General features: G+C 66.1%; 107 protein-coding genes, 5 tRNA genes and 1 other RNA gene (1 of these 113 running past the window's edge). 18 read left to right on the top strand and 95 right to left on the bottom strand.

The genetic code is table 11. The features are described from left to right. The 3 genes from JW876_04085 to JW876_04075 form a co-directional block, all read left to right on the top strand. On the top strand, positions 1–87 hold the final stretch of the coding sequence (locus JW876_04085) for a hypothetical protein (GenBank protein ID MBN1884688.1). 321 nt of this gene lie to the left of the window's left edge; only the last 87 of its 408 coding nucleotides appear in the window; the start codon falls outside the window, past its left edge; its stop codon occupies positions 85–87. A gap of 101 nt (positions 88–188) precedes the next feature. Further along, positions 189–782: a hypothetical protein gene (locus JW876_04080; GenBank protein ID MBN1884687.1), complete on the top strand. Its 594-nt coding sequence runs from the start codon at positions 189–191 to the stop codon at positions 780–782. A 115-nt stretch (positions 783–897) separates the two neighbouring features. Next, complete coding sequence (locus tag JW876_04075) at positions 898–1,674, top strand: hypothetical protein (protein ID MBN1884686.1); 777 nt, start codon at positions 898–900, stop codon at positions 1,672–1,674. A gap of 180 nt (positions 1,675–1,854) precedes the next feature. Here JW876_04075 and JW876_04070 read toward each other — a convergent pair whose 3' ends face one another. From JW876_04070 to JW876_03785, 58 genes are all read right to left on the bottom strand, one after another. Continuing rightward, complete coding sequence (locus JW876_04070) at positions 1,855–4,365, bottom strand: leucine--tRNA ligase (protein MBN1884685.1); 2,511 nt, start codon at positions 4,363–4,365, stop codon at positions 1,855–1,857. A gap of 91 nt (positions 4,366–4,456) precedes the next feature. Then, entirely contained in the window at positions 4,457–4,795 is a 339-nt protein-coding gene (gene trxA / locus JW876_04065) for a thioredoxin (GenBank protein MBN1884684.1), read from the bottom strand. A 28-nt stretch (positions 4,796–4,823) separates the two neighbouring features. Beyond that, positions 4,824–5,855 (bottom strand): DNA polymerase III subunit delta, encoded by a 1,032-nt coding sequence (holA, locus tag JW876_04060; protein ID MBN1884683.1) that lies wholly within the window; start codon positions 5,853–5,855, stop codon positions 4,824–4,826. A gap of 2 nt (positions 5,856–5,857) precedes the next feature. Next, a complete protein-coding gene (locus JW876_04055; GenBank protein ID MBN1884682.1) occupies positions 5,858–6,364 on the bottom strand; it encodes a hypothetical protein in 507 nt (168 codons plus the stop codon). Continuing rightward, the gene (locus JW876_04050) at positions 6,361–7,779 is read right to left on the bottom strand and encodes a sigma-54-dependent Fis family transcriptional regulator (protein MBN1884681.1); all 1,419 of its coding nucleotides are present in this window, start codon (positions 7,777–7,779) and stop codon (positions 6,361–6,363) included. The genes JW876_04055 and JW876_04050 overlap by 4 nt, the downstream gene beginning before the upstream one ends. After that, a complete protein-coding gene (locus JW876_04045; GenBank protein ID MBN1884680.1) occupies positions 7,754–9,823 on the bottom strand; it encodes a PAS domain S-box protein in 2,070 nt (689 codons plus the stop codon). The genes JW876_04050 and JW876_04045 overlap by 26 nt, the downstream gene beginning before the upstream one ends. A 96-nt stretch (positions 9,824–9,919) precedes the next feature. Next, the gene (locus JW876_04040) at positions 9,920–10,747 is read right to left on the bottom strand and encodes a sugar transferase (GenBank protein ID MBN1884679.1); all 828 of its coding nucleotides are present in this window, start codon (positions 10,745–10,747) and stop codon (positions 9,920–9,922) included. Positions 10,748–11,149: 402 nt separating this feature from the next. Continuing rightward, complete coding sequence (locus JW876_04035; protein MBN1884678.1) at positions 11,150–12,238, bottom strand: hypothetical protein; 1,089 nt, start codon at positions 12,236–12,238, stop codon at positions 11,150–11,152. Continuing rightward, positions 12,235–12,954 carry a CpsD/CapB family tyrosine-protein kinase gene (locus JW876_04030; GenBank protein ID MBN1884677.1) on the bottom strand — a complete coding sequence of 240 codons (720 nt, stop codon included), beginning with the start codon at positions 12,952–12,954 and terminating at the stop codon, positions 12,235–12,237. The genes JW876_04035 and JW876_04030 overlap by 4 nt, the downstream gene beginning before the upstream one ends. Then, a complete protein-coding gene (locus JW876_04025; GenBank protein ID MBN1884676.1) occupies positions 12,951–14,630 on the bottom strand; it encodes a hypothetical protein in 1,680 nt (559 codons plus the stop codon). The genes JW876_04030 and JW876_04025 overlap by 4 nt, the downstream gene beginning before the upstream one ends. A 12-nt stretch (positions 14,631–14,642) precedes the next feature. Beyond that, on the bottom strand, positions 14,643–15,584 hold the full coding sequence (locus tag JW876_04020; protein MBN1884675.1) for an SLBB domain-containing protein: 942 nt from the start codon (positions 15,582–15,584) through the stop codon (positions 14,643–14,645). A gap of 66 nt (positions 15,585–15,650) precedes the next feature. Beyond that, positions 15,651–16,592 carry an SDR family oxidoreductase gene (locus JW876_04015; protein MBN1884674.1) on the bottom strand — a complete coding sequence of 314 codons (942 nt, stop codon included), beginning with the start codon at positions 16,590–16,592 and terminating at the stop codon, positions 15,651–15,653. Positions 16,593–16,622: 30 nt separating this feature from the next. Further along, on the bottom strand, positions 16,623–17,921 hold the full coding sequence (locus JW876_04010; protein ID MBN1884673.1) for a nucleotide sugar dehydrogenase: 1,299 nt from the start codon (positions 17,919–17,921) through the stop codon (positions 16,623–16,625). Positions 17,922–17,983: 62 nt separating this feature from the next. After that, complete coding sequence (locus tag JW876_04005; GenBank protein ID MBN1884672.1) at positions 17,984–19,036, bottom strand: sensor domain-containing diguanylate cyclase; 1,053 nt, start codon at positions 19,034–19,036, stop codon at positions 17,984–17,986. A 125-nt stretch (positions 19,037–19,161) separates the two neighbouring features. Continuing rightward, on the bottom strand, positions 19,162–19,467 hold the full coding sequence (locus tag JW876_04000) for a hypothetical protein (protein ID MBN1884671.1): 306 nt from the start codon (positions 19,465–19,467) through the stop codon (positions 19,162–19,164). Positions 19,468–19,469: 2 nt separating this feature from the next. After that, positions 19,470–19,700 (bottom strand): hypothetical protein, encoded by a 231-nt coding sequence (locus JW876_03995; GenBank protein ID MBN1884670.1) that lies wholly within the window; start codon positions 19,698–19,700, stop codon positions 19,470–19,472. Positions 19,701–19,734: 34 nt separating this feature from the next. Continuing rightward, a complete protein-coding gene (locus tag JW876_03990; GenBank protein MBN1884669.1) occupies positions 19,735–21,399 on the bottom strand; it encodes a M20/M25/M40 family metallo-hydrolase in 1,665 nt (554 codons plus the stop codon). A 63-nt stretch (positions 21,400–21,462) separates the two neighbouring features. Continuing rightward, positions 21,463–21,539: transfer RNA gene (locus JW876_03985), tRNA-Arg, on the bottom strand. Then, on the bottom strand, positions 21,517–23,220 hold the full coding sequence (gene recN, locus JW876_03980; protein ID MBN1884668.1) for a DNA repair protein RecN: 1,704 nt from the start codon (positions 23,218–23,220) through the stop codon (positions 21,517–21,519). Before recN ends, JW876_03985 begins: the two co-directional genes overlap by 23 nt. A 15-nt stretch (positions 23,221–23,235) precedes the next feature. After that, entirely contained in the window at positions 23,236–24,096 is an 861-nt protein-coding gene (locus JW876_03975; protein MBN1884667.1) for an NAD(+)/NADH kinase, read from the bottom strand. After that, positions 24,093–26,000 (bottom strand): 1-deoxy-D-xylulose-5-phosphate synthase, encoded by a 1,908-nt coding sequence (locus JW876_03970; protein MBN1884666.1) that lies wholly within the window; start codon positions 25,998–26,000, stop codon positions 24,093–24,095. The genes JW876_03975 and JW876_03970 overlap by 4 nt, the downstream gene beginning before the upstream one ends. 13 nt (positions 26,001–26,013) lie before the next feature. After that, positions 26,014–26,454 (bottom strand): divergent PAP2 family protein, encoded by a 441-nt coding sequence (locus tag JW876_03965; GenBank protein ID MBN1884665.1) that lies wholly within the window; start codon positions 26,452–26,454, stop codon positions 26,014–26,016. 1 nt (position 26,455) lies between these two features. Beyond that, positions 26,456–27,352 carry a polyprenyl synthetase family protein gene (locus tag JW876_03960; protein MBN1884664.1) on the bottom strand — a complete coding sequence of 299 codons (897 nt, stop codon included), beginning with the start codon at positions 27,350–27,352 and terminating at the stop codon, positions 26,456–26,458. Next, a complete protein-coding gene (gene xseB / locus JW876_03955) occupies positions 27,352–27,552 on the bottom strand; it encodes an exodeoxyribonuclease VII small subunit (protein MBN1884663.1) in 201 nt (66 codons plus the stop codon). The genes JW876_03960 and xseB overlap by 1 nt, the downstream gene beginning before the upstream one ends. Beyond that, the gene (gene xseA / locus JW876_03950) at positions 27,510–28,982 is read right to left on the bottom strand and encodes an exodeoxyribonuclease VII large subunit (GenBank protein MBN1884662.1); all 1,473 of its coding nucleotides are present in this window, start codon (positions 28,980–28,982) and stop codon (positions 27,510–27,512) included. Before xseA ends, xseB begins: the two co-directional genes overlap by 43 nt. Before the next feature lie 3 nt (positions 28,983–28,985). Further along, complete coding sequence (locus tag JW876_03945; GenBank protein MBN1884661.1) at positions 28,986–29,882, bottom strand: bifunctional 5,10-methylenetetrahydrofolate dehydrogenase/5,10-methenyltetrahydrofolate cyclohydrolase; 897 nt, start codon at positions 29,880–29,882, stop codon at positions 28,986–28,988. Then, positions 29,879–30,676, bottom strand: a complete 798-nt coding sequence (locus tag JW876_03940; protein ID MBN1884660.1) for a TIGR00282 family metallophosphoesterase — start codon at positions 30,674–30,676, stop codon at positions 29,879–29,881. The genes JW876_03945 and JW876_03940 overlap by 4 nt, the downstream gene beginning before the upstream one ends. Positions 30,677–30,704: 28 nt before the next feature. Beyond that, the gene (rny, locus tag JW876_03935; protein MBN1884659.1) at positions 30,705–32,270 is read right to left on the bottom strand and encodes a ribonuclease Y; all 1,566 of its coding nucleotides are present in this window, start codon (positions 32,268–32,270) and stop codon (positions 30,705–30,707) included. A gap of 136 nt (positions 32,271–32,406) precedes the next feature. Next, positions 32,407–32,591: non-coding RNA, 6S RNA (ssrS, locus tag JW876_03930), on the bottom strand. 72 nt (positions 32,592–32,663) lie between these two features. Continuing rightward, entirely contained in the window at positions 32,664–32,960 is a 297-nt protein-coding gene (locus tag JW876_03925; protein MBN1884658.1) for a cell division protein ZapA, read from the bottom strand. A gap of 77 nt (positions 32,961–33,037) precedes the next feature. Then, positions 33,038–33,322, bottom strand: coding sequence for a hypothetical protein (locus tag JW876_03920; protein ID MBN1884657.1), 285 nt, complete (start codon positions 33,320–33,322; stop codon positions 33,038–33,040). Between the two features lie 14 nt (positions 33,323–33,336). After that, positions 33,337–35,727, bottom strand: coding sequence for a phenylalanine--tRNA ligase subunit beta (locus tag JW876_03915; protein ID MBN1884656.1), 2,391 nt, complete (start codon positions 35,725–35,727; stop codon positions 33,337–33,339). After that, positions 35,724–36,785, bottom strand: a complete 1,062-nt coding sequence (gene pheS, locus JW876_03910; GenBank protein MBN1884655.1) for a phenylalanine--tRNA ligase subunit alpha — start codon at positions 36,783–36,785, stop codon at positions 35,724–35,726. The genes JW876_03915 and pheS overlap by 4 nt, the downstream gene beginning before the upstream one ends. Then, positions 36,782–37,138 carry a 50S ribosomal protein L20 gene (gene rplT / locus JW876_03905; GenBank protein MBN1884654.1) on the bottom strand — a complete coding sequence of 119 codons (357 nt, stop codon included), beginning with the start codon at positions 37,136–37,138 and terminating at the stop codon, positions 36,782–36,784. The genes pheS and rplT overlap by 4 nt, the downstream gene beginning before the upstream one ends. Positions 37,139–37,196: 58 nt before the next feature. Beyond that, positions 37,197–37,391 (bottom strand): 50S ribosomal protein L35, encoded by a 195-nt coding sequence (rpmI, locus tag JW876_03900; protein MBN1884653.1) that lies wholly within the window; start codon positions 37,389–37,391, stop codon positions 37,197–37,199. Between the two features lie 3 nt (positions 37,392–37,394). Next, positions 37,395–37,982 carry a translation initiation factor IF-3 gene (gene infC / locus JW876_03895; protein ID MBN1884652.1) on the bottom strand — a complete coding sequence of 196 codons (588 nt, stop codon included), beginning with the start codon at positions 37,980–37,982 and terminating at the stop codon, positions 37,395–37,397. Between the two features lie 106 nt (positions 37,983–38,088). Beyond that, complete coding sequence (gene thrS / locus JW876_03890) at positions 38,089–40,011, bottom strand: threonine--tRNA ligase (GenBank protein ID MBN1884651.1); 1,923 nt, start codon at positions 40,009–40,011, stop codon at positions 38,089–38,091. Positions 40,012–40,096: 85 nt separating this feature from the next. Then, positions 40,097–40,173, bottom strand: a tRNA-Val gene (locus JW876_03885). A gap of 78 nt (positions 40,174–40,251) precedes the next feature. Beyond that, positions 40,252–42,171 carry a molecular chaperone DnaK gene (gene dnaK / locus JW876_03880; GenBank protein MBN1884650.1) on the bottom strand — a complete coding sequence of 640 codons (1,920 nt, stop codon included), beginning with the start codon at positions 42,169–42,171 and terminating at the stop codon, positions 40,252–40,254. Positions 42,172–42,396: 225 nt separating this feature from the next. Then, entirely contained in the window at positions 42,397–42,717 is a 321-nt protein-coding gene (locus tag JW876_03875; protein MBN1884649.1) for a hypothetical protein, read from the bottom strand. 266 nt (positions 42,718–42,983) lie between these two features. After that, a complete protein-coding gene (locus JW876_03870; GenBank protein ID MBN1884648.1) occupies positions 42,984–44,369 on the bottom strand; it encodes an HD domain-containing protein in 1,386 nt (461 codons plus the stop codon). Between the two features lie 42 nt (positions 44,370–44,411). Then, a complete protein-coding gene (locus tag JW876_03865) occupies positions 44,412–45,716 on the bottom strand; it encodes a Coenzyme F420 hydrogenase/dehydrogenase, beta subunit C-terminal domain (GenBank protein ID MBN1884647.1) in 1,305 nt (434 codons plus the stop codon). Continuing rightward, positions 45,694–46,419, bottom strand: coding sequence for a methyltransferase domain-containing protein (locus JW876_03860; GenBank protein ID MBN1884646.1), 726 nt, complete (start codon positions 46,417–46,419; stop codon positions 45,694–45,696). Before JW876_03860 ends, JW876_03865 begins: the two co-directional genes overlap by 23 nt. 73 nt (positions 46,420–46,492) lie before the next feature. Beyond that, complete coding sequence (locus tag JW876_03855) at positions 46,493–47,350, bottom strand: glycosyltransferase family 2 protein (protein MBN1884645.1); 858 nt, start codon at positions 47,348–47,350, stop codon at positions 46,493–46,495. Positions 47,351–47,395: 45 nt separating this feature from the next. After that, positions 47,396–47,483: transfer RNA gene (locus JW876_03850), tRNA-Leu, on the bottom strand. A gap of 103 nt (positions 47,484–47,586) precedes the next feature. After that, positions 47,587–48,615: a PD40 domain-containing protein gene (locus JW876_03845; GenBank protein ID MBN1884644.1), complete on the bottom strand. Its 1,029-nt coding sequence runs from the start codon at positions 48,613–48,615 to the stop codon at positions 47,587–47,589. 217 nt (positions 48,616–48,832) lie between these two features. After that, positions 48,833–48,907, bottom strand: a tRNA-Cys gene (locus tag JW876_03840). A gap of 56 nt (positions 48,908–48,963) precedes the next feature. Beyond that, positions 48,964–49,039, bottom strand: a tRNA-Gly gene (locus JW876_03835). A gap of 40 nt (positions 49,040–49,079) precedes the next feature. Further along, a complete protein-coding gene (locus JW876_03830; protein MBN1884643.1) occupies positions 49,080–50,585 on the bottom strand; it encodes a glycogen synthase in 1,506 nt (501 codons plus the stop codon). Next, positions 50,575–51,621, bottom strand: coding sequence for a galactose-1-phosphate uridylyltransferase (gene galT / locus JW876_03825; GenBank protein MBN1884642.1), 1,047 nt, complete (start codon positions 51,619–51,621; stop codon positions 50,575–50,577). Before galT ends, JW876_03830 begins: the two co-directional genes overlap by 11 nt. Positions 51,622–51,651: 30 nt before the next feature. Then, positions 51,652–52,215 (bottom strand): SPOR domain-containing protein, encoded by a 564-nt coding sequence (locus JW876_03820; GenBank protein ID MBN1884641.1) that lies wholly within the window; start codon positions 52,213–52,215, stop codon positions 51,652–51,654. A gap of 101 nt (positions 52,216–52,316) precedes the next feature. After that, positions 52,317–53,435 (bottom strand): glycosyltransferase family 4 protein, encoded by a 1,119-nt coding sequence (locus JW876_03815; protein MBN1884640.1) that lies wholly within the window; start codon positions 53,433–53,435, stop codon positions 52,317–52,319. Between the two features lie 7 nt (positions 53,436–53,442). Next, positions 53,443–54,444, bottom strand: coding sequence for a radical SAM protein (locus JW876_03810; GenBank protein ID MBN1884639.1), 1,002 nt, complete (start codon positions 54,442–54,444; stop codon positions 53,443–53,445). After that, on the bottom strand, positions 54,441–55,595 hold the full coding sequence (locus JW876_03805; GenBank protein MBN1884638.1) for a glycosyltransferase: 1,155 nt from the start codon (positions 55,593–55,595) through the stop codon (positions 54,441–54,443). Before JW876_03805 ends, JW876_03810 begins: the two co-directional genes overlap by 4 nt. A gap of 8 nt (positions 55,596–55,603) precedes the next feature. Continuing rightward, positions 55,604–56,242 (bottom strand): N-acetyltransferase, encoded by a 639-nt coding sequence (locus JW876_03800; GenBank protein MBN1884637.1) that lies wholly within the window; start codon positions 56,240–56,242, stop codon positions 55,604–55,606. 3 nt (positions 56,243–56,245) lie between these two features. Continuing rightward, positions 56,246–57,274 carry a Gfo/Idh/MocA family oxidoreductase gene (locus tag JW876_03795; GenBank protein ID MBN1884636.1) on the bottom strand — a complete coding sequence of 343 codons (1,029 nt, stop codon included), beginning with the start codon at positions 57,272–57,274 and terminating at the stop codon, positions 56,246–56,248. A gap of 15 nt (positions 57,275–57,289) precedes the next feature. After that, positions 57,290–58,027 carry a sugar transferase gene (locus JW876_03790; protein ID MBN1884635.1) on the bottom strand — a complete coding sequence of 246 codons (738 nt, stop codon included), beginning with the start codon at positions 58,025–58,027 and terminating at the stop codon, positions 57,290–57,292. A 92-nt stretch (positions 58,028–58,119) separates the two neighbouring features. After that, positions 58,120–59,217, bottom strand: a complete 1,098-nt coding sequence (locus JW876_03785; GenBank protein MBN1884634.1) for a DegT/DnrJ/EryC1/StrS family aminotransferase — start codon at positions 59,215–59,217, stop codon at positions 58,120–58,122. 195 nt (positions 59,218–59,412) lie between these two features. On the opposite strand from JW876_03785, the gene JW876_03780 reads away from it, so the two are divergent. The 3 genes from JW876_03780 to rfbD all read left to right on the top strand — a co-directional run bounded on the left by JW876_03780 (position 59,413) and on the right by rfbD (position 61,892). Beyond that, the gene (locus JW876_03780; GenBank protein MBN1884633.1) at positions 59,413–60,462 is read left to right on the top strand and encodes a glycosyltransferase; all 1,050 of its coding nucleotides are present in this window, start codon (positions 59,413–59,415) and stop codon (positions 60,460–60,462) included. Between the two features lie 100 nt (positions 60,463–60,562). Next, positions 60,563–61,018: a dTDP-4-dehydrorhamnose 3,5-epimerase family protein gene (locus JW876_03775; GenBank protein MBN1884632.1), complete on the top strand. Its 456-nt coding sequence runs from the start codon at positions 60,563–60,565 to the stop codon at positions 61,016–61,018. A gap of 16 nt (positions 61,019–61,034) precedes the next feature. Further along, complete coding sequence (gene rfbD, locus JW876_03770; protein MBN1884631.1) at positions 61,035–61,892, top strand: dTDP-4-dehydrorhamnose reductase; 858 nt, start codon at positions 61,035–61,037, stop codon at positions 61,890–61,892. A gap of 13 nt (positions 61,893–61,905) precedes the next feature. Here the strand turns inward: rfbD and JW876_03765 are convergent, their stop codons facing one another. Beyond that, positions 61,906–62,637: an NTP transferase domain-containing protein gene (locus JW876_03765; protein MBN1884630.1), complete on the bottom strand. Its 732-nt coding sequence runs from the start codon at positions 62,635–62,637 to the stop codon at positions 61,906–61,908. Positions 62,638–62,806: 169 nt separating this feature from the next. Between JW876_03765 and JW876_03760 the strand changes: the two genes are divergently transcribed. From JW876_03760 to JW876_03745, 4 genes are read left to right on the top strand one after another with little or no spacing between them, the layout of a single operon-like run. After that, on the top strand, positions 62,807–63,484 hold the full coding sequence (locus JW876_03760) for a hypothetical protein (protein ID MBN1884629.1): 678 nt from the start codon (positions 62,807–62,809) through the stop codon (positions 63,482–63,484). Then, positions 63,481–64,722 (top strand): glycosyltransferase, encoded by a 1,242-nt coding sequence (locus JW876_03755; GenBank protein MBN1884628.1) that lies wholly within the window; start codon positions 63,481–63,483, stop codon positions 64,720–64,722. Before JW876_03760 ends, JW876_03755 begins: the two co-directional genes overlap by 4 nt. Positions 64,723–64,750: 28 nt before the next feature. Beyond that, positions 64,751–65,536 carry a trehalose-phosphatase gene (gene otsB / locus JW876_03750; GenBank protein MBN1884627.1) on the top strand — a complete coding sequence of 262 codons (786 nt, stop codon included), beginning with the start codon at positions 64,751–64,753 and terminating at the stop codon, positions 65,534–65,536. Positions 65,537–65,540: 4 nt separating this feature from the next. Next, a complete protein-coding gene (locus JW876_03745; protein ID MBN1884626.1) occupies positions 65,541–67,031 on the top strand; it encodes a trehalose-6-phosphate synthase in 1,491 nt (496 codons plus the stop codon). A 46-nt stretch (positions 67,032–67,077) separates the two neighbouring features. Here the strand turns inward: JW876_03745 and JW876_03740 are convergent, their stop codons facing one another. The 29 genes from JW876_03740 to JW876_03600 all read right to left on the bottom strand — a co-directional run bounded on the left by JW876_03740 (position 67,078) and on the right by JW876_03600 (position 99,450). Next, positions 67,078–68,298 (bottom strand): glycosyltransferase, encoded by a 1,221-nt coding sequence (locus JW876_03740; GenBank protein ID MBN1884625.1) that lies wholly within the window; start codon positions 68,296–68,298, stop codon positions 67,078–67,080. Beyond that, positions 68,295–69,437 carry a glycosyltransferase gene (locus JW876_03735; protein ID MBN1884624.1) on the bottom strand — a complete coding sequence of 381 codons (1,143 nt, stop codon included), beginning with the start codon at positions 69,435–69,437 and terminating at the stop codon, positions 68,295–68,297. Before JW876_03735 ends, JW876_03740 begins: the two co-directional genes overlap by 4 nt. Beyond that, on the bottom strand, positions 69,427–72,039 hold the full coding sequence (locus JW876_03730; protein MBN1884623.1) for a hypothetical protein: 2,613 nt from the start codon (positions 72,037–72,039) through the stop codon (positions 69,427–69,429). Before JW876_03730 ends, JW876_03735 begins: the two co-directional genes overlap by 11 nt. 26 nt (positions 72,040–72,065) lie before the next feature. Next, complete coding sequence (locus tag JW876_03725) at positions 72,066–72,428, bottom strand: EamA family transporter (GenBank protein MBN1884622.1); 363 nt, start codon at positions 72,426–72,428, stop codon at positions 72,066–72,068. 22 nt (positions 72,429–72,450) lie between these two features. Then, a complete protein-coding gene (locus tag JW876_03720) occupies positions 72,451–73,128 on the bottom strand; it encodes a glycosyltransferase family 2 protein (GenBank protein MBN1884621.1) in 678 nt (225 codons plus the stop codon). 13 nt (positions 73,129–73,141) lie between these two features. Next, the gene (locus JW876_03715) at positions 73,142–74,644 is read right to left on the bottom strand and encodes a polysaccharide biosynthesis C-terminal domain-containing protein (protein MBN1884620.1); all 1,503 of its coding nucleotides are present in this window, start codon (positions 74,642–74,644) and stop codon (positions 73,142–73,144) included. Next, positions 74,641–75,756: an alkaline phosphatase family protein gene (locus JW876_03710; protein MBN1884619.1), complete on the bottom strand. Its 1,116-nt coding sequence runs from the start codon at positions 75,754–75,756 to the stop codon at positions 74,641–74,643. The genes JW876_03715 and JW876_03710 overlap by 4 nt, the downstream gene beginning before the upstream one ends. 4 nt (positions 75,757–75,760) lie before the next feature. Further along, positions 75,761–76,972 (bottom strand): hypothetical protein, encoded by a 1,212-nt coding sequence (locus tag JW876_03705; protein ID MBN1884618.1) that lies wholly within the window; start codon positions 76,970–76,972, stop codon positions 75,761–75,763. Continuing rightward, on the bottom strand, positions 76,973–77,740 hold the full coding sequence (locus tag JW876_03700) for a CpsD/CapB family tyrosine-protein kinase (protein MBN1884617.1): 768 nt from the start codon (positions 77,738–77,740) through the stop codon (positions 76,973–76,975). It abuts the gene before it with no gap. 22 nt (positions 77,741–77,762) lie between these two features. Beyond that, positions 77,763–78,620 (bottom strand): AAA family ATPase, encoded by an 858-nt coding sequence (locus JW876_03695; GenBank protein MBN1884616.1) that lies wholly within the window; start codon positions 78,618–78,620, stop codon positions 77,763–77,765. Between the two features lie 7 nt (positions 78,621–78,627). Further along, positions 78,628–79,989, bottom strand: coding sequence for a hypothetical protein (locus tag JW876_03690; GenBank protein ID MBN1884615.1), 1,362 nt, complete (start codon positions 79,987–79,989; stop codon positions 78,628–78,630). Between the two features lie 13 nt (positions 79,990–80,002). Next, entirely contained in the window at positions 80,003–80,794 is a 792-nt protein-coding gene (locus JW876_03685) for a polysaccharide biosynthesis/export family protein (GenBank protein MBN1884614.1), read from the bottom strand. Positions 80,795–80,915: 121 nt separating this feature from the next. Beyond that, positions 80,916–81,605 (bottom strand): sugar transferase, encoded by a 690-nt coding sequence (locus JW876_03680; GenBank protein ID MBN1884613.1) that lies wholly within the window; start codon positions 81,603–81,605, stop codon positions 80,916–80,918. Positions 81,606–81,799: 194 nt separating this feature from the next. After that, on the bottom strand, positions 81,800–82,747 hold the full coding sequence (locus tag JW876_03675) for a hypothetical protein (GenBank protein MBN1884612.1): 948 nt from the start codon (positions 82,745–82,747) through the stop codon (positions 81,800–81,802). Beyond that, positions 82,737–83,606: a DUF3108 domain-containing protein gene (locus JW876_03670; protein MBN1884611.1), complete on the bottom strand. Its 870-nt coding sequence runs from the start codon at positions 83,604–83,606 to the stop codon at positions 82,737–82,739. Before JW876_03670 ends, JW876_03675 begins: the two co-directional genes overlap by 11 nt. Positions 83,607–83,694: 88 nt before the next feature. Then, positions 83,695–84,780: a glycosyltransferase gene (locus tag JW876_03665; GenBank protein ID MBN1884610.1), complete on the bottom strand. Its 1,086-nt coding sequence runs from the start codon at positions 84,778–84,780 to the stop codon at positions 83,695–83,697. Next, positions 84,777–85,859 carry a glycosyltransferase gene (locus tag JW876_03660; GenBank protein MBN1884609.1) on the bottom strand — a complete coding sequence of 361 codons (1,083 nt, stop codon included), beginning with the start codon at positions 85,857–85,859 and terminating at the stop codon, positions 84,777–84,779. Before JW876_03660 ends, JW876_03665 begins: the two co-directional genes overlap by 4 nt. Next, positions 85,856–86,626: a glycosyltransferase family 2 protein gene (locus tag JW876_03655; GenBank protein ID MBN1884608.1), complete on the bottom strand. Its 771-nt coding sequence runs from the start codon at positions 86,624–86,626 to the stop codon at positions 85,856–85,858. The genes JW876_03660 and JW876_03655 overlap by 4 nt, the downstream gene beginning before the upstream one ends. Further along, on the bottom strand, positions 86,626–87,726 hold the full coding sequence (locus tag JW876_03650; GenBank protein MBN1884607.1) for a glycosyltransferase family 9 protein: 1,101 nt from the start codon (positions 87,724–87,726) through the stop codon (positions 86,626–86,628). Before JW876_03650 ends, JW876_03655 begins: the two co-directional genes overlap by 1 nt. Before the next feature lie 5 nt (positions 87,727–87,731). After that, positions 87,732–88,748, bottom strand: coding sequence for a glycosyltransferase family 9 protein (locus tag JW876_03645; protein MBN1884606.1), 1,017 nt, complete (start codon positions 88,746–88,748; stop codon positions 87,732–87,734). After that, the gene (locus tag JW876_03640; protein ID MBN1884605.1) at positions 88,735–89,226 is read right to left on the bottom strand and encodes an adenylyltransferase/cytidyltransferase family protein; all 492 of its coding nucleotides are present in this window, start codon (positions 89,224–89,226) and stop codon (positions 88,735–88,737) included. The genes JW876_03645 and JW876_03640 overlap by 14 nt, the downstream gene beginning before the upstream one ends. Before the next feature lie 91 nt (positions 89,227–89,317). After that, entirely contained in the window at positions 89,318–90,340 is a 1,023-nt protein-coding gene (locus tag JW876_03635; protein MBN1884604.1) for a sugar kinase, read from the bottom strand. After that, positions 90,333–91,316: a lipopolysaccharide heptosyltransferase II gene (gene waaF / locus JW876_03630; GenBank protein MBN1884603.1), complete on the bottom strand. Its 984-nt coding sequence runs from the start codon at positions 91,314–91,316 to the stop codon at positions 90,333–90,335. The genes JW876_03635 and waaF overlap by 8 nt, the downstream gene beginning before the upstream one ends. Before the next feature lie 13 nt (positions 91,317–91,329). After that, positions 91,330–93,195 (bottom strand): ABC transporter ATP-binding protein, encoded by a 1,866-nt coding sequence (locus JW876_03625; GenBank protein ID MBN1884602.1) that lies wholly within the window; start codon positions 93,193–93,195, stop codon positions 91,330–91,332. 24 nt (positions 93,196–93,219) lie between these two features. Continuing rightward, on the bottom strand, positions 93,220–94,257 hold the full coding sequence (locus JW876_03620) for a glycosyltransferase family 9 protein (GenBank protein ID MBN1884601.1): 1,038 nt from the start codon (positions 94,255–94,257) through the stop codon (positions 93,220–93,222). 37 nt (positions 94,258–94,294) lie between these two features. Further along, positions 94,295–96,592: an endopeptidase La gene (gene lon, locus JW876_03615; GenBank protein ID MBN1884600.1), complete on the bottom strand. Its 2,298-nt coding sequence runs from the start codon at positions 96,590–96,592 to the stop codon at positions 94,295–94,297. A 113-nt stretch (positions 96,593–96,705) separates the two neighbouring features. Further along, on the bottom strand, positions 96,706–97,113 hold the full coding sequence (locus JW876_03610; protein ID MBN1884599.1) for an Hsp20/alpha crystallin family protein: 408 nt from the start codon (positions 97,111–97,113) through the stop codon (positions 96,706–96,708). Positions 97,114–97,305: 192 nt separating this feature from the next. Beyond that, positions 97,306–97,755, bottom strand: a complete 450-nt coding sequence (locus tag JW876_03605; GenBank protein MBN1884598.1) for a hypothetical protein — start codon at positions 97,753–97,755, stop codon at positions 97,306–97,308. A gap of 183 nt (positions 97,756–97,938) precedes the next feature. Further along, positions 97,939–99,450: a glycosyltransferase family 39 protein gene (locus tag JW876_03600; protein MBN1884597.1), complete on the bottom strand. Its 1,512-nt coding sequence runs from the start codon at positions 99,448–99,450 to the stop codon at positions 97,939–97,941. A gap of 59 nt (positions 99,451–99,509) precedes the next feature. Between JW876_03600 and JW876_03595 the strand changes: the two genes are divergently transcribed. Beyond that, entirely contained in the window at positions 99,510–100,409 is a 900-nt protein-coding gene (locus JW876_03595; protein MBN1884596.1) for a DUF72 domain-containing protein, read from the top strand. 2 nt (positions 100,410–100,411) lie between these two features. On the opposite strand, the gene JW876_03590 is transcribed toward JW876_03595, so the two are convergent. From JW876_03590 to JW876_03580, 3 genes are read right to left on the bottom strand one after another with little or no spacing between them, the layout of a single operon-like run. After that, positions 100,412–100,960: a hypothetical protein gene (locus JW876_03590; GenBank protein MBN1884595.1), complete on the bottom strand. Its 549-nt coding sequence runs from the start codon at positions 100,958–100,960 to the stop codon at positions 100,412–100,414. 58 nt (positions 100,961–101,018) lie between these two features. Then, positions 101,019–101,402, bottom strand: a complete 384-nt coding sequence (locus JW876_03585) for a hypothetical protein (protein MBN1884594.1) — start codon at positions 101,400–101,402, stop codon at positions 101,019–101,021. 13 nt (positions 101,403–101,415) lie between these two features. Then, complete coding sequence (locus JW876_03580) at positions 101,416–101,886, bottom strand: hypothetical protein (GenBank protein MBN1884593.1); 471 nt, start codon at positions 101,884–101,886, stop codon at positions 101,416–101,418. A 255-nt stretch (positions 101,887–102,141) separates the two neighbouring features. Here JW876_03580 and JW876_03575 point away from each other — a divergent pair, with 255 nt between their 5' ends. Genes JW876_03575 through amrB form a run of 6 tightly spaced genes read left to right on the top strand, consistent with a single transcriptional unit; the run spans position 102,142 to position 109,491 of the window. Next, on the top strand, positions 102,142–103,077 hold the full coding sequence (locus tag JW876_03575; protein MBN1884592.1) for an ATP-binding cassette domain-containing protein: 936 nt from the start codon (positions 102,142–102,144) through the stop codon (positions 103,075–103,077). A 1-nt stretch (position 103,078) separates the two neighbouring features. Then, entirely contained in the window at positions 103,079–103,849 is a 771-nt protein-coding gene (locus JW876_03570) for an ABC transporter permease subunit (GenBank protein MBN1884591.1), read from the top strand. A gap of 4 nt (positions 103,850–103,853) precedes the next feature. Beyond that, the gene (locus tag JW876_03565; GenBank protein ID MBN1884590.1) at positions 103,854–105,398 is read left to right on the top strand and encodes a GldG family protein; all 1,545 of its coding nucleotides are present in this window, start codon (positions 103,854–103,856) and stop codon (positions 105,396–105,398) included. A gap of 13 nt (positions 105,399–105,411) precedes the next feature. Continuing rightward, positions 105,412–106,749: a DUF4340 domain-containing protein gene (locus JW876_03560; protein ID MBN1884589.1), complete on the top strand. Its 1,338-nt coding sequence runs from the start codon at positions 105,412–105,414 to the stop codon at positions 106,747–106,749. A 58-nt stretch (positions 106,750–106,807) separates the two neighbouring features. After that, the gene (gene amrS, locus JW876_03555; GenBank protein MBN1884588.1) at positions 106,808–107,935 is read left to right on the top strand and encodes an AmmeMemoRadiSam system radical SAM enzyme; all 1,128 of its coding nucleotides are present in this window, start codon (positions 106,808–106,810) and stop codon (positions 107,933–107,935) included. Continuing rightward, positions 107,932–109,491, top strand: a complete 1,560-nt coding sequence (gene amrB, locus JW876_03550; protein MBN1884587.1) for an AmmeMemoRadiSam system protein B — start codon at positions 107,932–107,934, stop codon at positions 109,489–109,491. Before amrS ends, amrB begins: the two co-directional genes overlap by 4 nt. Positions 109,492–109,497: 6 nt before the next feature. Here the strand turns inward: amrB and JW876_03545 are convergent, their stop codons facing one another. The 3 genes from JW876_03545 to nadB form a co-directional block, all read right to left on the bottom strand. Beyond that, positions 109,498–111,591, bottom strand: a complete 2,094-nt coding sequence (locus JW876_03545; protein ID MBN1884586.1) for a hypothetical protein — start codon at positions 111,589–111,591, stop codon at positions 109,498–109,500. Positions 111,592–111,691: 100 nt separating this feature from the next. Beyond that, positions 111,692–112,036, bottom strand: coding sequence for a hypothetical protein (locus JW876_03540; protein MBN1884585.1), 345 nt, complete (start codon positions 112,034–112,036; stop codon positions 111,692–111,694). 2 nt (positions 112,037–112,038) lie between these two features. Further along, entirely contained in the window at positions 112,039–113,607 is a 1,569-nt protein-coding gene (gene nadB / locus JW876_03535; GenBank protein ID MBN1884584.1) for an L-aspartate oxidase, read from the bottom strand. A 230-nt stretch (positions 113,608–113,837) separates the two neighbouring features. On the opposite strand from nadB, the gene JW876_03530 reads away from it, so the two are divergent. Continuing rightward, positions 113,838–114,455 (top strand): hypothetical protein, encoded by a 618-nt coding sequence (locus tag JW876_03530; protein ID MBN1884583.1) that lies wholly within the window; start codon positions 113,838–113,840, stop codon positions 114,453–114,455. Positions 114,456–114,556: 101 nt separating this feature from the next. Here JW876_03530 and lpxK read toward each other — a convergent pair. After that, positions 114,557–115,343, bottom strand: a 787-nt coding sequence (gene lpxK / locus JW876_03525; protein ID MBN1884582.1) for a tetraacyldisaccharide 4'-kinase, incomplete at its 5' end; no start/stop codon positions are given.

Raw genomic sequence — 115,343 nt, 5'->3', positions numbered from 1 at the left:
AAGGCGCTGTTCGGGGAATACTGGCATCTCCCGCTGCTCGGCGAGCATGCGCACCGGGTGCCGGGACTCGGGGCGGAGGATCGATAAATCTTCTTGACACGCGTTCGAGGCTGCGGCTACATTCGGGCGGAATCGGGCACGACGCATACGAAACCGGCACGGGGAAACGTGAACGAAGGAGGAGAACGATGAAGAAACTGTCATTGAGCGCATTCCTGGTGCTTCTGCTGGCGTTCGGCGCATCGGCGCACGAGGGCTCGATCGGCCTCTACGGCACCCTGAGCCACGCGGCCTGCGACGAGGACATCACCCAGTTCGTCGCTGCCGACATCACGATCTTCTACTACCGGAGCGACGCCGGCCCCGACGGCATCAACGGTGCGCAGTTCATGATCGACATGGGCGGCGCGGTGGGCGCCGTCGATTACATCGAGCAGGCGACGACGTGGCCGGCCAACACCCTCCAGCTCGGCACGAGCATCTACACGGGCATCTCGACGGTGTGGCAGCAGGAATGCTACGGCGCCAGCTCCGACTGGATCTGGATCGGCACGATCAACGTCATCTGGATGACGACGTCGACGAAGACCATCACGGTCGTCGCCGACCCCGGGGCGATCGATCCGAGCGCGCCGCACGTCTCGATCTGCGATGTGGCGAAGACGCAGGTCAACGTCCTCGGCGGCTTCTACCTCGCCTGCGACCCCACCGACCCGTCCTGCTCGTGCAACACGGCGACGGAGGGCTCGACCTGGGGCGCGATCAAGGGGATGTACCGGTAACGGAGAGATCCCGCATGTTTGAACGAATCGGGGGCGCGGGCCGCACGGCTCGCGCCCCTTTTCCATGCTCCCCGGCCCGGGCGGGCGGGGGAGAGGGCCTCATCGGGACGGGGAAATGACGTCGACAACGATCGGACACGGGCACGCACGGTTCCTGGCCCTGACCGCGCTCCTGGTTGCCGGGGCCGGATGCGACGGCGGTGCGGTGAACCCGCGCGACGACGCCCGGGAGCGGCTCGTTCGGGACGCCTGCCTGACGGTCGAATCCGCGGCCTCGGCGTTCCGTGCCGACGCCGGCAGATGGCCGGCCGGCCTCGCCGACACGACGGCGGCGGGGAAGAGTCTCGTCGACCTCCTCCCCGGCGGCCTGCCCATCGAGAACGCCTGGACCGGCGAACCGACCGAACCGCGACCCCCGGAGCCCGATCCGCCGCCAGGGGCCGTCGTCTACGCGCCGATCGGTTTCGGGGGCGCAGGCTACCGGGTCACCGGTTACGGCGCGGACGCGGTCCTTCTCGTCCTCGACAACGTCGCCGATCTGGAAGAAACCACGATCGCGAACTGTTTCGCCGTCCAGACGACCGCCGAGACATGGGCAGCACTTTCCGGAGGATTCTACCCGTCCGATGTCGGTGTCGACGTCACGCCCGGCGGCGACACGATGATTGACCTCCTCGACGGCGGGCGCCTCCTCGTCAATCCCTTCACGTGCGCAGCCACCGAGCCGGTCGACGGCGCAGCCGCGACGCCCGGAGCGACCGGATACCTGGCGATCCGTGTCCTGGCAGAGCCCCGCGGTTACACGATCACGGGCGCCGGCGAGACGGGGCGCATCATCGTGACGATCATGAAGTCCGGAACGGGCGACTCGACGGTCGTCATCGATCGATGAGGGAGGCCGCGGCAAACGACGAGCGCCCTCCCGATATGGCGCATAATATATATTATGTTAACCAACGTCCGTCTTTCATCCGTTTCCTGCTCGAAACCCCTTCCGTGATACGAGAATGCGAAACGGGCGCTCCCGCGGCGCCCGTCCCCGTATTCATCCGTTTCTTCTTCACGTGCCGCTTCAGGCGACGACGATATTGACGAGTCGGTCGCGGATGACGACGATCTTCCTGATCGTCCCGGCGGCGACGATCTCCGCGATCCGTTCGTCGGCGAGCGCGATCCGCTCGAGCTCGTCCCGGGCGGCGCCTTTCCCGGCTGCGATCCGCGCCCGCACCTTGCCGTTCACCTGGACGACGAGCTCGAAGGTTTCCGACGCAAGATACGCCTCGTCTGCTTCGGGCAACCGCTCGGTGAAGATCGATCTCTCGTGGCCGAGTCTCGACCAGATCTCCTCGCACACGTGCGGCGCCATCGGCGCCAGAAGCTTCACCAGGTCGTCGACGACCGCCCGCAGCAGATCGATCGACGCCGGCTCGCCCGCGGCGAATCGCTCGTTTCCCTCGACGAACGGGTAGGTTTCGTTGACCAGCTCCATCAGGGCGCTTATCGCCGTGTTGAAATGGAAACTGCCGCCGAGGATGTCGCGGCGGACCCGGTCGATCGTCCACTGCAGCTTGCGGTAGAGATCGAGATGCTCTTTGTCGTAAGTATTCGGATATAGCTGAACTTCCGTCTTCGCTGATCCGTCGAGATATTCGCGATGACGGCTGTAGAGGCGCCACACCCGGTTCACGAACCGGTGCGCGCCTTCGACGGCGCGGTCGTTCCACTCGGCGTCCTTTTCCGGCGGTCCGATGAAGAGCGTGTACAGGCGGACCGTGTCCGCGCCGTACCGGTCGATCAGCGGATTGGGGCTCACCACGTTCCCGTGGCTTTTCGACATCTTCGCCCCGTCCTTCGTGATCATTCCCTGCGTGAAGAGCCTCGCGAAGGGTTCGTCGAAATCGACGAGTCCCTCGTCACGCAGGAACTTCACGATGAACCGCGAATAGAGCAGGTGCAGGATCGCGTGCTCGATGCCGCCGATGTACTGGTCGACGGGGAGCCACCGGTTGACGAGCGCCGTGTCGAAGGGAGCCGATTCCTCGTGCGGCGAGACGAACCGCAGGAAATACCAGCTCGAGTCGACGAACGTGTCCATCGTGTCGGTGTCACGCTCCGCCGCGGCCCCGCATAACGGACAGGTCGTTTTGACGAACTCGTCTGCGGTCGCCAGCGGGCTCTTTCCGTCGCCCGTCGGCTTGAAGTCGACGATTTCGGGCAAGAGTACTGGCAGGTGTTCCTCCGGTACGGGAACGGCGCCGCAGGAGGGGCAATGCACCATCGGGATCGGAGCGCCCCAGTAGCGCTGCCTCGAGATAAGCCAGTCCTTGAGCCGGTAGTGCACGGTCCGCCTGGCCAGGTTTCGTTCTGCCAGGAAATCGGTGATTTCCTCCATCGCCTCGCGGTTCGGCATGCCGTCGAAGGGGCCGGAGGAGATCATGAGGCCGTCTTGCGTCCAGGCCTCGGTCATGCGGTCCTCGGCCGCGCCACCGGGGGCGATCACCTGTATCACGGGAATCTCGACGGGCGACTGGGAGACGAACTCGAAGTCCCGCTGGTCGTGCGCCGGAACCCCCATCACGACGCCGGTGCCGTATTCCATCAGGACGTAGCTCGCGAGAAAGACGGGAATCCGTTTCCCCGTGGCCGGGTTGATCGCGTAGCACCCGGTGAAGAAACCCTCCTTGGTGAACTCGGTTTTCTCGCGTTCCTCCATCTGGATGCGGCGGATCCGTTCGGCGAACTCGCGTCCCTCCGCCTCCCTCCCGCCCCGTTCGAGCAACTCGCCGGCGAGGGGGTGGTCGATCGCGATGACGATGAAGGTGGCCCCGAAGATCGTGTCGATGCGCGTGGTGAAGCACCGCAGGATCTCTTCGTCTCCCTCGACGGGGAATCCCACCTCGACCCCCTCGCTGCGGCCGATCCAGTTCCTCTGCATGACGACCACGCGCTCGGGCCAGTCGTCGAGGGTGTCGAGATCGTCGAGGAGCCGGTCGGCGTACTCGCGGATACGGAAGAACCACTGCTTGAGCTTGCGCGTCTCCACGGAGGCGCCGCACCGTTCACAGCCGCCCCCGACCACCTGCTCGTTCGCAAGGACGGTCTTGCACGAGGGGCACCAGTTCACCGACGCCTCCTCCCGGTAGGCGAGTCCGGCCTTGAAGAGGCGGATGAAGAGCCACTGCGTCCACCGGTAGTAGTCGGGCCGGCACGAAGCGACTTCGCGCGACCAGTCGTAGACGACGCCCCATCGCTCGAACTGCCGCTTCATGTTCTCGATGTTCCGCTCCGTCCACTCCGCGGGGTGGATATCGTGCTTTATCGCCGCGTTCTCGGCCGGAAGGCCGAAGGAATCCCATCCCATCGGGGAAAGGACGTTCCGGCCCTCCATCATCTTGATGCGCGCGAGCGCGTCGCCGATGATGTAGTTCCGGCCGTGCCCCACGTGCAGATTGCCCGAAGGGTACGGAAACATCATCAGGCAGTAGAACGTGTCGTCAGTGCGGCCGGTGTCGCAGGTGAAGAGCCCGTTCCAGCGACCGCGCCACTTCTCGTCGATCGTATCGAAGGGATAGAATTCCTCCATCTGTCCTTCCCGTCTCCTGTGCCGGTTTCGCCTCGCCGCCCACCGGCCACGCACGTCGCCCGTCGTCTCTCTCTTGGATAAACGGCCCCGATCAGGCCGGCTCGAGCAGACGCTCGAGTTTCCGTTCGATCTCTTCGCGGGACATGGCGCCGACGACCTGGTCGACCACCTCGCCGCCGTTGAAGAAGAGCAGCATCGGTATCGACCGCACCGCGAAGCGGGACGCCGTCGCGGCATTCTCGTTGACGTCGACCTTGTAGAAGGAGACCCGTCCGTCGTACCGTCCGGCGACGTCCCCGATGATCTCGTCGAGACGCCGGCAGGGCTGGCACCAGGTCGCCCAGAAATCGACGACCGCCGGCCGGCCAGGATCGATGACCTTCTCGTTGAACTCCCCGTCCGACACCTTCGTGATGGTCTTCTCGTTCATCCCCGTCTCCCGCGTCGGTGTCCGTCCGTCACGCGACGGCACAGGTCGTCTCGCGTTCCATCCTCTCGCCCCGCATCGAGTGCAGGATCGTCGCGACGAGCAGGGCGTCCTCCGGCATGGAAGAGCTTTTCATCGTCAACTCGGCTATGCGGAGGTTCTCGAGCCAGACGAGGATCTGACCCGTCTTGAACCTTCCCGCCTGCCGTTTCACGCGTTCGAACGCCCACCCTCCCCCGCCGATGCCCGCCTTCGCCTTGAGCAGGGAGAGGAAGTGGCGGATCAGGTGATACAGTACTACGGACGGCTTCTCCGCGCCAGTGCTGATTATCCGGCCGAGGAGATCGAGCGCGTCGGCTTCCCGCCCCGGAACGATGCGATCGATGAGATCCCACACGGCGTCGACCCGGTAGGAGCCGAGGATCGCAGTGATCTCCGCCCCGCTCGCGCGCCCTCCCTCGAAGAGCAGGGCGAGCTTGTCGATCTCGTTCTGGACGTCGTAGAGGTTCCCTCCCACGCTCCGCACGAGCACCGCCGCGGCGTCCCCGTCGAGCTCGACGCCCTGCCTGTCCGCCTTCCGGACCGCCCAGTCGATCGTGTCCCGCTCGTCGAGGCGCTCGAAACGGACGATCCTGCCGTGCGACTCGACGGCTTTCTCGATGGCGCGCATCTCCCGGGGCGGACGGATCCGCCGACCGCTCTCGTCGTGCGTGTTGAAGAGGAAGACGACGACGCTCGACGGCGAGGGATTCTCGCAGTATCCGACGAGTCGTTTCCAGCCGCCGCGCATCCGCTCGAGTTCCCTGATGACGAGAACGCGTTTCTCGGCGAGGAAGGGGAAGGAACTCGCCGTCGCCACGAATTCCTCGATGTCGGTATCGCTTCCGTACATGACGGTCAGGTTGAAACCGGCCAGGTCGCCGGGGACGTGCGTGGCGACGATCTTCGAGGCGAGCTCCTCCATGATGAACCGCTCCGACCCGGAGAGGAGGAAGAGCGTGTCCGCGCCCTCTCCGTCGATGTCTCGGAATATCCTGCGGTAATGCGACAGCGTTTGTTTCATCCTCACCAGTCCTCGATCATCGTCGAGAGGATGCCCTCGACGATCTCCCGGTAGACTTCCTTGAGCGCGTTCTCGTAGTTCTGCTGCGCGCCCTCGTCGAGGTAGTAGTCGCCGTGCGCCTTGACGCTCCGGTCCTGCCAGATGTACGAATTATCCTCGGGATTGAAGAGGGAGATCCGCAGGCCGATGACGAGACGGTACTGGTCCGCCTGGATCGACGCGTCGGAGCCGCGGTTGAAGGTGAACGGCACGTTCCGGTATTCGACGATCCGTCCCTCGAGAACGGCGTGGGCCTCGTCTCGCGCCACGACCTTCAGCGTATTGTCGTTGACGATCCCCTCGATCACCTTGTCGGTTATCTCGTTCTCGATGTCCGGCTCGGGCGTTTCGTTCCGGAGGTAGGGGATGGCGATCTGCTTGATGTCCTTCGCCGTCCGCGAGCTCGTCGAATAGTACCCGCACGAGCCGGCGGCGACCAGGAGGGCGACCAGAAGGGCGATTTGTCTCACCGTTCCTCCTCGCCCCCGTCGAGACCGTACTGTTTGAGTCGATACCGGAGCTTGTCCCGGTTCAGCCCGAGAAGACGCGAGGCGCCGCTCTGGTTCCCGTTCGATTCGCGCATCGCCTTCTCGATCAGTTCCCGCTCGATGTTTTTCACGAGTTCCTCGAACGCGATGCCGTCTTCCGGAAAGGCCCGTGCGAGGGCGATCTCGAGCGCCCCCGTCACGCGCGTCCCGGCTTCGGGCGCGCCTTCGCGGATACCCCCCGGCAGGTGCTCGGGGCGGAGGATCTCGTCGTCCTCGAGGAGAACGATCCGTTCGATCATGTTCTTGAGCTCCCGGATGTTCCCGGGCCAGGGATATGCCATGATGACGGCGAACGCCTCGTCGCTCACCTCGCGGAATTTCTTGTTGAACTGCCGGTTGAACCTGGTCAGGAAATGCCTGACCAGCGGGTCGATATCGTCCTTCCGGTCCCGGAGCGGCGGGACGTGTATCGGTATCACCTTCAGGCGGTAGAAGAGATCCTCGCGGAAGGCCTTCTCGCGCACCGCCTGGTTCAGGTCGCGGTTGGTGGCCGAGATGATGCGCACGCTCACCTTGATGTCCCGCGTGCCGCCGACGCGGCGAAAGCTCATCTTCTCGAGGACGCGGAGCAGCTTTACCTGGATCGTGAGGCTCATCTCCCCGATCTCGTCGAGGAAGAGCGTGCCCTTGTTGGCCAGTTCGAGGAGGCCGATCTTCTGTGTCCTGGCGTCGGTGAACGCCCCCTTCTCGTGGCCGAAGAGCTCGCTTTCGAGGAGCTCCTCGGGAAGAGACGCGCAGTTGATCTCGAGGAAGGGCTTGTCGTGCCGCGGGCTGTACCGGTGGATCATGTTCGCGATCATTTCCTTGCCCGTGCCGCTTTCCCCCTGTATGAGCACCGTCGTCGTGTCGCTCCTGGCGACGGTCTTCACCACGTCGTAGATCTCCCGCATCTGTGCCGATTCGCCGGGAATGTAGCTGTCGTCGGCGTCGATCTTCAGCCGGCGACGGAGTTGCATCACCTCGCGCGTGAGCTTCTGGGCGGCGAGCCCCTTCTCGAGCGTCAAGAGGAGTTGCTCGAGGTTCACCGGCTTCGAGACGAAATCGAAGGCTCCCTTCTTGATCGCGGAAACGGCCGTCTCGATGTCGCCGAAGGCCGTCAGCATGATCACGCCGATCTCGGGGACCGACTCCTTGATGCGCCCGAGCACGTCGATCCCGCTCATGTCCGGCAGCTTGAGATCGAGTAGAACGAGATCGGGAAGCTCCTTCCACGCGAGCTCGAGCGCCTCCTCGCCCGTGGCGGCGGTCAGCGCCTCGTAGCCTTCCTCGCGCAGGGTCTTCTCGAGGAAGAGGCGTATCGTATCCTCGTCGTCAACCAGCAGGATGACCGGCTTCAACTGTCTCTCCCTTCGGTGGCTGGCTGATGGGAAGGTAGAGACGCATCGTCGTTCCCTCGCCCTCCTCGCTCTCCACCGTGATTCGTCCCTGGTGGTGCTGCACGATGCTGTGCGTGACGAAGAGCCCGAGCCCCGTCCCGCCCCTCCTTCGCGAGAAGAAGGGCTCGAAGATCTTCTCCCGGTCGTCCGCCTTGATCCCCCGCCCGTCGTCGGCGATCGTGACGCGGATCATCTCCCGCTCCTTCTCGACGACGACATCGGTGTCGCCGCCCCGGTAGACCTCCGCCGAGACACGGACGATTCCGGCGCCGTCGACGGCCTCGGCGGCGTTCTTGAAGAGATTGATCAGCACCTGCACGATCCGGTCGGAATCGACCTCGATCTCCGGCAGAGTATCATCGATATCGATGCGGAAATCAATCTCCTTGTCCCCCGCGACCTCGATGGCGGATTTGCGGGCACGCGAGACGAGATCGCCCAGTTTCACCCACTGGTAGAGGAGCTGGTGCGGCTTGGCGACCTTGAAGAGGTCGGTGATGATCCGGTTGAGACGATCGACCTCGTTCATGATGAAGGAGAGGTTCTCCTTCTGTCCGGCGTCGAGACGCTCGTCCCTGTCGAGATACTGGATGCCGGCGGCGATCCCCGTCAGGGGATTCCTGATCTCGTGGGCGACCGCCGACGTGAAGCGCCCGAGCACGGCGAGACGGTCGAGGTGGCGTATCTCCTCCTCGAGCCGTTTGATCTGGCTGATGTCCTCGAAGAGGATGATCGCGCCCTGCATCCCGCCGTCCTCCCCGGAGAGCGGGGAGATGTTCATGCGGATCGGGAGGTGGATGCCGTCCCTTCCCTTGAGGTACGCCTCCTGCATGATGATCGGCGTCCCTCCGGCAAGCATCCGGTAGAGGTTCTCGCGATCGATCTCCTTCTCGATCGAATCGGTGACGAGAAGGTCCTCGATGCGCACGCGATCGGGGCCGTCATCCGGCATCCGGCTCATCTCGCGCGCCTTCCGGTTCGCCAGCGTTATCCTTCCCTCGAGATCGACCACGAATATCCCGTGGATCATCTCCTCGAGGATCTTGTCACGGAAGAGCTCCTCCTTGCGGAGCTCCTGGTAGAGCTGCCAGTTCTCGATCGTCGAGGAGACGAGCGAACCGACCGTTTCCATCGTCACCTGGTCGATGTTCGTGAGCGGCGTTGCCCGGTAGCCGTCGGTGACGACGAGAGCGCCGAGAAGGGGCATCCCCGGGCAGGAAAGACATTCCCGGGCGCGCAGGTGCCGCGCCTCCTTTACCTCCGGTCCGCCCTCACCCCTGCTGAGCAGGCAGTCCTCTGTCTCCCAGCATCGTTTCCCCTCCGCCGATTTCATCAGGGGCACGATGATGTACGATGACATCGTGCTCCCCGGGAAGATCGCCTCGCCGTCCGCCTCCATGAGCGGGTGCATCCGTATATCTTTTATGAGAAAGGGCTTGCCGGAGATGAAGGCGTTGTAGACGGCGCCGCCGAGATCCTCGAAACCGAAGCCGAGTACGCGCCTGATGATGCGCGTCGATCGTTCGATGCTGACGATCGCCTGGAACCTCGCCTTCTTCTTCCGCAGGATGACGAACGCGATCTCCTTGTACCCGACGCCGTGCACGAGGTAGTCGAAGACGGAATCGATCAGCTTCTTCTCGTCGAGGGACGAGATGATGCTCCGGCCGATCTCCTTGAGGCTCAGCAGCTGGATGTTCTTCTCGACGAGCTTGAACAGTGACCGCTCGAGATCGGTCAGAAGCGTCAGGATCATCCGGTAGAAGACGTCCTCTTCCGTGCCCTGCACCTGCCCCTCGAGGTAGAGTCCCTCCGACCGCAGGTTGCTCAGCTGTCGCTGGATGTGTACGAGACGCCGTTGCCGATTCCGGAGGCGCTGGGCCACGTAGAATGCCGTGACGATCCCCCCCGCCGGTATCGTGACCCACATCGGAACGGCGGGCGAGACGGCAAGGAGCAGCGTGTATACGAGCGCGATGAGGATCGATCCGTGCACGCGTTTCATGGTATCACCGGAGGTCGATTGTACGGGCGCGCGAACGCGCGCGTCAAGACAATCATCCCCTGCCGGAACGCTGGTTGTCGGGAAGGGAAGACGAACTCAGCAGGCGCCCTTGCCGGTCACGACCACGAGGACGGTCCTGAGGAGGATGCTCAGTTCCTGGAAGAGCGACATTCCCGTTATGTACTTGAGATCGAAGAAGAGCTTTCCCCTCATCTCGTCGAGCGACTGGGTGTAGCCGTTCTCCACCTGGGCGAGACCGGTGATCCCCGGCTTGACCGAGAGCCGCAGCGGGAATTCCGGGAGATCCTGCTTGATACGGTTGATGTAGAAGGAACGTTCCGGACGCGGCCCGACGATGCTCATCTCCCCCCGGATCACGTTGAGGAACTGGGGGATCTCGTCGATCCTCGTCTTCCGCAGGAACCTGCCGGCCCGGGTGATGCGCGGATCGTTCTCCTGCGCGAGGGCGGGACCGTCCTTCTCGGCGTCGCTTCGCATCGTCCGCAGCTTGAGGATGCTGAACGGGCGCCCCGCATGTATGGACGTGCGCCGGTCGTTCCGCCGCCGTTCCATGCCGGCGAGCACGGCCGATCTCCGGCGGTCGCCGCGTCGACGATTCAGGCCGATCCGCTCCTGCGTGAAGAAGACGGGGCCGGGCGATTCGGCCTTGACGATCGCGGCGGCGACGAGGAGAACCGGGGAGAGCAGGACAAGGGCCGATGCGGCGAACAGGATGTCGAATACACGCTTGACCCGGGCGATCCGCACGGCCCGTTCGAAGCCCCGGCGCCGCACCTCTTCCCCGAGCCACGATATCTCGTCGTGAACGGGATCGAGGCCGCGCTGGTAGGGAAGCCGTTGCGCCGCGCTCGACGAAACGCCCATCTCGTGACGGTAATACGAACCTTTGAACTCTCCTGCCATCTCTCTATTCACCCCTCCGAGGGTTCACCGGACACGAATAGACCTCTATGGCATATGATCATGGCAAGTTCCGTACCCCGTCATGGCTCCACCAGTGACACCCCGAGAATCCCGTTGAGACGGAAGGCGTAACATCTTATAATGATAAGCGTTATTAAATGCAAACAATACGCGGGGCATCTCCGGCGATAGGGGATTACCCCTATATATCCGGCGAATTATGGGCAAAAACCCCCACTAATTCGACTGCCCAATGAATTTTTCCCCAGATTGTGAGCCGCTTCGAATCGAGGCGTCCATCGAGGGCGAGTCCCTGTCGCCGACTATACGCGCCTGTGCTTTACTTTATACGAGTTTTCCCCGGTTGTCAAGAGTGTCGGAAACAGGTGATGTGCGGTCGAATCAGAAGCGGAGAACGACGGCGAAGCCCGTTTGCCGCGCTTCCACCGCCCAGCGTGCCTCCCCGTTTTCTTTGCCGGGGAGCAGGGTATCGAAAAGGCTGAGTCCCCAGAAACCGGCGAGAACGCCAAGGGAGATGTTACGGAAGAATTCCGCCTCATCCGCGTCGTCCAGGAATCGGGACGCCTCGGCATCGATGAGCCTGCGGTCCGATTCGTCGGCTGCAGCCGCGAGTCTGCGCCGCGCCTCCTCGTATCTCGCCGTATCGAAATCGAGATTCACCTGGTAATCGAGCGCGAGGAACGCGGCCGCCGCGGTCACCGTTTCGAAGAGGAAGCCGCGCATCTTTTTGCCCTGGTAGAACTGGCCGCGTCCCGGCCTGAGAAGCGAGAAGAAGAGGGCTTTCGGCACGCTCCGGCGACTCGAGCCTATCGCCGCGGCCTTCTTCCCTGGCACGGGCCTGACGCGGGGAGGCGGTGAGAGAAGGAAGGGATCGATCAACTGGTGGGCGTAGAGCGCGACCGTTACCGCGAGGAGCCGGTCGCGGTGGCGCTTCTGCGCGTCGAGATCGGTCGCGGCGATCCAGCGGACGCCCTCGAGGATCCGTTCGCGTTCCGGATCCGCCCCGATCGCGCCGTCGATGACGTCGAGCCGGTTCTCGAGGTGCCTCGCCTCCCGGTCTTCCCGGTAAAGGGCGCATCCGGACGCCGCCAGCGAGAGGAAATCGGAGAACGCGGCCGTCCCGTGATCGGTATGAGCCGTTCCCCACCCGGGAAACACCGCGTTCCGCGTCATCGCCGCGAATCGCCTGCCGCCGGCCCGGATCCTCCCCCCGTCTATCCCGAGAACGCCGATACGCGTCTCCAGCCCCGGACCGTCGACGGTCATACGGTAGACCGTTCCCTCCTCGAGCCCGCGGATCGTCAACGGCGTCGTCCCGGAGAAGACCGTGCCTCGCTCGAGCGCGACGTGAACGTCGGCATCGATCGCCGTGAACCGGACGCCGAGACTGTCCGCGCCGGCAGCGGGACGCGCCGGAAGGATCGCCGCGGCGATCGCCGCGGCGGCGATTCCTGCCGGCAACAATCTCACGTCGCGCCTCCGCCCGGTTCCTCCCCGCTCTCGTGGTAACCGTAGTACTTGTAATCGTAGTGGTACGGAAGCACCTCCGAGAGATTATTGACGACCACCCCGAGCAGGTTCGCCTCGGCGTCGAGCAGGATGTTCTTCGCGCGGAGGGCGACGTTGCGCGGCGTGCGCCCGGCAAGGAGGACGAGGATCACGCCGTCGACCTCGCTCGCGATCAGCATCGGGTCGCTGACGGGGATGACCGGCGCGCTGTCGACGATGACGACGTCGTGGTAGAACTTCACCTTCTCGAGAATCTCCGAGAGCACGTCCCCCTCGAAGAGGTGCGCCGGCGACTTGATCCTGCGCCCCGCCGGGATGACCTTGAGATTCTCGATCGGGGTATCCTTGATCGTGTCGAGGGGATCCGCCTCCCCCGCCAGGCATTCGAGGAGCCCCGGCTCCCGCGGGACCTGGAAGACCTGGTGCAGCCGGGGGCGCCGCAGATCCGCGTCGATGATCAGCGATTTCTTTCCCCGGAAACGCGCGACGGTGAGGGCGAGGTGGGATGCGACCGTGCTTTTACCCTCGCCGCGGTGCGCACTCGTCACGAGAAAGCTCCGCATGTTTCCACGCCCGTGCGCGTGGCGGATATTCGAGTAGAGCCGTCTCATCTCCGTCGCGATGGGACTCTCCTGGTCGAAGATCTCGTAGATCGCCCGCCGCTGTCCGTCGCTCACCGTTCCTCCTCCTGCGCGTCGAGCCGCAGCTCGATGCCGAGACTCGAACGCTGCAGGCGCTTTCCGTACACGTAGAGCGCCCCGCTCATGACGACGGAGAAGAGGATCACGCCGATCGCCCAGAAGATGACGAGACGACCGCGGCGCTTCTTCTCCCACGAAAACTGCTCCACCGTCCGCGGGATGGTGCCGAGCACGGGAAGCTTGAGAATGAGCTGGACCTCCTCGACCGACCGGAAGGAATCGTCGACGTACTCGGTCACGAGTATCGCGCCGATACCGCAGACCGAGCCGAACAGGATCGCGAGGAGGATGATCTTGATCGGATTGGGCTTGACCGGCTTGAAGGGACGCTCCGCCCGTTCGACGACGCTGATCCGCAGGCCGAGATCGGTGTTCTGGGCCGCCTCGGTGATCTGCGCTGATGTCTTCGATTCGAGGAAGGCGTCGTGGATCGCTCGATTGGTCTCGACCTCGTTCGTCAGCCGCGTCGCCTCCCGTTCGAGGATCGGCCTGCGGCGGACGTTCTCCCGGTACTGGTCGATGTAGCCCCTGAGCTTGCGCTCCATCGCCGTATAGAAATCACGGTAGGAGAGTTGCATGTAGTACTCGGTGATCAGCGGGCGGAGATCCTCCGAGAAATCGGCGTATTCGGCGGCGACGATCATCCCGATCCGCTGTCTGAGCTGTTCCCAGAGCCGTTCGCTTTCCTCGTCGGAGGCTGCGGCCGCCGCTTCTCCCTCGCCCCCGCCCATGACGATGAGGAGACGCTCCTCGGCCCTCGCGATGATCTGGTCCTGGATGTTCGCGACCGCGTCGTCGTCTCCGATGCTCTTCGTCGTTGGCACCTGGCTGAACACCGCCACCAGGCGCTCGCGCACCCGTCGGATCGCTATTTCCGTTCTTCCCGCTTCGGCGTGGAAGGAGTTCGTGCGCACCTCCGCGATATGAAGATTGCCCGCGTTGACGGGATTCGTCTCGACGTCGGTCGCCGCAAGTTCCCGCTGGACGCGAGACAGCTCACGGTCCGCGGCCTCGAGCTTCTCCTGGTAGATCGCCAGCTGCTCGTCGCTGAACGCGCCCGCCTGCCGGAGACCCTGCACCTGCTCCCGCTGGGTGACCTCGATGTAGAAGCGGGCGACGTGTGTCGCGAGTGCGTGGGCCGTCTTCGGATCGGAGTCGGTCACTCCGATCGTGAAGAGTCCCTCGGACGTGTTCTGCACGCCGATCTTGTCGCGGAGCATCGAGATGATGTAGCGCATCACCCGCTCATCCTCGGAGACGCCTGGCGCCCCGGGCCGACTCCGTATGATTTCGCGAATCCGGCCCGAGCGCTGCAGGTTGAGTCTCGTCGCGAGGGAATCGAGGAAGGAACGGCTGTGAAGGCGGGTCTCGATCATCGTCCGGTACTGCCGGTCCCGCGTCCTGTTCCGGTTGTCTGCCGGCGTGATATACCGGCCCATCGTGCGTCCGAAGAGATTCTGATCCTCGATCGACAGCAGCGTATATGATTCGTAGATGGGCGTGAGCCGCCTCACGCCCGCGACGGAGATCGCGACGGAAAGCACGAGGGGAACGATGAAATAGTATTTCTTCCGCCAGAAGATCTTCCAGTACGCATAGAGGTCGATCTTCTGCTCCTGCTCATCGGGCACGTACTTGCGAACGTTCTCCACGTCCTGGCCTCGCTACCTCGCGAGGACGGCGATGATGGTCGCCGCCGACGCGAGCAAGGTGATGAGAAACCGCGGATCGGTGAAGATGACGCGGAGGTAGTTGTTCTGCAACGGGACGCTCACGACGTCCGCTTCACGGATCTCCGGATTGTGGCGCTGGTCGCCCTCCTCGAGATATTTCCTGAAATCCACCGCGATCGTCATCGTGGTTCCGCCCGGCGCGCGGCGGATGACCTTCACCCGCGAGAGGTCGGCGTTTTCCGTCGGCCCGCCGGCTGCGAGTATCGCGTCGACGAGCCGCTTCTCGCCGGCCAGGTTGTAGGGCGCCGGCGTCACGACCGCCCCGATGACGCGGACCGAACCCGAGCCCGCGTACGGAACGGCGATTTCCGGGACGATCACCGTGTCGCCCGGACGCAGTTCCGGCAGGCTCTCGAGCGTCCCCATCTCGATGGCGCGGCCGATGTCCACGACTTCGGTGGGCGTTCCCTCCTCGTCGGCCCTCACGATTCGCACGGCATCGAGCGCCGCGTTCGTCTGGGTTCCTCCCGCCTCGCGGATCGCCTCCCAGACGTTCGGCGCGTCCGCGAAATCGTATTTTCCAGGGCTCAGAACCGCCCCGTGGACGTAGACGATCCGCCGCGCCTCCTCGCCGACGAGCGTGAGTCCGACATCCGCGACGCTCGGGTAGATCTCCTGCAGCCGCCGGAGTATGGTCGAACGGGCCTGTTCGACCGTCAATCCCTGCAGGATGACGTCGCCGACGATCGGGATCGTCACGGCGCCGTTCTCGGCGATCACCAGGCTTCTCGCGAGTTCGCGGCGCTGCGGCACGACGAGTTCGAGTCTGTCGCCGACACGCAGGCGGACCTGCGCGACCACGGGTCCCGCGAGGCCGAGCAGGAAAACGGTCGCCGCGAGAATCAGTGCCATTCGCGTCTGTTGCAGCTTCATCTCTCTCCCCTCGGTTCCGACAACGTTACGAACCGTCCCGATGCGTTGTAAAGAGAAAAAGAGACGTCACGCCCCGGACGAGCGGCAGTACCAGTCGACCGTTCGCTCGAGACCCTCCTCGAAGGAGACGACCGTATCGTATCCGAGCAGGTCGCGAGCCATGCCGATGTCCGCGAGTGAATGCTTCACGTCGCCGGGCCTCGCCTCGGCGTAGATCGGTTCGACCCTCGTTCCGATCAGTCCGGCGAGTCTCCCGAACAGATCGTTGAGGGTGTAACTGCCGCCGCAGGCGACGTTGACCGTCTGGCCCGCCGCCCCGGCGCAATTCGACGCGAGCAGGTTCGCCGAGACGATATTGTCGACGTAGGTGAAATCGCGGCTCTGCTCCCCGTCGCCGAAGATCGTGGGGCGCTCTCCCCGCAGCAGGCTCGTCACGAAGATGGGGATGACGGCGGCGTACTGCGATCGGGGATCCTGCCTCGGCCCGAAGACGTTGAAATACCGGATGGAGACGGTGGGAAGGCCATAGACCCCCGCATAGACCGCGCAGTACCGCTCGGCGGCGAGTTTGCTCACCGCATAGGGAGACAGCGGTTTCGGCGCCATTTCTTCCTTCTTTGGCGAGACTTCCGAATCGCCGTAGGCCGAGGAGGAGGCGGCGTAGACGAACCGCTTCACTCCCGCGCGCCGTGCCTCCTCGAGAACGACGATCGTTCCGCCGACGTTCACGTCGTTGACGAGCGCCGGTTCCTCGATCGAGCGCGGCACCGATGCGAGCGCCGCCTGGTGAAGCACGTAATCGACCCCGTCGACCGCCCTGCGGACGGTGGCCGCATCGCGGATATCACCGCGAATGAACGTAATCGACGAACGGAAGCTCTCCATGTTCGCCTCGTTTCCCGTGGAGAGATCGTCGAGGACGATCGTCTCCTCCCCGCGGCGAACGAGCTCCTCCGCGATGTTCGATCCGATGAATCCGGCTCCGCCGGTGACGAGATACGTCGGCATGGTTCCTCCCCTGATTCCCCGTGACGGCTCCTAGAGCCGTACGATATTCTTTCCCGCTCTCCCCTTGAGCGCGTTCCGCGTATCGAAGACGAGCGGCGCGTTCTTTACGAGGAGATCGTAATCGACGTCGGTGTGCCCGGTGACGACGATCACGCAGTCGGTCGCGGCGATCCGTTCCGGCGTGAAATCGATCCGCTCGATCATTCCCTCCATCTCGTCGAGACGCGAAACGTGTTCGTCGTGGAAGGAGAGGACGGCCCCCATCCGGTCCAGGAGCCTGATGATGTCGTATGCCGGCGATTCCCTGGTGTCGTCGATGTCGTTCTTGTACGAGAGCCCCATGATGCAGATCTTCGACCCCTTGAGACACTTTCCCCTCTCGTTGAGCGATTCCGAGACGCGCTGCACGACGTATCGCGGCATGTCGCCGTTGACGACCCCCGCGAGCTCTATGAACCGCGCCTCGATCCCGCTCTGCCTCGCCTTCCACGAGAGATAGAAGGGATCGATCGGGATGCAGTGCCCGCCCAGTCCCGGACCGGGATAGAAGGGCATGAAGCCGAACGGTTTCGTCGAGGCCGCGTCGATGACCTCCCAGACGTCGATCCCCATCCGGTGGCACATGACGGCGATCTCGTTCACCATGCCGATGTTGACGCTGCGGAAGGTGTTCTCGAGCAGCTTCACCGTTTCCGCCACCCGCGACGAGGACACGGGCACGGGATTCATCCTCGCCGAACGGTAGAGCTCGACGGCGATCTCGGTGCAGTTCGACGTCACGCCGCCGACGACCTTGGGGATGTTCCTCGTCATGTACGTCTCGTTGCCCGGATCGACGCGCTCGGGCGAGAATGCGAGATAGAAATCCCTGCCCACCACGAGCCCGGATTCCTCGAGGATCGGCAGCATGACCTCCTCGGTGGTCCCTGGATAGGTCGTGCTCTCCAGGATGACGAGCTGCCCCGTGTGGAGGTATTTCCTGATCTCCTTCAATGCCGAGAGGATGTAGGAGATGTCCGGATCCTTCGTCTTCCTGAGCGGCGTCGGCACGGCGATATTTATCGTATCGATGTCCGAAAGGACGGAGAAATCGTCGGTCGCCCTGAGCCTGCCCGCGTCGACGACCGCCTTGAGGTCGGCGTCCGACACGTCGCCGATGTAACTCGATCCCGCGTTGACGAGATCGACCTTCTCCCTGACGACGTCGATCCCGACGACGGTCAGTCCGGCCCTCGCGAATTCGACGGCCAGCGGCAGCCCGACATATCCGAGGCCGATGACGCCCTGGGTGCCCTGCCGCTCACGGAGCTTCTGCTTGAGGTCCAATATCGCCCCCCTGTAAAGCCGTTCATTCACAAACAATCGTAGACTATACCATCGACCGCTCGAGGTCAAAGGTTTCGAGGCGCTTCCGCCTTTTCGCCGTAGGTGCGTATCGCGTTCTTGCCCTCGGACTTGGCACGGTAGAGCGCCGTATCCGCCCGTTCGATCAGTTCCTCGGCCGAATGCGCGTCCCGCGGGTAGCAGGCGATTCCCATGCTGCAGGTCAAGAGCTCCGCCCGCTGCCGGTCGAATTTGAAGCGGCGTATCCGCTCGAGGATCCGCTCGCCGAGGCGCAGGGCGCCCTCCTCGTCCGTCTGGGGCAGAACCAGGGCGAACTCGTCGCCGCCGTACTTCGCGACGAGATCGATCTCCCGGCAGGAACCGGCGATGATCCCCGCGATATCCCGGAGGGCGCGGCTTCCCGACAGGTGGCCGTTGCGGTCGTTGTATTCCTTGAGGTTGTCGACGTCGAGCATGACGAACGTGAAACGCTGGCGGAACCGTCTCGCCCGTTTCATCTCGAGACGGAGCGAGCGCACGAGGAACCGGTAGTTGTACACACCGGTCAGCCCGTCGGTGATCGATTCGATCTCGAGCTTCCGGTAGAGAATGTAGTTCTCGAAGGCGATGGCCGCCTGGTTCGCCATGATGCCGAGGAGGTGGATGTCGTCCTCGCCGAACGGGGATCGCGACGCGTCGTTGATCGCGACGAGGATCCCGAAGAGGGACGATTTCGCCATGAGTGGCGCCGAGATGACCATCCCGCAATCCTCCTCGTCCTTCATGCATTCGTTCGCGAGCAGGGAGAGATCGAGCGAGAACACACGCTCCGTCCGCCGGGTGGACTGTCCCTCGCGTTGGAGCCAGTCGATGATCCCTGACGATTCGGGCATCTCCTCAACGGTCATGCGGCGCCCCCCGTCCCGCGATTCGGCCGCGTATTTCACGATGCGGTGGTTCTCGACGAGGATGAGGTATCCCTTCGCCGCGGGGAGAAGGTCGATGACGTTGTCGAGTATCTTCTGGAATATGACGCGGTTGTCCTTCCCCGCGCTGATCAGGCTCGTGATCTCGGCGAAGGTGGCGAACAGGATGTCCTTCTCGTCGATTGGTCGTGGCATATCTCTTTGTTCCCGAACGGGTTCGATACACGTTGCCGCCCGATATACCGCAAGAAGCATGCCACGCCGTGAACGCGTCGGACGTCCCGGGGCCTGCAATACGGATCCACCTCGTCCGGGGCTGTTCACTCCGTATCGCGCGGACGCGACAGGTAGCGTAAATCCTTGATATTCTTGTAGATGAATCTCACCAGCACGACCATGAACGCGCCGACGAGCACGGGAACGGCGTACCTGAGCGGCGCCGGCGCCCCGGTGAACCGCGTCGTGAAGAGGATGATGGACTGGTAGAAGAGTATCCCGAGGAAGACGAAGAGCACGATCTTTACCACGAGGACGGACATCGTCGCATAGTAGATCTCCCGCGTCCTGCGCCGGCTGTCGCGGATCGGAGAAGTGAAGTGCCGCCGGTCGGGGCGTCGCGATTTCATGATCATTCTCGTTCCTCCGGGTCGATCTCCTCGAATTCGGCGTCCTCTATCCGCTGATCGGTGAGTTCTCGATAGCGATCGGCGGCAACGGGGCCGTCTCCGGGTCGCTTTGTTCCGTCCCGCCGATCCGGTCGATTCATGCCACCGGGGAATGTTCCGAAGATCCATCGCCCGACGATGCGTGCGAGGTACCAGAGGCCGAACACGATGACGAGAAATCGCAGGAATGTCATCTCACCACTCCCGATACGCCGGCCGCTGCGGCGGTCACCTGACGACGGCGAAACGACCGGTTCTCCGCTCCATCGGTCCAGACGAGGGGTACAAGGCGATCCGGTAGACGTAGACGCCCCCGGCGAGATCGCCGATGCCGGGGAAGAGATCGCCGCAGACGATGCAGTTCAGGCCGGGGCTCACCGGCCGGCCGTATCCGGCTCCGATGCGGGCCTTTCCCACCGGTTCTCCCGAGAGCGTCAGGATCTCGACGACCATGTTCGCCTCGTCCGCGAGGTTCACGCAGAAAGCCGCCTCGTCGAAGGGAACCGAGACGGGATTCGGCTGGAAGGAATGCATGAGGAGGGCCGTCTCCGGCGAGCCGCCGACCGTGAAGGCGGCGGCGGATCCCGCGTACCCGGTCGCGATGCCGACGCTCTCCGAGGCGATCGTCGCGTCGATGACGTTCTCCCCGCCCTCGCGCGCCGAGACTGTCATCGGGATGTCGATCGTGGCCGCGCGAAGCGGCGCGGGCGTCTCGACGCTCCCCGCGTACAGGATGCGCGAGCCCGACGCGTTCTCGAGTTCGACCGACACGCGGCAGAGGCCTTCTCCCGCCGGCTGCCCGCCGATATTCCTCGGATTGACCCGTACTACGATCTCCTCTCCCGCCTCGAATGCCGTCGCTCCCCATTGGCCGTTTCCTGCGCGGATGATCACGTCCGAGGGAAGAATCGCCATCATCGGCGGGCCCGACGCGAAGCCGACGACGAACCCGACGAGCGCGTCGGCGATCTGCCCCGCCTGCTCGAAATCGACGTTGCCGATCGTGTCCCCGGCCGTGTGGTAGTACGGATAGAGTATGTGGCCGGTTTCACCGAGAGGTTCGGCGAAGGTCACCGCGGGGAGGTGCTGCCACTCGCCGTTCCATTCGTGCGTCCAGAAGGGGGCGTGGTCCCAGTTCGACGGACCGGGCTTCACGACGCCGATCCAGAGCCCCGGCGCCCGATCAGCGATGGCGTCGACGGCGAGCTCCGCGAGCCAGCCGGAGAGGTAGTCCGTGAGTATGCTGACCCCGCGTGGGCTTCCGTCGTCGTGCCAGCCGATCATGTCGAGGTTGAGGACGGCGAGGACCTTCCCGCCGCACTCGAGATCGCACGCGTCGACGTACTCGATCGACCCGAGCTTGCCCAGTTCCTCCCCCGAGAAGAGGACGAATTCGACGTCGAAGGGCGGCGGCGTTCCGCGGAGGAGCCGCGCGATCTCCAGCGCGGCGGCCACCCCGGTCGCGTTGTCGTCCGCTCCCGGGGCGGGTGCGGACATCCAGGTGTCGTACCAGCCGTCGTCCCGGACGCCGATGGCGTCGAAGTGCGCGGTCACGAGCAGGACGTCCTCCCCGCCGGCCGTGCCTTCGATCCGGACGACGATGTTCTCCGTCTCGACCGGATCGGTGCCGTAGCGCGTGTCGAGGACGGTGAACGCGCGCCGCTGCGCCGTCATTCCCGCGGCCCGCCCGAGCCGGGCGGCGAGGGAGTCCCCGATCTCCGGCATCTCCGCCTCCCGGAAGACGAAGCGACTGCGCGCCTCGCCGTTCGCCGGATCGACCGAGAGGAACCGGACGACGGATTCGAGCGAATCCCGTCTCACCTGCGGCCGGGCCGGCGCCGCCTGCAGAAAGACCAGCAACCCGACGAGCGCTGCGATTATCCGTTTCGACACGTCTGCTCCTCCCCGATACGGCAACGCCCGGCCTGTGCGCGGCCGGGCGTCGTCGTTCGTATCTGGTACGCCCGAGAGGATTCGAACCTCCGACACCCGGCTCCGGAGGCCGGTGCTCTATCCAGCTGAGCTACGGGCGCGTATCGTTTCTTCGAGCATCTCGGCGGCGAGCCGTTCCCGGAGCTCGCCCGGTCCGCCGAGCATGCGGGCGATCTCCCCGATCCGTTCCTCCCGTTCCAACGCGGAGGCGATCGCGATCGTCCGTCCCTCCCGCACGCGCTTCTCGATCCTGACGTGCCTCGACGCGAGCGCTGCCACCTGCGGGAGATGCGTGATCACGACGATCTGGTACCGCCCGGCCAACTCCCGCATCCGCCCGGCGACCACGCCTCCCAGATCGGCTCCGAGTCCGGCGTCGATCTCGTCGAAGACCAGGGTCGGTATGGCCCTGGTCTCGGCCTGCAGGGATTTCAGCACGAGGGTAACCCGGGACAATTCCCCGCCGGACGCGACTTCGGCAAGCGGGTGGACATCCTCGCCGACGTTCGTGCGGATCAGGAATTCCACCCGGTCCCGTCCGTCCGGCGATAAATGTATATCATACGGCGGACCGTGGAAAGCAGAATTTTCGAGTTGGGATATCTCCGTTTTGAAGAGCGCGCCCTTCATCCCGAGGGAGACCAGTCCGCGCGTGACCTCGCGGTCGAGCTCTTTCGCAGCCCGTTTCCGCGCCGCCGAGAGCTCGTCGAGACGCGGCTCGAGGCGCCGAGCGGCCTCTCCGACGCGGCGCTCTGCCGCTTCCAGGGCCATGGAACCGTCATCGAGCGCCGAGAGTATCCGGCGCAGCTCGTCCCGTTTCGCCACCAGACCCGCGCAATCGAGCCCGTGTTTCCGTTCGACACGCTGTATCGAGGCGAGCCGGCCCTGCAGGGCCTCGAGATCCTCCGGCTCCTCCTCGGCGTCTCCCCCGGCCCTCTCGACGGCGCGCCCGATCTCCCGCATCGCGATCCTCGCTGCCGCGACCTCCTCCTTTCCTTCCGTCCACCTCGCGTCGAGCGCGGCAAGCTCCCCGAGCAGATCCTCCAACGCGTCCAGCCCGCCGATGATCGACCCCTCCTCGCCCTCGAGAAGCGTCGCGGCGCGACCGAGGATCTCGATGTACCGGTGCCGGTTGGCGAGTATCGCGATCCTGCCCTCGAGGGATCGTGCGGTGTCCTCCTCGATGCCGAGTCCGTCCAGCTCGGTGAGCTGGAAGCGGAGGAAATCCTCCTGGCTCCGATGCGCCTCCGCCTCCCGTTCGAGATCCCGCAAGGCCGACCGCGCCTCGTGGAACTCCGCGGAGAGCCCGCGTACCTGCGAGAGAAGATCGCCGTAATCGCTTCTCGCATCGAGGTATGCGATGTGCGTGGACGGATCGAGAAGTTCCTGCTGGCGCCGCTGCCCGTGGAGTTCGAGGAGCGAGCCGACGATTCCCGCGGCATGCGCGTTCGTCGAAAGGATGCCGTTGACCCAGATCCGGCTTCGACCGGCCGTCGTCACCTCCCGCCTGAGGGAGATCGTCTCGTCGTCGTCCTCCATCCCGAGGCGATCGCGCAGCGGCACACCGCGCGGGACGGCGAACACGCCCTCGACGACGATGGCGTCGGCGCCGGCCCGGATGAGGGAGCGCCGGGCCCTGCCGCCCGAGAGGAGATCGACCGCGGCGAGAATGATCGATTTTCCCGCCCCCGTCGATCCGGTAAGCGCATTGAGCCCGCCGTCGAACCGGATGACGGCGTCCTCGACGACGGCGAGATTGCGGATCGATATCTCGCGGAGCATCGTCCGGCGACCCTTTCAGTGATTGCGGAGCACCCCGCCCCACTTCAGCTTCCTGCGGACGAGATCGTAGAACCGGTAGCCTTCCGTCACGACGAGGCGTGTGACGAGCGGGGAGCGACCGATCCTGACGACGTCGCCGGCCTCGATCGCGCCCGTCTCCTGGCCGTCCATCGTGAGCATCGCGCCGTTTCCCGTCTCGACGATCTCGATCTCGCATCGTTCGTTCGCGCTGATCACGACGGGACGCACGGAGAGGGAATGGGGACACAGGGGCGTGACGAGAAAGGCGTCCACCGTCCCCGGGTTGAGGATCGGCCCCCCGGCGGCGAGCGAATACGCCGTCGACCCGGTCGGCGTCGAGACGATGACGCCGTCGGACAGGTACTCGCCGAGAAGAACGCCGTCTATCTTCGTCCTGATATGGAGCACCCTGGAGAGTCCGACGCCGTGCACGACCGCGTCGTTGAGAGCGCCGTGGCTGCCGACAACTTCTCCCCGCCGTTCGATCTCCGCATCCAGACGGATGCGCTCGAACACGATGCATCTGCCCTCGAACAGTTCCCTCATCGCGCGTTCCGGCTCGTCCTCGGTGAGAAAACCGAGGCTGCGTATCTTGATCCCGAGAAGGGGCGTCTGTTCACTCTCGACGATCCGCGCCGCGCGGAGCAGCGTTCCATCCCCGCCGAGCGCGACGACCGCGTCGCATGAAGACATGCTTCCCGCCTCGATGCGTCCCGATGCGTCGAGCGCCGCCGTCTCGGCGGGCCCGACGATCCCGACGCCCGCCGGCACCGCGCCGACGATCCGCGTCACGACCGACTCGATCTTTTTCTTGTGCACGTTGGCGACGACGCCGAGCCGCGATATTTTCTTCATACCAGCCCTCCGTGCTCCCCCTTGCGAACCGACGAGACGGCCGCGGCGATCCTCCGCGCGATCGCCTCGGCGGTCAGCCCTATCTCGAGGAGGAGTTCCTCCCGACGTCCGTGCGGAACGAACGCGTCGGGGATGCCGATCCTGACGAGCCGGTTCGTCATTTCGGCGCCGTCGAGAAACTGGCCGACGGCGTCGCCGAACCCCCCGACGATCGTGCTCTCCTCCACCGTCACGACGAGGCGCCCGTCCCCGGCCCGGCTTCGTATGAGATCCCCGTCAACCGGTTTGACGAACCTGGCATCGGCGACACAGACGCCGATCCCCTCCTCGTCGAGCAGGCGCGCCGCGTCCATCGCCCGCTCGACCATCGTCCCGACCGCGAGCACCAGCGCGTCACCGCCTTCCCGGAGCACCTCTCCCCTTCCGATCGGAACGGGGGATCGATCAACCGCCGCGTCCTCCGCCGGTATCGCGCCGCGCGGGAACCTGATCGCCGACGGCCCCCCGTCGTGGGCCAGCGCAGTCTTCATCATCCGCCGGAGCTCCTGCCCGTTTCGCGGCACCATCAGCACGAGCCTGGGGACCATCCGCAGGTAGCTCAGGTCGAACGCGCCGTGGTGCGTCGGACCGTCTTCCCCCACGATGCCCGCCCGGTCGAGGGCGAAGCGGACCGGGAGCCTCTGGAGGGCCGAATCGTGGATGATCTGATCGATCGACCGCTGCAGGAACGTCGAGTAGATCGCGACGAAGGGCTTCAGCCCGGAACGGGCGAGACCGGCCGCGAAGGTTACCGCGTGCTGTTCGCTGATGCCGACGTCGAAGAATCGATCCGGAAAAATCCCGGCGAATCCGGCGAGCCCCGTGCCTTCCTTCATCGCGGCCGTGACGGCGACGACGGCGGGATCCTCCTCGGCCATCGCGGAGAGTTCGCTGCCGAAGACGTCGCTGTACTTCTCGCGTCCCGCGGCCGCCCGCGAATTGCCCGTCGTCTTGTAGAATGAACCGATCCCGTGGAATCGCTCGGCGTCGTTCTCCGCGAAACGGTACCCCTTCCCCTTCCTGGTGACGACGTGCACGAGCACCGGCCCGGGCAGTTTCCTCACGTTCCGGAACGTGTCGACGAGGAGTTCCGTGTCGTGGCCGTCGAGGGGGCCGATGTAGCGGTAGCCGAACTCCTCGAAGAGGATATTCGGCACGACGAGGTTCTTGATGCTCTCCTTGATCCTCCCGGCGAGCTTTCGAGCCTTGACACCGTACGCGGGGATCCTGCCGAGCAGTTCCCACACGTCCTTTTCCATCTGCAGGTAGAGTTTGCCCGTCGTGATCCTCGTGAGGTACCGGGCGAGCGCGCCGACGTTCCGCGAGATCGACATCTCGTTGTCGTTGAGGACGATGATGAACCGGGAGCACTTCAGGTGGCCCGCGTGGTTGATCCCCTCGAACGACATCCCGCCGGTGAGCGCGCCGTCCCCGATGACGCTCACGACGAAGTGGTCTTCCCCGCGTATGTCACGCGCGGCGGCGAGTCCGGTGGCGGCCGAGATCGACGTGCTGGCGTGCCCGACGCCGAAGACGTCGTGCTCGCTTTCGGCGATGTTCGGAAAACCGCTGATCCCCTCGCGCGTCCTGAGCTCCCGGAAGGCATCCCGTCTCCCCGTCAGGATCTTGTGCGCGTACGTCTGATGCCCGACGTCCCAGACGAACTTGTCCACCGGGGAATCGAAGACGTAATGCAGCGCGATCGCGATCTCGACCGCCCCGAGGCTCGACGCGAGATGCCCGCCGCGCTGCGAGACGACCTCGATGATGTATCGCCGTATCTCCGCCGCCAGTTCGTCGAGCTTCTCGGCGGGCAGACGCTTCAGATCAACCGGGGAATCGATCGACTCGAGGATCGGAGTCACGGCACCTCTCCGTTCACACCTTGAGGATGAGACAGGTGAACAGGACGCCGAGGATCGTGCCGCTCGCGACGTCGAACGGCTTGAAACGCAGCACGCGCATCGCCGTTCCCGCGCCGACCCCGTCATGTTCCTCGATGCTGAACAGTATCCTGTTGATGAGATCGCCCTGTTTCTGCTTCTCGCCCTTCAGCCTCATCGTGTCGTGGATGATTATAACACCGTAGACGGCGACGAGCGAAAAGAGAATCGACGAGAATCCGTACTTCACGCCGATCGCCGTGCCGAGGGAAGCGACGACCGCCGAATGCAGGTTCGGCATGCCGTCCGCCTGCGTGATCCTGCCGATGCGGAGCCGGTGTTCCACGATCGAATAGAGAGCGACCTTCAGGCACTGGATCATCGTCCCGCACAGCACCGGCGCGAGGAAGATATCCCGGAAGAGCCAGGTCCTCATCTCACGATCTCCGTTCCACGACGCGTCTGAAGAGCTCGCGCAGGAGTCCGTCGTCGCCGGCTTCCGCCACACGGTCCGACGCTGCGGAGACGAGCGTCCGGGCACGCTCCCGGGAAGCCTCGACGCCGTGCACCGCCGGCCAGGTGATTTTCCCCCGCGCCTTGTCCTTGCGAAGGCCCTTTCCGACGACTTGCTCCTCCCCCTCGACGTCGAGCAGGTCGTCGGCGATCTGGAACGCGAGGCCGATCGAACGCCCGATACCGGCCATGACGTCGATCGTTTCCCTATCGCTTCCCGCGATGATCGCCCCGATCTCCATCGCCGCGGAGATCAGTGCCGCGGTCTTCCGCTCATGTATGAACGAAACGAGCTCCGGCGTCGGCACGGTTTCCTCGCCGTCGAGGTCCGCCTGCTGCCCGCCGACGAGAAGACGCGATCCGGCCGCCTCCGCGAGCGATCCGACCGCGTCGATCCGCCGGTCCGCCGCGGCGCCGCAGCGAGCGAGTATCCCGAAGGCGAGCGCCTGGAGCGCGTCCCCGGCGAGGATCGCCGTCGCCTCCCCGAAGGCCGCGTGGCAGGAAGGCCGGCCTCGACGGATCGCGTCGTCGTCGAGGGATGGAAGATCGTCATGGACGAGCGTGTAGGCGTGCAGCGCCTCGAGGGCGCACGCCGCGTCGATCGATGCGCCGGCCTCTCCCCGCGCCAGCAGGCGGTGCGTCTCGACGCAGAGGATCCCGCGGAACCGCTTGCCGCCGCCGAGCACGGCATGGCGCATGGCCGCATGGAGCGTGCCGGGCGGTTCGTCGTCGCGTGGCAGGTGACGATCGAGCCCGCGCTCTATCTTTAGGCGCGTCCGCTCGATCCGCTCGTCGAAATCCGGCAGCCGCCCGGTGGCCATCATTCCTCCTCGAGCTCCGCGGTCAGTGTGCGGATGCGCTGCTCCGCCTCGTCGAGCAGACTCCGGCACGTCTTGCCGATCCTCATGCCTTCCTCGTAGAGGCTGATGCTCTCCTCGAGAGGCGTCTTTCCCCCCTCGAGCCGCTCGACGATCGCCTCTAGGCGTTCGAGCGCTTCCTCGAAGGTCTGCTTTTTCGCCATGGCCTCCCCTTTCTCTTTCCCTCGACGCGGCAGTCCGCCCCGCCGTCGCGGAAGTGCACGATCAGTCCGTCTCCCCGCTTCAACGCGCCCGCTTCCGTGACGAGACGCTCCCCCGAGGAATCCGTGCAGAGGGCGTACCCCCTGCCGATGACCGATTCCGGCCCCAGCCCGGCGAGCGCCCGCGCCGCGCCGTCCGCCGCGGCGCGGCGGAGGCCGAGTTTCGCCCCGGCGATCAACCGCACGCTCTCGACCAAGCGGGCCGTTTTCTCCCGCGAGGCGTCGATCGGGGGCGGCAGACCGCGGAGACGCTCGAGGCTCGCGGAGAGACGGTTTTTGCAGCGCCCCCGGACCCGTTCCATCCCCCCGTCCAGCAGCAGGGCGCTCTCCCGTATCGTCCTCTCCGTCCGGGTCCGGTTGGTGTCCCACCAGCCGGAGAGACGTTCGCCGGAACGATCCAGCGCCTGTGCCGCGTCGTCGAGGCGGCGCCGGATGACCGGGAAGGCGCTGCTGCGCATGAGCAGCTCGAGATCCCGGAGCCGTCTCGTCGACGAATCCGCGACGAGACGGCCCATCCGTTCCGTCTTCACGTCCACGAGCCGCAGCGCGTCGTCGAGAGGAACGGCGGCGACGAGCTCGGCCGCCGACGTCGGGGTGGCTGCCCGGAGATCCGACACGTAATCGGCGATCGTCGTGTCGATCTCGTGCCCGATCCCCGTGACGACGGGATGCCTCGACGACGCGACGGCCCGCGCCACCGTCTCCGTGTTGAAGGTCCAGAGATCCTCGACGCTCCCTCCACCGCGGGCGAGAATCACCGCGTCGAGATCGTCGATCCCGTTCGCGATTTCGAAGGCGCGCTCGATGCGCGCGGGAGCGGCGTCTCCCTGCACGTCCGTCGTGATGTGCAGGATGCCGGCGACCGGCCACCGTCGCCGGAGTGTCTCGACGATGTCGCGTATCGCGGCCCCCGTCGGCGAGGTGATCACCGCGATCTCCTCGGGGAACCGCGGTATCGGGCGCTTTCGTCCGGGGTCGGTGAGTCCCTCATCCATGAGCTGTCGCAGGAGGCGGCGGAATTCGAGCTCCATGTCGCCCCGACCCGCCCTCTCCATACCGAGCGCGAGGAGTTGCGTGACCCCACCGCCGCCGTAGTGGGACAGCCGGCCCGATGCGACGACCCGCATGCCGTCTGCCGGCTCGAAGTCCAGGTTCGCCGTATAGCGCCTGAACATGACGACCCGGAGGGCGTTCCGCTCGTCGCGGAGGCTGAGATAGAGATGTCCGGACGAGTGTCTCTTGAAGTTCGCGATCTCCCCGACGACGGCGATACGTGGAAACTCCGTCTCGAGACACTGCCTGATCGCGTCGGCGATCTCTGTGACGGTGTAGATGTCGTCGTCCGATTCGATCGTCGGGACGGATTCCCGCATCGTCTAACCTCTCGCCAGGACGGCGGCGAGGAGGGTGTTCCGCATCAGCATCGCTCGTGTCATCGGACCAACCCCGCCTGGCACCGGCGTGATGAGGGACGCCTTCGAAAGGACGGCCTCTAAATCGACGTCGCCCAGGAGCCGGTATCCCCTCTTCCTCGTGTCGTCCTCGACGCGGTTGACGCCGACATCGATGACGACGGCCCCTTCCTTCACCCAGTCCGCGCCGATCATCTTTGGACGGCCGACGGCCGCGATGAGGATGTCCGCCGTCCTGGCGATGCCGGGCAACCCGATCGACCTCGAATGGCAGATCGTCACCGTCGCGTCGCCTCCCGGAGCCTTCCGAGCCAGGAGCATGGCCATCGGTTTTCCCACGATGACCGATCGGCCGATGATGACGGCGTGCTTCCCGGCGACCTCGACGCCGTACCGGTCGAGGATCTCCCCGATGCCGAGGGGCGTGCAGGGGACGAATGCGGGCCGGTTCGACACGAGCCGCCCGAGATTGTACGGATGGAAACCGTCGACGTCCTTGCCGGGGGATATCCTCTCGATGATGCCCTGCTCGTCGATCCCCGCCGGCAGGGGCAGCTGCACGAGGATACCGTCGATTTCGTCATCCGCGTTCAGCCGGTCCACGAGGCCGAGGAGCTCGCGCTCGGTCGTCTCCGCCGGCAGCTCGACGAGATTCGAATCGATGCCGCATGCCGCCGCGGACGTGACCTTTCCCTTCACGTAGGAGCGTGACGCGGGATTATCCCCGACGATGACAACCGTCAGGCGCGGTGGACGGTATCCCCTGCTGAACCGTGCGACCTCGGACGCGGTCTCCTCGAGGACGGCCGCAGCCGTGGCCTTGCCGTCGATGATCCGCGCGTCGTCCAGGGGAATCTTCATGACATCGCCCCCTCTCCGTCGACGAATTCCATGATGCGCTCGACCGAGACGGCCTTGCCCGTAGCCGTGTCCACCTCGACGACCATGCCCTGCAGGCAGGGCGATTCGTCCGCGACCTGGAAACGGACCGGAAGCGCGAACAGGAACCTGTTGAGCACCTGTTCCTTGCGAACGCCGATGATCGAATCGAAGGCCCCCGTCATGCCGAGGTCCGTGATGTACCCGGTGCCGCCGGAGAGGATCCGCTCGTCCGCCGTCTGCACGTGCGTATGAGTCCCCGCGACGGCGCTCACCCGTCCGTCGAGATAGTACCCCATGGCGAGCTTCTCGCTCGTCGCCTCCGCGTGGAAATCGACGACGACGACGCGGACGTCCCCGGGAAGCCCGGCGAGGATACCGTCGGCCGCCCGGAACGGACAGTCTATCGCCGGCATGAACGTGCGTCCCTGGAGGTTGACGACGGCGACGGGCGCGCCGCCCCGCTCCGTCACCACCCATCCGTGTCCGGGAACGTTGGGCGGGTAGTTCGCCGGGCGGAGCAGGTCGTCCCGCTCCTCGAGGAGATCGATCCCCTCCCGCTTGTCCCAGATGTGATTGCCGCCCGTCATGATGTCGACGCCGCTTTCCCGCAGCTCCTCCACCACCGAGCGCGTCACCCCGAAGATGCCGGCGGAGTTCTCCGCGTTGGCGATGCAGAGATCGATACCCAGCCTGTTCCGCAGGCCGGCCAGGTGCCCCGAGAGGATGCGCCGGCCCGTCCGGGCGATGACGTCGCCGATGAACAGTATCTTCATATCGAGTCGCTCCGGTCCGGCGGACGGATCATTTCGCGTAGTCGACGGCTCGCGTCTCCCGGATGACCACGACCTTGATCTGGCCGGGATATTCCATTTCCCCCTCGATCCGGTGCGCGATGTCGCTCGCCAGTTGGGTCGCCCGCTCGTCGTCGATGCGCTTGTGGCTCACGAGGATCCTGATCTCGCGCCCCGCCTGGATCGCGTAGGATTTCTCGACGCCGTCGAACGCGTCCGCGATCTTCTCGAGCTTCTCCAGCCGGCGGATGTAGTTCTCGAGCGTCTCCCGGCGCGCGCCCGGACGAGCGCCGGAGATCGCGTCGGCTGCGGAGACGACATGCGTGATCAGCGAAGTCGCCTCGACATCCTCGTGGTGTCCGGCCACCGCGTTGATGATCGTCTCGTTCTCGCCGTACCGCCTGACGAGCTCGGCGCCGATCTCCGCGTGGGGTCCCTCCATCTCGTGGTCGGCCGCCTTGCCGATGTCGTGCAGCAGACCGGCCCGCTTGGCGATGACCGGATCGAGGCCGAGCTGGCTCGCCAGCAAACTCGACAGCCAGGCGACTTCCTTTGCGTGCTGCAGGACGTTCTGGCCGTAGGAGGTCCGGTACTTCAGCCGCCCGAGGAGCTTTGCGAGCTCCGGATGGAGCGCGTGGATGTTCAGGTCGAGGCAGACCTGCTCGCCGACCTCCCTGATCTCGTCGAGAAGCTCCTTCTGGGTCTTTTCGACGATCTCCTCGATCCTGCCGGGATGGATCCGCCCGTCCTTCACGAGCTTCTGGAGGGAGAGCCTCGCCACCTCCCGCCTGATCGGATCGAATCCGGAAAGGATGACCGCCTCGGGCGTGTCGTCGATGATGACGTCGATGCCCGTCGCGTTCTCAAACGCCCGGATGTTACGCCCCTCGCGTCCGATGATGCGGCCCTTCATCTCGTCGTTGGGCAGATCGACCACCGAAACGGTCGACTCGACGACGTGGTCGGCGGCGCACCGTTCGATCGCGAGGGTGAGGATCTCCCTGCTCTTCTTCGTCGCGCTCCGTTCCGCCTCGTCCTTGATCTCCTTGATCCGCTTGGCCGCGAGGTGCCTCGCCTCGTTCTCGAGGTTGGTGATGAGGAGCTTTTTCGCCTCCTCGGTGCTCATCCCCGCGATCTTCTCCAGTTTCTCGTTCTGCCGGGCGAGCACGACGGACAGCTCGTCGTTCTTCTCCGAGATCGCCTGGAGCTTGCTCTCGAGGGTCTTCTGGCGGTCGTTCATCTCCTGTTCCCGCTTTTCGAGATAATCGACCTTGCGGTTGATGTTCTGTTCCTTCTCCTCGAGTCGCCGCTCCTCCTTGCGCAATTCCTGCCGTTTGTCGGCGGTATCGCGCTCGAACCGGAGCTTCGCCTGGTACCACTCGTCCTTCGCCTCGAGGATCGACGCCTTCTTCTGGTTCTCGGCTTCCCGTTGCGCCTCCGAGATGATGTTCTCGGCGAGCTTCTGCGTGTGCTTCAGATGGCTCTCCGAGATCTTCTTGTTGACGAACCAACCGAGGACAAAACCCAGAAAAAGAACGAGGATCCCCGCGGAGATATAGAAAAAGATGTTTTCCATCTCACCCGACCGGTCCGTGACCGGCGCGGCTCACCTCCATCATTTCGTTTCGACACATGGCAGAATACGCTTCCTGTATATGCGGATGAACGGAATCTCTTCTGCGGAGAGGAGGTTCGCCGGGCGGGAAAATGGAAAATTCCCCACGCTGTGCCGTGTGAGAAGTATCCTTTTAAGCCCTACAAACAAAGTGGATGTCCTCAGCGCCGCCTCGGTCTTCCCGCGAGTCGCGGGCATGGCGTCGACGGCCGCATATCGGACTTCCGGGCTCCAGGTGTTGGCAAAAAATAATCTTCTGCCTCACGAACACGGTAGGGAATTTCAATCCGTCGTGACTGTCTTCAGACTCGTCCCAGCGCATGTCTCCAACACCGGATCATGCGGACCGGGTCGTCACTTTTCCGCACCAACCTTGTCATCCAGCAGCTCGCTGAGTTTCAGTGCCTGCCGATCGAGCGCCCGGACGGTGTCGTCCTTCGACTCCCGCTCCTGGAACAGCTCGTCGGCGATATTGAGCGCAGTCAGTATGGCGATTCGGGACTGGGACATTATGCCGCTGGAATGGGCGATCTCCCTCATCTTCATGTCGACGTATCCCGCGATCTTGTGGATATATCGCGGATCGCCAACTCCCTTTATCTTATACTCTTGACCAAAAATCTCCACTTTTTCAGTGCTTGTTTCGGTCAATTCGATACACCTCTCAAGATCAATGCAGACGTCACACCCCGTTCCACACCCCGAAAGAGTCAGAGCACCCCGAAAGGCTAGATCTCCAGCCCCTCGAGCTTGCCCAGCATCTCCTCTATCTTGCCTTTGATCTCCTCTCTCGTTTTTTCGAAATCGCTTGCGTTTTCTCTTTCCTTCGTAAGCTCTTCAAGTCGCTGTGTCAACTCCTCGTTATGAATATACAGGTTTTCGATTTTCGCTTTCAACTCTTTATTGGCCGTTTCGAACTCATTTTTCTCGGCTCGCAGCCGCTCGATCAGCGTCGCTGCCCTGGTGATCTTCTCCTCGAGCATCTCGAGACCCGCAAGTCCCGTTTCCGACATGATTTCCCTCCGCTCTAATCGCTTCGAAGCGCCACGCCGAGCTCCCGCTCGAGCGCGGCGAGCACCTTTTCAATCTCCCGGTCGATCACCGCATCGTCGAGCGTTCCGGCCGGCGATCGGAAGGTCATCCTGAACGCGTAACTCCGGCGTCCCTCGCCGAGGCGATCGCCGCGATAGTAATCGAAAAGATTAATCGATTCAAGATGTTTCAATCGTTTCTTCAGAATGTTCCTTATGTCCCCGAACATGACCCGCTCTCCGGCGACGAGGCAGAGATCCCGCTTGACCGCCGGGTAGGGCACGACCCTGCAGAACCGTTCCTGCGAGGCTGCGCCGATCGGAATCGCGTCGAGGTTGACATCGAAGAAGAACACGGGCGACCCGATGTCCCAGCGACTTCCCGCGGATCGAGGAAGCAGCCCGTACTCGGCGATCCTCGCCCCCTTCAGCGCGCAGGCGAAGCGGAAACCGGCACCGGGAAGAGGATCGGTCGAGACATCGATCCCGAGACGCTCGATGAGGGCCTCAAGCGCGCCTTTCATGTCGAAGAAATCGACGTCCCGCTGCTCCTCCAGCCACGAGACGGGATTCGCCTTTCTCGCGAGGAGCGCGGTCAGGCGCGTCTCTTCGCGCGGCAGGCCGTTCCCGTTCCCCTCGGGAAGAAAGACCTTGCCGATCTCGAAGATCCGTATCCCGTCCTGCTCGGCGGGAGCGTTGCGCCTGACGACCTGGAGCATCCCGGGCAACAGCGAGGTGCGCATGGCGGACTGGGCCGCCGTGAGCGGGTTCGACAGAGAAACGAAACGCCGTCGCGGATCGTTCTCGTCCCACCCGCACCCCTCGGGATCCTCGGGATCCATGAAGGAGGAGGTCATTACCTGGGCGAAGCCCCTCGAGGCGATCCAGCGGCAGATCTCCTCCCTGCGGAGATCGGCCGCGTCCGGGTTCGCGAACACGTTCGCCCTTGGCGTCTCGTCCCGCCCGATGTTGTCGTATCCGTATGCCCGGGCGGCCTCTTCCACGAGATCGATCTCCTGCTGGACATCGCGCCGGAAGGTCGGCACTTCGACGTGGAGCACCGCTTTCTCCACGGTCGAGGCGAACTCGAGGCGCCCGATCATGCCGGCCAGGTCGTCGGCGGAGAGCTTCGTCCCCATGACCCGGTTCGCGTGCTTCACCCGCAGGTCGACGAGCCTCCGCCGTGTACGCGACTCGTCGGCGAGACGGTCGACGCACGCGGGCCTCGGGCGGCCGGCGCCGATCTCCTCGATCAGCCTGCAGGCGCGCTCGAGCGCGGCCAGGGTTCCACCCGCGTCCCCCTCGCGCTCGAACCGGTACGAGGCCTCGGTGTCGAGCTTCAGTCCGCGGCTCGCCGCCCTGACGCGCCGGGGATCGAACATCGCGCTCTCGAGGACGATCCGCGCGGTGTCCCCGCGCACCTCGGTGCTCTCGCCGCCCATGACTCCCGCGACGCCGACAGGCCGGTCGTCGCTGGTGATGACGAGCATCTTCCCGCCGAGCACGCGCCGGACGCCGTCGAGCGTGACGAGATCCTCTCCCTCGCGGGCGAGCCGCACACCGAGTCCGTCCGCCGGCAAGCGGTCGCGGTCATAGGCGTGGAGCGGCTGTCCGAGTTCGGCGAGAACGTAATTCGTCACATCAACGATGTTGTTGATCGGCTTGATCCCCGCCGCGACCAGGTCATCCCGGAGCCACTCCGGTGACGGCCCGATCCGCACGTCGTCGACGAAGGCCGCTGAAAAGCGCGGGCAATCGTCGGGATCGGCGATTTCGACGGGGAACCCGTCTCCCGGCTCGAGATGGAATCCCCCGGGCATGCGGAGGGCGCGCCGGTACATCGCGGCGACTTCCCGGGCTATCCCCACGTGGCTCAACTGATCCGGGCGGTTCGGCGTGATCTCGATGTCGATGATGACGTCGCCGCCGCCGCCGAGTTTGCCGGCGAGATCGGTCCCGGGCGCCTCCTCGAAATCGAGCTCCATGATGCCGGCCGCGTCCCCGCCGATGCCGAGTTCCCGCTCCGAACAGATCATGCCCTCGGAGACCTCGCCGCGGAGTTTCGTCTTCTTGATCTTGAGCCCGCCCGGCAATACCGCTCCCCGGACCGCCACCGGAACGGCGAGTCCGGCCCGGACGTTCGGCGCGCCGCAGACGATCGAGAGGTTCCGTTCCCCGCCGACATCGACGGTGCAGACGCTCAGCTTGTCGGCCATCGGGTGCCGGGCGCATTCGACGACACGTCCGAAGACGACGCCCTCGAATTCCGGACCCGCCTTCTCGATCCCCTCGACGTTCAAACCGAACATCGTCAGGTCGTGAGCGAGCATCTCGGGCGTCTCCTCGATATCGACATACCGGGACAGCCAGCGAAGGCTCACCTTCATTCGATCACCCCCGACCACGTCCGGTTCCAGAAACGCCCGAGGAACCGCAGGTCGTTCTGCAGGAAGAGCCGGATGTCGTCGATGCCGTATTTCAGCATCGCGACCCGGTCGATTCCCATGCCGAAGGCGAAACCGGTATAGGCGTCCGGATCGTACCCCGCGTTGCGGAAGACATTCGGATGCACCATCCCGGCGCCCATGATCTCGATCCATCCCGTCTTCTGGCAGATCGAACATCCCGCGCCCCCGCAGGCGAAACAGGTCATGTCGGCCTCGGCGCTCGGTTCGGTGAAGGGGAAGAAATGCGGGCGGAACCGCACGCGCGCGTCGCTCCCGAAATACTGCTGGACGAACCACGTGACGTCGTTCCGGAGATCGGCCAGGGAAATGTCACGGTCCACGCAGAGCCCCTCGACCTGGTGGAACTCGGCGGCGTGCGACGGGTCCGGCGTCTCGCTGCGGTACACGCGCCCCGGGGCGATGATCCTGAGCGGCGGATCGTGTTTTTCCATGAAACGGACCTGGACGGGAGACGTCTGCGTGCGAAGCAGGATGTCGTCGTTGACGTAGAAGGTGTCCTGCAGATCCCGCGACGGGTGGTCGGGCGGGAAATTGAGCGCTTCGAAGTTGTAGTAGTCCAGTTCGACGTCCGGGCCCTCGGCGAGCGAATAGCCCATGCCGGCGAAGATCCGCTTGACCTCGTCGAGGGTCCGGTGGAGTATGTGCAGTCCGCCTTCCCAGCGACGCCGCCCCGGAAGGGTCGGGTCGCCGGGATAGGGCTCGCTCTCCTCGGCCGCGCAGGCGAATTCGCCGTTGCGCGCATCGAGCGCCTCCTGGAGACGCGTTTTCGCCGCGTTGATGAGTTCCCCGATGACGGGCCGTTCCTCGGCGGAGAGCGTTCCGATCGACCTGAGCAGGGACGTGATCAATCCCTTCCGTCCGAGATACCGGACTCGCGCCTCGTCGAGAGACTGTTCATCGACCGACTCCCGGAATGCCCGGAGCGCGGATGCCTCGAGTTCGGCGATCCGCTCCCGGTCGACGCGGTCACCCTTCATGAAAGAGATTCCTTCGCGATCTCCGCGAGCCGCGTGAAGCTCTCCGGCTCGTTCAGGGCCATGTCAGCGAGCACCTTGCGGTTGATCTCGATGTCCGACTTCTTCAGGCCGTCGATGAACCGGCTGTAGCTCATGCCGTTCAGCCGCGCGGCCGCGTTGATGCGCGCGATCCAGAGCTTCCGGAAATCGCGCTTCTTCGCCCGGCGATCGCGGTATGCGTAGGCAAGGGCGCGGTTGACGGCCTCACGGGCGGTGCGGTAGAGCTTGCCCCGCCCGCCGGTGAATCCCTTCGCCTGCTTGAGTACCTTTTTCTTTCTCCGGTTCGATGCGACGCTGTGTTTCGTTCTCGGCATACGTCGTGCCTCCAGATACGCTCACGATGCGATGTTCATGGGATTGGTGCGCGGGCGGCTATTTGCCAAGCATCCGCTTGACCCGCCGGGCGTCTGCCCCGTTGACGGTCGTGCCCTGGCGGAGACCACGCTTCCGCTTGCTCGATTTCTTGGTCAGGATGTGACTCGCGTATGCTTTGCTACGCTTGATCTTGCCCGTGCCCGTCAACTTGAAGCGCTTCGCGGCGCCTCGATTCGTCTTGATTTTCGGCATTCCTCACGATCCCCCTTTCTTCTCGGAGCGGGGTCCGAGGATCATGGATATGATCCTGCCGGTCCGAACGGGTTCCTTTTCGAGAACGGCGATATCCTTGAACCGCTCCTGTACCTGCTGAAGCATCTTGAATCCGCGGTCGAGATGTTCCATCTCCCGGCCCCGGAACATGACGGTGAATTTCACCTTGTCGTGCTCCTCGAGAAACTCCTCGGCATGGCGCATCTTGAAGGCCATGTCGTGCTCCTCGATTTTCGGTCGGAGCTTGATCTCCTTCAGGTGCGTCACGTGCTGTTTCTTCTTGGATTCACGCGCTTTCTTGCTCTGCTCGTACTTGTACTTCCCGTAGTCCATGATCTTGCACACGGGGGGACGGACGTTCGGAGCGATCTCAACGAGATCGAGTCCCTTCTCCTGGGCGATCTGCTTCGCCTCGAGGGTCGGGAGCACGCCGAGCTGCTCACCGTTCTCGTCGATCACTCGGATCTCCGCGATCCGGATCATCTCGTTGACTCTGGTGCGCTGTACTCGTTCGCGCGGACGCTTGAATTTGATACGTTGACCTCCTGCAAAAAAACGGGCGGGTAGCATTCCACCCGCCCGTCAGATTCCGGGATCCAGTGAAACCCTACCGGTGCAACCAAGACCGTAAGGTGAGGAGCATCGCTCCTGCTTGCCTTCTTGTCGAACCGTAATATTACGCTTTGCGGGCCACCTCGTCAACCAGTTCGGCGACGAATTCCTCTATTTTTTTCGCCCCGAGGCGTCCCTTCTTCTTGGAGCGCACGTCGAGCGTGCCCGTTCCGGCCTCCTTCTCGCCGACGACCGCCATGTACGGTATCTTCTGCAACTCGGCCTCCCGTATCCGGTAGCCGAGTTTCTCCTCCCGCAGGTCGGCGTCGGCGCGGAGCCCCGCCTCACGGATCCGCCCGACGAGTTCGCGGGCGTAGTCGTGGTAGTCGGGACCGACGGGGATCACGCGGACCTGCTCCGGGGCGAGCCAGAGCGGGAATTCTCCCGCGTAATGCTCGGTAAGCGTGCCGATGAAGCGCTCGATCGAACCGAGCAGCGCCCGGTGTATCATGTAGACGTAATCCTTGGTGCCGTCCGGCTTGACATACTGGACGTCGAACCGCCGGGGCAGGTTGAAATCGAACTGGATCGTCGTCGCCTGCCATCCGCGTCCGATCGCGTCGATCAGCTTGATGTCGATCTTGGGCCCGTAGAAGACAGCCTCCCCGGGCATCGTCTCGTAGGGGACGTTCCGCTTCTCGATCGCCTTGAGCAGGGCCGCCTCGGCCATGGCCCATTCCGTCTCCGACCCGGCGTACTTGTCCATGTTTCCTGGATCGTGAGCGCTCAGTTCCACCTTGTACTCGCTGAAACCGAAGGCGGTCAGCATGTCGTGGGCGAAGCTGAAACAGCCGTCGACCTCTTCGTCGAGCTGCTCGGGCGTGCAGAAGATGTGCGCGTCGTCCTGCGTGAATCCGCGGACGCGGAGCAGGCCGTGGAGCGTGCCCGAGCGCTCGTTCCGGTAGACGGTTCCCAGCTCCGCGTACCGTATCGGCAGGTCGCGGTAGGAATGCAGCTTGCTCTTGTAGACGAGGATGTGGGCCGGGCAGTTCATCGGCTTGAGGACGAACTGCTGTTCGTCGTCGTTGATGATGAACATGTTCTCGCTGTAGAAATCGAGATGTCCCGAGGTCCGCCAGAGCTCGCTCCGGGCGATGTGCGGCGTGAGGATCACGTCGTAGCCGCGGCGCCGATGCTCGTCTTTCCAGTAGTTCTCGATCGTCTCGCGAAGCAGGTAGCCTTTCGGGAACCAGAAGACGAGCCCTCCGCCGGCGTCCTCCTTGATGTCGAAGAGGCCGAGTTGCGGACCGAGAACGCGATGGTCGCGACGCTTCGCCTCCTCCCGCCGGGAGAGGTCGGTCTCGAGGTCGGCGGCGGTGAAGAACGCGGTGCCGTATATCCGCTGGAGCATCTCGCGATGCTCGTCGCCGCGCCAGTAGGCGCCGGCCGCCGAGAGGAGCTTGAAGCCCTTGGCCATGCGTATGTCGGGAACGTGCGGACCCGCGCAGAGATCGGTGAACGCGCCGAGACGGTAGATCGAGACCGTCTCGACGTCGAGGTCCCGGATCAGTTCCACCTTGAAGGGCTGGCCCGCCTTCTCGAAGAGGGCGATCGCCTCGTCGCGAGGCATTTCCTCCCGCAGGAACTCGAGCCCACCTCCGTCGCGGAGCTCGACCATCCGGGCCTCGATCCTCTCGAGATCCTCGGGCGAGAAGGTGCCGTCGACGAGGAAGTCGTAGTAGAAGCCGTCGGCGATCGACGGCCCGATCGCGAAACGGACGCCAGGGAAGAGTTCCTGCACGGCGAGGGCCATGAGATGCGACACGCTGTGCCGGAGAACGTGAAGCGACTCGTCGTCCCCGGTCGTCAGAACCCGGAACTCCCCCCCCGTCTCGACTGTCCTGCCGAGATCGAGCGTCGCGTCGCCTATCTTCACGGCGACCGCCTTCTTGCGAACGCCCTGCGGCAGGCCCGCGAGGAGATCGGCGATCGGCGTCCCCGAAGCGATCTCTTTCCTCGATCCGTCCGGATAGATGATTTCAGGCATGATGCACAATCCCGTCCGAAAGGTCCGACGGCCCGCCGTCCGGCCTTCGCTCGCCCGGATCGACCGTCTTCTCGTCAAAAAAAAATGGTGGGCGATACTGGATTCGAACCAGTGACCTCTTGCATGTCAAGCAAGCACTCTAACCAACTGAGCTAATCGCCCACTCATCGGTCCCATCAGTCTAAGCAAATCTCCCCGGCCGGGCAACAGAAAAGATGCCCGGCCGGATGTTTCGCCGCTCTATTTCCGTTCGTCGTCGTCGATGACCTCGTACTCGGCGTCGACGACATTCCCGTCCTTCTCTTTTCCGTCCTTCGGCGGCTCCTCGGCGGCCGCTCCGTCCGTCCCGTCCCCCTGCGGGCCGGCCGTCTGCTGGTACATGACCTGCGCGACCGCCTGCCACGCCTTGTTGTACTCGTCGATCGCCTTCCTGATCCGCGCTTCGTCGTCGCCTTTCGCGGACTCCTTGAGCTCCTCGAGCTTCCGCCTGATCACCTCGGCGTCCTTCTCGGGGATCTTCTCCCGGTACTCCTCGAGCTGCTTCTCCGTCTGGAAGACGAGCGCGTCGGCCTGGTTCCGCAGGTCGACGAGCTGCCGTTTCCGCTTGTCATCCGCCTCGTGCGTCTTCGCCTCGTCGACCATCCGTTCGATCTCGTCGGCGGAAAGCCCGCTCGACGGCTGGATGATGATCTTCTGTTCCTTCTCCGTCGCCCGATCCTTGGCCGAGACGTTCATGATCCCGTTGGCGTCGATGTCGAAGGTCACCTCGATCTGCGGCACGCCCCGCGGGGCGGGCGGTATGCCGGCGAGCTGGAAACGGCCGATCGATTTGTTGTCGACGGCCATCTCGCGCTCTCCCTGGAGCACGTGTATCTCCACGGTGGTCTGGCTGTCCGCCGCCGTCGAGAAGGTCTCGCTCTTGCGCGTGGGTATCGTCGTGTTGCGCGAGATCAGCCGCGTCATGACGCCGCCGAGCGTCTCGATACCGAGCGAGAGCGGCGTGACGTCGAGGAGCAGGACGTCGTGGACGTCCCCCGCAAGCACGCCTCCCTGGATCGCGGCGCCGAGCGCGACGACCTCGTCGGGATTCACGCCACGGTGCGGCTCGCGTCCGAAGAGCTCCCTGACCTTCTCCTGGACGGCGGGGATCCTGGTGGAGCCGCCGACGAGGATGACCTCGTCGATGGCGGAGGGTTCGAGCCCGGCGTCGCGGAGCGCGGAGGTGCACGGCTGGACGGTCCGCTCGATGAGATCGGCGGTAAGGGCCTCGAACTTGGCCCGCGTGATCTTCACGTTGAGATGCTTCGGACCGCTCGCGTCCGCCGTGATGAACGGCAGGTTGATATCGGCCTGCGGCGTCGACGAGAGTTCGCATTTCGCCTTCTCGGCGGCGTCCTTGAGCCGCTGAAGCGCCATCGCGTCCTTCGAGATGTCGATCCCCTGTTCCTTGCGGAACTCGGCCACGAGCCAATCGATCACGCGCTGATCGAAGTCGTCGCCGCCGAGATGCGTGTCGCCGTTCGTCGACTTGACCTCGAAGACGCTGTCGCCCAGCTCGAGGATCGATATGTCGAACGTCCCGCCGCCGAGGTCGAAAACGGCGATCGTCTTCTCGCCCTTCTTGTCGAGGCCGTACGCGAGCGCGGCCGCGGTGGGCTCGTTGATGATCCGGGCGACCTCGAGACCCGCGATCCTGCCTGCGTCCTTCGTCGCCTGCCGCTGGGAATCGTTGAAGTACGCGGGAACGGTGATGACGGCCTTCGTGACCGGCTCGCCGAGGTACTTCTCCGCGGCTTCCTTGAGATACTGCAGGACCATCGCCGAGATCTCCGGCGGGGAGAATTCCTTGTCTCCAGCGCGGACCCGCGCGTCGCCGTTCGGCCCCTCGACGACGGTGTACGGCACCTCGGAGATCTCCGTTCCGACCTCGCCGAACTTGCGGCCCATGAAGCGCTTGATCGAATAGACGGTGTTGCCCGGGTTGGTCACCGCCTGACGCTTGGCGAGCGTGCCGACGAGCTTCTCTCCGTCCTTGAACCCGACGACCGACGGGGTCGTCCGGTCTCCCTCGGGATTGGGAATGAGTACGGGTTCGGACCCCTCGATGACCGCCACGCAGGAATTCGTCGTTCCGAGATCGATACCTATGATCTTCGACATGTCGTTACTTCCTTTCTTCATCCGATCGTCAATCGTATTCGCCGTGTCTGCGCACTGCGACCTCGATATGAACAAACAAGAGGCGTGCCACCACCCGGCACGATTCGCAACCTTGTATCTATCAATATTGCAATGGATTAACTATCTGGCGGCGGGACGTCCCGGCTCTATCCTCCCGGACTCTGCCGCCGGCCCATGACAGGAAGGTCATAATGGCAGATTATGTCAGTCTGTCTGGCATGCGTCGTCATCGTTTTCCGCGTCGAATCGGCATCGGATGCTCCCCGATTCCATGCGCAGGATGATCTCCTTGCAGATGTCGAAGTTCCGTCTCGCCATGTCGCTGTACGAGTAGTACGCGCACTGCCCCCGGCGGTCGCACCGGTTTTTCGAACGGCAGTTGATCAGCTGCGCGACGATCCAGGAGGAAAGATACTCGTGCTCGTCCACCGACCAGCGATCAGCTCCCCGCTCCGCGTCGTGCTTGTGATGGTAGGGCATCAGCTGCCGCCGCATCTCGTCTATCAGCCGCCGGAGTCTCGACATCGCATCTTCCTTTCGTGGCGATTTTCTGTCTCGTTCGAGCGACTACGACCATCCCCCGGGGACGGTCATGACATGCCGTTTCGTTCCATTTCCGCTCCGCCTGCTTTTTTCCGTTGACGGACATAGGTGTTTCACCCTATATTCTGTTCACGGAAAGGTCCCGCGATCTAATTTCGTCCGGAACAACCCACCGGGCGTTCGGCAGCAGCGGATCTCGTCTACCGACGCAAGCTTGTTGCCCCTGACACCAGATCGTGGGATCTTTCCTAATGTTCCTTTCGCTCTCCCGTCTCCGCCATCCCCGCCAGTTCGTCGAGCAGAATCGGCCGCGTGTTCTTCCGCGGATCCTCGAGAACGATTTCGAGCAGCCTGTCGAGGACGCGGCCGACCACCGGCCCCCCCTTCACGCCGAGAACGCGCATCACGTCCCGTCCGTCGACGGCGAGAGCGGATCTCGTGAAAGCCGCCCGCCCCTCGATAAGGCGGTCGATGCGGCACCGGGTCTCTTTGAGCCGACGAAGGCCTTCCCCGTCGTCGCGCGAGGCGAGATCCGCCGCCGCGAGCGAGAAGAGATCGTCGATGTACACCTCGCCGACGCGTGCGATGAACCGCCTGACCGCCGCATCCGACCACTCGTCCGTTATGTCGAACATGTGGCACGCCACGAGGTGGACGACCCGCGAGAGGATGCCTCCCGGATACCGGAGCCTCTCCAGCACGTCGCCCGCAAGCCGGGCGCTCTCCGCCTCGTGGCCCCAGAAGACGACTCGCCCCTCCACTTCCCGTCTCATCGGAGGCTTGCCGAGGTCGTGCAGGAGAGCCGCCCAGCGAAGGACGAGATCGTGCCCGACGCCGTCGCAGGTCTTCAGGCTGTGCGTGAATACGTCGTCGATGTGGTATTCGTTCTGGGTGACGCCCACCGTCGCCGCGAGTTCCGGCAGCACCCCGGAGAGCAATCCCGCCTCTTGCATGAAGAAGAACCCGGCCGACGGCGACGCGGCGCGGATCATCATCTTGTCGAGTTCCATGCGTATTCGTTCCGGCGCCACGGCAGAGAGCAGTGCGGCGTCCCTTCGCATCTGTTTGATCGTCTCGGTCGTCGCCTCGAGATCGAACCGCGCGAGCATCTGGACGCCTCGCAATATCCGCAGCGGATCCTCGACGAAGGATTTCTGACGGTTGACCCGGAGCCGGCGAGCCGCGATGTCCGTCCGACCCCCGAGGGGGTCGACGAACCGGTGCTCCCCGAGATGAACGGCCATCGAATTGATCGTGAAGTCCCGTCGGAGCAGATCCTCCTCTATCGGGATCGACGGATCGAAATCGACATCGAAGTCCCGGTGGCCGGTACCCGTCGAGACCTCACGCCGCGGCAACGAGACGTCGACGGTGCTCCCCGCCGCCGGCGTGAATTTCACGACGCCGAACGTCCGGCCTACGAGATCGACCGAACCGTACCGGGACAGGATATCGAGAAGTCGGTCGAGCGGCAGAGCCGTCACGACGTAGTCGTCGTCGATCGAGCGCCCCGCCTCGCCGATGAGATGATCGCGCACGGCGCCGCCGACGAGAAAGAGCCCGCCTTCACCGAGGACCGCCCTCTCCCACGCGTGCAGCTCGCGCCCCAGGAATCTTCCCGGTTCTCCGTTCATGCAGGGAAGGGTAACGGAGGTGCGGCGGCGGGTCAATAGCCGTCAGCGCCCGGCTGTCCGCCTCATCCAGAGTCGTCTGGCGAGGCGGAAGGCGCCGCCCAGCGCCCCCGCCGGCAACAGCCGGAAGAGGGCCCGCGCCGGCTTCGTGGCGAGAATGAGGAACTGGAGGGAAACGGCGACCTCGCCGGCGCGGCGCCGGATCGACGCGTGCGGCGCCGCCCGGTCGTACCGTGGGGTCTTCACGCCCCATCCCCGCCAGAGTCGCAGGCGGAGAAAGGCGCCCCGTTTCTTCAGATCAAACCCGTGGGAATGCATCCGTTCGGCGTCGCCGACCGTGATCTCTTCGCAGACGATCGCTCCTGACGCGGTCGCGGCCTCGACGATCCGTTCTCCGGCGACCGTTCGTGCGAGCAGGATCGACCAGCCCTCCTCTCCCCTTCCCTCCCGTGCCCATCCGTCCCCGACGGAAAGGTCGGCGAGTTCGTTCGTCAGATCGATGCAGAAAAGGCATCGCCGGTTCACCCAGAACGGGATCGCCTGGTTGAAATCGAGCTTCGACATGCTCGCCGTGCGGCCGTCCCTCGTTCGTACGTGGAAAAACCCCGGCCACGGACCCTCCCGGTATCGCAGCCGTTCGATATCCTCGACGCGCTTGATACCGAGTTTCCCCAGCATGGCCCGGGTCGCTTCGTAATAGAGGTTGTTGCCGCAATACACGCCGATCACCGGCGCGATCTCGAAACCGGCCGACCAGCCGGCCGACTCGAGTTTCCGCAGCCCGTGCACGTGGCAGGGGAGCCCGACATACGCATACCGGCCCGCACGCCCCCGAAGCCCGGAGAGGACCGTGTTCAGGGGGCTGAGGTGGTATCTGCTCTGCGAGGCGGCGAGAATGTCCTCGCGCGTCCGCGCGATCGCGCCTTCTCCCCGCCACGGCTCCCCGGCGGCGTCGCCGAAGACGACGGCCCCGGCGGTCTCTTTCGACTCGACGAGGCGAAGCAGCAGGGCCGTTATGACTCCTCCGCTCGCGCCGCCGCGCCTCACCGACGGATCGACGGCATGCGCGAGCCACGCGGTGCGCACGACGCCGAGCAGCTCGTTCCGGGCCCGCTCCCCGAAGAGGGACTCCTCGAGCGGGCCGAAATCGACTTCCCCCCCGGGGCATCCGGCGAGACAGGAACCGCACGACGTGCAATCGTCCCCCGCGACGGGGAGGCAACGCCCCGTCGGGTCCGCGATCGAGAGGTTCCCCGTCGGGCACGCGCCGACGCACGTCCCGCATCGGGTGCACAGCCCCCTCTCGACGATCGTCTCGAGCAGGATGTCACAGGGTCGCCGAGCAGACATAGAACTGCCGGATGCCGAGGCTCGCCAGGGGGCCCGATCCGAACAACCTGCCCAGCTGGACATCGAGACGCTCCATACGCATCCCGCCGAACGGGATGAACAGCGTCCCCTCATGGTCGAGCAGATCGAAACCCGCTTCCCGCAGCATCCGTTTCACCTCCCCCGGCGCGAGAAACCGGTGCGGCCCCTCGCCGTGATGGAACCGCAGCATCGAATTCAGCACGCTCGTCCATTCGGCGAAGGCCGGCGGCAAACTCATGACGAGCTGACCGCCCTCCACGAGCACCCTGCGCAGCTCCCGAAGGAAGATGAGCGGGTCGGGAACGTGTTCGAGCGTCTCGAGGGACATCGCGATATCGAAGGAATCGTCGGGAAAGGGCAGTTCGTGCAGCGATGTCTGCACGTGGGTTTCTTCCGGATGCAGTCGCCGGCTGCCCCGGAGCATCTCGAAGGAGAGATCGGCGTTCACCAGCCGGATACCGGGACATGCGCGGCGCAGCCACGGCACGCCGTCGCCGATCCTCGACCAGACGTTGAGGATCCGCGCGCCGTCCCGCAGGTCGAGTCGCGAGATCGCCCCCCTGAACCGCTGCGTGTGGACACGGTCCATCAGGTCGTTCGCACGCTCGTATTCGTGGACGGCGACCCCGTCCCAGAACAGACGCACCTCGTCCATGGTGAAACGGTTCTCGTATGCGCTCATGTATCTTCCCCCGCCGTCCCGGACGCAGGATACCCGACGGCCCTTCCCCGGGGCTCTTCGAAAGCGGGGCCGGTCATCCCGGGTGCCGTTCGCGCCTGATCGCGGAAATCTGGTCCGCGAAGATCCCCATGAAGAAGACGAGCACGCTCGTCAGGATCGCCAGCATGCCCATGTTCGGCGCTCGTCGATAGGCGACGATACCGTAGATGGTGAAGAGCGCGCCGGCCAGGAAGAGAACGATGGAGACCGGCATGAACACCTTGAGCGGGTTGAAGAGCACGATCACGCGCACGATCAGAAGGAAGGTCTTGTAGCCGTCGCCGAAGAACCTGACGTTGCTCGCCCGGCCGATCCGCTCCTCGGTCCTGATCGGCACGTATTTGACGCTGTATCCCGCGCGGAGATAGGCCAGCGTGATCGTCGTCGTGAAGGAGAAGCCGTTGGGACAGATGTGCAGGAATTCCCCGACCGTCTTCTTCGTGAAGACGCGGAATCCCGAGTTGAGATCCGGGATCCGCACGCCGCTCAGGTAGTCGGCGACCATCGAGAGCAGCTTCTTCCCCGGCGCCCGGATTCCGCCCGCTTTCCGGCGCTGCCCGACGACCATGTCGTGCGTCCCGGCGTGCTCGAGGAGGCGATCGAGATCTTCGGGACGATGCTGGCCGTCAGAGTCCATCATCACGATCGTCTCGTGGGAGGCGTTCCGTATCCCCGCCTTGAGCGCTGCTCCGTATCCCTTGTTGTACGGCTGGCTGACCAGGCGCGCTCCGGCCTTGCGGACGATCGAGGCCGTTCCGTCGGTCGATCCGTCGTCGATGACGAGGACCTCCCAGCCCCGCTCGCGGGCGATCGGAACGAGATTTCCGAGAAAGGAGTCCAATCCCGATTCCTCGTTGAATGCCGGGATGATGATCGATACGGCACGTTCCATGTGGGTTGTCCTGTCCGTTCGTCGGGGAAACGATGCGCGTCGTCCTGGTGCCGGGGGCGGGAATTGAACCCGCACGGTGCGTTGCACCAGCGGATTTTAAGTCCGCTGCGTCTACCAGTTCCGCCACCCCGGCACGCGCCATACTCTACGCCGGAGAAACTGTCGCATCAAGGGAAAAGCCGACGCAAGGCGCATGTCCGCACCCGGAGGCGAGACACGATAGCACACACGGTTGTTTACCGATCGTCCGGCGTCGGCCGGAGATCCTCGATCACCGCGGCGTCGATCCACCAGATGTCCGCGTTCCCGTTGCCCGGTCGACCCTGCGCCTGTTCGAGGAACGCGGCGTTTAGCCGTCCCCCGTCGGGCTTTTCCGTCGTACGGGACGACATGAAGAAAAGATAGCGCCCGTCCCGCGACACGAACGGGGACCATTCCCGCCCCGTGGCGGCATTCACCCGTGCGCCGAGATTGAACGGGCCCCTCCAGGAGTCGTTTGCCCCGCGGAACGAGACGTAGTAGTCGGCGCCGCCGAGATTGTCCTCCCGGCCGACGACGCACACGATGATGTAGCTTTCGTCCGGCGCGATGAAGGCGTTGAACCGGTCGTCGCCCGCGTTCACCTCGGCGGGGAGGATCTCCGGCTCGGCGTATTCGCCGTCGACGAAACGCGATCGCATGATGTATTCAACGCGCGCCCCCTGCTCCCGCCGGTTGAAATAGAGGGTGCCGTCGTTCGTGACGGAGGGAAAGAACTCCGCGCCCGACGTGTTCACCGGCAGGCCGAGGTTGCGCGGTTCGCTCCAGCCGTCCGCGACGCGGTCCATCACCCAGATGTCCTGATCGCCGGCTTCGGTCTCCCCCGCCGACGTATCCGGCCGCGTCGAGAGGAAGAAGAAACGCGATCCGTCCGGGGAGATGCACGGTTCGAGATCGAGATGCCCCGGGTCCCGCGAAAAGGGCGCCACCTCGGGCTTTGACCAGACGCCGTCGACCAGTCTCGTCTGCATGATGGCGCTGTAGGCGTAGGGGCCGACGATGCGTCCGAAGTAGATCTCGGAGCCGTCGGGCATCATCGCGATATCGCGCTCGGATGCCCCGGTCGAGACGATACCCGGCGCGAAGATCGCGGCCGTCGTACCGGGCGGAGCACAACCAAGCCATGGAACGTTTGTCGCCTTCGATCCGCCGCCTCCGGCGCATCCGTTCGAAGCGAGGGCGAGCATCGCGGCGATTGCCGCCGTGACCACCGTCCGTGAAGGCATGCGTTCTCCTTTCGATCGGTCTCGCCGTGATCCGCCGCGCGGGACGGCCCGAACCCGCCCGCGATCGATGCCGGTCTTCCGGGGACGCGCGTATCTCACGCGGCGCCGGAACGCCCGCCGGCCAAACGGCTCCCGCGGGGCGACGCAAGCCACGCCGCACCTGGCGATGATCGTGCTGGAATCTGGGATTCGGAGTGGCATCGCCGCATGATAACCGTGGAGGCGGCGACCGGATTCGAACCGGTGATAACGGTTTTGCAGACCGTCGCCTTAGCCTCTTGGCTACGCCGCCTCTGACGCGGGAGTGGATCCCTCCCGATCATCGGCAGCGATCCACTCCACGCAATCTGGAGCGGGAAACGGGACTCGAACCCGCGACATCAACCTTGGCAAGGTTGCGCTCTACCAGCTGAGCTATTCCCGCCTTATGTGCAACAAAGCGTATGCATTATAGGAATCGGCGGTCAGGTTGTCAACCCCATTCCTGCGCGGCTGCCCGCCATCCCGTAGAGCTTCACGTATTCCTTCGCCGAGCGTCTCCAGGAGTGGTCCTCGCGCATGACCCGGGCCCGGGCCCGGGCGACCGCTTTCTCGTCGCGATAGAACCGGACGGCCCGCTTCACCGCATCGGCGAGCGTCTCGGGGTCGTACTCGACGAAGGTGAATCCGTTCCCCTTCGCCCCCTTCGGCGAGAGCCCGTCGATCGTGTCCTTGAGACCGCCCGTCTCGCGCACGATCGGGAAGGTGCCGTACCGCAGGCTGTACATCTGGTTGAGCCCGCACGGCTCGTACCGGGACGGCATGAGGAAGAAGTCGCTGCCCGCCTCGACGAGATGCGCCAGGGCGTTGTTGAACTCGAGTCGGACCCCCATGCGTCCGGGATAGGCGCCGGCGAGCTCCGTGTAGAGCTCGTGGTACTTCTGCTGGCCCGTGCCGAGGATCGCGAAGGCGACCGGCTCTTCCATGATCGACGCCAGGGCCTCGGCGAGGATGTCGAAGCCCTTCTGGTCGACGAGCCGGGAGACCATGCCGATCACGGGGACGTCGGGCGTCGCGTCCAGGTCGAACGCCTCGGCGAGCGCCGCCTTGTTCCGCGCCTTGCCGGAAAGGTCGTCGGCGGTGAAGGCGGCCGGGATCAGGTCGTCGGCGGCGGGATCCCACGCGCCCGGATCGATGCCGTTCAGGATCCCGACGACCGAATCGCGGCGCGCCGCGATGACGCCCTCGAGCCCGTAGCCGTACTCCTCGGATGACATGATCTCCTCGGCGTACGTGCGGCTGACCGTGCTGATGACGCTCGCGTAGGACAGCCCGACTTTCATCACGTTCACGCGCCCCCAGTACTCGAAGGGGCTCATCGGCGAGAACAGGGCCGGGTCGAGCCCGGCCTTCACGATGAAATCCCGCTCGAAGATGCCCTGGTAGGCGAGGTTGTGCACGCTGAAGACCGTCGCGGTCGTCTCGAAGAGCGGGTCCGATCCCCGTTCGATCTCGATGAGCGCCGGCACGAGCCCCGTGTGGAAATCGTTGCAGTGGACGATGTCCGGCGAGATGCCCAGTTTGGCGATCGTCTCGACGACGGCGCGGTTGAAGAAGATCGTCCGCTCGTCCTCGTCCGGGAAGGCCTCGCCGGCGGCCGTCGTGTAGATGCCGTCGCGCCCGTAGTATTCCTCGTTCTCGACGAAGTAGACGCGAATGCCCGTACCCGGCTTGACGGCGCTCCGGAGCCCGAAGGGCACGCGACGCCCCGCCACGTCGACGGCGAGGAGCGGCAGACCGCCGACCGCCGCGATCCCGAAGGCCTGCCGGTCGATCGACGCGTAGAGCGGCGTGATGACGGTGAGGCGGCATCCGATCTGTTCGAGCTCGTCCGGGAGCGCGCCCATGACGTCCGCGAGTCCCCCGACCTTGGAGTAGGGAACGATCTCGGTGGTCGCGACGACCACGTTCATCCGTGTGCTACTTTTCATCTTCGTTCTTTCCTTCCAGGACGCCGACCGCCGGCGCGTCGACGTCGATCGCCCGAAGCGCCTCGGCCGCGACCTCGGGTGGCGTGGGATTGATATAGAACCCGCTTCCCCACTCGAAACCGGCGACCTTCGTGAGCTTGGGCATGATCTCGATGTGCCAGTGGTAATAGTCGAGGTCGGGGGTCTTCGCGGGAGCCGTGTGGATGATGAAATTGAAGGGCGGCACGTCGAGGGCGATGTCGAGCTTCCGGATGACGGTCTTCATGATCCCCGCGAGCGACGAGAACCACTCGGTCGGGGTCTTCTCGAACGCCGACACGTGGCGGAGGGGCATCACCCAGGTCTCGAAGGGGAAGCGCGACGCGTAGGGGGCGATCGCAATGAAATGCTCGTTGCGGTGGATGATCCGCTTCTCCTCCTGAATCTCCTGCTTGAGCAGGTCGCAGAAAATGCACCGCTCCTTCAGGCTCCAGTGGAACTTCGCGCCGTCGAGCTCCTCGATCGCGCGCTTCGGTATGATCGGCGTGGCGATGATCTGGAAATGCGAATGCTCCAGCGACGCCCCCGCCTCCTCTCCCCAGTTCTTGAAGACGAGGATGTACCGGAAGCGGGAATCCTTCTTGAGATCGATGCAACGGTCTCGCAGTGCCCAGAATATGCTCTCGACGTGATCGTCGGGCAGGTAGGCGAGGTTGAGCTTGTGGTCGGGCGATTCGATCAGCACCTCGTGGGCCCCGACCCCGCGCATCATGTCGTAGATCCCGTCCCCGCGCTTGTCGAGCTCGCCCTCTATCTGGAGTGCGGGAAACTTGTTCGGAACGACGCGCACCGTCCATCCGGCGGTGTCCGGCGCCGTATGCGGATCTCGGTAGGCGAGCACTTCCGGCGGCGTCTTGTCCTCGTTCCCCGGGCAGAAGGGACAGAATCCCCCCCTGGCCGGGCGCTTCTCCATCTTGAAGTCGATCGGACGCTTGCCGCGTTCGGTCGAGATGATCACCCATCGACCGATGATCGGATCCTTGCGAAGCTCTGGCATCTGGTGCTGTACTCCTTCCGGCAGCAGGCGTCACCTGCGAACGGTCGTCTGCACGATCCAGCAGTCCGGGTACCGGTCCCCGAGCGCCACGCGCGCGGCCGCGGCCGCGTCCCTGCTCTCGAAATCCCCGACCCGGACCTTGTACAATCCGTCTTCATACTCTATATATGTCGCGAGGTCGCCCTCGGCCACGATTCTTTCCTTCACGGCCTTCGCCGCAGCCAGTTCGCGGGAGGCGAACACCTGTACCCGGTACCCGAGGGCGAAGGCCTCGGGGACCGCCGTCCCGGTTGCCGCCTCCTCCACGCGGACGCTCGTCGTATCGACGCGCTCGAACTCGATGTCCTCTTCCGGCGCGACGGCGAGCGTATCCTCGACCGGCATCTCCGCCTCGAGATCGTAGGGCTTCGCCGCCGGGGCCGGCGCGTCCGCGGCCTCGTCGACGCCGTCGAGCGGGATCGTCGACGCCCGGGTGTCCGGTTCCGGTCTCGTCTCCACGCGGCCTGCCCGTTCGGAACGCGTGCATCCCGCCATGAGAAGGAACATGACGGCGACCGTCGCGATCCCCGCTCTTCCCCGACCCGATAGTCTCATCGTATCGCCTCCCGCCTGCAAAACGCGTACCGACACGGTCTACCTATCAGATGGAGCGGCCAAGTGTCAACGAAAATTGCCCCGGGCGGCGGCCGGTCGCCTCAGGAGGAGGGCTGTGCGACGCGATAATAGATCTCCTCGATCTGATCGGCGATACGGTCCCAGTCGTAGCGCTCGGCGACGCGCGATCGCCCTGACGCGCCCGTCGCCAGCCGCTCGTCCACGGGCATCGCGAGGAGTTCCCCGAGGGCCCGCGCGAGGTCGGTCGCGTCCCCCCGGCGGAAAAAGGCGGCGATCCCGCCGGCGACCTCGACGTTCTCCGGAATGTCGCTCGCGAGAAGGGGACGGGAATAGCCCATCGCCTCGATCAGGGATATCGGCAATCCCTCGACGAGGGACGGGAGCACGTAGAGGGCGCAATGGCCGTAGAGCTCGTCGAGGAGCGGGCCCGAGATGAAACCGGGAAAGAGTACGCGGTCGTCTGCGCATGCCCGCAGGCGCGCGGCGTAGCGCCTCTCGAAGCGCTCGTCGCCGACGATGACGAGGCGGCAGTCTGTCTCGACGGCCGAGAATGCCTCGATGAGCGTATGGAAGCCCCGCTCGACGATGAAGCGCCCCACGCTCAGGATGTAGCGCCCGGGCTCGATCCTCATCGCGGCCGCCTCGCGAAACGGCGGGGTTTCCCTGAGGGTGGTCCCGTTTGGAACGTAATCCGCGGTCCGTTTGTACCGGTCCCGGACGAGTTGCGCAATGATCCGCGAGACGGCGATCACCGCGTCCGCCCGCGTCGCGGCGACCGCTTCGCCCCGCCGTAGCAGGAATTTCGCAGCCCTGCCCCACTTCGACTGGCGGTAATCGAGGGCATGGATCGTCGCCACGGTCCGCCGGCCCGCGATCCGGGGTATCGGGCAGAAGAGTGACGGGCCGATCCCGTGGTAGTGCACGATGTCATAGGGACCGACGGCCGCGGCCAGGCTCGCCGCGAACGCGTTCGTTGCCGTCTCCAGATTCTTCGTGGGGATCGACGGAAGAACGCGGAGCTCCATGCCGCGATGCCCGTCGACCGCGCCGAACGGACGCCTGCCGAACACGACGACGCGGTGCCCCCGGTCGGCGAGCCGCAGGCCGATCTCCTCCACGTGGCGTTCGATCCCGCCGAAGAGGGCCGGGAGCCCCTTCGCCCCGATCATCGCTATCGACAGACGTGCGCGGTTGTTCATGGCTTCTTCAGGCCGATTCGCGGGGGAAACGCCCCGTGGCGATCCTCCCCCACGAGGCGAGTATCCAGCCGATCGGGCGCAGGGGTGTCCGCCGCATCGAGGTGCGCGCCGTACAGATCATCCAGCACGGCAGGCGGCAGGAATCGACCGCCGCCCTCGCCTCGCGAGCGCTGTCGCTCTCCCAGATCTCCTCGAAGTCCCGTTCGGCGAGATTTCCCATCTCCCGGTTCAGGGTCAGGCACGGATAGACCTTTCCCTCGGGATCGACGAAGACCGATTCCCTCCCGGCGAGGCAACCGAGCAGCCGCTCCCTCTTCACGTTGAACCGCTCGACCCCCGCGTAGAAATACGCCCGCAACCAGCGTTTCGGGCTGAGGGAGAGCAATTCCTTCCGCATGACGTACCTGAGTTCCGATTCGAGCGATCCCGGCTCGACGCGCTGGTTCTCGTCGGTCGAGAAGTAGAATTCGGAATTCTGCGCGACCGACGCGGTGAACTGGTAGCCGAACTGCCGCGACAGGTCGTACACGGCGCCGAGATGCTCGACGTTTCCCCGCTGCGCCGTGAACGCGACGCGCACGTTTCGGTAGCCGATCGTCCTGAGTCCCGTCAGCGTCTCGACGACCTTCTCGAACCCCCCCTCGACGCCTCGTATCTCGTCGTGCGTTTCACCGATCCCGTCGAGCGAGACGGCGATGCCGACGTTGCGGCCGATACTCATCAGGGCGGGCGCGGCGTGCAGGATGCGCCGTTTCTGGAAGCCGTTCGTCGAGATCACGATCCGAGGGCCGCGGCACCGCTCGTCGACGACGCGGACGATATCGACGATGTCATCGCGGAGAAACGGCTCCCCGCCCGTGATGTTGACATCCCGGAGCGTGCGGGGCAATCGCCCGAACATCGCCGGTTCGAGTTCCGGCCCCGGCGGCAGCTGCCAGATATTGCACATGTTGCAATGGGAGTCGCAGCGGTAGGTGACCGCAACGACGGCATCGACCGGGAGGGTCATCGTCGGCTCCTTTCCCCGGCGACCAGGCGGCCGAACAGCCGGGCGTACTCATCGATCATGCGTTCTTCCGAGAAACGGGAAACGGCCCGTTCGCGCGCCCGGATGCCGATCACCGTTCGCAGGTCCCCGTCCGCGAGGCGGGCGATCGCGCCGCGAAGCCCCGCCTCGTCGCCCGGATCGACGAGGAATCCCTCCTCGCCGTCCTCGACCATCTCCGCGATCGATCCGACCCGCGTCGCGACCACCGGAAGGCCCGAGGCCATCGATTCGAGGACCGAGAGCGGAAAGGTCTCGACGACCGGGTGCGACGGCAGCACGGAGACGTCCGACGCCCGGAGGATGCGCGGCACGTCCTCCCTGAGCCCGAGGAAACGCACCGCCGCCCCGAGTCCTGCGGCATCGGCCCGCGCGCGGAGCCGCGCCTCCTCCTTGCCCGACCCGGCGACGAGAAGGATGAGCCCGGGGATCAGGCCACGCAACCCGGCGACGACGTCGAGCAGCATGGCGTGGTTCTTCTCGGGCCTGAGCTTCGCGACGACGACGATGACGAATGCGTCCGCGTCGATCCCGAGCTCGCGGCGCGTCCTGTTTCGCTCCCCCGGCTCCGCCGGATGGAAGCGTCCGGTGTCGACGCCGTTGTTGACGACGGCGATCCGCCGGGGATCGACGCCCTCCCGTTCTGCGATCCATGCCGCATGGGTCCCGGCCAGCGCCACCACCCGCTCGTAGAAGGGAAGCGCCAGGCGGTCGCTCAGGTTCAGCGAGCCCTTCCTGCCCCACAACCCGGTCGAGTGCAGGGGCATGACGCGATGCCGGAGCCCCGCGAGGAGCCCGGCCGCCGCGCCGCAGAGCAGTGCGTCGTGATGGTCGAGCGCGTAGAGTATCCCGTGCCGGTCCTTTCGCAGGCGTTTCGCGACGCGGACCGGCGACAGTGGATCGTACCGGCAGCTTGCGAGGCGGTCGCGGGTCTCGATCCCCGCCCGGGCGATCGATTCCCCGACGGGCCCCCGCTCGCGGAGGCAGAGCGAGACCGTCCGGAATCCCCGCGCCGGCAGTTTCGTCGCCAGGGCCGCCACGATCCGCTCGGCTCCCCCGGTGACGAGGGTGGATGACAGGAAGAATACCGTTCTGCCACCGTCGGACGGATGCATCTTCGTCCTCAGATATAGGGTCCTTCCCGCCTTCCCTGCTTGCAGCGGAGATCCTCGAGTTTCGCGTGGACGCGCGCGGGATTCCCGTAGGCGAGGACGCCGGGCGGCAGATCCTTCGTCACGACGGACCCGCTGCCCACCAGCGTCCCCTCTCCGATCGTCACGTAGGGGACGATCGTCACGTTCACGCCGATGCGGCAGCCGCGCTTCAGCACCGGCCCCCTCATGCACTCGCCCGATCCGGGGCAGCCGGGATGGATGTCGTTCGCGATCGTCACGCCGGGCGCCATGAATACGCCGTCCTCGATGACGGTGAACTGCGCGACGTAGATATTGCAGTGTATCTTGACGTTCGAGCCGATGCGGCACCCGTAGTCGACGACCGAGTTGTTCCAGATGTTGAAGGCGTCACCGATCTCGTTCTGTTCCCTGATGACGACGTTGTGGCCCGTTTCCAGCCCGGCGCCGATCGTGGAGCCCGCGTAGACGACCGTTCCGCTCCGGATGCGCGCGTTCGCGCCGATGACGAGTTCCTCGCTCACGCCCCGCCGCGGGGAGAGATAACCGACGATCGCCGCCGGGTCGATGCTGGCGTCCGACCCGAGACGCACCAGTCCCAGGCGCCGGGATTCATGCGCGTTCTCCATGGATCATCCTTCCAGCTTCGGGTAGGCGATCTCGAACTCCGCCCCGCGCGCGGCCATCGACCGGTCGGCGGCGTTGAGCGCGAGAAGGACTTCCAGCCCGTTGACGCCGCTGCTGATCGGTTCCGCCCGGCCCTCGACGCAATCGACGAAGTGCTGGCACTCCATCTTGAGCGGCTCGGCCCCGTTGAGCTTCGGTATCCGGATGTCGCCGTAGCGGTAGGAGAGCTGGAACTCGCCGAAGGAATCGTAGTGCGGCGTGACCGTGACGCCCTTGTCGTAGATCCTGATCTTCTCGAGCTGGGAGATGTCGTCGTAGACGAGCATCTTCTTCGATCCGACGACCGTCGTCTTCCGGATCTTGTTGGGATTGAGCCACGACACCTCGATGTTGGCGAGCACCTGCCCGGGGTACCGTATGTTGACGAAGGCCACGTCCTGGATCGACGGCTGGATGTACGAATGCCCCGTCGCCGAGACGGAGATGGGCCGCGAATCGAGGATGTAGTTGAAGATGGAGACGTCGTGCGGGGCCAGGTCCCAGACGACGTTGATGTCCTCCTGGAACAGACCGAGGTTCACGCGGGTCGTCTGGATGTAGTAGATGTCTCCCAGTTCGCCGGACTTTATCAAATCCTTGATCTTGTTGACGGCGGACGTGAAGACGAAGGTGTGCCCGACCATGAGGAATCGCTTCTTCTCGGCGGCGAGGCGCACGAGCTTCTCGCCCTCCTCGATCGACTTCACGAGCGGTTTCTCCACGAAGACGTGCTTGCCCGCCTCGATCGCCTCGACGGCGATCGGATAGTGCGACGATACGGGCGTCGCGATGACGACCGCGTCGATCTCCGGATCGGCGATGATCTCCCGGTAATCCGTCGTGGTTCCGATCGACGGATAGAGCTGCTTCATGTGGGCGAGGCGATTCTCGTCCAGATCGGCGCAGGTCCTGACCGTGCTGTCGGCGAGAGCGTTGAAGTTCCTGATGAGGTTCGGACCCCAGTATCCGCAGCCGATTACACCTACTGTGAGCACTGTTCCTCCAACCGGTTAGAATCCCCCCGCCCCGGTCAGCATGACCGGCACGGTACGCAGCATGATCTTGAGATCGAGGAGCAACGTCCAGTTCTCGATATAGTACAGATCGAGCATCACCATCTCGTGGAACGGGACCGTGCTCCGCCCGCTCACCTGCCACAGGCCGGTCAGCCCCGGCCTCACCGCCAGTCGCAACTTGTGCCAATCCTCGTAGCAGTCGTATTCGTATGCCAGCGGCGGTCTCGGCCCGACGATCGACATCTCTCCTCTCAGGATGTTTATGAACTGCGGCAGTTCGTCGAGACTCGTCTTCCGCAGGAACGATCCGATCGCGGTGACCCGTGGGTCGTTCGTGATTTTATAAACCGAGGTTTCGCTACCGTCAAGGGGAGAATCGTCCATCCGGCCGAGAATGAAATCGCGCGCGAATTCGCGATGAGAGGCGTCATCGCAATCCGTGCGCATCGTGCGGAATTTGAAAAGGGTAAACTCCTCCCCATGCTCCCCTATCCGTTTTTGCCTGAAGAACACGGGGCCGCTCGACGTCAGCCTGATCAGCAGGGCGATGGCGAGAAAGAACGGAAATCCAACGACGAGAAGGACCGCCGATGCAACGAAATCGAGCATACGCTTGACGAAACGTTCCAACGCGCTTCGTTCGCGAACGCTCAGACGGTCGTCTCCCGCGAAGGTTCCCGTGCGCTGCCGAACCTTGTCGCTGTTGTCCAGGGCGAGTGATAACTTCCTCATCGCTTCACTTCCCGCCTCGAGGACCCTCTTCTGCTTATGCCGTTAACCGTTTACCTGTATCCCCCTCCTCGTTCGTGACCCGGCCGGCGACGTCAGAGCTTGACGAGCACCTCGCAGACCCGGTCGACCTCTTCCCCCGTCAATTCCGGGAACATCGGCAGCGTGAGACTCGTCCTCATCAATCGCTCCGAGACGGGGAAGTCCCTCTCCCCGTAACCCAGATGATGGAATGCCGGCTGCAGATGCACCGGCACCGGATAATGCTGTCCCCACCCGATGCCCTCGTCGGTCAGCGCCCGACCGATCGCATCCCTGTCCTCGCGCGCTATCGGGAACAGGTGATAGACCGGCGTGCAGCCGTCGGCTTCCTCCGGCATCCAGAAACCGGCCTCGCCGAGGGCCGCCCGGTACCTGGCGGCGAGCTCGCGCCGCTTGCCGTTCCATTCGTCGAGATGAGCGAGCTTGACGCCGAGGATCGCGGCCTGCAGCGAATGCAACCGGTAGTTGTATCCCAGCTCGGCGTGCTCGTTCTTCCGGAACTGTCCGTGATGCCGCAGCCCCTTCACGCGGGAGACGATGCGCTCGTCGCTCGTCGTGATCGCTCCGCCCTCGCCGAAGGCCCCGAGATTCTTGCTCGGATAGAAGGAGAAGGCGCCCGCATGGCCGAGCGAGCCCGCCCTTCGCCCGCGGTACATGGCCCCGTGCGCCTGGCACGAGTCCTCGATGACGACGATCCCCTTCCCTTCGGCGATCGACATGATCGCATCCATGTCGCATGTCTGCCCGAAGAGATGCACCGGTATGATCGCCTTCGTCTTCGGCGTGAGAGCCGACTCGATCAGCGCCGGATCGATGAGGGCCGTGCTCTCGAGAACGTCGACGATGACCGGTTTCGCTCCGATCATCGCAATCGCCTCGACGGTCGCGATGAAGGTGTTCGCGACGGTGATCACCTCGTCGCCGGGACCGATCCCGGCGGCGAGAAGCGCCAGCTGGAGCGCGGTCGTCCCGCAACTCGCCCCCGCGCAGTGCGTCGTGCCGCAATACGCGGCGAAATCCTTCTCGAATTGCTCGAGCGTCGGTCCGAGAACGAACGCCGTGTTGTCGACGACCCCGGCGATCGCCGCGTCGACCTCACTCCGGATCCCGCGGGTCTGTTCCGCAAGGCTGAAAAACGGAATATTCTTCATACAGCAAGCTCCCGATGTTGACCCCTGACTCAATCCCAACGATTATAACATATTTGCACTATAGGCGCTATCCCCCTTTTTCCGGCGGGCCCGAACGGCGCTTCCGCCTCGACCAGAGGTCTTTTTTCGTTGTATTCGGTTCGACATACGGGATAGTCTGCCGTCGGGCAACGACCAGGCGGGGATCGAAAGCTCATGAGGATCCTGCTCGCAAGCGAAGAAATCACCGCGACTCCCGAGGAGGGATCGCTCGTCTTCACGAGGCACCTCTGCCGCTGGCTCGCCGCGCGGCACGATTTGACCGTCGTGCACGCCCTGGGCGAGTCGGAAGACGGGTTCCGCTCGCTCCGCCTCCTCTCGCGGCGGACGTTCCTCTCCCGGGGCCTCGTTCAAATCCTGCGCCAGGAGCGATTCGATCTCGTCCTCTACCTTCCGTCGTCCGGGCTCACGCCGCCCGGTTTGATCCGGGGGCTCCTCCTCCGAGCCGCCGCCGGCTCGCCCCTGTTCGTCTTCGCCCTCCAGGACCGTCGTATCGGGGCCCTGCACGCGACGATCTCCCGTTTCGCCCGGCCTGAAAAGGTCTTCACGCCGGTTCCCGGCCTGCGGAGCGCCCTCGACGGGATCGGCGTGCCGAACGACGTCGTCCTGCCCGGGTGCGACGACGCGGTTTTCGTCCCCGTCGAGCCGGCGCGCAAGGCGGCGCTTCGCCGCAAGTACGACCTGCCGGCCGACCGGTGGATCGTCCTGCATGTCGGGCATGTGAAGGAGAGCCGCAACCTGCAGGTCTTCCTGCGATGGCGCGACTGGGGATCGGATATCCTGCCTGTCGTCAAGTCCGGCGGGACCGAGGCCGGCTGGGCGTCACGGCTCCGCCGCGCCGGGGTGATCGTGATCGACGAATACCTTCCTGACATGCACGAGCTCTACCAGCTCGCCGATTGCTACCTTTTCCCCGTCCTCGCTCCCCGCGGCGCGCTCGAATGCCCCATCTCGGTCATCGAGGCGGCCGCCTGCGGGCTTCCCGTCGCGGCAACCCCCATCGTCGCCTTGCCGGACATCGTCGAATCGGGGCGGGGATTCGCCCGCGTCGAGGGCGCCGCCGACCTGCCCGCCGTCTTCGCGCGTTTCCGGGCCTCGCCCACCCGGCCGTCCGCGCCCGTCCGCGACCTCTCGTGGCGCTCGGTCTTCTCGCGGTTCCTCGAACCGCACCTTGCCGCCATCGCGGCCGGTGGCGAAAGAGGATGACCGGGTTCCCCGCCGGCCGGCCGCCGAGTTGACAGCATCGGGCCGTTCGGCTAGTATTGCGGGCGCATCGTCCCCGTTGTCACGAACAAAGGAAGGACCCATGATAGAGGGTGTCAAGGTCAAGCGATTGCGCGTCATTCCGGACGAGCGCGGACGTCTGATGGAAATGGTGCGTTGCGACGAGGAGGATTTCATCCGGTTCGGCCAGGTCTACATGACCACCGCCTATCCCGGCGTGGTGAAGGGATGGCACTTCCACCGGAAGCAGTGGGACAACATGGTCGTCGTCCGCGGGATGATGAAGATCGTCCTCTACGACGATCGCGAGGACTCTGCGACCCATGGCGAGATAAACGAATTCTTCGCCGGGGTCTTCAATCCCGTCCGCGTGACGATACCCCCCGGCGTTTGCCACGGATTCAAGTGCATCAGCGACACCGAGGCGGTCGTCATCAACACGGTCACCGAGCCGTACGACTACGAGGAACCGGACGAGTTCCGCTACCCGCCGCACGGCGGCGACATCCCCTACGACTGGAACCGCAGGGACGGTTGACGGAAAGAGGAGATCGATGGACAGGATATACGTGACGGGAGCGCGGGGAATGCTCGGGCGGGCGGTCGTTTCCCTCTTCTCCGGCCGCTACGAGGTCTACCCGCGGGACCTGCGCGAGACGGACGTCCGCGATTTCGACACGATCATCGAGGAGATCTGCGGCGCGAAACCGCGATTCGTTCTCCACCTCGCGGCGATGACCGACGTCGACAACTGCGAAACCGACCCCGACGAGGCCTACAGGACGAACGCCCTCGGCACCCGCCACGTCTCCCTCGCGTGCCGCCGGTGCGGCGCGGTCATGGTCTACGTGAGCACGGGATCGATCTACGCCGGCGACAAGCCGACGCCGTACACGGAGTACGACGACCCCGCCCCCGTCAACGTCTACGGCCGCTCCAAGCACCGCGGCGAGCTCGAGGTGCGGAGCCTGCTCGACCGCTTCTTCATCTTCAACACGTGCTGGGTATTCGGCGGCGGGCCGGAGGACAAGAAGTTCGTCGCGAAGATCGTCCGGAAGGCGCGTGCCGGCGAGGAGCTTCGCGTCGTCGACGACCTCTTCGGTTCGCCGACCTATACCGTCGACCTGGCCCGTGCGATCTTCGACTTCATCGAGAGCGGACTCTTCGGGACCTACCACCTGGTGAATCCGGGTGTGGCGAGCCGTCTCGACGAGACGCGCGTCATTCTCGACGCCGCGGGGATCCGGAACAGCCGTCTCGTCCCCTGCCGTGCCGCGGATTTCGCGATGCCCGCCCCGCGGCCGCGCATGGAAGCGCTCGACAACTACAACTTCCGCCTTCTCGGCGTTCCCGAGCCGCGCCCCTGGCAGGAGGCGCTCGAGGAATACGTCCGGGAGACCTTCGCCGGCTGAACGTCGCGGGGCATCAATCGAGCAGGTTCGCCCCCGTCTCGGCGACGAGCCGGTTCGCCTTGAGCAGCGAGTCGAAGGTGCCCGCGTCCGTCCACCATCCGTCGAGAACGTCCCAGGTGAGTTCCCCCCGCTCGATGTAGGCGTTGTTGACGTCAGTGATCTCGAGCTCGCCGCGATCGGACGGCTCGAGGGTTTTGATGATCTCGAAGACGCGCTCGTCGTACATGTAGATGCCGGTCACCGCGTAGCTGGACGCCGGCTCGGACGGCTTCTCCTCGATCCGCACCACGCGTTCGCCGTCGAGCAGGGGCACGCCGAACCGCTCCGGATCGGGGACCTCTTTGAGGAGGATCTTCGCCCCGGAGGGTTGCCGGAGATAGGATTCGACGGCGCGGCGGATGTTCTTCTCGATGATATTGTCGCCAAGGACGACGCAGATGCGTTCTCCCCCGGCGAAATACTCGGCGAGACGGAGCGCCTCGGCGATCCCCCCCTCGCCCTCCTGGTACGTGTAGTCGATGTGCTCGAGCCCGAAATCCTTTCCGTTCCCGAGGAGCCTGAGGAAATCGCCCGCGTTGTTCCCGCCGGTCACGATGAGGATGTCGCGGATCCCCGCGTTTATCAGCGCCTGGATCGGGTAGAAGACCATCGGTTTGTCGTAGACGGGCAACAGGTGCTTGTTGGTGATCCGGGTCAGCGGCATGAGCCTCGTGCCGAGCCCCCCCGCGAGAATGATCCCCTTCATGAACGTCCTCCTCGTGTGTTTCGGCGAGCGACCGGGTTATTATAGTTGAACGCCCCCGGCGTTTCCATTAGTATTGCGGCGTATCGGGCCCGTTCCGGGACGGCGATCCGGAAGGGTTTCGATCTCCTCGCGCTCGTTCCGCCTCATTCCCCGGAGCAGGAGCTGACGGATGGATACGACGGACACCGGACATGCCTCCTTCGAGATCAAGGACTGCGCGCTCGCCGCGATCGCGACGGGGATCCGCGCGCAGAATCTCAAGGAACTCCGGAATATCGTACGGGACATAGATTCCGGATGCATCTACTACCACTTCTGGAGCGGACTGCTCAAGGCCCGCTTCGACGATCCCGAGTACTACAACGACTTCGCCTCGTGGGCCCGGCACGCCCTGCACGACAAGGTGCTCGCCGAGCGTCTCGGGACGATCGACCCGGCGCGGCTTCCCGACCTGGAGGAACTCCGCCTGGCGATCGTCGACATCCTCGAGGCCCGCATGGACGAGATCGAGACGATTTCCTGGACGCGTCCGGACGCGGAGTTCCATTTCATCACCTCGCAGATCGTCGTCTTCGACACCCGCAAGGTCATCCACGAGCCGGAGGAACTCGCCGTAGTCGTCCCGTCCATGAGCCGAAGCAGCATCTTCTACCATTTCATCGACGCCCGCCGGCGCACATTCGGCAACATCGACGACTTCAGCTCGTGGCTCTACGGCTTCGAGGACCGGTACCGCGATCTCTGCGGCCTCCTCGGAAACGTCGACCCCTACTTCGGCACACTCACCGAGTTGCGCCAGCAGCTCGCCGGCATCTTCGCCGGCCGGTTCGGGGAGCGATCGCGATGACCTCGATGCTCGAACAATACGCCGACATCGTCGGCTGGGACGTTATCGACCACCTTCACCAGCTCGTCGAGCCCCTGCGGGGCATACGCGTCGTTCACGTGAACTCGACGAAGAAGGGCGGCGGCGTCGCCGAGATCCTCGCGAAGCTCGTCCCCCTGAAACGGGAGCTCGGGATCGACGTCTCGTGGGAGGTCATCGAGGGGAACCAGGATTTCTTCTCCGTGACGAAGAGCTTCCACAACGCGCTCCAGGGAGATCGCGTCGACGTGCCGAAACGGATGCTGAAGATCTACGAGGAGGTGAACGCGGCGAACGCCGACACCCTCCGCCCCGTCCTCGAGAAGGCGGACATCGTCTTCATCCACGATCCCCAGCCGGCGCCGCTGCTCCGCCACTTCGAATCGCGCACGGGGAAATGGATCTGGCGGTGCCACATCGACGCGAGCCGCCCGAACCGTTCTGTGTGGAAGTACCTCCGGCCGTTCATCGCCGGTTACGACGCGAGCGTCTTCTCGCTCGCCGCGTTCGCGCAGCCCCTCCCGCATCTCGAGTACCTGATCCCTCCGAGCATCGACCCCCTGTCCGAGAAGAACATCGACCTGAAGGACACGGAGGTCCAGACGACGCTCCTCTCGCTGGGAATCGACGTCGAGCGCCCCCTGATGCTCCAGGTCTCGCGCTACGACCGGTTCAAGGATCCCGTCGGCGTGATACGCGCCTACCGTCTCACGAAGAATTTCCTGCCGACCGTCCAGCTCGCCCTCGCCGGCGGCGAGGCCACGGACGATCCGGAATCGCAGGAGGTCCTCGACGAGGTGCGGGCCGCCGCCGAGGGGGACGCCGACATCCACGTCCTCGTCCTCCCCGCGGACGCGCACCGCCAGATCAACGCGCTACAGCGCGGCGCGGACATCGTCCTGCAGAAATCGATCAGGGAGGGTTTCGGGCTCACCGTGACCGAGGCGATGTGGAAGGGGAAACCGGTGATCGGCGGCGACACCGGAGGCATCCGGATCCAGGTCTTCGATCACCACACCGGGTTCCTCGTCAACACCCCCGAGGGAGCAGCCCTTCGCGCGAGATATCTCCTCTGCCACCGCGACCGTCTCGAGGCGATGGGCGGGAAGGCGCACCGTTTCGTCAGGGAGAACTTCCTGCTTACCCGGCACCTCCGCGAATACCTCACCACGATGGTGACTCTCATCCGGGGCGCCGGCGAGCGTATCGTGCTCGAATAGGCGCCCGCCAGCCGCGGGCGCCCATGATATGGATATCCTCGATCCCGCATTCGATCCCGACCGGTTCTTCGCGGAACTCGCCCGCGCGGACAGGCGGCTGCTGATGCTCGACTACGACGGCACCCTCGCTCCCTTCGTCGTCGACCGGGACCGCGCCGTTCCCTGGCCAGGCGTGACGGAACTGATCGACCGGCTTCTCGCCGCCGGGAGATGCCGCACCGTCGTCATCACGGGACGCGGCGTCGATTCGCTCGTGTCGCTCCTCGGCACCGGGCGCCGCCCGGAGGTGTGGGGAAGCCACGGATGGGAACGCCTGCTTGCCGACGGCAGGTACGAGCCGCCCTCGCTCGACGCCCGCGCGGCCGCCGGACTCGAGGAGGCGCTCGACGCGGCCGGGAAGGCGGGTTTCCGCGATCGCTGCGAGACGAAGCCCGCCGGTGTCGCGCTGCACTGGCGCGGCGCGCCCGACGAAACGATCGAACGACTGCAACGAGACGTGGAGCCTGCCTGGCGGCGGATCGCCGACCTGCGAGGCCTTTGTTTGCGCCCCTTCGACGGGGGAATCGAGATACGCCCGCCCGGACGCGACAAGGGAACCGCCGTCTCGACGCTCCTCGCCGAGAACCGTCAGGCGTTCGCCTGTTTTCTCGGGGACGACCTCACCGACGAGGACGCCTTCGAGGCGATACGGGGGCGCGGAACGGGCATCCTCGTCTCCCGGACGAACCGGCGGACGGCAGCGGCCGCGCGCATCACGCCGCCGGAGGGGCTTCTCGCATTCCTGGAACGATGGCTTCGTGAGACGGAAGGATGACGCCATGGGCGCCGACATCAAGCGGGTTGTGATGATATCGAACCGGCTCCCCTTCGTGCTGGAGCGCACCGGCACGGCATGGGTCGTCCACGAGGGTTCCGGGGGGCTCGTGACGGCCCTCGCCCCCGTGCTGCGGGACCGCGGCGGGATGTGGATCGGCTGGCCCGGGGCGCAGGGCAACGGGGAGATCGCGGCCATCGTCGAGGAAGCGTCCCGCAGCGCGGGCTACACGATGAAGACGGTCGACCTCACCAGCGAGGAGATCGACGGCTTCTACGCCGGCATGGCGAACCAGGTGATCTGGCCCCTGTTCCACGACCTGCAGTCGATGTGTGATTTCGATCCCGCGTACTGGGAGATCTACCGGGAAGTCAACCGGAAGTTCGCCGCGGCGATCGCCGAGCACACCCGCCAGAACGACTTCATCTGGGTGCACGACTACCACCTCTTCACCGTCGCCGAGGAACTCCGCGCACGCGGCGTCCGCTCCAGCCTCGGCTTCTTCCTGCACATCCCCTTCCCGCCCCTCGACATCTTCCTCAAGTTCCCCTGGCGGACCGAGCTCCTCCGCGCCGTCCTCGACTACGACCTCATCGGGTTCCAGACCCTCCGCGACCGCCGCAACTTCATCAACTGCGTCCGCTCGCTCGTCGACGGGGTCAGCGTCCGCGGCGCCGGCCAGGTGCAGGAGATCCGTTTCGGCAAGCACCGTATCCGCGTCGGGGCCTTTCCCATCGGGATCGACTATCGCGCCTTCGAGGGGATCGCCGATTCCCGGACGGTGGCCGACGAGGCGTGGTACATACACGAGTACATCCCGAACGGCAAGATCATCCTCGGTATCGACCGGCTCGATTACACGAAGGGGATCCCCCTGCGCCTGAAGGCGTTCGACCGGTTCCTCCAGTCGCATCCCGAGTTCCACCGGAAGGTCACGCTCGTCCAGGTCGTCGTTCCGAGCAGGCGCTCCATCCCGCGCTATCAGGAGCTGAAGATCGAGATCGAGCAGCTCGTGAGCGACATCAACGGCCGGTACACGAGCTCGGGCTGGGTCCCGATCCACTACATCCACCGTCCCCTCGAGAAGACGGAGCTTTTCGCGTATTACCGCACCGCGGAGATCGCCCTCATCACTCCCATCAAGGACGGGATGAACCTCGTCGCCAAGGAGTACTGCGCGGCCAGCATCGAGGGCAAGGGCGTCCTGATCCTCTCCGAATTCGCCGGCGCGGCCGCCCAGCTCCAGAAGGGGGCGATACTCGTCAATCCCTATCATATCGAGGAGGTCGCCGCCGCGATCCACCGTGCCTTCACCATGCCCGCCGACGAGCGGAAGGAACGGATGCAGCGGCTTCGCCTTGCAGTCCGTCGGTACGACATCTTCCGGTGGACGAACGCCTTCCTCGAGGCGGCGATCGGCCGCAACCTCGACAACTTCCCCCCGGTAGACGATTACATGCCGCGGGTCGACGTGTCGCGCCGGATCGGAAACTGACGAACCGGCCGCTCTGTCGACGCGGCGTCCGCGACCACCGGGAAAACTACGCGCGATCGCCGGGACGGTTCTCCGAGAGTCGGTCGAGCATCCGGTCGAGCCGTTCGGGATAATCGGCCATCGAGATCGTCCGCTCGGCCCAGTTCCTGGCGCCGAGGCCGATGCGCGCGGCGAGATCGCCGTCATCGAGCAACGAGACAACGGCCTCCGCCATCGCCGCCGGATCGTTTGCCTCGAGGTATTCCCGCCCCGGCACGAGTCCCATGCCGCCGACGCCGATCCCTGTGCTCACGACGGGCGTTCCCATCGCCGCCGCTTCCATCATCCGGATGCGCACCCCGCCGCCGAATCGGAGCGGCAAGACCATGAGCGCGCACGAGGCGAGATGCAAGCGGATATCGGGTACGCCCCCGGCGAACTCGACGCCCCCGCCGGCTTCGCGCCGCAGGTCGCCGTTTGCGTGGTGCCCCACGACGAGAAGACGCGCAGTCGGCCTCGTTCGCCGCACGATCGGCAGCACGTCCCGCGCGAAGAAGGAGAGGGCGTCGCGGTTGAAATCGGCGTCGAAGGAGCCGAGGAGAAGGATCGTGTCCGTCTCCCGCCGCCCACCGCCGGGGCGGAACCGGTCGAGATCCATCGCGAGCGGCAGCGGCAGGATCGTCGCGCCGCGCGTCTCGTCGAGTTCCTTGAGCGTCTCCGCGTCGCGCGGTGTGACGGTGACGATCCGCCGGTACCGGCGATACGCCTCCCGTTCGATGCGCTCGCGCCGTTCCGCCTCCCCCGGAGGCAACGTCGACAGCCCCCGGGCGATGCGTTCCTCGTGTACGCGGAAATCGATGTCATGGGTCAACAAGGCCTCGATCGGGGCGCCGGTCGTCCCCGCCAGCCGGTACAGGTGCCAGTAGGACGCGATGACGGCATCGATCGCCTCCACGCGTGCCGTCCTCCTGACGGCATCGAGGAACGCGGGAGGCGCCGCGTAGAGGGTCTGCCGCGGCACGCGGGCAAGCCGGCGCAGCGCGGCGTTGCGGACGCGGTAGGCTGCACGGTGGAGCGCGCTCCGGCGATTCGGCGCGAGGATCGCCCTGACGCGCACGCCAGTCTGGGCCGCATCCTCCACCTCGCGGAGCCCCGCCCGATCGAGCGCCATCGTGACGAGGAAGACCTCGTGGCCTTTTGCGAGTCCCCCGGCGAGGTTCATCATGAGCCGGTCGGTTCCCCGCCTGACGGGCCACGGAGCCCAGGAGAGGGCGAGCAGTATCTTCACGCGTCCCCCCCCTTCGTCGCATCGAGCAGTTCCCGGTAGACGGCGACGGTCTCGGCGACGAATCGCTCCAGCGTGAATCGCTCCTCGTATCGCCGCCTCGCCGCCGCCCCCATGCGCCGGCGGATGGCGGGGTCCGCGGCGAGCGCCGCGATCGCTCTTGCGATCGCGGCCGGGTCGCCCGGCGGCACGAGCAGGCCCGTCACGCCTTCCTCCACGAGCTCGGGGATGCCGAAGATGCCGCTCGCGACCACGGGAAGACCCGCCGCCATCGCCTCCACGATGACGTAGGGCGTCGCCTCGAGCTCGCTCGAGAGGACGAGGCAGTCCGCGTCGGCGAGAAGCGACGAAACGTCGGTTCGCTGCCCGAGGAAATGAACGCGTCCGGCGACACCCGCCGCCGCCGCGCGCGCGGAGAGTTTCTCGCGAGCTTCCCCGCTCCCGGCGACGAAGAGGTGCACATCTCCCGGCAGCAGGCCGAGGGCGTCGATCGCGTGTCGATGTCCCTTCCGCTCCTCGAGCGCCCCCACGGCGATGAGAACGAAGGCGCTCGACCCGATCCCCGTTTGCTTTCTCAAGCCCGCCGGCGACACGGGGCCCGGATCGGGGACGCCGATGCGAACGACGCGCACCCGGGCGGGATCGACGCGATGGATCCGCGCGAGGTGGCCCCGGTTGTCCTCGCTCACCGTGAGGACGCGTTCGATGAAGCGGCCCCCGATGCCCCGGAGCAGGCGCGCCCTGGCGAAGGAGGGCACCATCGGCAGGTGCTCGGTCGAGACGACGTGACGCGCGCCCGAGAGCCGGCCGACCGGGGCGACGAGACCGCAGGCGGCGTTGAACGGTCCGGGCAGGTTGAGATGGAGGATCGCCGGGCAAAGCCGCCTTGTCAGCCGGCGGAACGCGGAGAGACCGCGCGCGGAATCGACCGGCCCCGTCTCGTGCACGGCCACGCCCGCTTGTTCGGCGTCGCGCCGGAGAGCGTCGAGCCGCCCCCTCGAGGCGATGACGAGCGCGGGATCGAAGCGGGCCCGGTCGAGTCCCCCGGCAAGGAGCGACAGGTAGCGTTCCGCGCCGCCGGCATAGGGCGCATCGGAGAAGAGGAGGATCGTCGACCGATCCGCCGGCGACTCAGGGAGCATCGGCTTCTCCCCCCTCGATCCCGCCTTCCAACCCGACGACGATCGCACCGACGACAGCGCCGTGGAAGGAGTCCTCGCTCCGCAGGTAGTCTGCGATCGTCCGGTTGTCCATGTAGGGCACCCGCCTCACGGTCACCCGCATCGTCCACTCTCCCGCCGCCATCGACGAAGGGAGGAACACGGCGAATGCCTCGCGGTAGGCGGGACTCCCCGTCTCCCATCCGTCCGGCCGGAGGCCGGCCGCCCCGACGAGTCCGGAAAAGGTCGCGCGGCGAAAACGACCGTCACGCCGCTCGACGATCCGCCGGTACTGCTTTCCGTACCATGGACGATGCCACGTCCCCCGCGACTCGGGGGCGTCGAGCCGGAGCGTCCAGGCGATCGGCAAACCGAAGAACACGGGCTCTCCGATCGACCAGAGGAAGGTTCCCCGCAGGGTGTCCCCGGGGGCGACCGTCGACCGCTCCAGGCAGATACCCTCGAGACGGATCGTCTCGCCGACCGCCGCCGCCCCGCCCCGGACGCTTCCCTCGGGACACGCATCGCCGCGATCGGCGCGAAGGACGCTCGCCGAGTCGGCGGCGGAGAGCCCGCCGTCCAGACGCAGGTCGAAGAGGACGAGTCCGTTTCGCCGGTCGATCTCGTCGAACAGGGCGCATCGGCGCATCTTCTCGAGCACGGGGCCGGCGCCGGTCGCCGGCATCGTGCCGAAGAAATCGGCCGGCATCCCCGTATCGAGGAGGAGGAGATCCGCGCCGGTCGCGCGAAGCCAGGGCACGCTCGCCGCGATCGGCACGAAGGGCGAGAACAGGTCCCGCGTCTCGCGTAAACGGGTTGCCGCCGCCGTGTCGGCCGGCGAACCGTGCTGCCCGTCGATCGTCGCGACGAAGAGATCGGTGTAGGCCGATATCAGGTACGATGTCCTCGGATCGGAGATGACGACGGAGCCCGGCCGGCCGTGACCGCGCAGGAGATCCGCGATTTGCTCCCCGGCCGCCGGCGTTTCCGATGCCTTAGGCATCTCCCGGACCGCGGAGACCGCGTCCTTCAGGCCGAACCTGAGCGGGACAGCGGCGAAGAAAACGAGCGCCGCGAGGGCGGCGACCCGCCCGGCGATCCGTCCCGATCCGCTTTTCCCCCGCGTTCCGGCCAGGACGATCCCCGCGAGCCGTGCGAGAACGATCGCCAGCATGCACATCACCGGCGCCGCGTAGAGGATACGGTAGTGGAGATACCCGAGGATCCTCTCGAGAAGGGTCGCCGTCGGGGGAAAGAGGACGAAGATCACCGGCGGCCAGAAGAGGGCCGACGCGAGAGAGACGTTTTTCCGGGAGGTGAAGGGCGGCGCGAGGAAGATCGCCCCGGCGACGACGAAGAAGAAGACTGCGTGCATCCGGGACAAAAGCTCGACCGGATCGAGGACGACGAGACCGCCGCCGAGCAGGAGCATGCCCTGCATGTGCGCATGGATCTCGTTGCCGAAAGAAAAGGTCCGTATCAGCCGGACCGCCGTCGCAACCGACGCTGCGAGGAGAAGGACGGCCGCGGTCTCGACGACCCGCCGCCTCGCCCCTCCCCCGCCGCCGCGCCGCAGTGCGTGCACGGCGAGTCCGAGAAGGAACATCCCGAGCAGCGGGGCGAAGATCAGGTGGACTGCGCACCCGGCGACGGAAACGAATGCCGCCGCGGCGAGGCGACGGCGGTCGCCGCCCCGGAGGAACAGGATCGCGTTTCCGGCCGCGCCCCAGAGCATCGCCTGCGCGACATTGCGGCTGAATGCCGCCTTCGTGAGCCAGACGAACCCCTCGCCGCGATAGAAGACGAGGAAGAAGACCGCGGCAAGCAACGAGAGGAGCGCCGATCCAGTGACGGCGCGCGCGAAGAAGAGGAAGAGGATCAGGTGGCATGCCGCGAGCGCCGCAGGAGCTGCCCGCCAGAGCAGGACGGGATCGGCGTCGGCCTGCTTTGCCCAGATCGCCATCGCGCCGTGCCAGAGCCCCTTCCGGGCGTCGGGAACGACGCCGTCCCCCTCGCGAAAGAAGGAATCCCCGGGAAAGGGATTTCCCGTCTCGATGGCGCGGCGAACGAAGGAGACATGATCGGGACCGTCGCTTCCCGCGCCGAGTTCCCCCGTTCCCTGGAAGAAAACGGCGCACGCCGCGAAGATCAGCGCGACGAGGAGAAACCTTGCGGACCGTTCCCCGCTCCCCAGACGATCCCCGCCGGCGAAGACGCCGACGAGCTCCGTCGCCGTTCCGCGCCGCCGATCGCTCGATCGGCGGTCGAGCAGCAGCAAACAGAGCGTGGCGCCCGAAGCGGCGACGGCGAGAACGCCGAATCCGACACCGGGGATGAACCCGGCGAGCGCGATCGTCGCCGGAACGGCCAGTCCGAACGACATGGCCGTCCCCATACCGTCGAGCGAAAAAACCGACCTGCGGAAGATCAGGCGGTGGAGAAGGATCCCCGGCAGCACGACGAGCGCGTAGAAGGCGAGGAGCACGCCGACCCATCCGGGACCGGGCAGGATCCGCAGCCCGGTCAGCGCCGAGATCCCCAGCAGTACCGCGTTGACGAGGGGAAAGACCGGCCTGCTCTTCACGGCGTCATCCTCCCGGTGCGCGTGTGTCAGGTCCGGCTGACGAGATAGACTCCGACGCAGATGACGAGCACGCCGATGAAACGCTGGTAGGAGAAGGTCTCGTTCAGCAGGACCGGCCCGACGAGAACGGTGATCACGTACGAGAGGCTCACCATGGGAAAGGCCCAGCCGAGTTCCGTCCGGGACAGGATGATGATCCAGAGCACGGCGCTGATCGCGTACGTGCCGAATCCCCCGAGGACGAAGGGGGACACGACGACGCGTCCGAAGGAATCGACGAGGTTGTGCAGATCGATCTTGCCGATCCTGTTGATGCCCGCCTTCATCAGGAACTGCCCCGTCGTGTTCAGACAAACGGTCAGCACGATGAGGAGGAGGTTCTTGAACATCCGATCTCCTTTACGGGACGGATCACCGGGGGGTGAACCTCAGCTTGACGAGATAGCACAGGTTGAGGAGCCCGTCGCGCCACTTGTCGAGCTTCACCTCGCCGATACGCGGATGGTAATTGACGTGGTATTCGTCGAATCGGAGCCGCGGGTGCCGGATGGCGGCGATCTTGATCTCCTCGGAGAAGGGCATCCCGTCGCTCTTCACACGCAGTTCGGGATAGATCGGGCTCCGGTAGATCCACATCCCCGACTGCGAATCGCGGATCGGCCGCAAAAAGAGCAGCGCCGTCCCGGCGGTGAGGATCCAGTTCCCCGCCTGGTTCGAGGAGTTCATCGCCGAAGGGTCCTTCAGCGGGAAACGGGAGGCCGAGACGAAATCGAGCTCCCGATCGAGGAGATGGTCGATGCATTCCTCGATCTGCTCGACCGGGTAGGTGCCGTCGCCGTCCATCGTGACCGTTATGTCACCGGTAACGGTCGGCAATCCCGCCTTGTAGGCGGCCCCGTAGCCCTTCCGGGCCTCGAAGACGACCCGCGCGCCGAGTTCTCTGGCGACGGCCGCCGTGCGGTCCGTCGAGTTGTTGTCGACGACGACGACCTCGTCGATCGACGGCGGCAGCGACGCGATGACGCGCGCCACGCCTTCCTCTTCGTTGTAGCAGGGGATGACGACTGAAATGGTCTTGTCGCGATACATGTCCTGTCCTCGTCTAGAAGAGTGCGATCAAACGTCCCTTGAACGGTATGGGCAGCCTGGCGATCATCTCCTTCTCCCTCGCCCCGATGACCCGCATCGCCCTGAACCCCGCATAGAGCAGCACGATTCCGGCGAGCGCCTGGATCGCGAGCGCGGGAACCGAGTGCCAGCGGGACGAGGTCAGCGCGATGAGGGCCGTCGGCAGGCACGCCGCGTAGCAGCGGAGCACGAACCCGAACGGGATCCGGATATCGGGCCTGACCCGCTTGACGACGACGCCGAATACGGCCACGCTGAGCGCGAGCACGAGCGCGACCGAGAGCAGGGCGCCGTCGATCCCGATCCTCGGAATGAACACGAGATCGAGACCGATGTTCACCGCGGCGAGCATGGCGAAGGTCAGCATGTTAAGCCAGCTTTTCTCCATCACATACAGGGCCATGCTGAGCGGAGTATAGAGAAAGGAGTATGAAAAGACAACGAAAAACAGTTGCGTTACCTGCGCGGCCGGAGCCATCGCCTCGCCGAAGAGGAAGGGCACGAGCGGTCTCGACAGGGCGAATCCGAGCGCGGCGACCGGCATGACGAGAATGTACAGCAACCGGTAGTAGAGATCGATCGACCCGGCGAGACGGTTGCGGTCTTTCGCATAGGCCTCGGTGACGCCGGCCATGACGATCGGCCAGATCGAGAGGGGCACGAACTCGAGAAACTGCTGGGTCGTCCGGTAGGCGAGCCCGAAATACCCCGCCGCCTCGACGCCGGCGAAATGCCCGAGGAAGAGGACCTCGGAGTGGCGCCATACGATCTCGTTGAGGAGCCCCGTCGCCACGAAGGGGAGCGAGAAGGCGAAGATCCGCCCGACGCGGGGCGCCTCCCCCCCGGCCTCCGGCGCCGAGCAAACGAGCGAGAAGACCTGCCTGGCGAGCAGGACGCTCATCGCCAGGTTGACGATGGCGCCGGCGAACAGAACGCCGACGATGCCCGTCCCCGACTTGAGGAACAAGACGAGCAATATCACGTATGCTATATTACCTGCTACGGTTACAATCGCAAGCCTGCGCGTCTCGTACCATGACTGGAGCGCCGAGGTCACGAGGCGGAGCATCACCTCGAAGATGACGACCCCGATCGCGACGAGGAGGAGACCGGTGAAACCCTCCCCCGGCGCGCCGACGAGCCGCCCCACCCGGTCGCCGACGAGCCGCGAGACGCCGAGAAGCGCGCCCCAGACGACCGCCTGCGCGAGCAAAACGAACCGGAATCTCGCCATGAAGCGCCCCGCGCCTCCCGTGACCCGGAGCTGCGGCAGGAACCGGAGCAGCGCGTTGCCGCCCCCCGCCGTCACGACGATGAGGGCGAGTGACGAGATCGTCCGCAGGATGCTCAGGATCCCCCAGTCGGTCTCGCCCAGGGAACGGACGATCACCACGTATGCGATCGGCCCGGCCGCGAACCGCGCGACCCTGGCGAGAACGCTCCACGTCATCGCCCTGCCGACGCGCTCCACGCTCATGCCGCTCCCCCCGCGGCGAAGCCCGGCAAAACGAGCGATGCGACGTCCGTGATCGATCGGCACCCGTCGGCCAGCTCGCTCGAGAGCATCAGGCTGTCCATGCACGGCGCGGCGGGATGATAGCCGTGCATCCCCGCGGGAGCCGTGCGCCCCATGAAGCTCGGCTCGATCACCGTCCCCGTCTCGACGACGAAGATGAGATCGCCGAAACGGCCGTCTTCGAAGCGGACGCCGAGCAGGCGCTGCTCCGCCTCGTCGAGGATCCGCCCGCACCCGAGTTCCCCGAGGAGTTGCTCGAGCCCGCTTCGCACGCGGGCGTCGCGCACCCGGAAGCGGGCCATCGTCGCGTCGTAGAACGGAACGACATCGCGGGGAACCCGGAGTCCGAGCGCTTCGACCCGGGCGATGAGATCCACCGTCCGCTCGACGTCGCACATCCCGTGATCGCCGAGAACGATCATCCGGTCGCATTTCGACACGATCCGCCCGAGCCGCTTTTCGTACAGGCGGAGCCGCTTCGCCGTCTCCTCGTGCCCCGTGCCGAATCGATGCAGCACCGCGTCGAGCCCCGCCGTGTAGAGCAGGTGGAAATCGTGCCGTCCCGCGTCGAGCGCCTGGTCGAGGTCGTCGAAGGCCTCGAGCTCGGGACACCGGTAGTCCCGCACGAAGCAGCGGTCCCCGCGCTCGATCGCCCGATCGATCACGGTCGGCGTCCCCTGCCCTCCTCCCGGCTCGAAGAGGGGCCGGCGCGCGGGGAGATCGAGGCAGCCGAGGACGCGCTTCGGCACGTCGTAGAGGCTGTAGTACGCGCCGACGCGATCGAGTGCGCCGAGCTTCCACCTGACGAGGCGGCGGACGATGCGCCGCCGCGTGCCGAGAGCGTCCGGGAAACACCGCAGGAACCGGAACGGTGAACGATCGTCGAAGGCGTACATCATCCAGAGCCCGTGTCGATCGGGCCGGACGCCGGTGAGTATCGAGGTGAGCGCCGCCTGGCTGAAACCGAGCACGCTCTCGAGCCGCCGCCCGTGCGCCAGTCCGGCGACCGCGAACCCGTGGGTTCGGGCCAACTCGGCGCCGAGCGCGTCGATGATCACGACGACCGTCCTCATCGGTCTATCCCTCCTCGCGGTCGAAGACCAGCCGGTGCCAGTGCCGGGTGACGAGGCGGGCCGCCTCCTCCCACGATCCGGCGCCGAATGGAAAACCGCCGGGCGCCCCCCCGACCGTCGCGTTTTTGCCGCCGGCGACCCGGGCGTCGAGGATGGAGAGGGCCGAGAGCCGGATGAACGCTTCCGGGTCGACGGTGAGCATGCGCCCCCTGAGCGCCCCCGCGGCGCGGAGCCCGTCCGTCGTGCCGAGTCCGCGGAGCAGGGCCGCCCAACGCCGCGCGTTCGTGAGACGTCGCGCCCGGAGGCTGTTCTCCTCGATCATGAGGCCGACGTCCGTCTTCTCCCCCTCGACGGGGTCGCGACCGGCGACGGAGGCGGCCGCCCGCCGCCAGAATCGAAGGAGATCCGCCGCGGCACGGTCCCACAGTTCTTCGTCTCCCGTGTCGCCGATCGCCTCCCGCGCGATCCCGCGTCCCGGCTCGATCTTGAAGCGCGTCCAGCGCTCGACCGGCTCCCGCAATTCCTTCCACGCGACTTTCCCGCCGGCGATCTCCCCGAACCGGGTTGAACGCTCCGCATACCCCGGCACGTACCGTCCCGCGAGACACAGGGCGGCCGTTGCGATGTCGGTGTAGACGCGGCAGAGCGCGTAGAGGAAACGCCAGCGGTCGACGCCCGTCGATTCCCCGAGCACGTGCGCGGCGAACAGGGGCGGCACGCGGTTCTCGACGAGCCTGAGCCCCTCGCGGCCGCCGATCCGCGCCGGATCGCGGTCGGGAATCCCCTCGAGGAGTTCCGGCGGACCGAGGAGGACCCGCCCCCGCTCGCGCAGATCGTAGATGCCGGGGGAATGCGGAAGCGCCGAGATCTCGTCCGCGAGGAGCACGCCGACGTCGACGCGTCCGGCGAACCGCACCTCGGGCAACAAGGCCTCGCAGGCCTCCCCGATCGATCGTTTCCGGGACAGGATCGAGCGATGGGTGTCGAGATCGCGCACGACGGCCACCAGGTCGACGTCGGAGAGAAGGATCGCGTCGCCGGCGTCCTCGACGAGACTCTCCTCGCCCGTGGCGAATGAACCGCAGACGAAGCAGCCCGCAAGCCGGCCTTCCCCCGCTTCCCGGGCGACGAGATCCGCGCACGATTCGAGGAACCGGTCGATCCCGATCCGGCGCGAAACGGATCCTTCCGCCGTCGGACCGGTATCGCTGGACATCTATACCCGCCTGTAGATGAACTCGGGGATGTGGTACTGCTTCCGGTTGAGTACGGTGCCGATGAAAGAGCCGTCGAGTTTCTCCACCATCTGCACCGCGCGCTTGATGACCTCTCGCTTCGTGCTCCCCGCCTGCACGACGAGGACGACGGCGTCGGCCGACGAGGCGATGATGGGCGTCTCGGGCGCCTCGAGCACGGCGGAGGAATCGATGAGGACGTAGTCGTAGATCTCGCCGGACTCCTTGACGAATCGCCGCATGATCTCGGAATTGAAGCGGGACTGGATCATTTCCGCGCTGACGCTGCTTCCCGCCGTGACGATATCGAGCGCGTCGGCGTCCACCGACGTCGTCACCTGTTCGAGGGTGGCCGAGCCTGAAAGGAAATCGACGATCCCCCGTTCGTTATCGATGCCGAACAGCCTGTGCAGGGTGGGATGATGAACCGCGCAATCGACGAGGAGCACTCGCTCGGTCTCGCCGAGGGAAAGCATCCGCGCGAGAAAGGAGACGATCGTCGTCGTCCCCTCCCCGGCCACGGAACTGGTGAAGAGGATCACGCGCGACTCGCGGTTCCGCATCTCCGAATCGATCGAGTTGCGGAGGTTCTGCAGGGATCGGCGGAACTGCTCGTCGAGGCCCCGCAGGAAGACGTGCTCTCCCGCCTCGGCGGAAGCCGGCCGCGAGGGAGCGGGCCGTTTCCGCGGGCGCGGCGGCTTCACCCGTTCGCGTTCGGCCTTTCGCAGCGCGTCGAAGATTCTGCTCACGCGTCGCCCCTTTCCCTCTTCGTCAGCCAGGATACGCGCGTGGCCCGACGCGCCGTTCAGGGGATGCCGCCTCGCGGGACTCCAGGTCCCGCACGCCCTCGCGGACGATGCGCCCGTCGATCGTCTTCGTGTTCGACACGTAGCCGATCAGGAGCGCGCGATCGCAGAGGATGTTGATCAGCCGCGGGGTCCCCCCAGAATAGTGGAATATCTCCGCGAGGGAATCGTCGGTGAAGTGCGGACCGCCGTCTCCGCCGCGGGCGATCTCGAGCCGCGTCTTCACGTAGGAGACGACCTCCTCGTGATCGAGCATGGAGATCCTGCAGATCCCCGGTATCCGCTGCCTGAGCTGTCGCATCTCGCTCATGTTGAGGATCGCCTCGAGCTCCGGCTGCCCGACGAGCATGATCTGCAGGAGCTTGCGGTCCCGCGTCTCGAGATTCGAGAGCATCCGGAGCTCCTCGAGCACGTCCGGGCTGAGATTCTGCGCCTCGTCGATGATCAGCACCGTGTTCCGGTTCCGCTCGTACTGGGATATCAGGAATTCATTGAGCGCGAGGAGCGTCTGGGCCTTGTTCATCCCCTCGACATCGAGCCCGTAGTCGCGGCAGATCAGGTAGAGGAGCTGATCGAAGGGGAACTTCGTGGTGAAGACGAAGGCGACCTCCAGCGATGGCTGGAAGAGATCGATGAACGCGTTGACGACGGTCGTCTTGCCGACGCCGACCTCCCCGGTGAGGGCGATGAAGCCCTTCTTCTGGAAGATCCCGTAGGTGATGTACGCGAGCGCCTCCCGGTGGCTCCGGCTCCGGTAGAGGAACCGGGGATCCGGCGTCACGTTGAAGGGGAGCTCCCTGAAACCGTAGAAATCCTCGTACATCGTCTTCTCACCGCTTCGTGTCCGGGAAAGAGGCGAGCACGTTCATCTGCAGCACGTCCTCCGCCTCCGAGACGTTCTTGATCGAGTGGTCGAGGTTGTCGATGAAGAATGCGAACCCGAGCGCGATCACCAGGCTGAAAAGTGGGCCGAGCGCGATCCGGACGTAGTCCCGCGTCTTTCGGGCGTGCGCCGAATCGGCGGGATTCAGGATCGTCACGTTCCACTCCGGGTTGCTCGCGATCGAGATCCGCGAATTGATATGCTGCTCGACGAGCGCCTCGTACGAATCGATCGCGTTCTGGAGGGACGTCTCGATCCGCTGGAGCTCGACCTCCTGCGCGGGAAATTCCTCGTTCTCGCTCTCCAACCTGGCGATGTCACTTCTCAGGCTCCGTTCGCGGTCCCTGACGACGGAGAGCCGGCTCCGGTTGACGAAGAGAAGGGCATCGATCTCCTTCGACAAAAGACCGTGCATGTCGTCGATCTGGGCGCGGATGTTCACGAGCTCCTTGTTGGAATCGGTGTATCGCGCCGCGAGATCCGATTCCTGCATCTTCAGGTCGATGAGCCGTCGCCGGAGATTCTCGACGACGCCCTCGCGCTGGCCGGGTTCGAGCAGCCCCGTGGAGATCGCCGAAAGCTCGGCGACGTCGGCCTGTTCGAGGGTCTCGAGCGTCTCGAGAATCGATTCACGCTCCCGCCGCTCCTGCACGATGTCGCCGAGTTCGTTCCGCAGCGTCCAGAGCTGCTGAAGCGCGTCCGTGCGCTGCCTGTTGAGATCGATGATCCCCCACTCGCTTTCGACCCGCTGCTTCCTCTCCCGCCAGTACTCGATCTCCTCCATGAGGATCTGCTTCTCGTTCGCGAAGAAATCCTCCATCTCCGGCGGCGTGCGGACCTGCTGGTAGTAGTCCCGGTAGGCGTTGACCATCGCGTTCACCGCGACGCGGCAGAAGACCGGGTCCCGCGACGTGTAGGTCACCCAGATCACGTTCGATGTCGAGACGACGTCCGAATTGACGTTGTTGACGTTTATTTGCTCGTCGGTCTCGTATCCCTCGGGGACGAATCGATGGAGGATCTCCTGGGCGCGGTCGACCACGACCTGCGATTTCACCATCTCGATCTGGGACGCGATCTCCTCTTCCCAGGTCAGCGTGCGGACGTAGGGATTGAACACGCCCATCGCCTCGCCGCGCTTGACGAGGATCCGCGCCATGGACTCGTAGACGGCGGGTTCCCTCGTATTCATGACGAGGACGAGGACGGTCGACACGAGGACGATCCCGACGATGATCCATTTCCGCCTGAAGATCACCTCGAGGAAATCCTTGACGGTCGATTCCTTCTTCTTGAATTCCTGCTCCATGGATCCGCCCGGCCTACCGCTGCCCCGTCCTCTTGTAGAAGTCGTACAGCGCACGCTGGTTGAAGACCTGCCAGCCCTTGATGTAGATATCCCCCGGCCTGCCAAGGATGGTATAGAGGGATTCGACGAACTCCGACGCCTTCGCGATCCGGGATTTCGGCACGAAGATGATGTCGTACGGCTGGATCGGTATGTCGTATTCGAAATGATTCCCGTCGGTAAGCGCCTCGACATCGATCTGGATGCCGGCCACCCGGTCGGGAGCGACGCGCCTGATGACGAGCACGCCGTTCCGCTTTCCCCGGTCGCCCGGTCCGCTGGCCAGCGCCAGGGCGTTCATCAGGGTCATCCCCCGCCGCCAGGCGTATCCGCCGGCTGAGCCGACCGCGCCCATCACGTAGACGACCGGCTCCTGGAACTCCCTGACCATGACGGAGATCTCGGGATCGCGGACGATTTCCGAGAACCTGTCGGTGAGGATGCTGTCGATTTCGGACGCGGTGAGCCCGGCCGCCTGGATCTCGCCCGCGTACGGGTAGGAGATCCGCCCGTCCGGACGGACCCTGATATCCTGCCTGGAGAGGTCGCGGTTGTAGAGGAAGAAGATGTCGAGCACGTCGCCGTGGGAGACGCGATAGGCGCCGCCGGATGCGGAAGCCGCCCCGGGAAGCCTCGCGAGGTCGAGCTCGCCGTGCTCCACCTCGCCGCCCCCCTGCATGATCAGCCTGTTCCCTCCGCCGCAGCCCGCTGCCGATACGGCGAGAACCAGAGCGAGAGCCATTATGAATCGCGGATACAGCGCCATCGTCCTTCCGTCTTCGTTCCGCCCGGCAGCCGGGATCCATCCCCGTATTAACCGGCGTAAAATTATACCCTTAGACACACCCTGTCAATCACGTTTTCGGGCAAGATACATGCCAAGCGGCTCAGTACGCCCCCTTCCTGGCTATCACGGCGGGGATCGTTTTCGCCATGATCTGGAGGTCGGTGACGAGCGACCGGGTGCGGATGTACTCCATGTCGAGTCTCATCCACTCCTGGAATCCGATATGGCTGCGCCCGGCGATTTGCCAAAGGCAAGTGATGCCGGGTGTTACGTCGAGCCGTCTCCGTTGCCAGGGAAGGTAGTGCGACACTTCTGAGGGCAGATTGGGGCGGGGACCGACGATGCTCATCTCCCCCTTGAGCACGTTGAAGAGCTGTGGGAGCTCGTCCAGGCTCGAACGACGGAGGAACCGGCCGACTCCGGTGACCCGGGGATCCTCCTTGAGCTTGAACACGGGGCCGTCGACGCCGCTCAACGGACGGAGCGCCCCGACGACCTTCTCGGCGCCCATGACCATCGAACGGAACTTGTAGAAATTGAATTCCTTTCCCTTCCTGCCGATCCGCTTCTGCCGGTAGAGGACCGGGCCCGGCGAATCCATCTTGATCAGGAGGGCGACGACCGGGATGATCGGAAGAAAGAGTATCAAAAGCAACGACGCGACACAGACGTCGATGACGCGCTTGATCGCGAGATAGACCGGACTCTCCGCGGCGGCGGGAACGACGCCGACGCCCTGCGTCGACGGCTCCTCGATGAACGCTTCGTTGATACGGGGGATTCCTGACATCTCTCCTCTTCCTTTGGCAAATGGCCCGGGCAGGTCGCCTGCCCGGGCCACAAGCAAAACGCCTGCCACGGGAACTCACTCGATAGGCGACGTGCCGGATCGTTGCGAGCAAATCCCAGTAGCAGACGTCTCTCTCTCCGTACCTCCTTAGGACCGAATAGTACCACAGGCAGGGGCGCGTTGTCAACGGGAATTCACGAGAGGAGCGCCGAATAGAGGAGCGGGACGAGCAGCTCGTGATGTCCGACGAGCCGAATCCCCCTGCCGCCGAAGGCGGTCGGGCGCCGCAGGACGTTCTCCTCCGGGCGGTAGTGCCTGACCATGTCCATCGTGCATGTCGTCAGGCGCTCGAACGGCGCACCGAGGTTCCGGGCGATGCTGAAGGCCTTGAGGAACACCTCGGGAAGGAGGACCGCCGAGCCGATGTTGAGCGCGACCCCGCCGTCCACGCCGAGCGCGCGGACCCGCTCGGCGAAGATGCGGAAATCCCTGGCGGTGAGTCGTCCCCAGGCCGCGCCGTCGAAACCGGGGTGCTGGTGGAGGATGTCCGTCCCGACGGCGACGTGGACGGTGACCGGCACGTCGTGACGATAGGCCTCGCAGAGGATGCTGAGCTTCCGGTGCGGCGCGCGCCGCTCGACGAGCCGCGCCCCGAGGGCCTCGCCGAGCCCGTATCCCGACCGTTCCCCGCCGGCGATCGCATCGAAGGCAGCGTCGGCCGTCTCCGAGGCGAATCCGAAGATCCCCCGCTCGAGGTTCGCGGCGACGTCCTCGCTCGTCTCGCCGAAGAGCGCGATCTCCATGTCGTGGATCGCGCCGGCGCCGTTCATCGCGACACCGGTGATCCAGCCCCTGCGGACGAGGTCGATGACGTAGGGCGAGAGGCCGCACTTGACGACATGCGCCCCCATCATCCAGAGGATCTCCCCGCGCGGCCCGGCATGAGCCCGCCGCATGGCGAGCGCGAGCGCGCGGAGCTCCTCGACGGCGAGGAATCGCGGCAAGGAATCCAGCCATCGCGAAAAGGATTTCCCGCCCTTGGCCGGCCTGCCGAAGCGATCCGCCGTGACCGAGCTGCCACGGTCCGAGACGGAGACGGTTTTGACCCCGGACAGATCGATCTCACGGTATTTACCGGCCATCGCCGCCGCTTTCTGCGCGCCCGAGGACGCGCGGCGCTTCCGTTGACAGTGTAAACTCCTTGAGCACCGCCTCGAACGCCCCGACGATCACCTTGGAGCGGAGGAGGACGGGCATGCGGACGGTATCATCGGTCATCCAGATTGTCAACTTGCCCTTGTGCTCGAAGATCGACGACGTCTCGAGCACCGGCTCGACGACGAGGCAGTCGAACTCCCCCGCCGGCACGCTCACCCGCTCGCGTCCGGTCACCTTCACGTAGATGGGATAGTTCTTGCCGTTCGTGTGATTCGGCAGGAAGACGGCCTGTCCCGGCTCGATCGGTATCGTCCGCATGTAGTAGAGCGCGGAAAGGAAATCATGCGTGTTGGGCGGGATCCCCACGGTCGTGCCGCCGGAGACGGCGAGATGGTTCCGCTGGTCGAAATCGACCCGCCCGTCGCGGCTGAACCGCCCTTCCCGCAGATGCTTGACGAATCGGAGCGAGTAGAGGTCGTCCCAGTGTATGAAGGACTCGTGCCGGTCGCGCACCTTGAAGACGACGTCGAAGGCCTTGTTTGTCCGGGCGATCGAAACGACGTGATAGCTGGGCTGGCTGTCCGGGAGGACGGCGATGTTCCGCACTTCGAGCGTCGCGTCGCCCGCATAGATCAGTCCGTACTGGATAGAGAAGAGCAGGTATTCCCCCTCGCCCCAGGGCACACGCTCGGGCAGCGGCTGGACGATCTCGTAGCCGTCGAGCGCCGATTCATCGGCCCGTACCTGTCCGGAATCGAGGACGGCAATGACCGCCACGAGGATCGCCGCGATCAGCGCCGCGCGCCATGCCGCGGCGCGTACCGTGTTTCCATCTCTCATCATTACAACATGTAACATCATTCACCTCATGTATTGTCTCATTCGCGTTGCCTGTCTCCTGGTGACAGGAGATGCAAGAGCCGTGTCGATTTCATCGCAATCGACGCCCGGCGGAGGCGAGCAGCCGTTCGTAGACGGCAATGGTCTTCTCGACGGTGCGCGAAATGTCGAACTCCCCGGCCCGCTCCCCGGCCCTCGCGGCGAAGCGACGCCGCATCCCGTCGTCGTCGGCGAGAGCGGCGATCGCCCCGGCCAGGGCCGCGGGATCCCCCGGCGGAACGAGGATCGCGTGGTCCTCGCCGGCGACTTCCGGTATGCCGCCGACGCGGCTTCCCGCCACGGGAAGCCCCGCGGCCACGGCCGCCATCAGCGCCGTCGACAACCCTTCCGCCCTGGACGGAACGACATACGCGTCGAGAAGTGCGAGGAATCGCTCGATCGGCATCTCGCCGGGATCGATCCGCGCGATCCCCGCGGTCGGGGCGAACGCCGCCGTCGCCCGGACGAGGAATGCGATTCTCCCGGCCGTCTTCCCCCCCGCCGCCGGACCGAGGATCGCGGCCGCGGCCGCGAGGACGTCGAGCCCCTTTTCAGGCGTCGGGGCGGCGACCGTGCCGACGACGAAGCGACCGTCGAGGCCGCGTCGCTTTCGTTCACGCCCGTCCTGATGGAGGCCGGCGAATCGCGCCGTCTCGATCCCGCTCGGAACGATCGTCATGCGTTCCCGCGGCACGCCCGCCTCTTCGAGCGCGAGGGCTGCGGCGGCGGAGATCGGCAGGTAGTGATCGGCCCACCGGCGGTACTTGAGCGCCCGGGAGACGCCGCGCGATACGGGGAAGGCCGTCCGGCGGCTCACGACGAGCGCCGCGCCGCCGGCGCGGAGACGGCTCGCGATGCCGCAGTGCGTATGGGCGCGCGAGGTCTGCGCGTGCAGGATGTCGATCCCGCGGCGGCGGCAGACGTCGGCGAGTCTGAGCGGGGTCCACAGCGGGACCGTCTCGAAGGAAAGGTGGACGACCGGTATGCCCGCCGTCGCCGCCCGCGCGGCCAGCGCCGATCGCCCCGGCGCAGCGATCGTGACGTCGATCCCCCGCTTTCGGAGTCCGATCGCGAGGAGCAGCGTCTGGTGCTCGCCGCCCCGCCAGCCCGATTCGCTTCCGGCGAGCAGCGCTTTCACCTGATCCCCCCTTCGCGGAGCAGTGCCGAGAGGTCGTCGGCGATCCGTCCGGGATTGAACCGCTCCCGCACGTACCGCCCCCCCGCCTCGGCGAGAGCGCGCGCCCTCCCGCGATCGGCGGCGAGAAGCCGGAGGGCGCCGGCGAGAGCGCGCGCGTCCCCCGCCGAGACGGCGAGCAGATGCTCGCCGTCTCGGAAGATCTCCCCGACAGCCGGGTTCGACGCCGTCACGACGGCCCGGCCGACGCCGAGCGCCTGGTAGACCTTGTTCGGGACGACGAGCGACGCCTTCGGTGTCGTCCCGAAGACGCCGAGGACGACGTCTGCCCGGGCGATCAGCCCGGCGAGCGCCGTGTCCGGCACCGCGTCGAGGAACCGGATCGGCGCCCGCAGGCGTTCGGCGAGTCTTTTCGTCTCATCGTGCGTCTGCCCGCCGCCCACGAGCGTCACGCGGATGTCCTCGTTTGCCACGGCGGCCGCGGCCTCCACGATCGTCGGCACGCCGTGCAGCGGCAGGTAGGATCCATAGAAGAGGACGCGGAGCGTCCCGTTCGCTTCCGGCGGCGGTGCCGGCGGGAAGAGACGGTCGTCGAAGCCCAGATAGAGGGTGCGCACCCGGCCGTCCGGCAGCCCGTACTCGCGTGCAAAGAAATTTCCGTGCGCGTCGGTATCGGCGAGTACGAGATCGGAGAGCTGGAAGGAGAGGCGGTCGATGTTCCGGTTGTGCCCGGCCTGCATCGAGCCCGCGGTGGCGTCACCCCGGTCGAGGACGCGCGTCTCCCACCGGGAGACGAGCGGATCGAAGACGAGCCGGCGGCCGGCGAGGCGGGCGATGAGCCACGCGAGCGGCACGTCCTTGTGGCGGAAATCGGGGACGAAGATCACGCCGCCGCGGTGATTCCCGGACAGGAATTGCCAGAGGAGCGCGGGATAGCGCGTGGGCGCCTTCCGTTTGACGTCCGTCCGGCACTCGCTCGCCCGCCGCCCCGTCCGGCGCCACCCCTCGCGGATGATCGCGTTCCGCGGGTAGGCGGGATCGAACGCGCCGAAGAAGACCAGTTCCGGATCGCCGCCGGTCATCGATCCGCTCCCGCCGCATCGCGGCGCCCCAGTTCCCGGAGCGCGGCGTACTTGAAGAAGACGCCGGCCGCCGCCGCGCCGCAGAGCACCAGGCCGGCGGCGCCGTCGAGGAAGCCGAGCTGCACGACGTACATGCGCATGAAACGCCACGCGGGACGAAGGAGGATCGCGGGGAACCAGGAGGCGCCGCGCCCGTGCAGTTCCGCCGCGCCGCGGAGACTGTAGCTGCGCATCCGGTCGAGATAGTCGGCCATGTCGCGGTAGGGCGAATGCAGCATCGGCTCGACGAGCAGGCGCGCCTCGCCGTCGAGACGGAACCGCTCGTGGACGGCCCGCTCGGGATAGCGCCCCGCGCCCCGCCTGAAGAGGCGCAGGACGCGGTCGCGCCCCCAGCCGCAGTGATCGATCCGGCGCCCGAGAAAGTCGTTTCGACGGCGGATGTACCACCCGTCCGCACCGCGGGGATCGTCGACGGACCGGGCGATCTCGTCGCGAAGCGCCGGGGTGAGTCGCTCGTCCGCGTCGAGGATCAGCACCCACTCCCCGCTCGTGCGTTCGATCGCCCAGTTCTTCTGGTCGGCGTTCGACACGAAGTCCCGTTCGAGGACCGTGGCGCCGAGGGAACGGGCGATCTCCCTCGTTTGGTCGCCGCTGTGCGAATCGACGACGATCGTCTCGCCGACCCCCGCCGCGCTCTCGATGCAGCGGGCGATGTTCTCTTCCTCGTCGCGCGTGATGACGACGAGCGATACACGGTCGAGTCCCATCACCGGCCACCTCCTGCGTCGGTTTCCGCCCCGAGAGCGAGCCGCAGTTCGCCGATCACCTCGTCGACGGCGATTTCGTCGATCCTTCGCGCCGCCGGCTGTTTGCCCCCGCCCCGGCCGCGTTCGGGGCCCCCGAGGACCCGGTGCCTGCCGGTCATCGGATCCCAGACGCGCGGGTCGGTCGGCCCGAAGAGGGTCACCGTCGGCACCCCCTGGAGAACGGCGAGGTGCTTCGGCCCCGAATCGATGCCGACGACCACGCGGCAGCGGCCGACGATCGCGCCGAGGCGCGGAATCGAGGCCGGCGGGGCCATCAGGGCCGCGGGCGACGCCGCGGCGACCTGCCCGGCGACCGCCTCTTCCCCCGGTCCCCAGAAAACGAGCGGAACGAGTCCCAGTTCGCCCGGGATGCGCCCGGCGAGCTCGACGAACCGCTCGACCGGCCATGACTTCTCGACGTAGGTCGCTCCCGGCACGATGCCGCAGAGCCGCCCGGCCCGCTCGCCGAGCGAACCGGTCCATTCCCCGGCCCACGCCCGCTCGGTCTCGGCCGCGGGGAATCCCGGGGCGAGCCCCGAGCGCCATCCGCGCGGATCCGGCCCCGGACCGGGATCGCCCAGGCCGATCATCCGCGCGTACTCGCGGTTCGATTCGAGCGTGTATTGCCTGACGATCGCGCCGTGCCCGTCCAGTAGCGCGCGGGGAAGGACGCGGTGGAAACACCAGTTGTGCCGCCCCACGTCCATCCCGATCCTCAGGTGCGCCCCCGAGAGGAGCGTGAGGACGGCGCTCCTCGGCGAGGAGAGCAGGTCGATCGCCACGTCGTACCGCCTTCGCCGGAGCCGCGCGGCGAGTCGCGCCTGCCGCGGCGCCGCGCCCTCGAGCGGAATGACCTCGTCGAGACCGGTGTCGCCGTCGAGGGCGCCCGCGTACCGGGCGCCGACCAGGTAATCGATTCGCGCCCGGGGAAAGCGCTCCCGGAGGGCCCAGACGATCGGCAGGGAGAGCGCGATGTCCCCCATCGCCTTGAGACGCACGACGAGGATCCGGTCGACCGGTCCGATGCGGCCGAGATCGACGGGCGAACGTCTGCCGGTCATCCGACTCACCGTGCGACTTCCTCGAGCGCCGAGAAGACCTCGTCCGGGCCGATCCCGTCGAGGCAGCGGCGATCGTCGCATTCGTGGCGGTGGCATGGTGCGCAGGCGACGCGGTGCGTGACGAGCCGGAAGGGGCCCTTCCCCTCGTAGGGAAACCAGATCTCCGGTTCGGTGGGGCCGAAGATGCCGACGGTCGGCACCCCGAGAGCCACGGCGAGGTGCATCACGCCGCCGTCGTTGCAGACGACCGCGTCGCAGGCCGAGAGAACGGCGGCGAGCGTCCTGATCGGCTGGAGTGGCAGCACCGCGCCCTCCGTTCCCGCAGCCTCGCGTGCGATTTGTTCCTCTCCCGGTCCGGCGACGACGAGAATCCGCGCATCGAGCGCGCAACCTGCCAGGCGGGCGAGCTCGGCGAACCGCTCCGGCGGCCATCGCTTCGCGGGCCACGTCCCCCCGGGATGGACGGCGATCACCGGCCCCTCCCCCCCGCCGCCGATCGTGCGTTCGAGAAGCCTCGCCCCCCCCAGGCGCTCCTCTTCGCGGAGATGGACGCGCGGCAGGCGCCACGCGGCTGCGCAGCCGAGCGCCTCGACGAACCGGAGATGGTGCGACACCGCGCTCGGATCGGCGGGCGGCTTCGCGACGACGTGCGTGTACAACCTGCGCCGCCACCGCCTCCCCCCGCCGACTCGCACGGGAATGCCGGCGAGACGGAGGAGGTTCGCGCTGCGCGGGTTGTAGAAGAGGTCGATGGCCGCGTCGAAGCGCATCCGCCGGAGGATCCGCACGGCCCGCATCGTCCCGGCGATTCCCGGATCGAGCGGTATGACGCCGTCGAGAAACGGATGGCTTTCGAGTATCTCGTGGTGCGGACGCTCCGCGAGGTAATGGATGTCAGCGTCGGGCCGGCACTCCCTGAGCGCGTCGACGGCGGGAATCGAGAGTATCACGTCCCCGAGATACCGGAGGCGCGTGACGAGGATGCGGGGTGCGCGCGCCGAGAGGAGATCAGGACCGTCCATCGCCGCGCACCTTCCTGATGACGTCCCTGCTCGCGTGGCTTTTCCGGTCGCCGGTGATGACCGTGCGCGTCCCGACGGCCCGCGCGGACTCGATCTCGGGAACCGTGTCGACCGTGTAGTCCGTTCCCTTCGCATGGATGTCCGGCCGCAAAATCCGGATGATCTCATCGACGGTCGGCGCGCCGAAGAGAAGACACCGGTCGACGCATCGCAGGGCGAGAAGGAGCTCCGCCCGCTCCTCCCCGGGCATCACCGGTCGTCCGTCGCCCTTCAGGCCGCGCGTCGAATCGTCGTCGTTGACGGCGACGACGAGCAGGTCGCCGAGAGCGGCGGCCTCCTCGAGGTAGCGCACGTGCCCGACGTGGAGTATGTCGAAACAGCCGTTCGCGAGGACGACGCGTGCGCCCCGACGGCGTTTTTCGTCGAGATCCCGCGCGAGCTTTTCGACGTCGCGGTAGAGACGATCCTTCACCCGCATCCTCCTCTCGCGCCGGTCGCGGACGTCGCGTTCCGGCGATCGCGGTTGTCGGCCCGGCGAATCCCGCCTGCCGTCCAACACGTTTTCCCCGTCACTTGTCCGCCACGCCGAGTTCGCGAAGCAGATCGGCGAGCTCGCCGACGCTCGCCGTGGCGGTGCCGCGCTTCATCACGACGATCGACGCCGCGGCGTTCGCCAGGGCCATCCCCTCCCGCACATCCGCTTCGGCGGCGAGAGCGAGCGCGATCGTCGCCGCGACGGTGTCGCCCGCGCCGGTCACGTCCGTCGCCTCGGCGCTCCCGACGACGGCGATGTCGATCCGCGGGCGGCGGCGGCGGAAGAGCGACATCCCGAACCTGCCCCGCGTGACGATCAGGGAGTCGCTTTCGAGCCGGGAGAGGAGCCGCCGGCCCGCCCGGTCGATCGGCGCCCGTCCCGCGTCGGTTCCCGCCGCCGCGTGCGCCTCGACCTCGTTCGGCACCGCGGTCGTCACCCCGCGGAAAGCCGCGAGGTTGAAACGCGAATCGGCGACGACGGGGATCGCGCGCGCGCGGCAGAAGCGGATCGCCTCGCCGATGACCCGTGGCGTGAAGAGTCCCTGGCGATAATCGCTGAGGACGACCGCCGCGGCCCTCGCGGCTTCGCGCCGGAACCTGGCGAGAATCCGCGCCTCCTCGCGCGGCGACAGGGAGCGGTCCTGCTCCCGGTCGACGCGAACGATCTGCTGCCGCTGCGCGTGGTAATCCCCCGCCATCACGCGCATCTTCGTGGTCGTGAACCGCCCGGCCAGCGTCAGGATCCCCCGCGTGGCGACCCCGGAATCGGCGAGCAACCCGGTGAGCATCGGCCCGCGCTCGTCGCCGCCCACGAACCCGACCGGCACGGCCCGTCCGCCGAGCGCGGCGACGTTCTGGGCGGCGTTCGCCGCTCCGCCCGGCGAGAATCCGCTTCCGTCGTAGCGTACGACGACGACCGGCGCCTCTCGCGATACGCGTTCGGTGCGACCGTACACGAACTCGTCGATCATCAGGTCGCCGAGAACGACGATCCGCTTGCCGCGCCACCGCCCGAGGATGCCGGCAAGCCGCCGCGCATCGAATCCCTTCTCACTCATCCGTATCCTCCTCGATCGCCGCGTCGACCGCCCCGGCGACCTCGTCGACGGAGATCGAGTCGAGGCAGGCGGGTTCGCCGTCGGGACATTCCCGCCGGAAGCAGGGGGAGCACTCGAGATCGGCCCGTACGACACGGGCTCGTCTCCCCCGCGGCGCCGTCCATGCGGGGCTCGTCGAGCCGAAGACGGCGACGGTCGGCCGCCCCATCGCCGCGGCGATATGCACGGGGCCGCTGTCGTTTCCGAGCACGCACGCGGCGCCCCGCAGCACGGCGACCAGCCCCGCCGCGTCGAGCGTTCCGGCGAGGCTCGTCCCGCCGCCCGCGGCGGCGATCGCGTCGAGCGCCTCCGCGTCCCCCGCGGTGCCGAGCGCGACAGCGACGAATCCCCGCGTGGCGGCGCGCGCCGCGACCGCCGCGAACCGCTTCACCGGCCAGCGCTTCGCGGATCCGTAGGCCGCGCCCGCCGCCACGGCGAGATACGGCCTGTCGAGCCCGTTCCGCGCGACCGTCGCACGCCAGTCCTCGGGCGGCACGACGACGGGAAGCGGTATCTTTCGCGCCCTCCTTCCCGTCGCCGCCTCCGCGAGGCGGACGTAGGACCTGGAGAGATGCTCGCCCCGATCGGTTTTCCCGACCGCCCGGGAAAGAAGCAGGGAGCGCCCCGCGCCGCCGAACCCGACCCGGCCCCCGGCGCCGCAGAGCCTGGCCGCGAGCGCCGCCGCGAAGGAGGGGGGCAGCACGATGCAGTTGCTCCATCCGTTCGCCGGTCGTCCGCGCCGAAGCGCCCTCGCGGCCCCGGACAGCTTGCCGTCTCCGTCGTAGACGATCATCCGGTCGATTGCCGGATGGCGGCGGAAGATCTCCGAGACGTATGAGCGGCAGCCGACCGTGACGGATCGCCCGTTTCCGGTCTCCTGGAGGACGGCGAGAATCGGCGTGGCCATCACGGCGTCCCCGAGCCAGTTCGGCGCCATCACCAGGATCCCGTCACGCCCCGGTCTGCAGTCGGTAGAGCTTGCGATATATCCCGTCCGCACCGATCAGCTCCTCGTGCGTGCCGACCTGCTTGATGCGGCCATCTTCGAGAACGACGATCCGGTCGGCATTCTTGATCGTCGAGAGTCGATGCGCGATGACGAGCGTCGTCCTGCCCCTGACGAGACGGTCGATCGCCTCCTGGACGAGCGCCTCGCTCTCGACGTCCAGCGAGCTCGTGGCCTCGTCGAGAATCAGAAGCTGCGGATCCTTGAGCAGCGCCCGGGCGATCGCGAGGCGCTGCCGCTGGCCGCCGGACAGCTGGATGCCGCGGTCGCCGATGACGGTGTCGTAGCCGCAGGGCATCGCCTCGATGAATTCGTGCGCGTTGGCGGCGCGCGCGGCCCGCTCGACGTCGGCCCGCGGGCAGGAGGAGACCCCGTAGGCGATGTTGTTGAACACCGTGTCGTTGAAGAGGATCGTCTCCTGCGTGACGATCCCCATGAACGACCTGAGCGATGCGAGACGGGCATCGGCGATGTCGATCCCGTCGATCAGCACGCGACCCGACGTCGGGCGGTAGAACCGGGGAAGCAGGTCGGCGACGGTCGACTTGCCCGCGCCGCTCGCGCCGACGAGGGCGACGACCTCGCCCCGGCGAACCCGGAAGCTCACGTCCCGCAGCACCGGCGTCCCCTCCCCGTAGGAAAAGCAGACGTCCCGGTACTCGATTTCCTCCGAGACGCCCCCGATCTCGCGGGCGCCGTCCTCGCCGTCTTCCGTCTCGTATTCGAGGATCTCGAAGACGCGAGCGGCGGAGGCGAGGCCTTCCTGGATGACGCTGTTCAGCTTCGAGAGGTTCTTGATCGGGGTGACGACCCAGAGCATCGCCCCGATGAACATCATGAGGTTGGCCGGTTCGATGCCGCCGGCGATGACGAGCTTCCCCCCGTACCAGAGTATGACGACGGCCGCGAGCATGCCGAGCGTCTCGCTCGTCGGCGAGGCGAGTTCCGCGAAGCGCCGCATCTTGAGATACTCGCGCCAGTATTTCCGGTTGAAGAATGCGAACTTCTCCCGCTCGAAGCCCTCCATGCCGAAGGCCTTGACCACCCGGACCCCCGAGATCGTCTCCTGCAGCGTCGCCGTCATGTCGGCCATGCTCTCCTGCGCGCGGCGGCTTCCCTTGCGGAGCTTGCGCCCGATGATCGCGATGAGACCGATGTTCACCGGCACGAGCACGATCGTCAGCAACGCCAGGCGCCAGGAGGTGTAGAAGATGATCGCCACGGCGATCGCCGTCATCAGGGTGTTCCTGACGATGGAGGCGAGCCCCCCGACGACGACGCCCCGCAGGCTCGTCACGTCGTTCGTGATCCGCGAGATCAGGTGGCCCGTCCGCTGGAGGTCGAAGAAGGCCATCGGCAGCGCCTGTATCCTGCCGTAGAGATCGTTTCGTATCGTCCGCAGGATCGACTGCTCGAGCCAGAGCGTGAGATAGGTCCCCACGTAGCCGAAGAGGTTCTTCGCCACCATGAGCAGGAAGAAGATGATGCAGAACCTGGCGAGTCGCTCGGTCTGCGTGCCGGAGTAGACGAAGCGCCGGGCCGCCTGTTTCAGGTGGTCGAGCCGGCTTTCGACGGCGTCGGGCACGAGTCGGTCGGCCGCTTTCTCCGCCCCCGGCTCCCCGGTCGTCTGCTCGATCGCCGGCTCCGTCCCGAAGAGGATGTTGAGAAAGGGCGGAATCAGCGTGAGCGAGACCCCGCTCAGGGAGGCGAAGACGGTCGTGCAGACGAAGAGCACGACGAGGCGTTTCCAGTGCGGTCCCAGATAACGCAAGAGTTTGATGTAGAGACGTCCGGGACGCTGTTCCGGCATGAAAGACCTCTCGCTCGGAGACGCTCAGATCGAGACGGCCGCTCCCGAGGACAACACCTCTTCGACCATCGTGAAGAACCGGTTCAGCGAGAGCTTCTCGCCTCTCGTTCCCTTGAAGATGCGGACATTCGGGGCGTCGCCGGGAACCCAGCGCCCGCCGTCGAACCGGGTGAAGAGACCCACCGTCGGCACGCCGAGGGCGGCCGCGAAATGGAACAGGTCGGTATTGCCCGAGATGAACAGGTCGCACTGGGAGAGATAGGCGATCGTCTCGGCCGCGTCCGCCGGCACGAGATCGATCGTCTCCCCTTTCAGCTCGGCGGCGAACCGCTGCACCATCCTTGCGTCCCAGGGAAAGGTGAGGATGAGGAATTTCGCCTTCCTGCGTCCGGCGAGGTTGTTCGCGAGGTAGGCGACGATCTCGCTGATCACGCGATGGCGGCTCTTGCCGCGGCCGGGATCGAGTCCGACGGTGAGCGTGTCGCGCTCGGGCTTCCGGAAATGGATCAGTTGCTTCGCGTGCGCCCGGGCATGCTGCGTGATGGTCACCGGCGGCAGGTCGTCATTTCGGGGGATGCCGATCGACTCGAGGACGCGGCGGATCTTGTTGCCCTCGTAACCGTCCGGGGAGAGTCTGATCTCGCAGTTGACGAACGGCGACGCCGCCGGGCTGTCGAAGCCGATGCGGATGTCGGCGCCCGACGCGAAGGCGAGCATCGCCCGCTCGAGCGAGAAGCCCCTGCCGAGCAGGAGCGCCGTGCGGTAGTCTTGCTTCCGCAGTTTCCTGACGAGCGCGAGATAGTCCCCCCGGTAGAGCCTGAGCTGCCCGCTCTCCACGCTGATCAGGTTGTCGGCCTTCATCGTCTCCCTGACGATCGCCGCGTTCGCCGTCTCGGCGAGCACGGTGATCTTCACCGCGGGAAAGCGCCGCTTGAAGAAATTGACCAGGGGAGCGGCGAAGAGCAGGTCGGTGACGTCTCCCGAGCCGACGACGAGCAGCCGTCCCTCGGCGACGCCGGCGGGGAGCGCGAACGCCTTCCCGCGGTCCGCCTTCCTCATCATGAAGGAAAACATCCGGGGCACGACATGTCGCCCGGAATCACGATCGGTCATCAGCCCGTCTCCTCCTCCGTGGCCGCCGTCCGCATCCAGACCCCGTGAGCGCGGCCGCGATGCAGTCGTCGACCCGCTCGATGAACCGGAACCGCACATCGCGGGTGACCTCCCTCGGCACGTCCTCGACGTCGTTGCGGTTCGCCGCCGGAAGGATGACCTCCCTGATCCCCGCCCGGTGGGCCGCGATCACCTTGTCCCTGATCGCGCCGACGGGAAGAACCTTTCCCGTGAGGGTGATCTCCCCCGTCATCGCGACGTCGTCGCGGATCGCATCGTCGAGAGCGAGCGACGCGATCGCCGTCGCGATGGCGACGCCCGCGCTGGGCCCGTCCTTCGGAACGGCCCCGGCGGGGATATGCAGGTGGATATCGGTGTTCTCGAAGAAGCCGTCGTCCCTGAGGCAATGGCTGTAGTGCGCCCGGATGAAGCTCATCGCCGCCTCGGCCGATTCCTTCATCACGTCGCCGAGCTGCCCCGTCAGCTTCGTCGCGCCGTGGCCCTTCACGCCGAGGGCCTCGACGAAGAGGATCACTCCCCCCGTCGCCGTCTTCGCCATCCCCGTGGACACGCCGACCGTCGGTTGCTTGAGCTTTTCCTGTGCCACGTGGTCCGCCGATCCGATGTAGGACGTGAGGTTCCGCGGCGTGACCCGCCAGGAGCCCCGTTTTCCCTCGACGATCCTGCGGGCGACCTTCCGCGCGACCGACGCGATGCGCCGGTCGAGATTGCGGACGCCCGCCTCCCGCGTGTACCGCTCGACGAGCGCGGCGATCGCCCCGTCTGAGAAGGCGAGTTTCTTCACGGGCACGCCGTTCTCCTCGAGCTGCCTCGGCACGAGGAATCTCCTGGCGATCTGCACCTTCTCGCGCGTGATGTAGCCGGGAAGCTCGATGATCTCCATCCGGTCGAGGAGCGGTCCGGGGATCGTGTGCGTCACGTTCGCCGTCGTGATGAACATCGTCCGCGACAGGTCGAACGGCGTGTTGATGTAATTGTCCTCGAAGCTGTGGTTCTGCTCCGGGTCGAGCACCTCGAGAAGGGCCGAGGCGGGATCGCCGCGGAAATCGTGCCCGAGCTTGTCGATCTCGTCGAGCATGAAGACGGGGTTGTTGCTTCCCGCCGTCCGGATCCCCTGGATGATCCTGCCGGGAAGGGCGCCGATGTACGTGCGCCGGTGTCCGCGGATCTCCGCCTCGTCGCGGATCCCCCCGAGGGAGATCCGCACGAACCGCCTTCCCATCGCCCGGGCGATGGATCGCCCGAAGGACGTCTTGCCGACACCCGGCGGACCGACGAAGCAGAGTATCGAGCCGCGGAGACTCTTGCTGAGCGTCTTCACGGAGAGGAACTCGAGGATCCGCTCCTTCGGCACGGCGAGATCGTAGTGGTCGCGGTCGAGTATCCTCGCCGCCTTGCGGATGTCGATCGCGTCCTCCGTCGACACCTCCCACGGCAGATCGAGCAGCCAGCCGAGATAGGTGCGTGCGACGGTGTACTCGGCGGAGTTCGTCGACATCTTCCGGAGACGCCGCCATTCCTTGAGCGCCGCCTCGCGGGCCGTCGCCGGCATCGGCGTCTCGTCGATCTCCGTCTTCAGCTCGTCGAGCTCGACCGCCGCGTCCTCCTCGCCGAGCTCCTTCCTGATAGCCTTGATCTGCTGCCGGAGATAGTACTCGCGCTGTTCCTTGTCCATCTCCTGCCGGACGTTGTGCCTGATCTTCTCGCCGATGCGGGCGATCTCCAGTTCCCCGGAGATGAATTCGTAGACGTGCGCGATCCGTTCGCCGGGATCGTGGAGCTCGAGGATGTGCTGCTTCTCCTCGATACCGATCTCGAGGTTCGCCGCGAGCATGTCGGCGAGACGGCCCGGGTCCTTGATGCCCTGGACGAGCCCCTTGATCTCCTCCGGGTAGTTCTCCGACGCGTCGACGACCTCGAGAAACGCATTCGTCGCGTTCCTGGTGATCGCCTTCGTCCTGTCGGAGACTCGGTCGGGCTCATGGACGACGCGCACCCGCGCGCGCATGAAGGGCGTGTCGTCGGTCATCTCGACGATCTCCACGCGCGCGATCCCCTGGCCGAGTATCCGCACCTGGCCGTCCTGGAACCGCGCCATCTTCTGTATCAGCATGGCGCAGCCGGTGTGGTAGATGTCCCCCGGCCCCGGATGCTCGGTGTCGCGGTTGCGCTGGGTGAAGACGCCGACGATCTTCGATCCGGCCAGCGCCTCGTCGACGAGCCTGATCAGGTGCTCGTCGGTCAAGACGAGCGGAACGAGCATGTAGGGAAAGACGACGCCGTCGTTGATCGGGATGACGGGCACTTCGGCCGGTATCCGCGCGATCAGCTCGTTGTCGGGATGCGTCTCGGACACGCCTCGCCTTTCTTCACGCCCTATTCCACAGGGACGTTCCTCACCCGCTCGTTCGAATCGAGCTTCCGTATCCGTATCTCGAGCATCCCGTTCCGGTACCGCGCATTCGTCTTCGAGGGATCGACCGACACGGGCAAGGCGATCTCCCTGCGGAACCGCCCCATGCGGATCTCGAGCGTGTGGAAATGCAATTCGCCGGCCGGGCAGGCGTTCTCCCTGAACCCGTCGATCCGGAGGATCCGTCCGTCGACCTCGACGGAGATCCGTTCGGGATCCATCCCGGCGATCTCGAAGGAGAGGATCACCTCGTCCGCCGATTCGCAGATGTCGACGGCCGGTTCCCAGGCGAGATCCGCGGGGAGTTTCACGCGCCGCCGTCCCTCCCGGCCGGCTCCGAAACCGTCGATGAATTCCGGTCGTTTCTTCATGCTGCACCCGTCCGGCGCGTCCCGTCGGCGACATCGAGGGCGCCCGTGAAGTATCTTCATGGATTTTCGGTGTTTAGCATAGTGAAGGCGGGCGGGGAAGTCAAATGGAAATCATCCGAAGGCGGGGGCGCCCGACGGACTCCATCGATACACCCCTTCTCTCACGTTTCGTCTGGTTCGGGCGCCCCGCCGTTACCGGCGTTTCCTGTCCAGGTACAGCGTGTTGACGCGTTCCATCCCTTGCGCCTCGCCCCCCGAGACGATGCGCGTGTCTGCGAAGCGCTTCTGGTCGATCTCCCATTGCTCGAGGCACGAATCGTGGAAGAGCAGCGTATAGATGAGGATCGAACGCGTATCCTCCCCCTGTACGTAGTAGATCCAGTATTCCCTCGGCGTGCCCTCGGAGGCCATGTAGACGTTCGGCAGCCCCCAGGAGGCCATCACCTCGTCGAAGACCATTCCCCGCACGATCTCGCCGTTCCTGATGTGGCGGATGAACGCGCAGCCCGGATGGTCGACGAGGTACTGTTCCCTCGATGCCGGTTCGGTGAGATACTCGCGCTCGACGGTCGACATCCCCGCGCATCCGCAACCCGTGACGATCGACGCGAGAAGCACTGTCAGAATCGATGTCCGTAGCATGTCCCGCCTCCCGTTCCGGGACCCGCGCGGTCCTTTTTCCCGTCGGGCGAAAAAACACCACGACGACCCCGTCGTCGTGGCGCGGCGACATCACCTTCCCGATCGGGGCACGTTCCGGCCATGCGAGCCTCCCCGCGGTGAATTCGAGCTTCTGTAAGGAGTATATCCCGCTTCGGACGGCTGTCAACCGCCCCCGCGGGCCGTTTCCCGGTCGAACCTGAGGACCTCGACGCCGGGGAGACTGTCGCGGCGGGCGGAAACGCCCGCCCCCTCGAGGGCTTCGAGGAAGGCGTCTCCCGGATCGGTCTCCCACGTCCGCGTCCTGACGAGCCAGACCCTGCCCCCCGCGCTCAGCCGGTCGCGGACCTCGCCGGCGAGCTCGTCGGTGCCCGGATAGCCCGGGTAGAGGCCGCGCGAGTCGGCCGGTCCCTCGTAGTAGAAGTCGAAGACGTCCTTCACCCCCGGCAGCAGCACGAGGTCTCCCTCGCGGCCGGCATCCTCGACGATGCGGGCCGCTCCCCGGATATCATCCCGCCAGTATCGGGGCATGAGGAAATACTGCGCGTCCGAGACGAGCATGCAGGCGCAGACGAGCCCTGCCGCGACCGCCCCCGCCCGGCGCGGCGCGCCGTACGCGAGAAGGGCGACGAAGACCGGAAAGGCGCTGGTGAGATACCGGACGTTGAAGATCTTGACGTTGAGTACCGTGAGGAGGAGGATCGATGCGAAAGCGGCGCCGGCGATCGAGAGGAAGAGCGTCAGCGGCCCTCGCCTGGCACGGGCGATCCCGCTCGCGAGCAGCCCGCCGAAGAGGAAAACGACCGTCAGGATGGCCCACCGGTGTGCCGCGAAGACCGCACCCGCCCCCTCGATCCGGTGCAGATCGCGGAGTCCCGGCCCGAACGAATACCCCACGGAAAAGGCGTAGAGACTGTACGGGTACGCCCACGCGCTGAGCGTCAGCTCGCCCCGGTACCGCTCCTCGACAGGGATCGTCTGCACGTTCACCACGCTGATCGTCCTCAGGAACTGCGCCTCCCGGTAGATCCACGGCGAGATCCCGGCGAGAACGATCAGGCCGGCGAGGGCCGCCGCGCCGAGCGCCTGCCCGCGGAGGCGGCCGGTGACCGCGAGATGGACGAGAAGCCCGAGACAGAGGAATCCCGCCGAGAAATGGCAGAGGCAGGCCGCGAGGAGGCTCAACCCGAGAAGCGCGCCGCGGCGGATCGAGGGGGTCTCGACGAACCGGCGATAGACGATGAGGGCGAGAATCGACGCGAGGAGGAGAAAGGAATAGAAGCGGACCTCCTGGGCGTAGTAGAGGGCGAACGGGCTGACGGCGAGGAAGAGCGCCGCGTAGCGGGCGACGCGTCTGCCGCCGATCGGCAGCAGCCATGCGTGGACGAGGGGAACGGCGGCCGTGCCCGCCGCCGCGCTCGGCAGGCGAAGCCAGGCGGGAGCGGTGGAGACGGCGCTCCAGAAATGCATGAACAGGGAATAGAGCGGGCCGTGCACGTCCCAGAGGAGCTTGACGGCGAAGGAAACGCCCGGCGGCGTCGTCCAGGCGTGCACCGAGAGGAGCTCGTCCGTCCACATCGATTGCGCATCGAGGCGGAACAGGCGCAGCGCCGCCGCCGCGATCGTGATCGCGGCGAGCACGGCGCGATCTCGCCCGCTGTCTGCGCCCGTCGTCATGGCCCGGTTATATCGCAATCCCCGTTGATTTTCCAGTTCAAATCGCCCATGATCCCCTCATGGAGTCTCCCCCGATCGTCGACCGGATCTGGATCGGGACCGCCGGTTGGTCCTATCCCGACTGGATCGGTCCGATCTATCCCGCCTCCCGGACGATCGACCGTCTCCGCTTTCTCGCCCGCTACGTCGATTGCATCGAGCTCAACAGCTCCTTCTACCGCGTGCCGGGGAGGCAAATGGTCCGGCGGTGGGTCGAACGGATCGGCGATCTCCCCCGTTTCCTCTTCACGGTGAAGGCCTGGCGCGCCATCACCCACGAGCGAACGGCCGACGACGATGCCGTGCGCCGGTTCATCGACGCCTTCTCGCCCCTCGAGGAGGCGGGCCGGATCGGCGCCTGGCTCCTGCAGTTTCCCTGGTCATTCCGGAGAGACGCGGCCAACCTCCACCTCCTCGACCGTCTCGGAGCGCTCCTGTCCGGCCGCCCCGTCGCGGTCGAACTGCGCCATGGCTCGTGGAACAACCCCGAGACCGCCGGCTTTCTCGCCGACCGTGATCTCGCCTTCTGCAACATCGACCAGCCGGTCATCGGCGATTCGATGCCGCCGACCGCGCACGCGACGACCCCCCGGCTCGGCTACATCCGCCTGCACGGACGGAACCGCGCGCACTGGTTCGATCCCTCGTCGACACGGGACGAGCGGTACGACTACCTCTACGACGAGGGGGAACTGTCCGGGTGGCACGAACGCGCCGCCGCGGTCGCCCCGCGCGTCGACCGTCTCTTCATCGTCGCCAACAACCACTTCAGGGGCCAGGCGCTCGTCAACGCCGTCCAGCTGCGTGCGATGCTCGAACACCGCCGCCGGGAGGTGCCGCCCTCGCTGATCGCGCTCTACCCGCAGCTGCGCGGCGTCGCCACGGCGCCGAACCAGGGAAACCTGCTCGAGGAAATGTGAGATCAGCGCGCGAGCGCGAGAATCGCCGCGACGGCCGCGCCGAGGAGGACCAGGAAGAGGAAGAGATAGGGAGAGCGTCCCCGTCGGACCGCGGCGCGGCGCGGCGCGGCGCGTCCCGTCTCGGCCGGGTCGACGGGCGTCATGCAGAAATCGCAGAAGGCCTCACCGGTTCGGAGGGGGAAGCCGCAGACGCGGCAGACGGTGTCGGCCTTCTTTCCCGACGACCCTGCGCCCGGCACGGGCTCACGCGCCATCGCCTCGATCCTGCCCTTCCCTCCCGCTTCCTCGATCATGCCGAGAAGCCCCGCCGCGCGCGATCGGCCGCTCCCCTTCCACAGGGTGGCCGGCAGGCGGCGCATGAGATGCTTCATGCGCGAGACGGGTACGTGGGAGAGCAGGGCGAACTTGATGGCGAAGGCCTCGTTCGTCTCGATCCTGCTCGAGACGCCGTCGATGATCACCCGGTAGATGCGGCCGTCCTCCGTCCCGAGGACCTCGCTCGCCAGGTCGCTCATCGTGCGCGGTTTCGTTTCGTCGGTCTGCCTGAACATGAATACACTCCCGCCCGGCGGCATGCAGATTCCGTGCCACCGGGCGGAAATGCTTTGTTCAATCGATCGTCGGCGTCGCGCAGGCGGTTTCGGAGCGGTAGCCCTCGAGCCCGTTCGAGTCGACGGCCGAGACGACGTAACAGTACTCGACGTTCGGGACGAGTCCCTCGTCATGGTAGAGCGTCTCGGTCGTCGTGCCGACGAGCTCGATCATCCCGTAGTCCTCGTAGTAGTAGTAGACCCGGTACTCCCCGACGATCCCCGGATCGCCGTATCCCCACGTGACGAGCGTCTCGCCGGGAAGCCCGGAGGCGGCGACGTCGACGGGGACGGGCGGCGGCGTGAACTCGAACGAGGTCGGCAATCCCTCGTGATCGGTGCCGCACGAGAGGAAGGCGACCGTCAGGACGGCCGCCGCGATCATCGCACAGGTTCTCCGCATCGTATTCTCCATGCTAGAAGTGAATCGTCCTGGTGACGAGGAATCCGTCCCGGCGCGCCTCCAGGGCCAGCGGCGGCGGCGAGGCCTCTCCGCCGATCGCCATGTCGATGACGCCGATCGCCCAGACGCCGATCGCCGCGCCGAGGAAATAGTTCCGGTACCGGTGGAGATCCTCGGCCTCGTTCCACTTCTCGTTCATCATCTCGAAGGCGGCCTGCTTGTCGCCGATGTAGTCTGCGGCGTAGTAGGTCGCGCGCCAGTTGTCGTACTTGTCGACCTCGCGGTTGTACTGGATGTCGCTGATGACGAGTCCGAGAAGGGATACGATCTCGGCGCTGACGAGCGCCGTGCCCCGCCCGTACCGGCCGTCGCGCATCTGTCCCCAGCCGGGGAAGACGACGGAGTACCAGAGGTCCGTGTCCGCGGCTCGGGCGGGTGGCGCGAGCAGCAGCAGGATCGCGAGCGTCAGGATCGCCTTCTTCATCTTCATCCTTTCCGTCCGGTTGAACCGTTCCCAGGGCCGCCGATCCCGGGGGATCGCCGATGTCTTCTCCTGTTACGGCGGATCGCGGATTTTGTTACACCGCGCTCCGGCGACGGGGCCGATGATAGGGAAGGCGATCCCGGGCGAACAAGACATTTTTCCCGTCGGTGATTGACACCGCGCCTCGCCGTATCTTATCTTCTTGCATGGGTGGCAGATAGCATTCGACACATCGACACGCGGAGACGATGCGATTTGATCGAGGTCGAGAACCTCACCCGGTACTACGGCGCCAACGTTGGCGTACGCGATCTCTCCTTCACCGTGAAGCGCGGCGAGGTCCTCGGCTTCCTCGGCCCGAACGGCGCGGGGAAGACGACGACGATGCGGATGCTCACCTGCTTTCTCCCCCCCACGTCCGGAACGGCGAGGATCTGCGGCTTCGACATACTCGAGCAGTCGATGGAGGTCAGGCGACGGATCGGCTACCTCCCCGAGAAGACCCCCCTCTACCACGACATGCGGACGGCCGAGTATCTCGGATTCGCCGCCGGCCTCAAGGGCGTGCCCGCGCGCCGCGTCACGGCGGCGGTCGGCGACGCCGTGGAGAAATGCGGTCTCGCCGAGGTCGCCCACCGGACGATCGGACACCTCTCCAAGGGCTACCAGCAGCGGGTCGGCATCGCGCAGGCGATCATCGGCGACCCGGAGCTGCTCATCCTCGACGAGCCGACCATCGGTCTCGATCCCAAGCAGATCATCGACATCCGGCGCCTGGTGAAGCACATCGGCCAGGACCGCACCGTGATCCTCTCCAGCCACATCCTCCCCGAGGTCAACCAGGTCTGCGACCGCGTCATCATCGTCAACCGCGGCGAGCTCGTCGCCGTCGACAGCCCCGCCAACCTGCGGAACCGGCTCCGCCGTTCCTCGACCGTCCGGGTCCGTCTCGCCGATCCGGCCTCGACGGCCGCCGCCGCCGGGGAGATCAAACGGATGGAGGGCATCCTCGCGGTGGCGACATCGCCGGACGACACGAACGGCATCCGCGTCGAGACGGCCCCCGAGATCGATCTGCGCGGAGCGATCGCCTCCCGTCTCGTCCACGCAGGACTGCCCCTCGTCGAGATCTTCGGCGAGGAGCTCTCGCTCGAGGAGATCTTCCTGCGGCTCGTCACGGAGGAGGCCTGAGATGCGCCCCTTCGCCATCATCTTCCGGCGCGAGCTGAAGTACCTCTTCCGGTCGCTCACCGCGTGGGTGACGCTGTCGGTATTCCTCTTCCTCGCCGGCTACTTCTTCCACAACATCTTCAAGCGGTACAACTACCTCTCCTACCAGATGGCCAGGTCGGGGGATTTCGGCATGCCGCTGAACCTCACCGACGACGTCATGCGCCCGCTTCTCGGGGACCTCAGCCTCATCCTGCTCATCCTGCTTCCCCTCCTCACGATGCGCCTGCTCGCCGAGGAACGGAAGCAGGGGACGTTCGAGCTCCTGCTCACCTATCCGATCGGCGACCTGCCTGCAGTCGCCGGCAAATACGCCGCGGCGCTCGCGACCTGGGGGATCATGCTCGCGGGGACCGTCGCCTGCCCCGTGCTCCTCGCCGTCTACGCCGATCCGGAGCCCGGGCCGATCGTCACCGGCTACCTCGGCCTCTTTCTCATGGGAGGGACCTTCATCGCCATCGGCACGTTCTTCTCCTCCCTCACCGACAACCAGCTCGTCGCGGGGGTCTCCGCCTTCGGGGCGGGCCTCTTCTTCCTCGTCATCGGGTGGACGGTCCCCTTCGCCGGCCCGACCGCGGCGAAGGTGATCTCGCAGTTCTCCCTTCTCTATCATCTCGAGTCCTTCACCAAGGGCGTCATCGTCCTGCAGGACGTCACCTATTACCTCCTCATGTCGGCCTTCTTCCTCTTCCTCACGCTGAAATCGCTCGAATCGGCCAGATGGAGGAACTGAGCGCATGCGACGCATGACAGGAATATTCGGACCGCTTGGACTGGCGCTCATACTCGTCGGCTCGGTCACCTACGGGATACTGCACGGCAGCGGTTTCCTCTCCGTCCTCCCCCTCCTCCTCGGGTTCGCCTTCTCGGTCGCCGCCCTCTTCTTTCGCGATCGCACGGCCGGCGGCAGACGCCAGCGCCGCCTCGAGATGCACGCGTGGATGTCGATCGCCCTCTTCCTCGGCCTGCTCGTCTTCCTGCAGACGATCGCGACGCGCCACGACAGGCGTTTCGACACCACGGCGAACCGGCGCTTCTCCCTCGCGCCGCAGACGCGGGCGATCCTCGCCGGTTTGGAGAAGGACGTGGCCGTGAACCTCTTCTTCAAGGACACCTCCCCCGTGCGCCGCGTGCTCGAGGATCTCGTCCGCGAATACGCCGCCGCTTCCACCCGCCTGACCTGGCGATTCGTCGATCCCGACCGCGATCCCGTCGCCGCCCGCCGCTACGGCGTCGGCGACGTGGAGACCATCGTCGTCGAATCGGGCGAGCGGGACGCGCACATCACGGAGACGAGCGAGGAAGCCCTCACCAACGCGATCCTCAAGGTCGTCAGGCCGGGAAGGAAGACCGTCTGCTTCACGACGGGCCACGGCGAGAAGTCGATCGACGACGAGGCGCCGGACGGCTACAGCGAGCTCGGCCTGGCCCTCGCGGGCGAGGGGTACGACGCGAGGGAGCTCCTTCTCGCCACGGCGGATGGGGTGCCGGACAGTTGCGAGATGCTCGTCATCGCCGGCCCGTCCGTCGATCTCTTCCCGCGCGAGGAGGCCCTCGTCGACGGCTACCTCGACGGCGGCGGAAAGGTCCTCATGCTCCTCGAGCCGATGACCTCGATCCCGCGGCTGTGCCTCATCGCGTACCGGCACGGGATCGAGGTCCGCGACGACATGGTGATCGACCGGTTCGGGAAGCTGCTCGCCGGCAACTACCTGACCCCGGTGGTCAACACCTACGGCGACCATGCGATCACCCGCCCGATACGGGAGCTTTCCTTCTTTCCCCAGGCCCGGTCCGTCCTGCCGGCCGATCCGGCGCCGGAGGGCGTCGAGGCGATCGTCCTCTGCAAGACCGCTCAGGGCGCCTACTCGGAATCCGATCTCGATTCCCTCATGGCGGGACAGACGCGCTTCGACCCCGAACACGACGCGGCGGGCCCGGTGGCCATCGCCGCCGTCGCTTCCCGCGACGTCCCCCCCGGCGACGCGGCGGGCGCCCCGCTCCGGCGCCGCATGCGCCTCGTCGTCTTCGGTGACGCCGACTTCGCGATGAACGCGAACGTGAAGACCTCCGCGCACCGCGACCTGATCCTCAACACGATCGGCTGGCTCGCCGAGCAGGAGGATCTGATCTCGATCAGGCCCCGCGATCCGCTCCTCCAGCCGGTCGTCCTCTCCGACCGTGAAGGCCGGGTGGTCTTCTGGATACCCGTCGTCGCCGTTCCCCTCGCCGTCGCCGGCATGGCTGCATTCGTCTCGATCCGGCGGCGCCGCTCCGCGTGAGAAAGGACCGGTTGTGCGCGCGCGAACGACATGGATCCTCCTCGTACTGCTCATCCTGGTCGCCGCATGGTTCTTCGCCGTCGAGGAGCCGCGGCGGCGCGCGACGGAGCGTTCGGGCCGCTCCGGAACCATCTTCCCCTACGGCCCCGAGGAGGTCGACCGCTTCTCGCTCCGCCCGCCCGGGGGCGAGCTGATCGTCATGGAACGGTCCGGTGAGGAGTGGATCATCACGAGCCCGGTCGTCACCCCCGGCCAGCGGTCGATGATCGACCTCGTCCTCGACCAGGTCGTCCCCGGACGGAAACTCGAGGAATTCGACGGGGTGTATGATTTCGCCCCGTACGGTCTCGACGATCCCTTTGCCACGGTGATCCTCTTCAACGATCGTCGCGGCCGCGTCGACACGGTGCGCGTCGGCGACACGACGCCGACCGGCCCCCGCGCCTACGTCCGCGTCAACGACGAGCACGCCGTCCTCATCACGCGCGACCTGATGCACAACGCGATGCGCAAGAACCTCTTCCACCTGCGCGACAAGAACCTGTTCCACGTCATCCCCGGCGACATCTCCGCGATCACCGTCAACGACGGCAACCGCCGTCTCTCCTTCGCCCGCGAGGCCGGGGGATGGTGGCGCACCGGCCCGCGCTACCGCGTGGAGTCCTCCTGGATGGACGCGTACGCGAAGAGGCTCTCCGAGACGATCATCCGCTCCTTCGACGCGGAGACGACGGATTCCCTCGATCGGTTCGGCCTCCGCGCCCCCGGCCGCCGCCTGTTCATCGACGGCCCGTCGGGGATCGTCTCGATCTCGATCGGACGGGTCGACGAGGAGACGGTGCACGTGCTCCGCGACGGTCTCGACAAGGTCGTCTCGATCAGGACGTCGGACATCCTCCCGATCTTCGAGGTCGACCCGGAAGGGTTGCGCTCCCGCCGGCTCGCCTTCTTCGATCCGAACGCGGCGCATCTCGTCCGGTGGACGAGCCCCGACACGACCGTCGCGCTGCGCGGCGGCGACGGCGCGTGGGTCGCGCCCGAAGCGGGCGACGCGGCGGTCCGGGGCCAGGCCGTTTTCTCGCTTCTCGACGACCTGCGGCGGACGCGGTTCGACGGGTTTCTCGACGACACCTTCGAGTCGGGCGCATCCTTTCTCGATCCGCTCGCCGTCGAGATCGTCATAGAGGACGCGGACGGACGCCTGCTCGACCGCATCCGCATCGCCACGCCCCTCGCCGACCACGAGATCGGCGGATCGCTCTCCTCGGACGCACTCGGGCGTCTCCCCGTGCATACCGCCGCCCGCCTGCGCCGCCGGTTCGAATCGATCGGCGCCGGTCTCATGCCCTGAGCGCGGTTGCGCGCCCCGCCTCCCGCGGTTATCATTATCCATGAGGTCGCGAGCGATCATGAAGAACACCAGACACGGCAGACGAACCGTCGGCGATCCGATGACGAGGCGGTGTTTTCTCGCCGGATCGACCGCCGCTCTCCTGGCCGCAGGCATCCCCTCGCCGGCGGCGGCCGACGCCGTCGAGGCCCGCTGGTGGAAACCGGCCGGGAACGGTCGCGTGCGATGCTTGCTCTGTCCCCGCGCCTGCGTGATCCCGCCGGGAGACAGCGGCTGGTGCGGTGCGCGCGGGAACGAGGCCGGCCGGCTCGTGACGCTCGTCTGGGGCCGGCCCTGCGCGATGCATCTCGACCCGATCGAGAAGAAACCCTTCTTCCATTTCCTTCCCGGGACCTCCGCCTTCTCACTCTCGACGGTCGGCTGCAACCTCGCCTGCGACTTCTGCCAGAACTGGCAGATATCCCGCTCGCGTCCCGGCGAGGTCGACACGCAGGACATGCCGCCCGACCGTATCGTCGATGCGGCCTCCCGGGTCGGTGCGGCATCGATCGCATTCACCTACGGGGAACCGGTCGTCTACTGGGAATACGCCGCCGACATCGCCTCGCTCGCCAGGGAACGCGGGCTCCGGTCCGTCGTGGTCACCGGGGCGTACATCGAGACGGAGCCGCTCCGCGAGCTCTGCTCGCTCGTGGACGCGGTCAAGATCGACCTGAAGGCCTTCGACGACGACTACTACCGCCGCATCTGCTCCGGACGGCTCTCGCCGGTCCTCTCCGCCATCGAAACGGTCAGCGAGACCGGAACGTGGCTCGAGATCGTCTATCTCGTCGTGCCCACGCTGAACGACGATCCGGCCCGGATCGGCGAGATGGCCGCGTGGCTGGCCGGCCACGCCGGCCCCGACGTTCCGCTGCACTTCTCGCGCTTCTTCCCCCACTACCGTCTCAGCGACCTTCCACCGACCCCCGTCGAGACGCTCGAGCGCGCACGGGACGCCGCGATGGAGGCGGGAATGCGCTACGTCTACATCGGCAACGTCCCCCACGGCGAGGCGGAGAACACCTGTTGCCCCGCCTGCGGGAAGACGGTAGTATCGAGAAGCGGGTACCGCGTGGTCGCGACGGCCATCCGGGAAGGCAGGTGCGCCGCGTGCGGCGCGGCGGTGCCGGGAGTCTGGGAATGAGAGGATGCATCGTCGGAGCGGCGGTCTTCGCGGCGGCGGCAATCGCCGTCTCCGCGAACGCCGCGAAAGGAGAAGAGGGGACGATGGAACGCACCGTGCGCCCGCCGGTCGTCGCGGGCCAATTCTACCCCGGGGACCCCGTGCGACTGAGGCGGGACATCGAGGGGTATCTCGACGCCGTTGGCGCCGCCGATGTCGGCGGGCGCGTCGTCGCCCTCGTCTCCCCGCACGCCGGCTACCAGTATTCGGGCGCTGTCGCGGCGCACGGCTACCGACTCATCCGCGGGCGCTCCTACGAGACGGTCGTCGTCATCTCCCCCTGCCACGTCGAATACTTCGATTTCTCGTCCGTCTTCCCCGGCGCGGCCTACGAGACGCCGCTCGGCGCGATCCCGGTGAACAGGGAGATCGTCGAGCTGCTCGCCGGAACGGGCGGTCGCGTCCGCGCGGCGATGGAAGGGCATCGCGTCGTCGCCGGCGGCCGCGGCGAGCACTCCCTCGAGGTGCAGCTCCCCTTCCTCCAGGTGGCGCTCGGCCAGTTCGACCTCGTGGCGATCGTCATGGGCGACCAGAGCGCATCGAACGTCCGCATCCTCGGCGAGGCCCTCGGCGAGGCCCTCGCCGGTCGGAACGCGCTGATCGTGGCGAGCACGGACCTCTCCCATTTCCACGCCGGACGGGAGGCCGGCAGGCTCGACGGCGTCTTCCTCGACGGCCTCCGCGGCTTCTCGGTTGAACAGCTCCTCTCCTCGCTCTCCTCCGGCGGCACGGAAGCGTGCGGCGGCGGACCGACTGCGGCGGCGATGATCGCCGCCGGCCGACTCGGCGCATCGCGGTGCGACGTCCTCGCCTACGCGACGTCGGGGGACGTGACGGGAGACCACTCGAGCGTCGTCGGGTACGTTTCCGCAGCGATGATCGCAGCCGGATCAACCGGCGACGAGGAACCGCAAGGAACGAAGCGCTCTTCTTCGCGGGGCGCCCCCGGGGACGACGCGGGTCTCGACGACGGCACCCGCCGGTTCCTTCTTCGCCTCGCCCGGCGAACGATCGCACGTGCGCTCGGCGACGACGCGCCCCTCCCCGAACGGCCCGCCTCGAACGTCCTCGGCGAGAAGCGAGGCGGCTTCGTCACGCTGAAGAAGGGCGGCCGGCTTCGCGGCTGCATCGGGTACATCGAGGCGGTCAAACCCCTCGCCGACACGATCAGCGAGATGGCCGTCGCCGCCGCCTTCGACGACTACCGCTTCCCTCCCGTGACGGCTGACGAGATCGACGGTATCGAGATCGAGATCTCCGTCTTGAGCCCCGTCGTCAGGATCGCCGACCCCGGTCGCGTCGAGGTCGGCAGGCACGGGATCATCATCACCCGCGGCTCCCATCGAGGCCTCCTCCTGCCGCAGGTCGCCGTCGAGTGGAACTGGGACCGCGAACGCTTCCTCGACCAGACCTGCGTGAAGGCCGGCCTCGAACCGGGAGCGTGGCGAAAAGAGGGAACCGTCATCGAGGTCTTCTCGGCCGATGTCTTCTCCGAACGCGGGCTCGGCCTGCGCTGAACCCCCTCACCACCGACCGGCCACGATGACGGCTGCCGCCGCGTGGATGCCGGCGACGAGAAGGATCGTGCCTTCGAATCCCGACACGGGCACGAGCACGATCCCCCCGGCCAGCGCGCCGATGCAGGCGCCGAAGAGATCCAGCGAATAGAAGAGGGCCGGCGGCGTGGCGCCGCCGGGATACGCTTCCGCGACGACCGCCGGGTAATAGGCGCCGGTGAGCATGCCGAGCGCCGCGGCGAGAATGAAGGGAGCGGGTCCCGCGCCCCCCGCCGGCGACGGCGAGACGACCCACCACGCGAGTGCCGCGGCGTGGAGCAGGAAGAGCGCGTGCAGCAGTCTCAGGTACCCCCGGCCCGAGAAGCCGCCGCGAATGGAGATGATCGCGCCGGCGGCCGCGCCCGCCATGAAGAGCGCGGTGAGAAGAACGAATCCGTGGTACAGGAGCCCCGACCTCGACTGGAAAGCGAGCAGGACGACGATCTGCGCGAGGAACCCGGCGAGGCCGACGCCCCAGATCGCCGCACCGGCGGCACGGCCCCGGCGCAGGGAGGCGATGAAGACGACAAAAACGACCAGGCCGAGTGCCGCGGGCGGCAGCCGGGGATCGATCCCGGCGAGATCGCCGATGGCCGCGACGGCGGTCGAACCGATCCGCCGACCCTCGAGCGCGAGCTCCTGGAGGGGCAGGACGGGCCGCGCGTCCGTGTTGAGCGCCCCTCCACGCCCGCCGTCGACCGACGTCCTGAACCATGCGAGCCGCTCGGGCGAGAAGCGGTAGGGCAGATCGCCCCGCGTGAGGAACTCCGCCTCGACGCCCCGGCTTTCGAGCCGCGCGAGTATCGTGTCGGCTTTGACGAAATCCGCCGGCGCGACGATCCAGGCTCCCGGCAAAAAAAGCGTCCCGCCGAGCGCCGAACAAATCGTGCGATCGAGCGTTCCGAGGACCCGCGCCTCGGCGGCCGAGACGAAATTCTCCGCGGCCGGATGCCGGCAGCAGACGATCCCCCCGGGACAGAGCGCCTGGCCGGCCGCGGCGAAGAATTCCGCGGTGAAGCATCGGTTCGCCAGGAGGGTGAGCGGCGGCGGCAGGCCGAGGATGACGACGTCGTAGCGCCCCGGCGTTCGCGCGAGATGCGCCCTGGCATCGCCGACGACGAACCGGACCGCCGGTCGCGTCTCCGGCGCGGGCTCCCCCGCCTCGAGGGCCGCGTCGAGGAGCTTTCCGTCGAGCTCGACGCAATCGATCTCCCGCACCGACGGATGCATCGCGGCGGCCTCGATGCCGCCGCCGAGCGCGCCGCCGACGATCAGCACCCGACGCGGCGACGGATGGAGCAAAAGCGGCAGGTGGACCGCCTCCGCCGTCCGCTCCGGTTCCGGAACGGAGAAGAGCCGCCCGCCGCCGGAAAAGAAGGTGCGCATCCCCCCCCGTGACACGACGGCGATCTCGCCGTAGCGCGAGGAGCCGAACCGTTCGACCCTGTAGCCCCGGAAGAGGCGTTCCGCGGTCGCCCGGTCGAGCCCCGGCGCCGAGGCGACGAGGAGAAGGCCGGCGATGAACGCGACGACGATGCCCGCGGGGCGGCGCCCCCCGCCCCCCGCGGAGGGGATGACGGCCGCCATGACGAGGACGGCCGCGGCGACGGCCCCCGCGAGCTGCGACAGGACCGGCACGACAAGGAAGGCGAACAGCGTCGCGCCGACGAGCGCGCCGAGCGCCTCGAGCACGTATGCGCGCGATATCCCTCCGGCGACGCGCCGTCCGCCGGCGAGCACGAGACTCGCTGCGTTGTAGAAGGAACCGTAGAGAAGACAGAACGGGGCGGGCAGGAGCAGGCATGCGGCGATCGCCAACCCGAAGGGCGGCAACGCTCCCGGCGTTTCGACGAGCGCGGCGCGGGCCAGGCGGATCGCGAGCACCGTCGACGGGATCAGCAGCCCCGCCGCGAGCGCGAGGAGACCGAAGCCGCTGTCCGGAATGAGGCCGCGCCGCGCGAGGATCCGCCCGCCGAGGATGCCGCCCGCGCCCGTCCATGCGAGCCAGCCCGCGAGCAGGAAGGCGACGACGAGTTCGGAGCCCGTGAAGAGGGGCATCATCTCGCGGAGAAAGATCGCCTGCGCGATCGTCGCCCCGAGTCCGAGGACGACGACGGTCTCCGTGTGGATCTGCCGTGTCGACGTCGGGATCGCGGATCCCTCATCTCTCGAAATAGTCCGTTTCGAAGGCCTGCCCGAATTCGTAGACGTCTCCGAAGTCCTCGATGCTGTCCCCCTCGTTCTCGCCGAGGAGACCGGCGTCGATCAGATCGTAGACGACCCGCCCGAAGTCACGCGTTTCGGTGACCCCCCAGTGCTCGAAGACGCTCTTCGCCATCGGTCCGAACCGTTCGACGGCGACGTCCCGTATCGTGTCGAGCAGCTCGTTTCCGGTCACCGTTCCCCGCCGTTCGCCGATCGCGCGCTCGGCCGCCTCCATCACGAATGCGTAGGCCGCCGCATCGTACCGCCGCGTCGTCGCCTGATCGCCTTTCGCGCAGTCCATCGTCAACCCTTCCGTATCACCGTGTCCCGGCGGAAGGCGGGATCGCTCCGCGGGTAGTCGACGGTGTAGTGCAGGCCGCGCGACTCCTTCCGCGACCGGGCCGACTCGACGACCAGTCCGCTCACGAGCACGATGTTGCGGAGCTCGACGAGATCGGAGATCGCGCCGTGCCGCGCGAAGAGGCTCTTGACCGTCTCCTGGACGAGACCGAGACGCGCCGCCGCCATGCCGAGCCGCTCGTCGGACCGGACGATCCCCACGTAGTCCCACATGATGCGTCTCGCCAGATCCCAGTCGTGATCGACGATGACCGTGTCGAGCGTTTCGGGGTCGCCCTTCGCCGGCCCGTCGGGGATCCTGCCCGTCCATGCCGGCAAACCGGGCTCCCCGGCGATCCGCCCGGCGCATCGGGCCGCCATGACGATCGCCTCGAGGATCGAATTGCTCGCGAGGCGGTTCGCCCCGTGGACTCCCGAGCACGCCACCTCCCCGATCGCGGACAGCCCGGGCAGATCGGTTTTTCCGTTTATGTCCACGCGAACGCCGCCGCACATGTAGTGCGCCGCAGGCACGACGGGGATCGGGTCGCTGCCGATATCGATGCCGAACTGCAGGCAGGTCGCGTAGATGTAGGGAAACCGCCGCTTGATCCACTCGGACGGCCGGTGCGAGATGTCGAGGAGGACGAACTTGTCGCCGCTGCTCTTCATCTCCTGGTCGATCGCCCTGGCGACGACGTCGCGCGGCGCGAGCTCGGCGCGCGGATCGTAGTCACGCATGAACTCGCGTCCCTCCTGCGTCCTGAGGACGGCTCCCTCGCCGCGCATCGCCTCGGAGATGAGCTGCGACTTCGCATCGGGGTGATAGAGGCACGTCGGGTGGAACTGTACGAACTCGAGGTTGGCGATCGATGCGCCCGCCTCGTAGGCCATCGCGATCCCGTCACCGGTGGCGATATCGGGATTCGACGTGTAGAGGTAGATCTTCCCCGCCCCGCCCGTCGCGAGAACGGTATGCCGGGCGAGAAAGGTCTTCATGCGCCCGCTCGTCCGGTCGAGCGCCCGGACGCCCCGCACGGCGCCGTCGGCGAGAACGAGATCGATGGCGAGGATGTTCTCGACGATCTCGATCCGCTCGTGCTCGAGAACGGACCTGACCAGCTTGTCCTCGATCTCCCGCCCCGTGACGTCGTCGAAATGGACGATGCGCGGGGCGGAATGCCCCCCCTCGCTCCCGAGCAGCAGCGCGCCGCTCGCCTCGTCGCGGTTGAAACGGACGCCGATCCCGAGCAACTCCCGTATCCGGGCCGGCCCTTCCCTGACCATGACCTCGACCGCGTCCTCGTGGCAGAGCCCCCTGCCGGCGGCGATGGTGTCGCCGATGTGCAGCTCGAAGGAATCGGCCTCGCCGATGACGGTGGCGACTCCGCCCTGCGCGAAGTTGGTGTTGCTGAGCGGCGCTTCCTTCTTGGTGATGACGAGGACGTCGGCCGAATCCGCCGCCTTGAGCGCGAAAAGAAGCCCGGCGGCGCCGCTGCCGATCACGAGGATGTCAGTCCGTACGGTCTCCATGGGGTCTCCTCCCGTCGTCCGGATAATAGGAAAATACGATTCCCCGCCGCAACAGAAAGTCGCGCATCGTGCAATATGCGTCCAATCCGGGCGCCTCCGGTTCCGGGGCCAGCCGTATACTCTTGCAGTATAGCCGGTTGCAAACACCGCGACTCCGTCCCGCTTGGCACAATCATTGCGTATCCCCCCGTGAACGCGTATACAGCCGACACGTATGAGGAGGTCACCCGATGTCAGGCAGAAAGTTCACGTTCATCGCGCTGATGCTGACCCTCGTGGCGGGGGCCGCGATCATCGGTTGCGACGAAGACAGCAATTACGATCAGCGAACCGTTCTCTACGTCTCCAATTTCAACGAGGGCAAGCCGTTCCTGAGCGATGTCCTCAACCAGGGCGATTCCCTCTACTACGACGACGAGGTCACGTACAAGATCTCCGACGACTACGTCGAGGAGGACTGGCTCAAGGTCGAGTTCCACAACAAGCCCTACAACGGGATCATCGATCCCGCCTCGGGCGCGCTGGGCGATTTTCTCCTCACGGGCTACGATGTGAGCTTCATCCCGATGGGCGGCGCCGCGGTGCCGGTGCAGAACTTCTCGGGGACGATGAGCACGCTCGTGCCGGCCGATGCCTACGTCGAGGCCTACATCCTGCTGGTGCCCTTCGCGGCGAAGCTCGTGACGCCCCTCTTCGACATCCATTACTCGAACAGCGAGATCCTGGCCAACGCGTACATCACCTTCCACGGCCACGAGGTGCAGACCGAGCGGGACATCGATTTCAGCGCAAGCATCGTGGTGGGCTTCGCCGACGTCCTCAACGAGGACCGGCCCGACGACGACTGATCGCACGACCCCTCATCGGATCGACACGACGACGGCCCGCCTTCCGAGGCGGGCCGTTTCCGTCTGCCTCCGCGAGCCGCGGGTCGCCACCGGCTCGCCGGTCACCTCTCCGGCGAAACCCAGACCGGCAACCGTTCGATCCCCTCCGTCCCGGTCTCTATCTCGATCGCGAACAGGTCCCGTCCCCGCGGAACGAGCCCCGCCACCTTCGCCCAGTCCTTCTCGGTCGTGACGAGCGCCGTTTCCCCGCCGGCCGTCTCGACGAGCAGCCGGATGTCCGCGTCAGTGTACCGGTGATGATCCTCGAAACGGACGCTCGCGACCGCCTCGCCGCAGAGGGGCGCGGCGAGCGATTCGAACGAGGCGGGACGCGCGATCCCCGAGAAGAGGAGGACGCGCCTGTTTGCGAGGGCGTCGAGCGGCAGGATCCGGCCGCCCGGCGCAAGGAGGCGCGTCGGGACGTGCCTGGAGAAGAGCACCGGCTTTCCCCGCGTCCACCGTTCGGCCTCGCCGGGGATTGTTCGTCCCGCCGCCCGCGTGAAGACGATCGCGTCGGCGCGCGCCGCCGCGCCCGCCGGCTCCCTGAGCGTGCCCAGCGGCATGAGCTGCCCGTTCCCGAAGGGGCGCTCGTGATCGAGAAGCAGGATATCGAGGTCCCGCCAGACGGCGCGGTGCTGGAAGGCGTCGTCGAGGATGACGTGTGTCGGATCGAAGAGGGACGTTGCCGCGCTGACGCCGCGCGACCGGTCGGGATCGATGACCACGGGGATCCCCCGGGACGCGTAGAGACACGCCTCGTCCCCCGCGACGTCCGGATCGGGGTCGCCGGGCGGGGCGATCTCGACGCCCGCCGCCGCGGCGTCGGCGACCGGCGCGCCCGCCGGCAAG

Source organism: Candidatus Krumholzibacteriota bacterium (assembly GCA_016931295.1).
Lineage (GTDB): Bacteria > Krumholzibacteriota > Krumholzibacteriia > Krumholzibacteriales > Krumholzibacteriaceae > JAFGEZ01.
Note: the sequence above shows the minus strand (reverse complement) of the source record. Positions and strands in the feature narration are given on the sequence as shown.

Bases quoted from the DNA above. Each gene is read 5' to 3' on its own strand.
- JW876_04080 (MBN1884687.1), top strand. From the start codon at position 189: ATGAAGAAACTGTCATTGAGCGCATTCCTGGTGCTTCTGCTGGCGTTC.
- JW876_04075 (MBN1884686.1), top strand. From the start codon at position 898: ATGACGTCGACAACGATCGGACACGGGCACGCACGGTTCCTGGCCCTG.
- JW876_04070 (MBN1884685.1), bottom strand. From the start codon at position 4,365: ATGGAGGAATTCTATCCCTTCGATACGATCGACGAGAAGTGGCGCGGT.
- trxA (MBN1884684.1), bottom strand. From the start codon at position 4,795: ATGAACGAGAAGACCATCACGAAGGTGTCGGACGGGGAGTTCAACGAG.
- holA (MBN1884683.1), bottom strand. From the start codon at position 5,855: ATGAAACAAACGCTGTCGCATTACCGCAGGATATTCCGAGACATCGAC.
- JW876_04045 (MBN1884680.1), bottom strand. From the start codon at position 9,823: ATGAAACGCGTGCACGGATCGATCCTCATCGCGCTCGTATACACGCTG.
- JW876_04040 (MBN1884679.1), bottom strand. From the start codon at position 10,747: ATGGCAGGAGAGTTCAAAGGTTCGTATTACCGTCACGAGATGGGCGTT.
- JW876_04020 (MBN1884675.1), bottom strand. From the start codon at position 15,584: ATGAAGCTGCAACAGACGCGAATGGCACTGATTCTCGCGGCGACCGTT.
- JW876_04015 (MBN1884674.1), bottom strand. From the start codon at position 16,592: ATGCCGACGTATCTCGTCACCGGCGGAGCCGGATTCATCGGATCGAAC.
- JW876_04005 (MBN1884672.1), bottom strand. From the start codon at position 19,036: ATGCCACGACCAATCGACGAGAAGGACATCCTGTTCGCCACCTTCGCC.
- JW876_04000 (MBN1884671.1), bottom strand. From the start codon at position 19,467: ATGAAATCGCGACGCCCCGACCGGCGGCACTTCACTTCTCCGATCCGC.
- JW876_03995 (MBN1884670.1), bottom strand. From the start codon at position 19,700: ATGACATTCCTGCGATTTCTCGTCATCGTGTTCGGCCTCTGGTACCTC.
- recN (MBN1884668.1), bottom strand. From the start codon at position 23,220: ATGCTCCGCGAGATATCGATCCGCAATCTCGCCGTCGTCGAGGACGCC.
- JW876_03975 (MBN1884667.1), bottom strand. From the start codon at position 24,096: ATGAAGAAAATATCGCGGCTCGGCGTCGTCGCCAACGTGCACAAGAAA.
- JW876_03965 (MBN1884665.1), bottom strand. From the start codon at position 26,454: ATGAGGACCTGGCTCTTCCGGGATATCTTCCTCGCGCCGGTGCTGTGC.
- JW876_03960 (MBN1884664.1), bottom strand. From the start codon at position 27,352: ATGGCCACCGGGCGGCTGCCGGATTTCGACGAGCGGATCGAGCGGACG.
- xseB (MBN1884663.1), bottom strand. From the start codon at position 27,552: ATGGCGAAAAAGCAGACCTTCGAGGAAGCGCTCGAACGCCTAGAGGCG.
- xseA (MBN1884662.1), bottom strand. From the start codon at position 28,982: ATGCGGGAATCCGTCCCGACGATCGAATCGGACGACGACATCTACACC.
- JW876_03945 (MBN1884661.1), bottom strand. From the start codon at position 29,882: ATGAAGATTCCCCTGGACGACGCGCGGATCATCGACGGCAAGGCCACG.
- JW876_03940 (MBN1884660.1), bottom strand. From the start codon at position 30,676: ATGAAGATACTGTTCATCGGCGACGTCATCGCCCGGACGGGCCGGCGC.
- rny (MBN1884659.1), bottom strand. From the start codon at position 32,270: ATGGAAAACATCTTTTTCTATATCTCCGCGGGGATCCTCGTTCTTTTT.
- JW876_03920 (MBN1884657.1), bottom strand. From the start codon at position 33,322: ATGTCGGAAACGGGACTTGCGGGTCTCGAGATGCTCGAGGAGAAGATC.
- JW876_03915 (MBN1884656.1), bottom strand. From the start codon at position 35,727: ATGAAGGTGAGCCTTCGCTGGCTGTCCCGGTATGTCGATATCGAGGAG.
- pheS (MBN1884655.1), bottom strand. From the start codon at position 36,785: ATGAAGGGTGACCGCGTCGACCGGGAGCGGATCGCCGAACTCGAGGCA.
- rplT (MBN1884654.1), bottom strand. From the start codon at position 37,138: ATGCCGAGAACGAAACACAGCGTCGCATCGAACCGGAGAAAGAAAAAG.
- rpmI (MBN1884653.1), bottom strand. From the start codon at position 37,391: ATGCCGAAAATCAAGACGAATCGAGGCGCCGCGAAGCGCTTCAAGTTG.
- infC (MBN1884652.1), bottom strand. From the start codon at position 37,982: ATGCTACCCGCCCGTTTTTTTGCAGGAGGTCAACGTATCAAATTCAAG.
- thrS (MBN1884651.1), bottom strand. From the start codon at position 40,011: ATGCCTGAAATCATCTATCCGGACGGATCGAGGAAAGAGATCGCTTCG.
- dnaK (MBN1884650.1), bottom strand. From the start codon at position 42,171: ATGTCGAAGATCATAGGTATCGATCTCGGAACGACGAATTCCTGCGTG.
- JW876_03875 (MBN1884649.1), bottom strand. From the start codon at position 42,717: ATGTCGAGACTCCGGCGGCTGATAGACGAGATGCGGCGGCAGCTGATG.
- JW876_03870 (MBN1884648.1), bottom strand. From the start codon at position 44,369: ATGAACGGAGAACCGGGAAGATTCCTGGGGCGCGAGCTGCACGCGTGG.
- JW876_03865 (MBN1884647.1), bottom strand. From the start codon at position 45,716: ATGTCTGCTCGGCGACCCTGTGACATCCTGCTCGAGACGATCGTCGAG.
- JW876_03860 (MBN1884646.1), bottom strand. From the start codon at position 46,419: ATGAGCGCATACGAGAACCGTTTCACCATGGACGAGGTGCGTCTGTTC.
- JW876_03855 (MBN1884645.1), bottom strand. From the start codon at position 47,350: ATGGAACGTGCCGTATCGATCATCATCCCGGCATTCAACGAGGAATCG.
- JW876_03845 (MBN1884644.1), bottom strand. From the start codon at position 48,615: ATGCCTTCACGGACGGTGGTCACGGCGGCAATCGCCGCGATGCTCGCC.
- JW876_03830 (MBN1884643.1), bottom strand. From the start codon at position 50,585: ATGAAAAGTAGCACACGGATGAACGTGGTCGTCGCGACCACCGAGATC.
- galT (MBN1884642.1), bottom strand. From the start codon at position 51,621: ATGCCAGAGCTTCGCAAGGATCCGATCATCGGTCGATGGGTGATCATC.
- JW876_03820 (MBN1884641.1), bottom strand. From the start codon at position 52,215: ATGAGACTATCGGGTCGGGGAAGAGCGGGGATCGCGACGGTCGCCGTC.
- JW876_03815 (MBN1884640.1), bottom strand. From the start codon at position 53,435: ATGAACAACCGCGCACGTCTGTCGATAGCGATGATCGGGGCGAAGGGG.
- JW876_03810 (MBN1884639.1), bottom strand. From the start codon at position 54,444: ATGACCCTCCCGGTCGATGCCGTCGTTGCGGTCACCTACCGCTGCGAC.
- JW876_03805 (MBN1884638.1), bottom strand. From the start codon at position 55,595: ATGCATCCGTCCGACGGTGGCAGAACGGTATTCTTCCTGTCATCCACC.
- JW876_03800 (MBN1884637.1), bottom strand. From the start codon at position 56,242: ATGGAGAACGCGCATGAATCCCGGCGCCTGGGACTGGTGCGTCTCGGG.
- JW876_03790 (MBN1884635.1), bottom strand. From the start codon at position 58,027: ATGAGGAAGTTATCACTCGCCCTGGACAACAGCGACAAGGTTCGGCAG.
- JW876_03785 (MBN1884634.1), bottom strand. From the start codon at position 59,217: ATGAAGAATATTCCGTTTTTCAGCCTTGCGGAACAGACCCGCGGGATC.
- JW876_03780 (MBN1884633.1), top strand. From the start codon at position 59,413: ATGAGGATCCTGCTCGCAAGCGAAGAAATCACCGCGACTCCCGAGGAG.
- JW876_03775 (MBN1884632.1), top strand. From the start codon at position 60,563: ATGATAGAGGGTGTCAAGGTCAAGCGATTGCGCGTCATTCCGGACGAG.
- rfbD (MBN1884631.1), top strand. From the start codon at position 61,035: ATGGACAGGATATACGTGACGGGAGCGCGGGGAATGCTCGGGCGGGCG.
- JW876_03765 (MBN1884630.1), bottom strand. From the start codon at position 62,637: ATGAAGGGGATCATTCTCGCGGGGGGGCTCGGCACGAGGCTCATGCCG.
- JW876_03760 (MBN1884629.1), top strand. From the start codon at position 62,807: ATGGATACGACGGACACCGGACATGCCTCCTTCGAGATCAAGGACTGC.
- JW876_03755 (MBN1884628.1), top strand. From the start codon at position 63,481: ATGACCTCGATGCTCGAACAATACGCCGACATCGTCGGCTGGGACGTT.
- otsB (MBN1884627.1), top strand. From the start codon at position 64,751: ATGGATATCCTCGATCCCGCATTCGATCCCGACCGGTTCTTCGCGGAA.
- JW876_03745 (MBN1884626.1), top strand. From the start codon at position 65,541: ATGGGCGCCGACATCAAGCGGGTTGTGATGATATCGAACCGGCTCCCC.
- JW876_03735 (MBN1884624.1), bottom strand. From the start codon at position 69,437: ATGCTCCCTGAGTCGCCGGCGGATCGGTCGACGATCCTCCTCTTCTCC.
- JW876_03725 (MBN1884622.1), bottom strand. From the start codon at position 72,428: ATGTTCAAGAACCTCCTCCTCATCGTGCTGACCGTTTGTCTGAACACG.
- JW876_03720 (MBN1884621.1), bottom strand. From the start codon at position 73,128: ATGTATCGCGACAAGACCATTTCAGTCGTCATCCCCTGCTACAACGAA.
- JW876_03715 (MBN1884620.1), bottom strand. From the start codon at position 74,644: ATGAGCGTGGAGCGCGTCGGCAGGGCGATGACGTGGAGCGTTCTCGCC.
- JW876_03710 (MBN1884619.1), bottom strand. From the start codon at position 75,756: ATGAGGACGGTCGTCGTGATCATCGACGCGCTCGGCGCCGAGTTGGCC.
- JW876_03705 (MBN1884618.1), bottom strand. From the start codon at position 76,972: ATGTCCAGCGATACCGGTCCGACGGCGGAAGGATCCGTTTCGCGCCGG.
- JW876_03695 (MBN1884616.1), bottom strand. From the start codon at position 78,620: ATGTACGAGGATTTCTACGGTTTCAGGGAGCTCCCCTTCAACGTGACG.
- JW876_03690 (MBN1884615.1), bottom strand. From the start codon at position 79,989: ATGGAGCAGGAATTCAAGAAGAAGGAATCGACCGTCAAGGATTTCCTC.
- JW876_03685 (MBN1884614.1), bottom strand. From the start codon at position 80,794: ATGGCGCTGTATCCGCGATTCATAATGGCTCTCGCTCTGGTTCTCGCC.
- JW876_03680 (MBN1884613.1), bottom strand. From the start codon at position 81,605: ATGTCAGGAATCCCCCGTATCAACGAAGCGTTCATCGAGGAGCCGTCG.
- JW876_03675 (MBN1884612.1), bottom strand. From the start codon at position 82,747: ATGGCCGGTAAATACCGTGAGATCGATCTGTCCGGGGTCAAAACCGTC.
- JW876_03670 (MBN1884611.1), bottom strand. From the start codon at position 83,606: ATGATGAGAGATGGAAACACGGTACGCGCCGCGGCATGGCGCGCGGCG.
- JW876_03660 (MBN1884609.1), bottom strand. From the start codon at position 85,859: ATGACCGGCGGCGATCCGGAACTGGTCTTCTTCGGCGCGTTCGATCCC.
- JW876_03655 (MBN1884608.1), bottom strand. From the start codon at position 86,626: ATGGGACTCGACCGTGTATCGCTCGTCGTCATCACGCGCGACGAGGAA.
- JW876_03650 (MBN1884607.1), bottom strand. From the start codon at position 87,726: ATGACCGGCAGACGTTCGCCCGTCGATCTCGGCCGCATCGGACCGGTC.
- JW876_03645 (MBN1884606.1), bottom strand. From the start codon at position 88,748: ATGGACGGTCCTGATCTCCTCTCGGCGCGCGCACCCCGCATCCTCGTC.
- JW876_03640 (MBN1884605.1), bottom strand. From the start codon at position 89,226: ATGCGGGTGAAGGATCGTCTCTACCGCGACGTCGAAAAGCTCGCGCGG.
- JW876_03635 (MBN1884604.1), bottom strand. From the start codon at position 90,340: ATGAGTGAGAAGGGATTCGATGCGCGGCGGCTTGCCGGCATCCTCGGG.
- waaF (MBN1884603.1), bottom strand. From the start codon at position 91,316: ATGGCGCCGAACTGGCTCGGGGACGCCGTGATGGCCACGCCGATTCTC.
- JW876_03625 (MBN1884602.1), bottom strand. From the start codon at position 93,195: ATGCCGGAACAGCGTCCCGGACGTCTCTACATCAAACTCTTGCGTTAT.
- JW876_03620 (MBN1884601.1), bottom strand. From the start codon at position 94,257: ATGATGAGGAAGGCGGACCGCGGGAAGGCGTTCGCGCTCCCCGCCGGC.
- lon (MBN1884600.1), bottom strand. From the start codon at position 96,592: ATGCTCGTTCCGCTCGTCTTGACCGACGAGCACCTGATCAGGCTCGTC.
- JW876_03610 (MBN1884599.1), bottom strand. From the start codon at position 97,113: ATGAAGAAACGACCGGAATTCATCGACGGTTTCGGAGCCGGCCGGGAG.
- JW876_03605 (MBN1884598.1), bottom strand. From the start codon at position 97,755: ATGCTACGGACATCGATTCTGACAGTGCTTCTCGCGTCGATCGTCACG.
- JW876_03600 (MBN1884597.1), bottom strand. From the start codon at position 99,450: ATGACGACGGGCGCAGACAGCGGGCGAGATCGCGCCGTGCTCGCCGCG.
- JW876_03595 (MBN1884596.1), top strand. From the start codon at position 99,510: ATGGAGTCTCCCCCGATCGTCGACCGGATCTGGATCGGGACCGCCGGT.
- JW876_03590 (MBN1884595.1), bottom strand. From the start codon at position 100,960: ATGTTCAGGCAGACCGACGAAACGAAACCGCGCACGATGAGCGACCTG.
- JW876_03585 (MBN1884594.1), bottom strand. From the start codon at position 101,402: ATGCGGAGAACCTGTGCGATGATCGCGGCGGCCGTCCTGACGGTCGCC.
- JW876_03580 (MBN1884593.1), bottom strand. From the start codon at position 101,886: ATGAAGAAGGCGATCCTGACGCTCGCGATCCTGCTGCTGCTCGCGCCA.
- JW876_03570 (MBN1884591.1), top strand. From the start codon at position 103,079: ATGCGCCCCTTCGCCATCATCTTCCGGCGCGAGCTGAAGTACCTCTTC.
- JW876_03565 (MBN1884590.1), top strand. From the start codon at position 103,854: ATGCGACGCATGACAGGAATATTCGGACCGCTTGGACTGGCGCTCATA.
- amrS (MBN1884588.1), top strand. From the start codon at position 106,808: ATGAAGAACACCAGACACGGCAGACGAACCGTCGGCGATCCGATGACG.
- amrB (MBN1884587.1), top strand. From the start codon at position 107,932: ATGAGAGGATGCATCGTCGGAGCGGCGGTCTTCGCGGCGGCGGCAATC.
- JW876_03545 (MBN1884586.1), bottom strand. From the start codon at position 111,591: ATGATGCCCCTCTTCACGGGCTCCGAACTCGTCGTCGCCTTCCTGCTC.
- JW876_03540 (MBN1884585.1), bottom strand. From the start codon at position 112,036: ATGGACTGCGCGAAAGGCGATCAGGCGACGACGCGGCGGTACGATGCG.
- nadB (MBN1884584.1), bottom strand. From the start codon at position 113,607: ATGGAGACCGTACGGACTGACATCCTCGTGATCGGCAGCGGCGCCGCC.
- JW876_03530 (MBN1884583.1), top strand. From the start codon at position 113,838: ATGTCAGGCAGAAAGTTCACGTTCATCGCGCTGATGCTGACCCTCGTG.